The organism is Chryseobacterium elymi (assembly GCF_003385495.1).
In the GTDB taxonomy this organism is placed as follows: Bacteria; Bacteroidota; Bacteroidia; order Flavobacteriales; family Weeksellaceae; genus Chryseobacterium; species Chryseobacterium elymi.
This window is the reverse complement of the sequence record NZ_QNUH01000006.1, coordinates 115,344-230,686: the sequence shown is the minus strand read 5'-3', so window position 1 is coordinate 230,686 and position 115,343 is coordinate 115,344. Positions and strand designations below refer to the sequence as shown.

General features: G+C 37.2%; 109 protein-coding genes and 2 tRNA genes (2 of these 111 cut by a window edge). 64 read left to right on the top strand and 47 right to left on the bottom strand.

The features are described from left to right. The 10 genes from DRF60_RS09290 to DRF60_RS09245 form a co-directional block, all read right to left on the bottom strand. A protein-coding gene (locus tag DRF60_RS09290; protein ID WP_116011818.1) for an MATE family efflux transporter crosses the window boundary here: on the bottom strand, positions 1 to 1,323 show its 5' portion. It extends 39 nt beyond the left edge of the window; only the first 1,323 of its 1,362 coding nucleotides appear in the window; the start codon lies at positions 1,321 to 1,323; the stop codon falls past the left edge of the window. A 103-nt stretch (positions 1,324 to 1,426) separates the two neighbouring features. Continuing rightward, on the bottom strand, positions 1,427 to 2,611 hold the full coding sequence (locus DRF60_RS09285; protein ID WP_116011817.1) for a sigma-54-dependent transcriptional regulator: 1,185 nt from the start codon (positions 2,609 to 2,611) through the stop codon (positions 1,427 to 1,429). 56 nt (positions 2,612 to 2,667) lie between these two features. Continuing rightward, positions 2,668 to 3,327, bottom strand: coding sequence for a YggS family pyridoxal phosphate-dependent enzyme (locus DRF60_RS09280; RefSeq protein ID WP_116011816.1), 660 nt, complete (start codon positions 3,325 to 3,327; stop codon positions 2,668 to 2,670). Between the two features lie 108 nt (positions 3,328 to 3,435). After that, on the bottom strand, positions 3,436 to 4,302 hold the full coding sequence (locus DRF60_RS09275; protein WP_116011815.1) for a polysaccharide deacetylase family protein: 867 nt from the start codon (positions 4,300 to 4,302) through the stop codon (positions 3,436 to 3,438). Between the two features lie 394 nt (positions 4,303 to 4,696). Next, positions 4,697 to 5,425 (bottom strand): DUF72 domain-containing protein, encoded by a 729-nt coding sequence (locus DRF60_RS09270; protein ID WP_116011814.1) that lies wholly within the window; start codon positions 5,423 to 5,425, stop codon positions 4,697 to 4,699. 4 nt (positions 5,426 to 5,429) lie between these two features. Further along, entirely contained in the window at positions 5,430 to 8,288 is a 2,859-nt protein-coding gene (locus DRF60_RS09265; RefSeq protein ID WP_116011813.1) for a heavy metal translocating P-type ATPase, read from the bottom strand. A 199-nt stretch (positions 8,289 to 8,487) separates the two neighbouring features. Continuing rightward, a complete protein-coding gene (locus tag DRF60_RS09260; protein WP_116011812.1) occupies positions 8,488 to 9,048 on the bottom strand; it encodes a helix-turn-helix domain-containing protein in 561 nt (186 codons plus the stop codon). After that, entirely contained in the window at positions 9,045 to 9,437 is a 393-nt protein-coding gene (locus DRF60_RS09255) for an acyl-CoA thioesterase (protein WP_116011811.1), read from the bottom strand. Before DRF60_RS09255 ends, DRF60_RS09260 begins: the two co-directional genes overlap by 4 nt. Before the next feature lie 95 nt (positions 9,438 to 9,532). Beyond that, a complete protein-coding gene (locus tag DRF60_RS09250; protein WP_116011810.1) occupies positions 9,533 to 9,943 on the bottom strand; it encodes a DUF6157 family protein in 411 nt (136 codons plus the stop codon). A 47-nt stretch (positions 9,944 to 9,990) separates the two neighbouring features. Next, positions 9,991 to 10,194 carry a helix-turn-helix domain-containing protein gene (locus DRF60_RS09245; protein WP_116011809.1) on the bottom strand — a complete coding sequence of 68 codons (204 nt, stop codon included), beginning with the start codon at positions 10,192 to 10,194 and terminating at the stop codon, positions 9,991 to 9,993. Positions 10,195 to 10,504: 310 nt separating this feature from the next. Between DRF60_RS09245 and DRF60_RS09240 the strand changes: the two genes are divergently transcribed. Further along, a complete protein-coding gene (locus DRF60_RS09240; RefSeq protein WP_116011808.1) occupies positions 10,505 to 10,873 on the top strand; it encodes an RNA recognition motif domain-containing protein in 369 nt (122 codons plus the stop codon). Positions 10,874 to 11,099: 226 nt separating this feature from the next. On the opposite strand, the gene DRF60_RS09235 is transcribed toward DRF60_RS09240, so the two are convergent. From DRF60_RS09235 to DRF60_RS09225, 3 genes are read right to left on the bottom strand one after another with little or no spacing between them, the layout of a single operon-like run. After that, positions 11,100 to 12,890: a DUF4153 domain-containing protein gene (locus DRF60_RS09235; protein WP_116011807.1), complete on the bottom strand. Its 1,791-nt coding sequence runs from the start codon at positions 12,888 to 12,890 to the stop codon at positions 11,100 to 11,102. Positions 12,891 to 12,899: 9 nt separating this feature from the next. Beyond that, positions 12,900 to 13,385, bottom strand: coding sequence for a BlaI/MecI/CopY family transcriptional regulator (locus DRF60_RS09230; protein ID WP_116011806.1), 486 nt, complete (start codon positions 13,383 to 13,385; stop codon positions 12,900 to 12,902). A gap of 9 nt (positions 13,386 to 13,394) precedes the next feature. Then, positions 13,395 to 13,997, bottom strand: coding sequence for a phosphatase PAP2 family protein (locus DRF60_RS09225; RefSeq protein ID WP_116011805.1), 603 nt, complete (start codon positions 13,995 to 13,997; stop codon positions 13,395 to 13,397). A 124-nt stretch (positions 13,998 to 14,121) separates the two neighbouring features. Here DRF60_RS09225 and pdhA point away from each other — a divergent pair, with 124 nt between their 5' ends. The 10 genes from pdhA (at position 14,122) to DRF60_RS09170 (ending at position 25,293) form a co-directional block, all read left to right on the top strand. After that, entirely contained in the window at positions 14,122 to 15,123 is a 1,002-nt protein-coding gene (gene pdhA / locus DRF60_RS09220; RefSeq protein ID WP_116011804.1) for a pyruvate dehydrogenase (acetyl-transferring) E1 component subunit alpha, read from the top strand. Between the two features lie 87 nt (positions 15,124 to 15,210). Beyond that, a complete protein-coding gene (locus DRF60_RS09215) occupies positions 15,211 to 16,824 on the top strand; it encodes a 2-oxo acid dehydrogenase subunit E2 (RefSeq protein WP_116011803.1) in 1,614 nt (537 codons plus the stop codon). Between the two features lie 138 nt (positions 16,825 to 16,962). Beyond that, positions 16,963 to 17,631, top strand: a complete 669-nt coding sequence (locus DRF60_RS09210) for an ABC transporter ATP-binding protein (RefSeq protein ID WP_116011802.1) — start codon at positions 16,963 to 16,965, stop codon at positions 17,629 to 17,631. 14 nt (positions 17,632 to 17,645) lie between these two features. Continuing rightward, positions 17,646 to 18,224, top strand: coding sequence for a murein L,D-transpeptidase catalytic domain-containing protein (locus DRF60_RS09205; RefSeq protein WP_116011801.1), 579 nt, complete (start codon positions 17,646 to 17,648; stop codon positions 18,222 to 18,224). A gap of 38 nt (positions 18,225 to 18,262) precedes the next feature. Next, a complete protein-coding gene (gene radC, locus DRF60_RS09200; protein WP_116011800.1) occupies positions 18,263 to 18,940 on the top strand; it encodes a RadC family protein in 678 nt (225 codons plus the stop codon). Then, positions 18,937 to 19,848, top strand: coding sequence for a hypothetical protein (locus DRF60_RS09195; protein ID WP_116011799.1), 912 nt, complete (start codon positions 18,937 to 18,939; stop codon positions 19,846 to 19,848). The genes radC and DRF60_RS09195 overlap by 4 nt, the downstream gene beginning before the upstream one ends. Positions 19,849 to 19,939: 91 nt before the next feature. Further along, positions 19,940 to 20,872, top strand: coding sequence for a phytanoyl-CoA dioxygenase family protein (locus tag DRF60_RS09190; protein WP_116011798.1), 933 nt, complete (start codon positions 19,940 to 19,942; stop codon positions 20,870 to 20,872). A gap of 316 nt (positions 20,873 to 21,188) precedes the next feature. Further along, positions 21,189 to 21,701 (top strand): DUF7935 family protein, encoded by a 513-nt coding sequence (locus DRF60_RS09180; protein WP_116011796.1) that lies wholly within the window; start codon positions 21,189 to 21,191, stop codon positions 21,699 to 21,701. Between the two features lie 16 nt (positions 21,702 to 21,717). After that, positions 21,718 to 22,329, top strand: coding sequence for an inorganic pyrophosphatase (locus DRF60_RS09175; RefSeq protein WP_111953138.1), 612 nt, complete (start codon positions 21,718 to 21,720; stop codon positions 22,327 to 22,329). 228 nt (positions 22,330 to 22,557) lie between these two features. Further along, a complete protein-coding gene (locus tag DRF60_RS09170) occupies positions 22,558 to 25,293 on the top strand; it encodes a sodium-translocating pyrophosphatase (protein ID WP_116011795.1) in 2,736 nt (911 codons plus the stop codon). A 163-nt stretch (positions 25,294 to 25,456) separates the two neighbouring features. Here the strand turns inward: DRF60_RS09170 and DRF60_RS09165 are convergent, their stop codons facing one another. Further along, entirely contained in the window at positions 25,457 to 26,596 is a 1,140-nt protein-coding gene (locus DRF60_RS09165) for an aminotransferase class I/II-fold pyridoxal phosphate-dependent enzyme (protein WP_116011794.1), read from the bottom strand. Positions 26,597 to 26,767: 171 nt separating this feature from the next. Between DRF60_RS09165 and DRF60_RS09160 the strand changes: the two genes are divergently transcribed. From DRF60_RS09160 to DRF60_RS21590, 5 genes are all read left to right on the top strand, one after another. Next, positions 26,768 to 27,322: a hypothetical protein gene (locus DRF60_RS09160; RefSeq protein ID WP_116011793.1), complete on the top strand. Its 555-nt coding sequence runs from the start codon at positions 26,768 to 26,770 to the stop codon at positions 27,320 to 27,322. A 179-nt stretch (positions 27,323 to 27,501) separates the two neighbouring features. Next, on the top strand, positions 27,502 to 28,554 hold the full coding sequence (locus DRF60_RS09155) for a M28 family metallopeptidase (protein ID WP_116011792.1): 1,053 nt from the start codon (positions 27,502 to 27,504) through the stop codon (positions 28,552 to 28,554). 255 nt (positions 28,555 to 28,809) lie between these two features. Then, complete coding sequence (locus DRF60_RS09150; protein ID WP_116011791.1) at positions 28,810 to 29,259, top strand: GNAT family N-acetyltransferase; 450 nt, start codon at positions 28,810 to 28,812, stop codon at positions 29,257 to 29,259. Next, complete coding sequence (locus DRF60_RS09145) at positions 29,256 to 29,618, top strand: VOC family protein (protein ID WP_116011790.1); 363 nt, start codon at positions 29,256 to 29,258, stop codon at positions 29,616 to 29,618. Before DRF60_RS09150 ends, DRF60_RS09145 begins: the two co-directional genes overlap by 4 nt. A 15-nt stretch (positions 29,619 to 29,633) precedes the next feature. Beyond that, positions 29,634 to 29,852: a hypothetical protein gene (locus tag DRF60_RS21590; protein WP_238640138.1), complete on the top strand. Its 219-nt coding sequence runs from the start codon at positions 29,634 to 29,636 to the stop codon at positions 29,850 to 29,852. A 164-nt stretch (positions 29,853 to 30,016) separates the two neighbouring features. Here DRF60_RS21590 and DRF60_RS21585 read toward each other — a convergent pair whose 3' ends face one another. Continuing rightward, positions 30,017 to 30,178: a hypothetical protein gene (locus DRF60_RS21585; RefSeq protein ID WP_238640136.1), complete on the bottom strand. Its 162-nt coding sequence runs from the start codon at positions 30,176 to 30,178 to the stop codon at positions 30,017 to 30,019. Between the two features lie 155 nt (positions 30,179 to 30,333). Here DRF60_RS21585 and DRF60_RS09135 point away from each other — a divergent pair, with 155 nt between their 5' ends. Next, a complete protein-coding gene (locus tag DRF60_RS09135; protein ID WP_116011789.1) occupies positions 30,334 to 31,632 on the top strand; it encodes a GEVED domain-containing protein in 1,299 nt (432 codons plus the stop codon). 108 nt (positions 31,633 to 31,740) lie between these two features. Here the strand turns inward: DRF60_RS09135 and DRF60_RS09130 are convergent, their stop codons facing one another. Then, the gene (locus tag DRF60_RS09130; RefSeq protein ID WP_116011788.1) at positions 31,741 to 35,085 is read right to left on the bottom strand and encodes a DEAD/DEAH box helicase; all 3,345 of its coding nucleotides are present in this window, start codon (positions 35,083 to 35,085) and stop codon (positions 31,741 to 31,743) included. 241 nt (positions 35,086 to 35,326) lie between these two features. Between DRF60_RS09130 and DRF60_RS09125 the strand changes: the two genes are divergently transcribed. From DRF60_RS09125 to DRF60_RS09110, 4 genes are all read left to right on the top strand, one after another. Then, on the top strand, positions 35,327 to 36,385 hold the full coding sequence (locus DRF60_RS09125) for a 3-oxoacyl-ACP synthase III family protein (RefSeq protein WP_116011787.1): 1,059 nt from the start codon (positions 35,327 to 35,329) through the stop codon (positions 36,383 to 36,385). A 441-nt stretch (positions 36,386 to 36,826) separates the two neighbouring features. Next, positions 36,827 to 37,624 carry an SDR family oxidoreductase gene (locus DRF60_RS09120; protein WP_116011786.1) on the top strand — a complete coding sequence of 266 codons (798 nt, stop codon included), beginning with the start codon at positions 36,827 to 36,829 and terminating at the stop codon, positions 37,622 to 37,624. A gap of 86 nt (positions 37,625 to 37,710) precedes the next feature. Then, complete coding sequence (locus DRF60_RS09115) at positions 37,711 to 38,625, top strand: helix-turn-helix domain-containing protein (RefSeq protein ID WP_116011785.1); 915 nt, start codon at positions 37,711 to 37,713, stop codon at positions 38,623 to 38,625. Between the two features lie 33 nt (positions 38,626 to 38,658). After that, the gene (locus tag DRF60_RS09110; RefSeq protein ID WP_116011784.1) at positions 38,659 to 39,486 is read left to right on the top strand and encodes a hypothetical protein; all 828 of its coding nucleotides are present in this window, start codon (positions 38,659 to 38,661) and stop codon (positions 39,484 to 39,486) included. Positions 39,487 to 39,617: 131 nt separating this feature from the next. Here the strand turns inward: DRF60_RS09110 and DRF60_RS09105 are convergent. The 3 genes from DRF60_RS09105 to uvrA all read right to left on the bottom strand — a co-directional run bounded on the left by DRF60_RS09105 (position 39,618) and on the right by uvrA (position 43,811). Next, positions 39,618 to 39,689: transfer RNA gene (locus DRF60_RS09105), tRNA-Arg, on the bottom strand. A gap of 388 nt (positions 39,690 to 40,077) precedes the next feature. Beyond that, entirely contained in the window at positions 40,078 to 40,776 is a 699-nt protein-coding gene (locus DRF60_RS09100; RefSeq protein WP_238640134.1) for an alpha/beta fold hydrolase, read from the bottom strand. Between the two features lie 242 nt (positions 40,777 to 41,018). Continuing rightward, positions 41,019 to 43,811 carry an excinuclease ABC subunit UvrA gene (uvrA, locus tag DRF60_RS09095; protein ID WP_116011782.1) on the bottom strand — a complete coding sequence of 931 codons (2,793 nt, stop codon included), beginning with the start codon at positions 43,809 to 43,811 and terminating at the stop codon, positions 41,019 to 41,021. A 642-nt stretch (positions 43,812 to 44,453) separates the two neighbouring features. Between uvrA and DRF60_RS09090 the strand changes: the two genes are divergently transcribed. Together DRF60_RS09090 and DRF60_RS09085 are read left to right on the top strand one after the other, a co-directional pair. Continuing rightward, positions 44,454 to 46,265 (top strand): TonB-dependent receptor plug domain-containing protein, encoded by a 1,812-nt coding sequence (locus DRF60_RS09090; protein WP_116011883.1) that lies wholly within the window; start codon positions 44,454 to 44,456, stop codon positions 46,263 to 46,265. A gap of 72 nt (positions 46,266 to 46,337) precedes the next feature. Beyond that, entirely contained in the window at positions 46,338 to 47,054 is a 717-nt protein-coding gene (locus tag DRF60_RS09085) for a DUF2490 domain-containing protein (RefSeq protein WP_116011781.1), read from the top strand. Here DRF60_RS09085 and DRF60_RS09080 read toward each other — a convergent pair. From DRF60_RS09080 to DRF60_RS09025, 12 genes are all read right to left on the bottom strand, one after another. Further along, on the bottom strand, positions 47,051 to 47,497 hold the full coding sequence (locus tag DRF60_RS09080) for a phosphohydrolase (protein ID WP_116011780.1): 447 nt from the start codon (positions 47,495 to 47,497) through the stop codon (positions 47,051 to 47,053). The genes DRF60_RS09085 and DRF60_RS09080 overlap by 4 nt on opposite strands. A 302-nt stretch (positions 47,498 to 47,799) precedes the next feature. Beyond that, the gene (locus tag DRF60_RS09075) at positions 47,800 to 48,135 is read right to left on the bottom strand and encodes a YegP family protein (RefSeq protein ID WP_116011779.1); all 336 of its coding nucleotides are present in this window, start codon (positions 48,133 to 48,135) and stop codon (positions 47,800 to 47,802) included. Positions 48,136 to 48,153: 18 nt separating this feature from the next. Further along, a complete protein-coding gene (locus DRF60_RS09070; protein WP_123902661.1) occupies positions 48,154 to 48,462 on the bottom strand; it encodes a hypothetical protein in 309 nt (102 codons plus the stop codon). Positions 48,463 to 48,634: 172 nt separating this feature from the next. After that, positions 48,635 to 50,416 carry an acyl-CoA dehydrogenase family protein gene (locus DRF60_RS09065; RefSeq protein WP_116011777.1) on the bottom strand — a complete coding sequence of 594 codons (1,782 nt, stop codon included), beginning with the start codon at positions 50,414 to 50,416 and terminating at the stop codon, positions 48,635 to 48,637. A gap of 52 nt (positions 50,417 to 50,468) precedes the next feature. Beyond that, positions 50,469 to 50,825, bottom strand: coding sequence for a four helix bundle protein (locus tag DRF60_RS09060; protein ID WP_116011776.1), 357 nt, complete (start codon positions 50,823 to 50,825; stop codon positions 50,469 to 50,471). A gap of 36 nt (positions 50,826 to 50,861) precedes the next feature. Next, positions 50,862 to 52,040, bottom strand: a complete 1,179-nt coding sequence (locus DRF60_RS09055) for a thiolase family protein (RefSeq protein ID WP_073331216.1) — start codon at positions 52,038 to 52,040, stop codon at positions 50,862 to 50,864. Between the two features lie 45 nt (positions 52,041 to 52,085). Further along, the gene (locus DRF60_RS09050; protein WP_116011775.1) at positions 52,086 to 52,439 is read right to left on the bottom strand and encodes a four helix bundle protein; all 354 of its coding nucleotides are present in this window, start codon (positions 52,437 to 52,439) and stop codon (positions 52,086 to 52,088) included. Between the two features lie 39 nt (positions 52,440 to 52,478). Further along, positions 52,479 to 54,872 carry a 3-hydroxyacyl-CoA dehydrogenase/enoyl-CoA hydratase family protein gene (locus tag DRF60_RS09045; RefSeq protein ID WP_116011774.1) on the bottom strand — a complete coding sequence of 798 codons (2,394 nt, stop codon included), beginning with the start codon at positions 54,870 to 54,872 and terminating at the stop codon, positions 52,479 to 52,481. A gap of 55 nt (positions 54,873 to 54,927) precedes the next feature. Further along, positions 54,928 to 55,380, bottom strand: a complete 453-nt coding sequence (locus DRF60_RS09040) for a MarR family winged helix-turn-helix transcriptional regulator (protein ID WP_034727924.1) — start codon at positions 55,378 to 55,380, stop codon at positions 54,928 to 54,930. A gap of 165 nt (positions 55,381 to 55,545) precedes the next feature. Beyond that, complete coding sequence (locus DRF60_RS09035) at positions 55,546 to 56,469, bottom strand: ABC transporter ATP-binding protein (protein WP_116011773.1); 924 nt, start codon at positions 56,467 to 56,469, stop codon at positions 55,546 to 55,548. A gap of 187 nt (positions 56,470 to 56,656) precedes the next feature. Further along, on the bottom strand, positions 56,657 to 57,628 hold the full coding sequence (locus DRF60_RS09030) for an iron ABC transporter permease (protein ID WP_116011772.1): 972 nt from the start codon (positions 57,626 to 57,628) through the stop codon (positions 56,657 to 56,659). A 22-nt stretch (positions 57,629 to 57,650) separates the two neighbouring features. Further along, complete coding sequence (locus DRF60_RS09025) at positions 57,651 to 58,211, bottom strand: TlpA family protein disulfide reductase (protein WP_116011771.1); 561 nt, start codon at positions 58,209 to 58,211, stop codon at positions 57,651 to 57,653. 32 nt (positions 58,212 to 58,243) lie between these two features. Between DRF60_RS09025 and DRF60_RS09020 the strand changes: the two genes are divergently transcribed. Together DRF60_RS09020 and DRF60_RS09015 are read left to right on the top strand one after the other, a co-directional pair. After that, positions 58,244 to 59,368 (top strand): ferredoxin--NADP reductase, encoded by a 1,125-nt coding sequence (locus DRF60_RS09020; protein ID WP_116011770.1) that lies wholly within the window; start codon positions 58,244 to 58,246, stop codon positions 59,366 to 59,368. A 23-nt stretch (positions 59,369 to 59,391) separates the two neighbouring features. Beyond that, complete coding sequence (locus DRF60_RS09015; protein WP_238640132.1) at positions 59,392 to 59,982, top strand: SanA/YdcF family protein; 591 nt, start codon at positions 59,392 to 59,394, stop codon at positions 59,980 to 59,982. On the opposite strand, the gene tamL is transcribed toward DRF60_RS09015, so the two are convergent. Next, positions 59,979 to 62,582: a translocation and assembly module lipoprotein TamL gene (gene tamL / locus DRF60_RS09010; protein WP_116011768.1), complete on the bottom strand. Its 2,604-nt coding sequence runs from the start codon at positions 62,580 to 62,582 to the stop codon at positions 59,979 to 59,981. The genes DRF60_RS09015 and tamL overlap by 4 nt on opposite strands. On the opposite strand from tamL, the gene DRF60_RS09005 reads away from it, so the two are divergent. After that, a complete protein-coding gene (locus tag DRF60_RS09005; RefSeq protein WP_116011767.1) occupies positions 62,568 to 63,293 on the top strand; it encodes a TrmH family RNA methyltransferase in 726 nt (241 codons plus the stop codon). The genes tamL and DRF60_RS09005 overlap by 15 nt on opposite strands. Before the next feature lie 80 nt (positions 63,294 to 63,373). Here the strand turns inward: DRF60_RS09005 and DRF60_RS09000 are convergent, their stop codons facing one another. The 5 genes from DRF60_RS09000 to porQ form a co-directional block, all read right to left on the bottom strand. Then, positions 63,374 to 63,871 (bottom strand): phosphoribosyl-ATP pyrophosphatase, encoded by a 498-nt coding sequence (locus tag DRF60_RS09000; RefSeq protein ID WP_116011766.1) that lies wholly within the window; start codon positions 63,869 to 63,871, stop codon positions 63,374 to 63,376. A gap of 3 nt (positions 63,872 to 63,874) precedes the next feature. Next, positions 63,875 to 64,183 carry a phage holin family protein gene (locus DRF60_RS08995; RefSeq protein WP_116011765.1) on the bottom strand — a complete coding sequence of 103 codons (309 nt, stop codon included), beginning with the start codon at positions 64,181 to 64,183 and terminating at the stop codon, positions 63,875 to 63,877. A 79-nt stretch (positions 64,184 to 64,262) separates the two neighbouring features. Then, a complete protein-coding gene (locus tag DRF60_RS08990) occupies positions 64,263 to 64,613 on the bottom strand; it encodes a YtxH domain-containing protein (RefSeq protein ID WP_116011764.1) in 351 nt (116 codons plus the stop codon). 95 nt (positions 64,614 to 64,708) lie between these two features. Continuing rightward, on the bottom strand, positions 64,709 to 65,383 hold the full coding sequence (gene cmk / locus DRF60_RS08985; RefSeq protein ID WP_116011763.1) for a (d)CMP kinase: 675 nt from the start codon (positions 65,381 to 65,383) through the stop codon (positions 64,709 to 64,711). 83 nt (positions 65,384 to 65,466) lie between these two features. Beyond that, on the bottom strand, positions 65,467 to 66,459 hold the full coding sequence (porQ, locus tag DRF60_RS08980; protein WP_116011762.1) for a type IX secretion system protein PorQ: 993 nt from the start codon (positions 66,457 to 66,459) through the stop codon (positions 65,467 to 65,469). Positions 66,460 to 66,625: 166 nt separating this feature from the next. Between porQ and pyrH the strand changes: the two genes are divergently transcribed. Both pyrH and frr read left to right on the top strand, forming a co-directional pair. Further along, positions 66,626 to 67,333, top strand: coding sequence for a UMP kinase (gene pyrH / locus DRF60_RS08975; RefSeq protein WP_116011761.1), 708 nt, complete (start codon positions 66,626 to 66,628; stop codon positions 67,331 to 67,333). A 117-nt stretch (positions 67,334 to 67,450) separates the two neighbouring features. Further along, entirely contained in the window at positions 67,451 to 68,005 is a 555-nt protein-coding gene (frr, locus tag DRF60_RS08970; RefSeq protein ID WP_116011760.1) for a ribosome recycling factor, read from the top strand. Positions 68,006 to 68,053: 48 nt separating this feature from the next. Here the strand turns inward: frr and DRF60_RS08965 are convergent, their stop codons facing one another. The 5 genes from DRF60_RS08965 to DRF60_RS08945 form a co-directional block, all read right to left on the bottom strand. Next, positions 68,054 to 68,695, bottom strand: coding sequence for a hypothetical protein (locus tag DRF60_RS08965; protein WP_116011759.1), 642 nt, complete (start codon positions 68,693 to 68,695; stop codon positions 68,054 to 68,056). A gap of 88 nt (positions 68,696 to 68,783) precedes the next feature. Further along, a complete protein-coding gene (locus DRF60_RS08960; protein ID WP_116011758.1) occupies positions 68,784 to 69,575 on the bottom strand; it encodes a hypothetical protein in 792 nt (263 codons plus the stop codon). 386 nt (positions 69,576 to 69,961) lie between these two features. Continuing rightward, positions 69,962 to 71,416, bottom strand: coding sequence for an LptF/LptG family permease (locus DRF60_RS08955; RefSeq protein ID WP_116011757.1), 1,455 nt, complete (start codon positions 71,414 to 71,416; stop codon positions 69,962 to 69,964). A gap of 109 nt (positions 71,417 to 71,525) precedes the next feature. Continuing rightward, positions 71,526 to 72,173: a LolA family protein gene (locus DRF60_RS08950; RefSeq protein WP_116011882.1), complete on the bottom strand. Its 648-nt coding sequence runs from the start codon at positions 72,171 to 72,173 to the stop codon at positions 71,526 to 71,528. Between the two features lie 64 nt (positions 72,174 to 72,237). Next, positions 72,238 to 74,784 (bottom strand): FtsK/SpoIIIE family DNA translocase, encoded by a 2,547-nt coding sequence (locus DRF60_RS08945; RefSeq protein ID WP_116011756.1) that lies wholly within the window; start codon positions 74,782 to 74,784, stop codon positions 72,238 to 72,240. Positions 74,785 to 75,386: 602 nt separating this feature from the next. On the opposite strand from DRF60_RS08945, the gene ccsB reads away from it, so the two are divergent. The 3 genes from ccsB (at position 75,387) to DRF60_RS08930 (ending at position 80,108) form a co-directional block, all read left to right on the top strand. Then, positions 75,387 to 78,656 carry a c-type cytochrome biogenesis protein CcsB gene (ccsB, locus tag DRF60_RS08940; protein ID WP_116011755.1) on the top strand — a complete coding sequence of 1,090 codons (3,270 nt, stop codon included), beginning with the start codon at positions 75,387 to 75,389 and terminating at the stop codon, positions 78,654 to 78,656. A gap of 226 nt (positions 78,657 to 78,882) precedes the next feature. After that, a complete protein-coding gene (locus tag DRF60_RS08935) occupies positions 78,883 to 79,749 on the top strand; it encodes an SPFH domain-containing protein (protein ID WP_116011754.1) in 867 nt (288 codons plus the stop codon). 149 nt (positions 79,750 to 79,898) lie between these two features. Continuing rightward, on the top strand, positions 79,899 to 80,108 hold the full coding sequence (locus DRF60_RS08930) for an Arc family DNA binding domain-containing protein (protein ID WP_116011753.1): 210 nt from the start codon (positions 79,899 to 79,901) through the stop codon (positions 80,106 to 80,108). 95 nt (positions 80,109 to 80,203) lie between these two features. On the opposite strand, the gene DRF60_RS21365 is transcribed toward DRF60_RS08930, so the two are convergent. After that, positions 80,204 to 80,356, bottom strand: a complete 153-nt coding sequence (locus tag DRF60_RS21365) for a histidine kinase (protein ID WP_040995320.1) — start codon at positions 80,354 to 80,356, stop codon at positions 80,204 to 80,206. A 134-nt stretch (positions 80,357 to 80,490) separates the two neighbouring features. Between DRF60_RS21365 and amaB the strand changes: the two genes are divergently transcribed. From amaB to DRF60_RS08835, 19 genes are all read left to right on the top strand, one after another. Then, complete coding sequence (gene amaB / locus DRF60_RS08925; RefSeq protein ID WP_116011752.1) at positions 80,491 to 82,041, top strand: L-piperidine-6-carboxylate dehydrogenase; 1,551 nt, start codon at positions 80,491 to 80,493, stop codon at positions 82,039 to 82,041. A gap of 100 nt (positions 82,042 to 82,141) precedes the next feature. Further along, positions 82,142 to 83,467, top strand: coding sequence for an L-lysine 6-transaminase (gene lat / locus DRF60_RS08920; RefSeq protein WP_116011751.1), 1,326 nt, complete (start codon positions 82,142 to 82,144; stop codon positions 83,465 to 83,467). Positions 83,468 to 83,529: 62 nt separating this feature from the next. Beyond that, complete coding sequence (locus tag DRF60_RS08915) at positions 83,530 to 83,760, top strand: DUF2007 domain-containing protein (RefSeq protein WP_111953226.1); 231 nt, start codon at positions 83,530 to 83,532, stop codon at positions 83,758 to 83,760. Between the two features lie 289 nt (positions 83,761 to 84,049). Further along, on the top strand, positions 84,050 to 84,562 hold the full coding sequence (locus tag DRF60_RS08910; protein ID WP_116011750.1) for a GNAT family N-acetyltransferase: 513 nt from the start codon (positions 84,050 to 84,052) through the stop codon (positions 84,560 to 84,562). 116 nt (positions 84,563 to 84,678) lie between these two features. Next, the gene (locus DRF60_RS08905; RefSeq protein WP_116011749.1) at positions 84,679 to 85,134 is read left to right on the top strand and encodes a transcriptional regulator; all 456 of its coding nucleotides are present in this window, start codon (positions 84,679 to 84,681) and stop codon (positions 85,132 to 85,134) included. Position 85,135: 1 nt separating this feature from the next. Then, positions 85,136 to 86,320: an efflux RND transporter periplasmic adaptor subunit gene (locus tag DRF60_RS08900; protein WP_116011748.1), complete on the top strand. Its 1,185-nt coding sequence runs from the start codon at positions 85,136 to 85,138 to the stop codon at positions 86,318 to 86,320. Positions 86,321 to 86,322: 2 nt separating this feature from the next. After that, complete coding sequence (locus DRF60_RS08895) at positions 86,323 to 89,469, top strand: efflux RND transporter permease subunit (RefSeq protein WP_116011747.1); 3,147 nt, start codon at positions 86,323 to 86,325, stop codon at positions 89,467 to 89,469. Between the two features lie 90 nt (positions 89,470 to 89,559). Next, positions 89,560 to 90,975 (top strand): efflux transporter outer membrane subunit, encoded by a 1,416-nt coding sequence (locus tag DRF60_RS08890; protein WP_116011746.1) that lies wholly within the window; start codon positions 89,560 to 89,562, stop codon positions 90,973 to 90,975. A 158-nt stretch (positions 90,976 to 91,133) separates the two neighbouring features. Beyond that, entirely contained in the window at positions 91,134 to 91,631 is a 498-nt protein-coding gene (locus DRF60_RS08885; RefSeq protein WP_116011745.1) for a GNAT family N-acetyltransferase, read from the top strand. Continuing rightward, positions 91,628 to 92,107 carry a MarR family winged helix-turn-helix transcriptional regulator gene (locus DRF60_RS08880; protein WP_116011744.1) on the top strand — a complete coding sequence of 160 codons (480 nt, stop codon included), beginning with the start codon at positions 91,628 to 91,630 and terminating at the stop codon, positions 92,105 to 92,107. Before DRF60_RS08885 ends, DRF60_RS08880 begins: the two co-directional genes overlap by 4 nt. 171 nt (positions 92,108 to 92,278) lie before the next feature. Further along, a tRNA-Ala gene (locus DRF60_RS08875) sits at positions 92,279 to 92,352 on the top strand. 584 nt (positions 92,353 to 92,936) lie between these two features. Next, entirely contained in the window at positions 92,937 to 93,662 is a 726-nt protein-coding gene (locus DRF60_RS08870) for a hypothetical protein (protein WP_116011743.1), read from the top strand. Next, positions 93,655 to 94,449 carry a hypothetical protein gene (locus DRF60_RS08865; protein WP_116011742.1) on the top strand — a complete coding sequence of 265 codons (795 nt, stop codon included), beginning with the start codon at positions 93,655 to 93,657 and terminating at the stop codon, positions 94,447 to 94,449. The genes DRF60_RS08870 and DRF60_RS08865 overlap by 8 nt, the downstream gene beginning before the upstream one ends. Before the next feature lie 5 nt (positions 94,450 to 94,454). After that, positions 94,455 to 95,270, top strand: coding sequence for a hypothetical protein (locus tag DRF60_RS08860; protein ID WP_123902659.1), 816 nt, complete (start codon positions 94,455 to 94,457; stop codon positions 95,268 to 95,270). Between the two features lie 441 nt (positions 95,271 to 95,711). Then, positions 95,712 to 96,101: a cupin domain-containing protein gene (locus DRF60_RS08855; protein WP_116011740.1), complete on the top strand. Its 390-nt coding sequence runs from the start codon at positions 95,712 to 95,714 to the stop codon at positions 96,099 to 96,101. 306 nt (positions 96,102 to 96,407) lie between these two features. Continuing rightward, the gene (locus tag DRF60_RS08850) at positions 96,408 to 97,232 is read left to right on the top strand and encodes a helix-turn-helix domain-containing protein (protein ID WP_116011739.1); all 825 of its coding nucleotides are present in this window, start codon (positions 96,408 to 96,410) and stop codon (positions 97,230 to 97,232) included. Positions 97,233 to 97,446: 214 nt separating this feature from the next. After that, a complete protein-coding gene (locus DRF60_RS08845; RefSeq protein WP_116011738.1) occupies positions 97,447 to 98,268 on the top strand; it encodes an alpha/beta fold hydrolase in 822 nt (273 codons plus the stop codon). A gap of 113 nt (positions 98,269 to 98,381) precedes the next feature. Beyond that, complete coding sequence (locus DRF60_RS08840) at positions 98,382 to 99,290, top strand: alpha/beta fold hydrolase (RefSeq protein WP_116011737.1); 909 nt, start codon at positions 98,382 to 98,384, stop codon at positions 99,288 to 99,290. A 58-nt stretch (positions 99,291 to 99,348) separates the two neighbouring features. Further along, complete coding sequence (locus DRF60_RS08835) at positions 99,349 to 99,792, top strand: Rid family detoxifying hydrolase (protein ID WP_116011736.1); 444 nt, start codon at positions 99,349 to 99,351, stop codon at positions 99,790 to 99,792. Positions 99,793 to 100,195: 403 nt separating this feature from the next. Here the strand turns inward: DRF60_RS08835 and DRF60_RS08830 are convergent, their stop codons facing one another. After that, positions 100,196 to 100,951, bottom strand: coding sequence for an SDR family oxidoreductase (locus DRF60_RS08830; RefSeq protein WP_116011735.1), 756 nt, complete (start codon positions 100,949 to 100,951; stop codon positions 100,196 to 100,198). A gap of 690 nt (positions 100,952 to 101,641) precedes the next feature. Beyond that, complete coding sequence (locus DRF60_RS08825; protein ID WP_116011734.1) at positions 101,642 to 102,325, bottom strand: hypothetical protein; 684 nt, start codon at positions 102,323 to 102,325, stop codon at positions 101,642 to 101,644. Between the two features lie 414 nt (positions 102,326 to 102,739). Here DRF60_RS08825 and DRF60_RS08820 point away from each other — a divergent pair, with 414 nt between their 5' ends. Next, the gene (locus DRF60_RS08820; protein WP_116011733.1) at positions 102,740 to 103,108 is read left to right on the top strand and encodes a hypothetical protein; all 369 of its coding nucleotides are present in this window, start codon (positions 102,740 to 102,742) and stop codon (positions 103,106 to 103,108) included. Between the two features lie 16 nt (positions 103,109 to 103,124). Here DRF60_RS08820 and DRF60_RS08815 read toward each other — a convergent pair whose 3' ends face one another. Next, entirely contained in the window at positions 103,125 to 103,793 is a 669-nt protein-coding gene (locus DRF60_RS08815) for a hypothetical protein (protein WP_116011732.1), read from the bottom strand. A gap of 152 nt (positions 103,794 to 103,945) precedes the next feature. Between DRF60_RS08815 and DRF60_RS08810 the strand changes: the two genes are divergently transcribed. The 13 genes from DRF60_RS08810 (at position 103,946) to hisIE (ending at position 114,615) form a co-directional block, all read left to right on the top strand. Beyond that, complete coding sequence (locus tag DRF60_RS08810; RefSeq protein ID WP_116011881.1) at positions 103,946 to 104,518, top strand: C40 family peptidase; 573 nt, start codon at positions 103,946 to 103,948, stop codon at positions 104,516 to 104,518. Positions 104,519 to 104,530: 12 nt separating this feature from the next. Continuing rightward, positions 104,531 to 104,818 (top strand): LytR/AlgR family response regulator transcription factor, encoded by a 288-nt coding sequence (locus tag DRF60_RS08805; protein WP_238640130.1) that lies wholly within the window; start codon positions 104,531 to 104,533, stop codon positions 104,816 to 104,818. Positions 104,819 to 104,962: 144 nt separating this feature from the next. Then, positions 104,963 to 105,292, top strand: coding sequence for a DUF2255 family protein (locus tag DRF60_RS08800; RefSeq protein ID WP_116011731.1), 330 nt, complete (start codon positions 104,963 to 104,965; stop codon positions 105,290 to 105,292). Between the two features lie 138 nt (positions 105,293 to 105,430). Then, positions 105,431 to 106,243 (top strand): 2,3,4,5-tetrahydropyridine-2,6-dicarboxylate N-succinyltransferase, encoded by an 813-nt coding sequence (locus DRF60_RS08795; RefSeq protein ID WP_116011730.1) that lies wholly within the window; start codon positions 105,431 to 105,433, stop codon positions 106,241 to 106,243. A 124-nt stretch (positions 106,244 to 106,367) separates the two neighbouring features. Further along, positions 106,368 to 107,465 (top strand): glycosyltransferase family 4 protein, encoded by a 1,098-nt coding sequence (locus DRF60_RS08790; protein WP_116011729.1) that lies wholly within the window; start codon positions 106,368 to 106,370, stop codon positions 107,463 to 107,465. Between the two features lie 252 nt (positions 107,466 to 107,717). Beyond that, a complete protein-coding gene (gene hisG / locus DRF60_RS08785) occupies positions 107,718 to 108,575 on the top strand; it encodes an ATP phosphoribosyltransferase (RefSeq protein ID WP_116011728.1) in 858 nt (285 codons plus the stop codon). A 2-nt stretch (positions 108,576 to 108,577) separates the two neighbouring features. Next, the gene (gene hisD / locus DRF60_RS08780) at positions 108,578 to 109,852 is read left to right on the top strand and encodes a histidinol dehydrogenase (RefSeq protein WP_116011727.1); all 1,275 of its coding nucleotides are present in this window, start codon (positions 108,578 to 108,580) and stop codon (positions 109,850 to 109,852) included. Positions 109,853 to 109,856: 4 nt separating this feature from the next. Then, positions 109,857 to 110,888, top strand: coding sequence for a histidinol-phosphate transaminase (gene hisC / locus DRF60_RS08775; protein WP_116011726.1), 1,032 nt, complete (start codon positions 109,857 to 109,859; stop codon positions 110,886 to 110,888). After that, on the top strand, positions 110,885 to 111,979 hold the full coding sequence (gene hisB, locus DRF60_RS08770; protein ID WP_116011725.1) for a bifunctional histidinol-phosphatase/imidazoleglycerol-phosphate dehydratase HisB: 1,095 nt from the start codon (positions 110,885 to 110,887) through the stop codon (positions 111,977 to 111,979). The genes hisC and hisB overlap by 4 nt, the downstream gene beginning before the upstream one ends. A 2-nt stretch (positions 111,980 to 111,981) precedes the next feature. Then, the gene (gene hisH / locus DRF60_RS08765) at positions 111,982 to 112,560 is read left to right on the top strand and encodes an imidazole glycerol phosphate synthase subunit HisH (protein ID WP_185144582.1); all 579 of its coding nucleotides are present in this window, start codon (positions 111,982 to 111,984) and stop codon (positions 112,558 to 112,560) included. Between the two features lie 3 nt (positions 112,561 to 112,563). Beyond that, a complete protein-coding gene (gene hisA, locus DRF60_RS08760) occupies positions 112,564 to 113,286 on the top strand; it encodes a 1-(5-phosphoribosyl)-5-[(5-phosphoribosylamino)methylideneamino]imidazole-4-carboxamide isomerase (protein WP_116011880.1) in 723 nt (240 codons plus the stop codon). Then, positions 113,279 to 114,031, top strand: a complete 753-nt coding sequence (gene hisF, locus DRF60_RS08755; RefSeq protein WP_116011723.1) for an imidazole glycerol phosphate synthase subunit HisF — start codon at positions 113,279 to 113,281, stop codon at positions 114,029 to 114,031. The genes hisA and hisF overlap by 8 nt, the downstream gene beginning before the upstream one ends. After that, positions 114,028 to 114,615: a bifunctional phosphoribosyl-AMP cyclohydrolase/phosphoribosyl-ATP diphosphatase HisIE gene (gene hisIE, locus DRF60_RS08750; protein ID WP_116011722.1), complete on the top strand. Its 588-nt coding sequence runs from the start codon at positions 114,028 to 114,030 to the stop codon at positions 114,613 to 114,615. The genes hisF and hisIE overlap by 4 nt, the downstream gene beginning before the upstream one ends. A gap of 318 nt (positions 114,616 to 114,933) precedes the next feature. Here the strand turns inward: hisIE and DRF60_RS08745 are convergent, their stop codons facing one another. Continuing rightward, on the bottom strand, positions 114,934 to 115,343 hold the 3' portion of the coding sequence (locus tag DRF60_RS08745) for a M28 family peptidase (protein WP_116011721.1). It continues 778 nt past the right edge of the window; 410 of the gene's 1,188 nt are visible here — the last part of the coding sequence; its start codon lies off the right edge, out of view; it ends in the stop codon at positions 114,934 to 114,936.

Genomic DNA, 115,343 nt, shown 5'->3' with positions numbered 1-115,343 from the left:
AAATCGCTTCACGAGGAAAACAGCTGAAACGGTAAGTCCCAATCCCAGAGCGATCCACATTCCGAAAGCACCCATTTTTAAGGTGACACATAAGAAGTACCCTAAAGGAATGGTAATCACCCAATAAGCGATAAAAGTATAGATAGATGGGATCTTTACATCCTGAAGTCCTCTGAGCATTCCTAAAGCAGTTACCTGGATTCCGTCCGAAAGCTGGAATAAAGCAGCAATGATCATTAATTTCGAGGCAAGGGTTATCACTTCAATTTCCTCTTTTTTAGTAAAGAAAGTAGGTAATATATTCCTTCCCAGAATAAAGACCAGCCCACAGATACACATGAAAATAAAGGCTATTTTAAGATTGTTGATCCCTACTTTTCTTAGTTCAACAAAGCTCTGCTCACCAAGCTTTCTTCCGATCATGACCGTTGAAGCTACACTGAATCCTACACACAGGTTGAAGGTAAATGAAGCCATACTTAAAGCAATTTGGTGAGAGGCAATATCGTGAGCTGAAATAAGCCCGCAGATAAATGCTGCACCTGCGAAGGCTGTCACTTCAAAGAACATCTGTAAAGCGGTAGGCAGACCCAGTTTCACCATCCTGTCAAACATACTTTTGGAAAAAACCTGGATTTTTAAAGAGAAATCTTTAATATATCTTCTTGTTTTTTTCTCTTTAACCAATACAAAATAAAGAAATACCACCATGAATATTCTGGAGATCAGTGTTGCTAAAGCTGATCCTTTTACCCCCATTTCAGGAAAGATCCAGAGCCCTTTAATGAAAACATAGTTCAGGACAATATTAATAACGTTAGCAATGATCGTTGCTTTTGTAACACCGATGGTATAAGAAAGACCTTCAGAAACTTCACGAAGTGTCTGAAAAGCCATGAACGGAATCATGCTGATGGCCATAATACCCAGAAAATCTACTGTATTCGGAATGATCTTCTCCGGCTGCCCGGAATGATAGAGTAGTGGCATTCCTAAAAGCAAAACTGCCATTAAAATAATCCCCACAGACATATTGATTACAAATCCGTGGCTGAAAACAGAATTAATAGTTCCGTGGTCCTGCTTAGAGTGTGCCTCAGAAACCAAAGGTGGTATGGCAAATGAAAATCCCAATGCCAGTACGAACACCGAAAAAAATACGGCATTTCCCAATGAAACGGAAGCCAGTGCATCAGCACCTAAAAGTTTCCCGACAATGATATTGTCGAACAGATTCACCGAGACCTGCCCAACCTGCGTAAGCATGACAGGAAGAGCCAGGGTAAGGCATTCTTTCGTATAGTTTTTATTTAAAAAGTTCATAGTATTTTATGATTCATATAGTTTAATTATTTAAAAGTAGGGCAAAAAAAATTTGCAGTAAGGCTACTGCAAATTGTTATCATATATTTAATGCTCAATTAAATTATTTCCTTACAAAACTTGCAACATCCTCCTCAGAAACAGTGTTTCCGCCAAGAATAATTAATCTTTCCACAACATTTCTCAGTTCTCTGATATTTCCTGTCCATGAAAGCACTTTAAGCGCTTCAATCGCCTTATCATCAAACTTTTTCACGGCAGTACCATGCTCATCGGCAATTAATCCGGAAAAATGATCTACCAATAGTTTGATATCCTCTTTTCTGTCATCCAACGGTGGAACATAAATTTCAATTACAGAAAGCCTGTGGTAAAGGTCTTCTCTGAATTTTCCTTCCTCAATTTCCTTCTGCATGTTCTTATTCGTTGCTGCAATTACCCTTACATCAACTTTTATTTCCTTATCGCTTCCCACAGGAGAAACTTTACTTTCCTGCAATGCTCTCAGAACCTTAGCCTGAGCAATAAGGCTCATATCACCAATCTCATCCAGGAAGATGGTACCGCCGGTTGCCTGCTCGAATTTTCCCTGCTTGTCTTTAATAGCACCGGTAAAAGAACCTTTTACATGTCCGAAAAGCTCAGATTCAATAAGCTCAGAAGGAATAGCGGCACAGTTTACTTCGATCATCGGACCTCTTGCACGCTCACTTTGATTGTGGATAGCATGTGCTACGAGTTCTTTTCCTGCACCGTTTGGCCCTGTAATCAAAACCCGGGCATCAGAAGCAGCTACCTTTTCGATCATATCCTGAATCTTTTTCAAAGCAGGAGAATCACCGATCATCTGGTATTTTTTGTTAACCTTTTTCTTTAAGGTCTTATTTTCAGTTTGAAGATTTTTATTTTCCTTTTTCAGACTTTCTTTGGCTAAAGCATTTTTTACACTTGTGATCAGCCTGTTGATGTCGATCGGTTTGGAAATAAAGTCATATGCACCCTCCTTCAGACAGGAAACAGCAGAATCAATATCCGCGTGGCCAGAGATCATGATAAATGTGCTTTCAGGCTTTAGGATTATACTTTGCTTTAAAAGTTCTGTTCCTGAAAGTTTAGGCATCTTGATATCAGAGATCACCAATGCGAAATCTTCTTTTTCTATCTGTTTGTAGCCTTCAAGGCCATCTTCAGCGATAACAAATTCGTAATCGGTAAGTTCATCAGAAAGAATACTGTGTAATACTCCCGAGATTGCTTTTTCGTCTTCTACAATAAGGATTTTTTGCATAGTTGCAAATTTAGATTTTTTGATTCAATTATTAGCAAAAACTATACCTAAATATACTATTTTGAGTAATCTCTTCTGCCGAAAATAGCCGATCCAACCCTTACGGAATTGGCACCACATTCAATGGCAGCCGGGAAATCGTCACTCATTCCCATAGATAAAGTTTCGAGGGTTTTTAATTGATTTAATTCATCAAAAAGCCTTTTTAAAATTAAAAATTCTCTTTTCACCTGTTCTTTATCATCTGTAAATGTGGCCATTCCCATCAGTCCGGTTATTTCAACGTTGGGGAATTTTCCGTCAATATACTGTTGGAATAATGTTTTTGCTTCAGCAATCTCAAGTCCGAATTTAGTTTCCTCTGCTGCAATTTTCACCTGAAGCAGTACTTTAATGGTTCTGTTGTTTTTTCCGGCTTCCTTACTGATCTCTATAAGAAGCTTTTCAGAATCCACACTTTGGATGGTATCGATAAAAGGAGCAATATATTTTACTTTATTGGTCTGCAGATGCCCAATCAGGTGCCATTGGATATCTTTTGGAAGGAGAGGGTATTTCTCCATAAGTTCCTGAACCTTGTTTTCACCAAAGACTTTCTGTCCGAGATCATAGACCTCCTGAACAGTTTCAGCAGGATGTGTTTTGGAAACAGCAACCAGCTGAACTTCCGCAGGAAGCTGATTTTTTATTGCGTTATAATTTTCTTTAATATCCATGAATGCAAATTTCTGAATTTTAAAAGCAAAAAACTAATGAATCTATAAAATAGTTGGTTTTAGCTGCAAGTCGAATTGTTACATTGTTAGAATGATACATTGGTTACATTAATTAAGAATATCATTAATTTTCGGATACTGAGAAATCTTTCTGAAGACAAATTTATTGCTTTTCTGAAGTTTTTCTATAAACATATCCAGCTCATTAATGGAATCGGCATCTCTGAGGTATTGGTCATGTGTAAGAAAAACCAGGTGTCTTGATGTTTTTTCCAGGTCATTAAGAAAGATGCTGTCCACTTTTTTTATCATAGCTTCATGACTTCCTTTTAGGGTCATCTTTTGGGAAGGTCTCCATTCAAGATCCCAGCCGATCACTTTATAGCCTGCTTTTCTAAGGCCGTTTGCAGCTTCGGTGGAGCTTTTAATATCAGTAACGTTAATATTGTTAAGCCTCCAGATATTTCTTCCCGGAGTTCTGGCTATTTTATCGTAAAGTTTAAGACTGTCTTTTGCTATATCAAAATCGTGGACTACAGCTGCAGGGTTCTTATAAAAGTCTGTATATTTATTATGAGCATGATTAAAGCTATGATTGGCTAGTTCGATTAATGGATTACTCTTTAAAAGCTCCATATCATCCTTTTGCCTTTTGCTGCCATAGGCATGTTTTCCAACCAGGAAAGCAGTTGCACATACATTTCTTTTATTTAATATTTTAAGAAGGTTTTCCGTTCCCTGATTGGGACCGTCATCAAAAGTAAGGTAAATGATTCTTTTATCAGATTCTACGCTCTCATCATCTGTTTTGGGGACCGTTCTTACGGTGGGATGTTCCAGTGAGACTGTTTTTTCAAACTCTTTCACATCAGTTTTGCTGTTACAGCCGTTGAATATAATTGAAGCTGCACTCACCAATGCAGTCATTCCCAGAAAAGCCACGTTTTTTGACTTTTCCCCAAAAATTTTTTTCATAAAGATAATGGAAATTTAAATCGTTAAATTTTGTTAAAAATACTGTGTAAATGTTAACAAATTATATGCCAGTTTTTGCTAAAACAATGCTTTTTAATTTTATTTTAAGGACTTTATTTTAAGCAGTATTCTGTTAAATGAAAAATTTTATTGATTCTATTTTATTATCCTTTGAATTTAACATTTATAATTGTAAAAACAATAGTCTTTTTCTGCTTTTAAAGTGTTTTTCCTTAGTTTGAGAATTATTTTAATTGGGTCAATTAAAAGGCCTGAATTTGTTTTTTAAAGGTAAAAGAGCAAAGACATAAACTTATAAGAATATTATACTTTATTTAACAGGTACAGGCGAAGCTTATTTTATGAAAGATCACAACAAGATTTTTGAAAGTTTTTACTTTAAAATTTTCTTTAAATAGAGCGCATTTTTAATCGCAGCAGTACCCCATGTGTTATTGAAAAACACAAATACTTTTTTTTCTGAATGACTGATTTTTTCAGCCAGCTCACCAAGGAAATCCAAGCTGTACTCCGATTTGTAGAGGACCGGTTTTCCGTGAAGCCTGTAATACAGGACTTCAGGATAATTGTCAATAATTTCTTCCGGAAGATCGCCCGGAAAGCTGACGCCGGAAAAAACAATATTATTTTCTTTTAAAACACTGAAAATTTCATCAGTCCACCAGGAATTGTGACGGAATTCTATAACATTTAAGTAATTAAAATCAAGACTGGTCAGGATCAGAGCGATGTTTTCCTTTGATTTTTTAAAAGAAGGCGGAAACTGATACAGAAATCCGGAAAGCTTTTCTTTTAAATGAGTCTGGATATGGGTACAGAATTCTGAAATATCTTCTTTAGAATCTTTCAACCGCTTTTCATGGGAAATGGCTCTAGGAATTTTGATGAAGAACTTAAACTCTTCAGGAGTTTCATCGTGCCATTTTAAAAGGGTTTTCGCGGTTGGTTTTCTGTAAAAAGTAGAATTGATCTCCACTGTATTGAAACCCTGGGAATATAAGGTAAGAAAGTCTTTACTTTGAGCGTTCTCAGGGTATAGCGACCCTTTCCAGTCGTTATTATAAAATCCCGAACATCCAATGTAAAGACTTCCTTTTTTCATGACTTTATTTTATATCTGCATCCAGATCTACAGAGTTCAGCCGTAATGAGTTCAGAATAACAGAGAGTGAACTGACGCTCATGGCGGCGGCTGCAATCATAGGGGACAGCAGTATTCCAAAGAAAGGATACAATAATCCTGCCGCTACCGGAATTCCCAGTACATTATAGATGAATGCAAAAAACAGATTTTCTTTAATATTCCTAAGAAGCTTTTCACTTAGCAGTTTGGCTTTTGCTACGCCTAAAATATCACCTTTCAATAGGGTGATCTCTGCACTTTCCATAGCAACATCGGTCCCTGTTCCCATGGCAATCCCTACATCAGACTGTGCCAGAGCAGGGGAGTCATTGATGCCGTCTCCGGTCATGGCTACGATCTTTCCTTGTTGCTGAAGTTTTTTCACCTCATTCAGCTTGTCTTCCGGAAGACAGCCTGCTTTATAATGTTTGATTCCTAACTCGTCAGCAACCGCCTTAGCCGTATGTTCATTATCTCCGGTCATCATGATCACGTCAATTCCTTCATTCATCAGACGCTGAACCGCTTTTTTGGAAGTTTCTTTAATTTTATCGGTAAAGCTGATGAAGCCTAATACCGTTTTTTCCTGAGCAATATAAGAGATGGTGTGTGCCTTTGACTGCACTTCTACAGCTTTTTGCTTTAATTCCTGAGGGATAGAGAGGCTGCCGGAGGTCAGAAGGCTTTCATTCCCTAAATAAACTGTTTTTCCATTGATATTCCCTTGAACTCCTTTTCCTGAAATATTTTCAAAATGCTCTACTTTTTCAGCCGTTAAATTTTCTTCTTTTGCTCTTTTGATCACGGCATTGGATAAGGGATGTTCTGAGTTTTGGTTTAGAGAAAAAGCAAGTTTCAGGATCTCATTTTTATTTCCGTTTCCTGTAGTTTCAATATGTTCTACAGATGGCTTTCCTTCTGTTAGAGTTCCTGTTTTGTCTGTGATCAGAACATTGACCTTATGCATCTGTTCCAGTGCCTCTGCATTTTTAATCAGAATGCCACTTTTAGCTCCTTTCCCGATTCCAACCATTAAGGACATTGGAGTAGCCAGTCCAAGGGCACATGGACATGCTACAATTAGGACTGCAACCGCATTCACAAAAGCAAATAAGCTTCTTTTCCCTTCCGGTCCGAAAAACTGCCATAAAACAAAAGTAAGAACAGCAATCAGAATCACAACAGGAACAAAGACTTTGGAAACTTTATCGGTCAGTTTTTGTATCGGGGCCCTGCTACGGCTGGCTTCATTTACCATTTTAATGATCTGGGAAAGAAGGGTTTCATCACCTACTTTTTCGGCTTTCATAATGAATACTTTGTTTCCGTTGATCGTTCCTGAAGAAACTTTATCATCGATATTTTTCTCTACAGGTACAGGTTCTCCGGTAATCATACTTTCATCGACCAAAGAGCTTCCTTCTGTGATTTTACCGTCAACAGGGATTTTTTCACCCGGTTTTACCTTCAGTAAATCTCCGATTTTTACATGGGAAAGCAATACTCTTTTTTCTTCTCCGTTGATGATGAGATTGGCTTCATCGGGAGAAAGATTCATCAGTTCCTTGATGGCATTTCCTGTTTTTTTATGAGCAGCGGCTTCCATCAGCTGTCCTAAAATCACCAACGTTAGGATGACACAGACCGCCTCGAAATACAGTGGAATTTCATGATTATGACCTCTGATTTCATGAGGAATGATATCAGGGAAGAACAATGCAGCAATGCTAAAAATAAAAGCTGCTGCAACCCCTAAAGCAATCAGGCTGAACATATTTAAATTCCACGTTTTAAACGAAACCCAGCCTCTTTTCAGCAGGAACCATCCTGAATAAAACATCACAGGAAGCGTCAAGGCAAGTTCTATAAATCCCTGTACTGTATGGGAAAAAGGAAAATTGATGAACATTCCACCCATGGAAAGAATAAAAACCGGAATAGTGAAGGCAAGAGAAATTATGAATTTCCTTTTCAGGATATTGTAGGTTTCATCCTCTTCATCTTCTCCGCTGTCTGGCATTCTTACCAGATCCATTCCGCATATCGGGCAGTCTCCAGGTTCATCACGAATGATCTCCGGATGCATGGGACAGGTGTATTTTGCAGTTTTCTTTTCCGGATATTTTACCAAATCCATTCCGCAGACAGGGCAACCTACGTTAGAATCATAAGTTTTATCACCTTCACAATACATCGGACAGTAATACTTTCCGGCCATATCATCTGTCACTTTGGGAGCTTCATGATGATGGCTGTGATCGTGATGGTGGGAATGAACATGCTGATGTCCTTGTGAGGTTGCATTTTTCGCAAGATCTTCTGTGATTTCTTCCAGATGCATATGGCAAACCGGGCAGTCGCCTTTTTCGTCATATACTTTATCCCCTTCACAGAACATTGGGCAATAGTATTTTCCCATGCTGTCTTTAAAATTGGCTGGTAGATTTGAAGAAGAGTAAGTGGGTTTATGATTTGGATCTTTAGCATGTTTTTCCTCGATGGGAACCAGATACATATTACAAACCGGGCATCTTTCACCTTGCTTAAAATACACTTTGTCACCCTCGCATTCCATTGGGCAATAATACACTGAAGACAGAGAAACCTTGTCCTGAGCTTTCACAAATGTAGTTTCGGGTTTCTTAGGGTCTTCCAGTCTGTATTTATCTCCTAAAGCATTATTTAAAACCGATAGTTCAATTTCCTTATCAGAAGTTATGGTAGCCGTATTATTCTCCAGATTTACATCGGCGGTAACTCCCTCAACAGCGTTGAGCTTTTCAGAAATTTTTTTCTGACAGCCGGAGCACGTCATTCCGAGTATATTATATTGTCTGTTCATGATCCTTGAATTTATATTACAAATTTCCAAAATGAATGGGTAAGGCTGTTATAAATTTAAGGATAATAGTTATAGAATTTTGCCTGCGGTGTGGATGGGCGAATCGGAGGGTTTGAGTGTCTTAGAGTGGGGGAGCTTAATACCGTAATTATTGAGTATTTTAAAGCACCTTTACTCTAGAACTCTCTCTCACTCAAACTCAGAAACTGTCCAGAGTCTTCCTTTGATGATCCTTCAGCTTCTTAAATTCTGTAGGAGTAAAGCCTGTGGTATTCCTGAATTGAGAGGAAAGATGCTGAACACTTTTATAGCCAAGTTTTCCGGCGATTTCCGTGAGGGTAAATTCATTATAAAGAAGCAGTTCTTTTACTTTTTCAATTTTATGAAGGATAAAGAACTGTTCAAGGGTAATGTTTTCGTTCTGCGAAAAGGTTTTAGAAAGTGAGCTGTAATCTTTGGGGATTTTTGAGCTTAAAAACTCAGAAAGAAGAAAATTCTCATCAATATCCAGCTCACTGATCTTGATGATAATGATATTTTTGATTTTATCAACAAGCTGTTGTACAGAATCCTTGATTCTTTCAAAACCTGTATCCAGCAGGCTTTTTTCTATCACCAGCATTTTCTCGGCTGGAATATCAATTGCAGTATCAACTTCTCCCAACATCACAGAGCTTACTGATATATCAGCGTCGCAGAATATTTTTTCTACTGCAGCAATACAGCGGTTGCAGACCATGTTTTTAATGAAAATTTTCATGGCTTGCTCAGTCTGTCTTTTACGAACTCGATCTGTGTTTTTCCGTGCGGAGCCGGATTTCCTTCACTGTCCAGGTTGACCATTACGATTTTTTCTACAGTAATAATGGTCTGGTGGGTCATTTTGTTTCTTACATCACATTTTAAGGTGACGGATGAAGATCCGAAGTGTGTAGCTTCAATCCCAATTTCTATAATATCTCCCTGTTTTGCAGAGCTCACAAAATTAATTTCCGAAATAAATTTTGTAACCACTTTTGTATTTTCCAGCTGAATAATTGCGTAAAGCGCTGCTTCTTCATCTATCCACTGTAAAAGTCTTCCTCCGAAAAGAGAATGATTGGGATTCAGATCTTCCGGCTTTACCCATTTTCTGGTATGATAGTTCATGTTTTGATTATTTGTTCCACAAATTTAGTATTAAAAACTGGTTTTATCAAAGAAACAGTATTTACTGATCTGAAGTAAATAATTCATTTTCTCAATCATATTTTCTTGGAACGCATTGCTTTTACTTTTTCTACGGCAGGATCATTTAAAAATTTTTGATATTCATTGCTCTCAACAGGAAATAGGGCTACTTTTCCTTCTTCATTATGATGACTTCCAAATCCATAACGTTTGGACAGCGGAGAACACCGTAGGCAGGGTTGTCCTTTGGAGAAAAACTGCATCCTTGCCTGCTCTTTTTCGCTTTCCGGAATGTTATTTTTCAGCGCATAACATTCAAATATGATATCATCAGAAGTATAGCGGTAAGGATTTTTTATGATTTGCTCATACTGAAGCTCTGCCAATGTCTTTATTTTCTTTTCAGGCGGTGTTTCAGCCTGGGAAACAGGGCAATCATCTGCAACTTCAATAAAGGTGTTGATATAATTGGTGGTGTGTTTCATAGAAATAGATTTAATATTAATATAGTAATACTTGTGATTTAAACAGCTTACTCTTTAAATTCTAAAATATCACCGGGCTGACAGTCCAGAGCTTTACATATGGCATCAAGCGTACTGAAGCGAATTGCTTTTGCCTTTCCGGTTTTTAGGTTGGAGAGATTGGATAAGGTGAGATTTATTTTTTCTGAAAGCTCGTTCAGTGACATTTTTCTCTTAGCCATCATCACATCAAGGTTTATTATAATAGGCATAGGGCTGAATTTATCTTTAAAAAGGTTGTATTTTCCACTTTTATGGAATCGTTTTTTATTATGTTAACTAACTTTAACTTTTTCAAATTTCAATAAAATTTTAGTAAAAAACAATACATATTTGTTTTTATTCGATAAAAAATAGCTTTGAATTCTTCAAAATGTGATGGATACTTTAAAAAAAACTTTGATTTAAAATTTTTAATTGTATCTTGCATACGTTTATATTTGGAATCAATATTTGTTCATTAATTTATGTTGTTTTTCTTTTATATACCAAATTTTTATTAATTTTTAATTTTTATTTAAAATGAACATTTTTGTTTCAAACATCAATTACGCAACTAAAGAATATGAGTTGCATGATCTATTCGCAGAATTTGGTGATGTATCATCAGCTAAAATCGTTACAGACAGAGAAACTGGCCGTTCAAGAGGTTTCGGTTTTGTAGAAATGGGTGATGAAGAAGGAAAGCAAGCTATCGAAGCTCTTAATCAGAAAGAATTTAACGGAAAAGAATTAAACGTATCTGAAGCTAAGCCAAGAGAGGAAAAGCCAAGAAGAAGCTTTGACAACAACAGAGGCGGAGGTTACGGAGGTAACAACCGTGGAAATGGTGGCGGTGGCTACGGCGGTGGTAACAACCGTGGTGGTAACGGCGGCGGAAATCGTTGGTAAAAAATATAAGGCGGCTTTTTAGCCGCTTTTTTTATGCATTATTATCCCTTCCTGATTGTAATTGGCCTTTGCTAATTCATTCCAGGAAGGGATAATTATTTTATCTGTTTTCTTCTTGTCTTATTTTCGGGAGATTTATTATTTCTGCAAAATATCTATTATTGAATGGTATTTAGCAGAAAGGATACTAAATAAACAAAGCGACAATTAAGCCGCTTTATGAGCTCTATTTTTCTTTGATCAGCAATGCTGCATTATTATAGAATATAGTCTTTTGTGTACTGTAAGGAGAGCTGTCTCTTGAAATACTTGGAAAAACTATTTTGATATGGTATTTTCCCAAATCGCTTTCCATAGAGATTTCTTTCACTTTTACGGTTCCCGAATGGCTGGCATTGTTTCCGAATAGCTTATCTATTGCCGGACTGAAATCTACCGTCTCTTCTGAATTAAGAATTACCTTTACTGTTTTTGTATTATTAACTCCGGTTTGGCTGTCTATCACGAATGTGTCTCCATTAATATCTTTCGATTCCTGATTATAGCTATTAAAATTGATTAAATACTGATAACCTTGAATGTTAGTCACTTTTGATTCCGAGTCCAAGACAAGTCTTTCATATTCTGCCCCATCCGAAGTCTTATTGATATGGGTAAAAGCATTTCTAAGGGTGCTGCTGATCAGCGAAGAATGCATGTTCTCAAAATCCCCGGCTAAAAGATCGTGTGTTTTTCCGGCAGTCAGATTCAGTAAAAAATCTTTTTGTTTTCTTTCTGCCAGAAATTCAAATTTATTAGCAATTTCATCAACCAGGGTATCAGATATTTTCTTTTGAAAATCTATTTTGTTGTTGACCAGAAGTTTGTTTTTATCCAGAAGGGTTATTAATTGATTTTTCTGGCTTCTTTTGGCTACACTGAATGCATTTAAATAAGGAAAGACCAATGAGAAAGCGCCAAACATAAATAGGCTGATCGGAATGAACTTTATGCTGGCTTTTTTATTCAAAACAAAATAAGAAACGACACTCAGCAACCATAGCGCCAGAAGCAAGACGAAGTATCTGGGTTCTGTGTAACCGTATTCCAGAATCCTTGTAAATATGGCCGTGAATAATAAAACAAGTAAAGGAATTATAGTGTAATAAAACAGTTTTGAAAATACTTTGACCCAGGATTTTGCCTTTTCTTCTTTAAGCGGATATACAAGCAGTAAAGCAAGGATACCGATAATACTATAAGCCAGGACCAAATAAGAAACCCATCCTCGCGGAAGTTCCCAGTTGATAACTATTTTGAATGAATAAACATACAGGATGACCAGATAAATGAAAAGCAGCGGAATCAAGACAAACTGTGTGAAAAACTTTAAGATTACCGGGTACGTACTGTCTTTTTCAAGATAGCTTAGCCCGGTTTCATTGAAAAGGAGAAAGATAAAACTGCTCCCGAAAATGGCCAGAACATAGAATGTATCGGCATATAAGTTATCACTGAAATTAAAATCAAATAATTTGTCAACTGCAAGGATAGCCAGTTCCACGCCCCCTGTAAGTACTCCTGTAAAAACGGCTGTCAGGAAAATATTAACGAAAAGATTTTTATTGTACTGCCAGAAATTAAGCTCTTTATTCTTTTCCAGAAAAGCAGCAAAGGAAACCAATAAGTGAGAAAGCAGAAGGGTAATAGCTGTGATAAAGCCATGAACTTCGGTGAAATCCCTCTTTTTTGTAGGCAGAATGAAAAAAAAACCGATAAGGAAAGCTGTTCCCAATATTTCAAGTAAGAGCCTTTTCCCGATCCGTTGGGAAAGGATTTTTAAAGCAAACATGAGAGAAATACCGAGACAGCAGCAAATAGTAAATTTTGAAAGGATGAAGAAAGATTCGCGATCATATTTACTGTCCAACATACGGATAGCTCCCACAGAAGAGAGGAGGCCCATTAATAAAACCATTGGATAGCGCGATAAAACATCCTGTGCTTTTCCTGTTATTTCCCGGATTTTCGTTTCCATATTTTGTGTTTAGTCTTTTTTCTTTTTTTTCTTCTTGTCTTTATCCTTATCTTTTACTTTACTCTTTTTAATTTTCTTAGGATTTAAAATCTCTTCGGCATACTCAAATTTCGGTTCTTCAAATTTGGCAGGAATAATTTCAATTTTAAGATCAAAATAATTTTTCAGATCATCCTGCGATATTAATTTTTCATTGAACAAAAACTCCAGCATCTCCTTTCCGGAATCATTGAAAAAATTATGAGCAAGCTCTTTAAGAAGGAATTTACGATATTCTTCCATAGGAACAACTACAGTATATTTAAAGATTCTTCCTTCTTTTTGAGTCGTGATATAACCTTTTTCCACCAGTATTTTCAGGTAGGTAGAAACGGTATTCTGGTGCGGCTTCGGTTCAGGATGCTGCTCCATAATGTCTTTAAGATAAAAAGATTCAAGCTTCCAAAACAGCTTCATAAAATTCTCCTCAGCACCGGTAAGATGATTTATTTTCATAGAATGTTCTTAATGTTGAAATTGTATATTGCAATAAAGATAAATAAAAGATACCACAAATGCTATTCCGGCACCCATAAATACTTCTTTTACCGTATGTCTTTTTAAAATAATTCTCGTAATTCCCACTAAAACAGCAATTCCCAGCCATACCAGTCCGGCTTGCCAATCCAATGTGAAAAATAATGCAGCAACAAATACATTAAAAGCTGTGTGCATCGAGCTTTTAATAAAGAAGTTACTGATCTGCATAGTGAAAACAAGGATCAGGACAAACAGCATGACGAGATCAATATACCCGTTTCTTACATAATTGAAAATAAGATAAATGACCACGCAGGCCGCAATAAAAATATAGAGTGTTTTCCTTTGAATACGGTTCGAAACGTCCATATTCGTATATCTTCCGGTTTTTACATTCCAAACCAGCCAGATCACAACCGGTGCAATAATCATTAATAATATAGGAACAAAATAAAGAAGAGAATCTTCGAGTGAATATTCCTTTATACTCATATAAACGAAAAAAATAAATAAAGAAATTAGCGGATTGAAAAAATCTGAGATGATTTTTGACATTTTATGTACTGGTGAAGGCTGTTTTTCTTCCATGTTCAAGTTTAAAAATCAAATATAACACTATAAGCAAAAAAACAATTAGTATGTATACGATAAAAACAAAGTTTTTTTTATAATTTTGCTCAAATATTCATCATAAAAAAGCAAGAGCTAGCACATGAAAGAATTTTCTAAAGAGGTATACCTGAAGTGGTATGAAGATATGACTATGTGGAGAAGGTTTGAAGACAAATGCCGTTCTCTTTATCTAAAACAAAAGATCAGAGGTTTTTTACATTTGTATAACGGTCAGGAGGCTATTCCTGCCGGCTTCACGCATGCAATGGACTTAACGAAGGACAGTATGATTACTGCTTACAGATGCCACATCCATCCAATGGCGATGGGAGTAGATCCGAAGAGAATTATGGCTGAACTTTGTGGTAAAGCTACCGGAACGTCCGGAGGTATGGGTGGTTCTATGCACATTTTCAGTAAAGAGCACCGTTTTTATGGCGGACACGGTATTGTGGGCGGACAGATTCCTTTGGGAGCCGGAATTGCTTTTGCAGATAAATATTTTGACAGAAAAGCTGTAAACATCTGCTTCTTCGGAGACGGTGCTGCAAGACAGGGATCGCTTCATGAAACATTCAATATGGCGATGAACTGGAAGCTTCCTGTAGTATTTGTAGTGGAAAATAACCAGTACGCAATGGGAACTTCTGTAAAAAGAACAGCCAACCACGAAGATATCTATAAATTAGGTTTAGGATATGAAATGCCTTGCCTTGCCGTAGATGCAATGGATCCTGAGAAAGTGGCTGAAGCAGCTTACGAAGCCATTGAAAGAGCAAGAAGAGGAGATGGGCCTACTTTCATTGAAGCCAGAACTTACCGTTACAGAGGACACTCAATGTCTGATGCCGAGCCTTACAGAAGCAAAGAAGAAGTAGCGATTCACAAAAATGATGACCCTATGGAATTGGTTAAACACAGAATTTTGGAAAATGGTTGGGCTACTGAAGCAGAATTAGAAACCATCGATAATAAATCCAGAGATTTTGTAGAAGAATGTATCGAATTCATGGAAAATTCTCCATATCCGGATCCGGATAAGGTCTATGAATATGTTTATGCTCAGGAAGACTATCCATTCTTAGATAAATTAGAAAACTAAAATAATTTGCTGATCCAATGATAGATGATGTGAAAAATCACTGTTTCTATTATTAATCATCATATTAAAAAAATAATACAATAAATTATGGCAGAAGTAATTACGATGCCCCGCCTTTCGGATACTATGACGGAAGGTAAAGTGGCGAAATGGCATAAAAAAGTAGGAGATAAAGTAAAAGAAGGAGATATTTTAGCCGAAATTGAAACAGATAAAGCTGTTCAGGATTTCGAATCTGAAATAGAAGGAACTCTTTTATATATTGGTGTAGAGGAAGGCGCTGCTGCTGCTGTAGATTCTGTTTTAGCGATTATTGGGAATGAAGGTGAGGATATTTCAGGATTGGCTGGCGGAGCTGCTGCTCCCGCTACAGGTGGTTCTGAAGAGAAGAAGACTGAAGAAGAATCAAAAACAGAAAATAACGGTACCAGCATTGAGCAGACTACTGCAGAAGTTCCTGCCGGTGTGGAAATTATTACGATGCCAAGACTTTCCGATACTATGACGGAAGGTAAAGTGGCGAAATGGCATAAAAATGTTGGTGATACAGTAAAAGAAGGAGATCTTCTTGCTGAGATCGAAACAGATAAAGCTGTTCAGGATTTTGAATCTGAATTCAACGGGGTATTATTGAAGCAGGGCGTAGAAGAAGGCGGTGCTGCTCCGGTAGATTCAGTATTGGCGATCATCGGGCCGGAAGGAACGGATGTTTCTTCTGTAGGTGCTCCAAAAGCAGCTGCCCAGTCCTCCGAAAAACCTGCTGAACAGAAAACTGAAGCAAAGACAGAAGAAAAAGCAGCTCCGGCAGCAAGTTCATCATCATCAGACAGGGTAGCAATTTCCCCTTTGGCTAAGAAAATGGCTCAGGAGAAAGGTGTTGACATCAACAGTGTTAACGGTTCAGGAGAAAACGGAAGAATTGTTAAAAAAGACATTGAAAACTATCAGCCTTCCCAGACTCAGGCTCAACCGGCGGCTTCTGCTCCTGCAGCGGCTCAGGTTGCATTGAGCTTCGTTCAGGGTGAAGATACGGAGACTCCAAACTCTCAGGTAAGAAATATTATTGCAAAACGTCTTGCTGAAAGTAAATTCTCTGCCCCTCATTATTATCTGATGGTGGAGATCAATATGGATAAAGCCATTGAGGCCAGAAAAGAAATCAATTCTTTACCGGATACTAAAATCTCTTTCAACGATATGATCATTAAGGCAACTGCTGTAGCTCTTATAAAGCACCCTCAGGTGAACTCAAGCTGGGCAGGAGATAAGGTGATCCACAGAGGAAATATCAATGTGGGGGTAGCAGTGGCTATTCCTGACGGATTAGTGGTTCCTGTACTTAAAAATACAGATCAGATGAACTACACTCAGATCTCTGCAGCAGTAAAAGACATGGCTTCAAGAGCTAAAAGCAAAGGCCTTAAAGCTAATGAAATGGAAGGTTCTACATTCTCCATCTCCAACCTGGGTATGTTCGGAATCGAGACCTTTACAAGTATCATTAACCAGCCGAATTCTGCCATCCTTTCAGTAGGAGCGATCATCGAAAAACCGATCGTAAAAGACGGTCAGATCGTGGTAGGAAATATTATGAAGCTTTCATTAGCATGTGACCACAGAGTGGTAGACGGTGCTACAGGAGCCCAGTTCCTACAGACTTTAAAAACATATCTGGAAAGTCCTTTAACCCTGTTACTGTAACAGTTCAGATTGTACATATTAAAACCTCTCGCTTTGAGAGGTTTTTTTGTTTTAATTAATTAAAATATCTGTACTATACATTCTATAAAAATTTTAATTAATTATATTTTTGTTTAGAGAAATCACTATTTTTGAATCATGATTAAAGCAAGTAATATCCATAAATTTTATGGAAATTTAGAAGTACTGAAAGGAGTTGATATTCACATTAAAACAGGTGAAGTGGTTTCTATTGTAGGCGAATCCGGAGCAGGAAAGTCTACGTTGCTTCAGATCTTGGGAACGCTGGATCATCCCAGCAATTCCAATAAATACAATACTGAAATCAGCATTGCAGGTGAGTCTTTCATTAATATGAATGATAAGCAGCTTTCCAAATTCAGAAACCAGAATATCGGTTTTGTCTTTCAGTTTCATCAGCTTCTTCCAGAATTTACTGCTTTAGAAAATGTTCTGCTTCCGACAAAAATTGGCGGAGCCAATGAAAAAGAGGCTTTAGAAAAAGCATATGCTTTATTTGAAGACCTTAAAATAGAACAGAGACTGCATCATAAGCCCAACCAATTATCCGGTGGAGAGGCACAAAGGGTAGCTGTGGCAAGAGCCCTGATCAATTCTCCCAAGATTATTTTTGCGGATGAACCTACAGGAAACCTGGATTCAAAAAATGCAGATGATCTTCACAGGTTATTTTTTGATCTTAGGGATAAATACAATCAGACTTTTGTTATCGTAACCCACAACCCAAACCTTGCCGAAATCACAGACCGAAAGCTAGTCATGAAAGATGGAATGATCATCGAGTAAAAACTTTTACCTTAATGAAAAAATTTATATTCCTGTTCCTTTTTATGATTTCCTGCTCCAAAGCTGAGTCTCAGGAAAACAATACTTCCGGCGTTCTCCCGGAAGCAAAGGTTTTGGATATTAAGAGTTTTATAAAAGGAAAAAGCTACAATCAGGATATTGCAGTTTTTATTAATTTTAAGGTTCATTCCGGGAAGTACCGTTACTTTGTTTATGACCTGAAAAACGATAAAATATTGCAGAAAGCAATTGTTTCACATGGCTCAGGTTCGGTTATTAAGAATTCAGATATTTTGAAATTCAGCAATACAGAAGGATCCTACCAATCTTCACTGGGGAAGTATGAAATCCTGAACAGCTATAGCGGGAAATTTGGAAAAGCTTACAGGCTAAATGGTCTGGATACTGATAACAGCAATGCGATGCAAAGGGCAATAGTACTGCATTCTTTTGGATGCATTCCGGATCAGGAATCCTCTGCTCCCGCCTGTTTGAGCTTAGGATGCCCCATGCTCTCTGCCAGTGCATTTACACAGACCGCAAAATATCTTGACCAGTCAAAAAATCCGGTAATTATGTATGCATTTTATTAAATTCAAAATTCCCTTATTTATAACTTTATAACACACAAATGACCATAAAATTCCTTGCCGAAGACGACAGGCCCAGAGAAAAATTTTTGCTGAAAGGAAAAAGTTCGCTTTCCGATTCTGAACTTCTGGCGATCATTATGGGAAGCGGAAGTAAGGACGAGAGTGCATTGGAGTTAGCAAGAAAAATTCTCTCGTCAGTAAACAACAGCTGGCATCAGTTGAGCCTTCTTTCCAATAAAGAGCTCATGAAATTCAAAGGAATCGGAGAAGTAAAAGCCGTTTCTATCATAGCCGCATTGGAAATAGGAAAAAGAAGAGCTGTCCAGGAAATACCTGAGAAAGCCGTGATTTCAAATAGTGATGATGCATATTTTATTCTTAAAAACCAGTTGTCAGATTTAAGGACTGAAGAATTCTGGGCTATCTTCCTGAACCAGAGTAATAAGGTAATTCACATCTCACAGCTGACACAAGGCGGTATAAGTCAGTCAATCGTAGATGTGAGGATTTTGTTTAAAACAGCCCTGGATCATTTTTCAACAGGTATTATTATTGCACACAACCATCCTTCGGGGAGCCTGAAACCCAGTAAAGAGGATATCAGCATTACCCAAAAAATATATGAGGCAGGGAAAACATTAAGCATACAGCTTTTAGACCATATCATTGTTACGCAGGATGGCTACCTTAGTTTCTCAGATGAAGGATTATTATGATTAGAAGACTGAAATATAACGAGATTGATTTTAAAAAATATGAAGGCTGTCTGGAAAAGTCAGAACAGAGGAAGTATTCAGCATCAAAAAGTTTTTTAGATGTAACAACAGGCAAGCAATGGGATGTTTTGGTGTATAATGATTATGAGGCTGTAATGCCTGTTCCTTTTATCCTCAAAAAAGGCATTAAAATTGTGCATAATCCTTTGATATGCCAGCAACTTGGAGTCTTTTCAGATAAAGATGATAAGAAAATCAATGAAAAATTCCTGTATTTTCTCCGGAAGAGCTACCTGGTAAGGGCTTATCATTTTAATGAAACCAACAGCTTTGATTCAAAATTAAAGACAAAAAAGAACTTTCTTTTATACCCTGATGATTATACTAGAGTATTTGCTAAATATTCACCCAAAAGAAAAAGGAAACTGAGACTGGATGATGAAGTGGCCGGAAATTCTGAACTTAAGGAAATACATTACAAAGAAGCAGAGATTTTTATAAAAAATAATGTGATAGGGCTGGATAAAGAAGATGATACAGATACTTTACTGAAAACGCTTAAGGCATTTCATTCATCCCAACATTTAAAATTTCTGGCTTTTTACTATCATCATGAGATCACTAACATGATAGCCATTTATTCAGATTACGATACCATTGCTCTTTTAGGTACCTTTAATGATAAAAAATATATCAAAATGGCCGGGGCATCTACGCTTATTGATCACGTAATTAAAGAAAATATAGAAAATTCTATTTTTGATTTTGAAGGGGGGAATCTTCCGAGCATTGAAGAGTTTTTCAGAGGTTTCAGACCAGAATTAAAACACTATGCAGTCATAGAGAATTCAAAAAAAACATTGATCAAGGATTTTGCCCGATTTCTAATGAGAGGGCAATTTTCTTAACATGAATATCATACCCATTATGTTATTTAGAATGGTTTTAATTAAATATTATTCCGTACCTTTATAAAGTATTTATCCTAATAATCCAATCATGCTAAAGCAGATCCGTTATTATAAACTGCCCTATATTATTTATAATTTTTTTAATAAGAAGAAATTAAAGCATAATATCCCGTTGTATAAAAAATATGGTCTCAAAAAAAACTATTTTTCCAGCATTTCCAGTGCTGATTTTGCGCATCTTCCGGCTTCAGAAAGAAGGATAGATCAGGATAAGCTTGTTGACACTGCGTTTTTCAAAGAGCTCAATGCTGAGAATAAGGAAAGTGCCCTTCAGTATGATGAAAACGGATATATGGTTGTAAAAAATTTCATTACTGCAGATGATGCCGATAAAATCAATAGTGAAATTGAGAAACTGATGGAAAACGGCACCCTGAAATTTATTTACGGTGGAAAGCTAATGTTTGCCATCCATCATTCCGAGATCATTAAAAATATTGGAAGCAATAAGAATCTTCTGGATTTCCTGTCTGTCCTTTTAGATGGTAAGGCCAAGCTTTTTCAGAGCATCAACTTTATTAGTGGCAGCCAGCAGAAAACACATTCAGACAGTATTCATATGACGACTTATCCTCTAGGCGGACTTCTCGGGGTATGGATCGCATTGGAAGATGTTGATGAAACAAATGGTGCATTGCACTATATTCCCAAAAGTCATAAACTTCCTTATTTTCTTAATTCTGATTATGAGAATGAAGGTAATACATTTAAAATAGGTAAAAAAAGCTACCGGGCTTATGAAGAGTTTTTGGAATCCAAAGTCAAAGAATTAGGCCTGGAAAAGGAAATATTTAAAGCAAAAAAGGGGGATATGTTAATATGGCATGCCAATATCCTCCATGGTGGAGAGCCACATAAAGACAAAAACAAAACCAGGAAAAGCCTTGTATATCACTTTTTTGATGAAAACAGTGTATGCTATCATGAAGTAACGCAAAGACCTGCACTGTTTGAACTGTAATTTACAGGAAAGAACTTCTAAGAAAACAATAATGCTGGACTTTAACCGACCATATTCCCATTGCTTGTATTGTTTATCGTTGTTATTCAGGCCAATAATTTTCTTTTTAACACTAAAAAAACTGGGTTCATTGCTTATTTTTTTGGAGCTGTTTTTCTAATATACCTGGTTTTTCCGAGCCTGGCCAAACAGAATGATGATAGGTTTTTATCTGTTCATTATTCTATCTCTCATCTATATTCAGAATTCTAAGAGTGATATATTTAAAAACTCTTTAGAAGCCGGAAAATAATTAGTAATTTTGCGGTCTAAAATTATGGCTAGTTTTTCAGGATATTTACCATATGCTTTTGCATTGATTATCGCAATTCCTTTTTTGGTTTTGCTGAGACAATTTGTACACTCATACATTACACTTAAAAATCAGGAGATCAGGCTTCTTTCCGTGAAATCAAACGCTGAAAATAAGGCACATTCCTATGAAAGGATGACCCTCTTTTTGGAAAGAATAAAACCATCAAATATCGTCCAAAAATTTGATAAGGGTTTGGCAGTACATGAGTTTATTTTCCTTACTGAAAAGACTATCAATGAAGAGTTTGAGTACAATTCTTCACAACAGCTGTATATTACGAAAAGCTCATGGAAGAATATCGTGGATTCCAAAAATGCTTTGATCGATTTACTTCATAAAACGTATAATGGACTGAATGGAAATGCAGATCTTGAAGAGTTCAAAACCATTTTTATCATGAACTATATGGAAGGGGATGACTATATTGCTGTTACCATAGAAGACCTTAGAAGAGAAATTTTAATTATAACTTAAAAATAACAGATAAATAATGATTCCAAATTTTAAAGCACATCCATGGCATGGGGTTTCTGCAGGAGAAGATGCGCCAAATGTTGTAAACGTATTCGTGGAAATCGTTCCTTCAGATACTATTAAATATGAAGTAGATAAAGAAACAGGATTTTTAAAGGTAGACAGACCTCAGAAATTTTCTAATATTATTCCCGCTTTATACGGATTTGTTCCAAGAACATACTGCCATAATGAAGTAATGAAGCTGGCTGTAGAAGCTGGCGCTGATGATGTGACAGAAGGTGATCATGATCCGCTTGATATCTGTGTATTAAGCTCTCACAACATCCATTCAGGAGGACTATTAATGGAAGCTATTCCAATTGGTGGATTCAAAATGATCGATGGAGGGGAAGCAGATGATAAAATTGTTGCTGTAATGATAGGTGACCATGCTTTTGGACATTTCAGAGATATTTCTGAACTTCCGGAAGCAGAAGTGAAAAGATTGATGCACTATTTCTTAACCTATAAGAACTTACCGGATGAGCCTGCAAAATGTAGAATTCATGAGGTATATGGAGCTGAACACGCTAAAAAAGTGATCAAAGCTTCTCAAAAAGACTATGCAGAAAAATTCGGGGGCTAAGAAACAGCGTTCCAAAAACATAAATAAAGGCAGGTGAATTTTCATCTGCCTTTTTATTTGTAATAAGTATTTTTTATTAAGTAAATTAATACTTGATACATATTATACCTGGTAATGTTGTTTAAATTTATGAAAAAATATATTATTGGGCAAGGCTTAATAAAACAATGGATTTTTTATTATATTTATAAAACTAATTACTATTTATTAATATTAAAATAATAAACTATGGATTTGTTCTATTTAATTCCGGTTTTCGGCGTTGTCGCCTTATTGTATACTTTCCTGCAGAGTAACTGGGTAAGTAAGCAGAATGCCGGGAATGAAAAAATGAAAATAATCAGCGGACATATCGCTGACGGTGCAATGGCTTTTCTAAAGGCCGAGTACAAGATTTTAACCTATTTTGTAGTTGTAGTGGCAATATTACTCGCTGTAATGGGATCAAGTAATTCCAATTCCCACTGGAGCATTGGAGTTGCTTTTGCCGTAGGAGCCATATTTTCCGCATTGGCAGGATTTATCGGAATGAAGATCGCAACAAAAGCCAATGTAAGAACAGCAGAAGCAGCAAGAACTTCACTTTCCAAAGCCCTGAAAGTTTCCTTTACAGGAGGTTCTGTTATGGGGATGGGAGTGGCCGGACTGGCAGTTCTGGGCTTAGGTGCTCTTTTTCTGATCATTAAACAGATTTTCGCTCCTGATGCAGCAGTAGATTCCCATGAAATGGAAAGAACAATTGAGATTCTTACAGGATTTTCTCTGGGTGCAGAGTCTATTGCTCTTTTTGCAAGAGTGGGTGGTGGTATTTATACTAAAGCTGCAGACGTTGGGGCCGACCTTGTAGGAAAAGTGGAAGCTGGAATTCCTGAAGATGATCCCAGAAATCCTGCTACTATTGCCGATAACGTAGGTGACAATGTAGGAGATGTGGCAGGGATGGGAGCCGACCTTTTCGGATCTTATGTAGCAACGGTACTGGCAACAATGGTTTTAGGTAGAGAAACAATGTCTGATGATGCTTTCGGAGGATTTGCACCTATTCTTCTTCCCATGCTGATTGCCGGGACAGGGATCATTTTCTCTATGATAGGGACTTTGTTTGTAAGAATCAATGATAATGAAGGTTCATCCACTTCCAGCGTTCAGAATGCCCTGAATCTGGGAAACTGGGGAAGTATCGTAATTACGGCGATCTCTTCTTATTTTCTGGTAACTTACCTTCTTCCTGAAAAAATGATGCTCAGAGAGCATGAGTTTACTAAAATGGGCGTTTTCGGAGCTATAATGGTAGGACTTGTCGTAGGAACTTTGATGAGTATCATCACAGAATATTACACGGCGATGGGTAAAAGACCAGTTTCCAGTATTGTAAGACAGTCTTCTACAGGTCATGCAACGAACATTATCGGAGGTTTGGCAGTAGGAATGGAATCTACATTACTTCCGATCCTTGTATTGGCAGGAGGAATTTACGGTTCTTATTTATGTGCAGGACTTTACGGAGTGGCGATTGCAGCAGCCGGAATGATGGCCACTACTGCCATGCAGCTTGCCATTGATGCTTTTGGACCGATTGCTGACAATGCCGGAGGAATTGCTGAAATGAGCGAGCTTCCAAAAGAAGTCCGTGAAAGAACAGACATCCTGGATGCTGTAGGAAATACCACAGCAGCTACAGGAAAAGGATTTGCTATTGCTTCCGCTGCATTAACGGCGCTGGCTTTATTTGCAGCCTTCGTAGGAATTGCCGGAATCGATGGAATTGATATCTACAGGGCAGATGTTCTGGCAGGGCTATTTGTAGGAGGAATGATACCATTTATATTCTCTTCACTTGCCATTACTGCAGTAGGACAAGCCGCGATGGCGATGGTAGAAGAAGTAAGAAGACAGTTTCGTGAAATTCCGGGGATTCTGGAAGGAAAGGCACAGCCCGAATATGAAAAATGTGTGGCCATATCAACAGATGCATCCATCAGAAAAATGATGCTTCCGGGAGCTATTGCCATTATTTCACCTTTGCTGATAGGCTTTATTTTCGGACCTGAAGTTTTAGGAGGATTCTTAGCCGGAGCTACCGTATGTGGCGTTCTGATGGGGATGTTCCAGAATAATGCCGGTGGCGCCTGGGATAATGCTAAAAAATCATTTGAAAAAGGTGTTGATATCAACGGTGAGACCTATTATAAAGGTTCTGAACCTCATAAAGCTTCCGTAACGGGAGATACTGTAGGAGATCCTTTTAAAGATACTTCAGGACCATCAATGAATATTCTGATCAAGCTGATGTCCATTGTTTCATTAGTGATTGCACCGACATTGGCAGTACTGCATAAAGACAAAATTGAAGCCAACAGAAAAGCAAAACTGGAGAGCCTGACAAGAGCTTATAATGCAACTTCAGCTACAGCACATACAGGTCTTCAAACCGCTCTCTCTTCTCCAAAAGAAATTAAAGGACATCTTAATGAAAGTGGAGATTTTGTTTATGAGACAGGAAATATTCAGGAAATAAAGTTGAAAGGCGGAAAAACAATCACTTTAGGAGAAGGAAGCAGACTGTTCCAGCTGTACAATTCAGTACATCAAAAAGATCAGACTGTCATAGATCCTAATAACTGGTATACTCTGGAAAACCTGTATTTCGAAACCGGATCCAGTGATCTGAAAGCCGGCTCAGATGTTCAGCTTAACAACCTCGCCGAAATCTTAAATGCCTATCCTGATGTAAAAATCAAATTAGGAGGCTATACAGACAATACCGGCAATGAAGAAAGCAACCAGAAATTATCTAATCTGAGAGCTCAGACGGCAAAACTGAAGCTTTTGGAGCTGGGAATTTCATCAGACAGGGTAGAAGCAGAAGGCTACGGCTCTCAGCATCCTGTTTGTGAAGCGAATGATACAGATGAATGTAAAGCAAAAAACCGAAGAATTGATGTAAGAGTTCTCGCTTTTTAAATCAAATAATTAAATATATAAAGCACCGTTTTTAAGCGGTGCTTTTTTATTGATGAAAGAGTTTCAAGTTAAATAATTTGTGCCAATCTGTGAAATTTGTGTGGGTACAAAAAATATTGAAAATTTTATCTTACCGCAGGTTTTAATTTGATTGATGCTTATATTATAGATTCTTTTGCAGATGTTCCAAAGCCTGAATGATCAATTCATCTTTTTTAGCAAAACTGAACCGTACATAATCGGAGTTTTGTTGCGAATTATAAAATGCTGAAAGTGGAAGGCATGCTGTTCCTTTCTCTATTGTTAACCATTTTGAGAATTCTACATCAGTCATTGTTTTAGAAACGTTCCTGAAATTAACGATCTGAAAGACGCTTCCTTCAGCCTTTTTGGTAGCTTCCAAAGGCGTAAATGCAATCATTTTATTAAATATATCCCTTTTTCGCTGCATCACTTTCTTATTTTCGCAGGGATCGAATACTTCCAGATATTTGGCAAGAGCATACTGAGCCGGTGCATTCGCGCTATAGGAAATATATTGCTGATGACATCTGAATTTTGAGGTAAGGTATTCTGAAGCAAGTAAATAGCTGACTTTCCAACCGGAAGTATGAAACATTTTTCCAAAAGAAAAAATGCAGAAAGTCCTTTTTCTCAGTTCAGGATGAAGAAAAGAACTATAATGTTCGATTCCGTCATAGCAATAGGTATCATAAATTTCTTCCGAGACAATATAAATTTCCTGATGCTTTATCAGTTCATAAAGCTGGTTCCAGTCATTTTGCTTCCAGATTGTTCCCGTAGGATTTTGTGGTGAATTGACAATAATGGCTTTTGTCTTTTCGGAAATGCATTTTTGAAATTTTTCCCAGTTTATAGTAAAATCATTGTCAAGATCATAATAAACCGGAACACCATTATTTAAAACTACCGAAGGCCCGTAGGTATAATAGGAAGGTTGGATGATAATTACTTCATCTCCCTGATTTAAAACAGATTTAAGGGCCGTATGTAAAGCAAAAGTTGCACAAGGGACAACCGTTACCTCATTTTCTTTAAGTTTGATACTGTTTTTACGTGCCGTGTTATAAGTAATGATATTGTTAATGAGCAGAGGATTTCCTGCAAGTGGTTCATACTGATGTTTATTGCAATCTACAGCTTCCTTTAAAAATGACTTTAAGCGTTCATCAATATCAAAATCAGGAAGCCCTAAAGACAAGTCAAAACTATTATGCTTTCTGGCGAGTTCAGACATTTCCGTGAAAAAGGAATAGTGTGTAAATCCATAAATTTTTTCCATCTATGTTGCATTTATATCAAATATAAGAAAAATAGGAATCCATTAAATTATGACCTGAAAATATATTGTTTTATTTATTTGATATGTTTTGTTTTAATGCATTTTGTCCCACAAGTAATGAAATTTTTTATATTTACAAATGATTAAAAAATCATACAAACATTAACACAAATGAAAAAAAACTTTCTTTTATTATTATTTGGTTTTTGTGCTTTGGTAAGTGCACAAACTTCCCCTCCAATTATTAAAAATCCATTAACCACCAGCAGTGGCTTGAAAATAAACTCAAGAAGAGGAACACTTATTGAAAAACGGATTTATGATTTGGCTAAATTCAGAAATTTAAATGTTCAGAAAATAGTAACCAGGGATATGTCTGATAATTCTACAGAAAGTGTTCTTGGAATGACCTACGAGTATGAAACTTTTGATACGGCTTCAAAAAAAACCTTAACCATAGAAAAAGCGGAACTTTCCAGGCTAATCCAGTCTCTTCAAATTTTGAAAGAGCAGGAAAATAAAGGAAAACCGGATCAGGAGACAAAATATAAGTTTATGACCATGAGTAATATTGAATTTGGAGGAATTTACAGCAAAGAGCAAAAAAGTTGGATCAACTACATAAGAATGCCTTCTTCTCCCTACAATCAGAGTTTAAATGAGTTTAGCAAAGATGAACTTAAAGAACTTATAGAGATTTTGGAAAATGCAGAACAAAATCTCTAAAAAAAATAATATCAGAACAAATTAATTTAATTAAAGACCATATTTTATAATCCTGCTGTAAACCGGTCAGGATTTTTTATTGGTATGCAGTATTTTGATGAATTGGCAATGGCAGTGACCATTATAGTGCAGCATTCGGATTCAATAAATTTTGTTATTTTTAAGCAAATTATTATCATATGGAAAAAATACTTATCCCGATGTTGAGCCTGGCTATTGTGGTCAGCTGCGGAACAGCGAAATATTCTGAAGGAGCTTCAGCTCAATCCACTCATTCCACGTCTGTAGAAAAAGGTGATAAATCCTTTTTTGCTGCATATAAGACCATTAAGGCCGATGAATTAAAGAAAAACTTATATGTAATTGCTTCCGATGAAATGGGAGGAAGAGATACCGGAAGTCCGGGGCAGAAAAAAGCGGGTGAGTATATGATCAATTATTATAAGAGCTTAGGAATTAATCCTCCAAAAGCGTTAGGGTCCTATTATCAGAAGGTTCCTGCCGAGTTTATGAAAAAAAGAGGCGGGGGAAATCTTCCGGACTCTGAAAATATTCTTGCTTTCATTGAAGGAAGTGAGAAACCTGAAGAAATTATAGTGATTTCCGCGCATTACGACCATGTTGGGACTAAAAACGGAGTTGTTTATAACGGAGCCGATGATGATGGAAGCGGAACTGTAGCCGTTATGCAGATTGCGAAAGCTTTTCAGGAAGCTAAGAAGGCTGGGAATGGACCAAAAAGATCAATTCTGTTCCTGCATGTAACAGGAGAAGAGCATGGCCTGTTTGGCTCTGAATACTATACCAGCAATCCCGTATTTCCGCTTGCCAATACTGTAGTTGATCTTAATATTGATATGATCGGGCGTGATGATGCAGCTAACAGAGGAAAACAGTATGTATATGTGATTGGTTCTGAAATGCTGAGTTCTCAGCTTAAGGCCATCAATGAAGCGGCCAATAAAAAGACAAATAATTTAGAATTAAATTATAAATATGATGATCCGGCAGACCCAGAACAGCTGTACTATCGCTCAGACCATTATAATTTTGCTAAAAACAATGTTCCTGTAGCCTTTTTCTTCGACGGTATTCATGAGGATTATCACAAACCAACCGATGATCCCGAGAAAATCGATTATCCGTTGCTGGAAAAAAGAACCCAGCTGGTTTTTGCCACTGCATGGGAAATTGCCAACAGAGCGGAAAGAATTGTAGTAGATAAAAAGTAACTTATTAATTGGTTCAACGCACAGGTATCAGGGAAATTGCTTTAAATAATAAGTGCTAAAGTAAATTAATACAATTGTTTTATGAAATTTACGAAGGTGTTTAGTATGTTATTTCCGATAAAATCATTACATCCTTTAAACATCACGGAAATAAAATGATGCCTTTGCGTTGACCAATCTTATTGAATTTGTATTCAATAGGAACGGGATTTAGTTAGCCCGCTTTATTAAAAAAAATACCATAAAAACAATCAAATGAAAACAGCAATTCGTGAAGCCATACCGGAAGATATTCCACAGATCCAGATCGTCCGAAACTCTGTAAATGAAAATACGCTTTCTGATCCCTCGTTGGTAACTGATGCAGACTGTGAAGAATTTCTGTTTCAAAGAGGAAAAGGCTGGGTTGGTGAGATAGAATCCCGGATTGTAGGTTTTTCTATCGTAGATCTGAAAGAAAATAACATCTGGGCACTTTTTATGCATCCTGATTTTGAAAATTTCGGAATAGGAAAGAAGCTTCATGATATTATGCTTGACTGGTATTTTAAACAAACCCAAGAAGATGTATGGCTGGGAACTGCACCGGGAACAAGGGCTGAAACATTCTACAGAAAATCCGGATGGCAGGAAACGGGTACACATGGTAAAGATGAGATCAAATTTGAAATGACTTATACTAACTGGAAAAACAGAAAGCAATGATGCAGCATGTAAAATCTATCAGGCCGTTTATTGGGGCTGAAAATTTTGGAATAAGCAGAAGTTTCTACAAAGACCTGGGGTTTGAAGAAGTGATCTTAGAACCTAAATTATCCTTGTTTAAAAGGCAGAAAACCGGATTCTATCTTCAGGATTACTATGCTAAAGATTGGATAGACAATACTATGGTCTTTATGGAGGTAGAAAATACAGATGATTTCTGGAAGGAACTTCAGACTTTGAATCTTACCGGAAAATATGAAAGAGTAAAACTTACACCTGTAAGAACAATGGACTGGGGAAAAGAATGCTTTGTACATGATCCGTCCGGGATTTTGTGGCATTTCGGTGAATTTTTTTAATAGAAAGAGGAAAATATGATTTATGCTTTTGATACTTATTATTATCAGGACCACGCAAATACCGTATGTATCGCTTTTGAAGACTGGACCTCAGAAAATGAGTCTGATATTTATACTGAAAAAACAGAAGTCTCTTCCGGATATGAAAGTGGTGCTTTCTACAAGAGGGAACTGCCCTGCATTTTAAGCTTATTAAAGAGAATTGAGTTAAAAGAAGGAGACATTATATTATAGTAGATGGTTATGTTACCCTTGATAATGATGGTAAAATAGGTCTTGGAGGATATCTCTATGATGCTTTAGATAGAAAATATGCAATCATTGGAATTGCAAAGAATGATTTTGCTTCACCTGATTCCCAGAGACGAAGTGTTTTAAGAGGTGAAAGCAGAACTCCATTATTTCTTACTGCTCAGGGAGCAGATGTAGATGAAATACTGCCTAAAGTAGAGCAGATGCATGGAGCTTACCGGATACCGGCATTGTTGAAAAAGCTGGATCAGCTTTCCAGAGCTTAAAGTTTTGCTCACAATATCTGTAAAATTTACAGATATTTCCATGTGATCAATTATCTATATTGCTAATTTTCAGTATTTTGGGTTGCTTATCATCCTGATTTCTAAATTATTCTGCAAAAGGTGACAAATGTCATTTGTTTGTTATTTTTATTAATTCTAAATAAATATAAATTTGTCTCAACAAAATAAAAGAATAAATGAAGAAATTATCTACTCTTTCTGCCGTAGTATTCTATATGACGATGAATGCACAGTACTGTACTCCGGCATTTCAATATGGAGCAGACAGCAACATGATCACCTATGTTAGTTTTGAGAATATCAACAATGCATCCACTTCACAATCAGGGAATGCGCAGGTTTATGAGGATTTTACTTCAATGTCTGCTGATCTTCAGGCCGGAAACAGCTACCAGATCTCTGTAAAAGGCCCTTCCGGTACTTTTCCGAGCGATGTCATGGTATTTGTTGATTTCAACGGGAACGGTAATTTTGACGATGCAGGAGAAATTTTTTATATCGGCAGGCTGGCAGCAGCTAATCCTTTTAATGCTTTTACAGTAAACGGGACTATTACAGTTCCTTTGAATGCCGTGTCCGGTGCTACAAGGCTGAGAGTGCTGAAAAATACAAATACAGCTGCCTATTCAGACCCGAATGCAGCCAATTCCATCAGTACAGCATGTGATACCGGCTTACGGGCAGGACAAGCCGAGGATTATACCGTTAATATTACAGGAAACAATGCGGTTTTCCCATCACCATACTGTGGAGCTGAAAATGTCACGAGCCTAACTGTCAGCGAAATTACAAAGGTAGAATTTACAGGAATTTCCAACGAAAGTCATATAGATGGGGCTTCAGACGCAGTTGAGAACTTTACAGCTACGGTTTTCAGCGTGAACAGAGGCAATTCATATCCGATCACAGTAACAGGGGGAACACAGGGACAGATAACCGTCTCAGTTTACGCCTACATCGATCTTAATCAGAATAATGTTTTTGATCCGAATGAAGTATTTAATTTAGGCTATCTGGATAATTCTGATCCTATTCCCGGCAAACAGTCGGGGGTAACATCCGGAACCATAGCAATTCCTGCGGATGCAATGCTGGGAGAGACTCGCTTTAGAATTGTGAAAGCTTACGAATCCAGTTCATGGATGGGAACCTTGGAAAATCTGCCATGTCCAGCAGGATGGTTTATTGGCCAGGTTGAAGATTATACTTTAAATGTGCTGGCATCAAACCTGGCTACATCGGAGGTAACAAAGAAATCCTCTGCAAAAATATACCCGAATCCTACATCAGGTTCCGTAACGGTACAAACAGAAAAAGGACTTGAAAAATATGAAGTTTACAGCGTATCTGGACAGAAACTTTTGGAAGGAACATCCGGAGTTGTTAATATGAATGGCTTTACTCCTGGAACTTATCTGATCAGGATCTACACTAAAGATAAGAAAAGCATTACCGAAAAGATCATCAAAAAATAAACACTTATCTAATCATATCCATATCAATTTTTGTTTTTTTACCGGCAGATTCTATCTGTCGGTTTTCTTTTTAGTCAGGTATAACTGAATATTGTGTTGAAAAAGGTTTTACAATGATTTTGATTCCAGTATTTCTAATAAATCATGCTTTGACAGCTTCTGAATACTGGTTCCGTCAGTCTGAAGCAGATTTTGGGCCAGCTCATTTTTCTTTTTCTGAAGACTTAAAATTTTCTCTTCCACAGTATTTGAACAGATCAGCCGGACTGCAATAACATTCTTAGTCTGACCAATTCTATAACTACGGTCGATCGCCTGGTTTTCCGCTGCAGGATTCCACCACGGATCTACCAGATAAATATAATCTGCCTGCGTAAGATTAAGTCCCACACCGCCCGCTTTTAAACTGATCAGGAATACCCGGATCTCTTCATTCTCCTGGAAATTATTAACGGTCTTGCCTCTGTTTTTGGTTTGTCCCGTAAGATATTCAAAAGGAGTCTTTTTACGTTCAAGTTCAGCTTTAAGTAAATCCAGCATCTCTACAAATTGTGAAAATACCAGGATTTTATGATCTCTAGACTTACTTTGGATCTGTTCCATCAGTATTTCTATTTTCACGGCATGATCACCGGAATATCCCTCTTTTAATAGTACAGGAGAATTACAGATCTGTCGGAGCCTGGTAAGCCCTGTCAGAACATGCATGCTGTTTTTATTCAGATCATCATCGTCATTGGCGGCAATAAATTCACGGAGTTCTTTTTCATAAGCATCATAAATTTTACGCTGCTCAATATCCATTTCACAGTAGATCACCATTTCCGTCTTTTCAGGAAGCTCTTTGGCAACCTGTTTTTTTGTCCTGCGGAGAATAAAAGGTTTTATTTTCTGCTGAAGTTCCTGAGCACGCTTACCATATTCAAATTTATCAATGGGAACGGCATAAATGTCTTTAAAATACTGTTTGCTTCCCAAAAGTCCCGGACATGCAAAGGAAAGCTGACTGTAAAGATCGAAAGTGTTGTTTTCAATAGGAGTTCCTGTAAGAACAAACCTGTTTCTTGAATTCAGCAGGCGGGCCGCTTTGTATCTTTCTGAATTAGGATTTTTAATTGTCTGTGATTCATCAAGGAAAACACAGTTAAAACGGAAGTCTTTCAGAAAACGGATATCTGAAAGCAACATCCCGTAGCTCGTAAGTATAACCTCATATCCAGAAAAATGTTCCGTAGTTTTCAGTCTTTCAGCTCCATAATGAGGCATTACCTTTATTGAAGGAGCAAATTTGTTAATCTCTTCCTGCCAGTTGAAGAGCAGGGAAGTAGGAACAACCACAAGATGAGTAACTTGGCCTCGCTTTTCCCGTTGAGAAAGAATAAATGCGATCACCTGAAGCGTTTTTCCAAGTCCCATATCATCAGCCAGACATCCGCCGAAATTAAAGCTGTCCAAAAAGCTCAGCCAGTTCAGTCCGTCATGCTGATAATCTCTCAAAACAGCGTTTAACCCTGAAGGAATATCAATTTGGGGAATACTTTTAACGGATGAGAACTGAAGTGAATAAGAAGAAAGCTCTTCCTGTACCTCATTGCTTACAATATCTTTTTCAAATAAAGAAGACACTTCCGTAAAATTGATCTTTGGAATTTTAAGATCTTCAGCATCAATTTCCCCGATCCGGAAAAATTCATTCATTCTGCTGATCCATTCTTCCGGGAGAACTCCAAGCGTGCCGTCGTCCAGCTGTACAAATTTACTTCTGTTGCGGATAGCACGGTGAAGCTGTTTCAGCGCGGCATCCTTCTGTCCGAAACTTACCTTCAATTTAGCATTAAACCAGTCCAGTCCGCTGGTAATCTGAATATTGACCTTTGCCTTGTATGAATTGAGTTTAGTATTTTTAAGCTCATTGAATCCAAGAATGACCGCCCCTTCACGTCTCCATATTTCAAAAGCATCAAGAAACCAGTCCCGATCCAGGAACTTATCTTTATGCAGATAAAAATAATCATAGCCGTCCATCTGTGCTTCGAAGTCGGGGTGCTGCTTCATAATGAGAGAAGTAAAACGGGTCTCTTCCGCATCACTTCTGTCAATTTTAAACACATTTCCATTCTGATCATTTCCAAAAAGCTGTTTTCTGGAATAAACGGCAACTTCTGCCTGTCCATACTTCATGACCGGAGTTAAGGCGACATAATTTCCCTGCTGGCGAAGATAAATAATCCGTTCATTCCGATGGTTTTCTTCCTCAAGCTGTACTGGTGTTGCAGGCTGTATGTAGCTGTAATTGATATGAATACGTTCTTCCAGGGAAGAAAGAATATTCTTCATGAATGCTTCATATTTTGAGGAATGAACCAGCAGGATCTCATTATTGGTTTTAAAAAACTTAATTATCCTCAACATATCAGGATCATCTACAAAACTGAAAGTATTCCGGCTGTAGACAAAATATTCATTCCTGATTGTTATGTTTTTAAAAGGAATAGAAATATCATTGAATTCCAGCTCACCTGTTACCTCATAAAAAGGTTCTTTTTTGAATACATTAAGCCGTATTTCAGCCTGTAGAACTTCAAGATGTATAGGAACGAGAGATTTTGATGAAACGGTCTCGGACAGCTCACGGTCATGATAATAAGTTTCCAGCCCAAGCGGATTCTGTACGATCAGTTTTAGAGCTTCCAGCTCTGCAGTATTGTAATCTTCATTGTAATTGTTCTGGAATGCTGAAACTGCAGTATAGAATTTAATATGCTGTGGTTCTTCAGCTTTCCAGATAAGCTGCATGGAATCAACAGGATGGACAGGATTTTTAAGTTTCCCTGTCTGTGTAGTTTCAGTTTCCATGAGTGAAAAATTCAGGTGGCTGTAATAACGGTGCCTTCCGATAACCAGTATTTTTCTTTTTCCATTATCCTGTAGTGCTAGTTCATCGATCATTGAAGAACGTTGGGGAAGAAGCTGCTGTTTAAAAATATCCTCATCTATAGATAACATTTCCCTGATCTTAGGCTGTACTTCGATTCTGTCATTAACGTATCCAAGTTCAAAATAGATATCAAGATCAGATTCATTTTCTAAGCCGTAACTTTTAGCTTTAGCAATAAACAGTTTCTTACGAAGGAATGGATCAAAAAAAGTCCTGAATTTTTTCTCTTCTAAAATACAGTGGATGATTTCTGCCTGATGCACACAAAGCTTGTCTTTAGGACTCTGGCAGGTACATAGGCTTACTATGGAGCTGCCTATCTGGCTGACGGAAACTTCCGGGAAATCTTTTAACGGGGATCTTTTGGTAAAAACTCCTGTATTGTTTTCGATAGCAGTAGGATAAATATCATGAAAATCTCTGATCTCCAGGAATGCGCTGCCCGAAGTATGTTTCAGGAGATCATAAACGGAAAGTATACTGATGCTTGTATTTTCAAGAATATAGGCTGCCATAAGCACGCGAATTTACAAAAAATGAGAACAACAATATAAAGTATTGAGGATGAAGTAAAAAACTAATGATAGACAGCAATCCGAAGGATGCTGACGTTTTATTTTTATGCTCTGAATACCAATATAAATATTCAATTCTATTTTATCATACGATTAATAGATATTTTATCGTTAATATTGTATAATATTTGAATTCATGAAAAAACCAAAATGAATTTAAGAAGATTATAATTTTTTTTTAATGACAAGCAAGATTATAGGGGTCGGCAATTATATTCCGCCGGAAACAATTACAAATTTATTTTTTGACAAGCATCATTTTATTAATAAAAACGGGGAGTCATTAAAGGAAGCGAATGATATTATTGCCAGAAAGCTCAAGGAAATTACCGGCATAGAAGAAAGAAGATACGCATCTGAGGATCAGGTGACTTCAGATCTGGGGCTGATTGCAGCACAGAGAGCAATAGAAAATTCAAAAATAGATCCGGAGACCCTGGATTACATCATATTTGCCCATAATTTTGGTGATGTCCGCTTTGGCACCGTTCAGTCGGATAGTGTGCCAAGTCTGGCTTCAAGAGTAAAGCATCTTCTGAAAATCAAAAATAATTTCTGCGTAGCCTATGATGTTCTGTTCGGATGTCCGGGCTGGATAGAAGGAGTGATACAGGCTAATGCCTTCATCAGATCAGGAATTGCAAAACGCTGCCTGGTTATTGGTGCAGAAACACTTTCCAGAGTTGTTGATATTCACGACAGAGACAGCATGATCTATGCGGACGGTGCAGGAGCAGTTGTCATGGAAATTAGTGAGGATGATAAGGGTATACAGTCCCATTTATCGGCTTCTTATACCCTGAACGAAAAAGACTACCTTTTCTTTGGTAAATCCTACAATAACGAAAGCTGCCCTGATACGAAATATATCAAAATGGAAGGCAGGAAAATCTATGAGTTTGCTCTGGTAAATGTAGCGGATGCTATGAAGAAGTGTTTGGATGCAAGCGGATATTCTATAGATCAGCTAGACAAAATTATCATCCATCAGGCTAATGAGAAAATGGATGAGGCTATTGTAAAACGTTTTTATCAGCTTTATGATCTGCCAATGCCTGAGAATATCATGCCTATGGTGATCGATAAATTAGGGAACAGCAGTGTGGCTACCATTCCAACGTTGCTTACGATGATCCTGAACGGAGAACTTCCTTCCCATGAAATAAAAGAAGGACATGTGGTTCTATTTGCCTCTGTAGGAGCAGGGATGAATATCAATTCATTTGTCTATAAATTTTAAGATAATCTAAAGAGAAGTCACAGCTTATACTGTATTTCCCTTTTTAATAAACAAGTCCCGGATTTTAAAATCCGGGACTTTCTATTTATTTGAGATAATTCCTTCAAAAAACTATTTAACCTGAGTTCGGGATAAGACATTTCTGTTTTTAATAAGGTAAGGAGGCCTGAAGTTGGAAGAGGGAAGTTATTAAGGTCGTGAAAATAACGATACCTCGGTTTTTATCAATTTTTTTAAGACTAGTTAATTCAATTTTAAGAAACTATCAGCCCAATAGTAACTTCCGGCCTCTCACTTCCAACTTCCAGCACATTAATCTTAATTTTCTTATCCCGAATTCAGGTTATTTAAATCCATTTTGGATACACGTTAGTCCAATTTGGCAACTCCAGCCTTTATTCGAATACTGATCTTTGTCCTGTTAATTTAATACAGAACAAAATGAAAACAATTTTTATAACAGGCGCTTCAACAGGATTAGGAAAAGCGGCTGCCCAATTATTCCAAAGCAGAGGCTGGAACGTTATTGCAACCATGAGAAATCCTGAAGCAGCTCCTGAGCTTGCCGCTTTAGACAATGTTACCCTGCTTCCTTTGGATGTTACCAATCTGGAACAGATAAAATCAACCGTTAATAAGACTCTTAAGCTGGGTAATGTGGATGTAGTCTTCAATAATGCAGGATATGGGCTTATTGGTCCTTTGGAAGCCTTAAAAGATGAACAGATCTTAAAACAGCTGGATACTAATCTTCTCGGTGTGATCCGTGTAACACAGGCTTTTATTCCCTATTTCAGAGAAAAAAAGAGCGGTATGTTTATTTCCACCACTTCAATCGGAGGACTGATTGCATTTCCTTTAGGCTCAACTTATCATGCTACAAAATGGGCTCTGGAAGGGTGGAGTGAGAGTTTAGCTTACGAATTAAACAAATTCGGGATCGATATCAAAACCGTATCTCCCGGAGGCATTAAAACGGATTTTGTAAGCCGTTCATTAGATTCTGCAACAAGTCCGGCTTATGAGGAAATTACCAATTCTCTTTTTTCCAGTATGGAGGGAATGATGGAAGCGGCTTCTACACCGGAACAAATTGCAGAAGTAGTATATGAAGCAGCTACAGACGGGAAGAAACAGTTAAGATATGTGGCAGGAGAAGATGCCAAAGCATTATATGCGCAGCGTCTTGAGCTGGGAGATGAAGCCTTCAGAGAGCAGTTCGGGAAACAGTTTATCTAAGATAATTTTAAAATATTCAGACAGCATAAATAGCTATTATTTGTGCTGTCTTGTCTTTTAAGCTAAATATTTAATACATTTATATCATGGAAAAGAAAGATAATGCACCTATGAAAATTTCGTCCATATCGGAGCTTCACAACCTGCTGAAACTTCCCAAACCGCTACATCCGTTAGTAAGCCTGGTAGATAACACAAAAATGATTGTGAATAAGGAATTCCTGAACAGAAGCTTTCATCTGAACTTTTATAAAATCTCCTATAAATTTTCTGAACATGGAAAAATCGGATACGGACAAGGCTATTACGATTTCAATGAAGGAGGGATGATGTTTACAGCACCGGGACAGATTCTTTCTACCGATACAGATGCTGAATACTGTGGATATACGCTGCTGATACATCCGGACTTTATACGGACCTATCCGCTGGCAAAGAACATCAAAAATTTCGGTTTCTTTTCCTATGATACCAATGAGGCATTACATCTTTCTGATCAGGAAAAAACAACCATAACCGGATTACTGGATAGTATCAGGAATGAGCTGAATACAGCTATTGATGAAATCAGCCAGGATGTTATTGTTTCCTATATTGAGGTTCTGCTGAATTACAGCAACCGTTTTTATAAAAGACAGTTTATCACAAGAAAAGCAGTCAACAGTGATCTTCTATCTAAAATGGAGCTCATTTTGGACAATTATTTTAACAGGCAGGAAACATTAACCAAAGGACTTCCCACCGTAGAATTCCTGGCCTCAGAGATGAACCTTTCACCCCATTACCTGAGTGATATGCTCCGGAATCTTACGGGACAAAATGCCCAACAGCATATTCATGAAAAACTGATCGAAAAGGCTAAGGAATATCTTACCGCAACGAGCTTTTCGGTGTCGGAAGTAGCGTATGCTCTAGGATTTGAACATCCGCAGTCATTTAATAAGCTGTTTAAAAAGAAAACAGAAAAAACTCCTTTAAGCTATAGACAATCGTTTAATTGAGATATAGCTACTTAACCATTAAGCAAATTAAAAATGAATTTTGAACCGGAAGTAAACAGTTATGAAGATATCTGTAAAATCCTGAACATAGATCCTGAAATAGAACCAGATGTATATGCCTATGATGAAGAAGATCAGAAGGCTGCTGCTTCTCTTTTCAGATTGTGGAACGTAAATAAAGCTGCATGGAATGGCGAAATGATTGATTTCAATAACGATGATCAGGAGAAATATGAGACTTTGTATGATCTAAGTGATGAAATTGATCTGCATTCGGGATTAATGTACTTTACTTACCGTCCTGTCGGCAGCAGAAGCCATGCCGGTGCCCGTCTCCTTTGGCCTGGCATTACCATAGCAAAGCACATCATTAAGGTGATGCAGCAGGATTTTGTGAATGTGATGAAAATACCTGAAAAAATAATAAAAACGGATAATGGATCATTAAAACTGAGTACAATGAATTTCAAATCAGAAATAAACAGCTACGGGGATATCTGTAAAATTCTTAATATAGATCCTGATCTGAAACCAGATGTATCTACTTATGCTGAAGAGGATAGAGAGGCTGCCATCTCCATGTTCAGATTATGGAAAGCAAATAAAGCGGTATGGAATGGTGAAGTAATTGACTTTAATAACTGTGACAGGAACGAATATCAACAAAAATATGAAGTGATGTGTAATCTTAGTGATGAAGCTGGAGGAGGGTCAGGTTTCACGTATTCCAGTTGCAGCAGTGCCGGAGATTACTCGGCTGTTGGTGCCCGTCTCCTGTGGCCCAACACTACTGTTGCAAAACACATGACTAAGGTGATGCGGGAGGATTTTATAAATGTGATGAAAATACCTACAAAATAATAAAGTTGGGAGAACTGCCATTTGCTCAGCTTTAAGCGTCTCATATTATTTATGATAAGGATTATCCTGCTCTCAGTATTCGAAATTATTCAAATACTAATCAGCACATAATGTTGTTTAAATTACACTTGTAGCCTCACCAGGAATCGAACCTGGATCTAAAGTTTAGGAAACTTCTATTCTATCCGTTGAACTATGAGGCCATGGAAAAATAAAAATACTAATTAATTTAAATAAATAAAAATTTTCCAATAATTACGGCTTGTTTTCCAATGATTTTATTTAGAAATCATTTTATGAAAGTAAATGGATGGGTGCAAAAAAGAATCCGCTCTTTAGGAGCGGATCCAGTAGATAAATACATCTCATTTTTTTAATTAGACAACAATAAAAAAGCACAGCCGACAATGCTGTGCTTAAATTTTTATTTCAAATTTAATTGCAATTTCAAAGCTGAAAAAAGCAAAAAATGATTTCATTTCAGTTGTATTACATAGTAAATGTAGCACTATTTTTAATACGAAACATGAATTTAATGTTAAAATTCACAACTTATCCACAATTAATTGTGGGTAAGTTTGTAACTAACTGCTATTCAATGTATTTTAGAATTATATTTCCAAGATAGTTTTTTTCCTTATCACTACCTTTATTATCCATATGCCCGTGATTGATATCGGTAGGCTGTACTGTAATTTTGTATTTTTCCTGTTCTTCAGGTGAAGGAAGAACGCCTTTATCAGCGGGATAGTCATTAGAGCGCAGAGTATATATTTTAGGGTGAGAAGTTCTTGGAAGGTACATCCTACGGTTATCCATAGTAATAATCTTATAGACAAGATCAGGATGTTTGCTGGCAAATAAAGCAGTCATATCCCCGCCGTTGGAATGCCCGATCAGCGTCAGATGTTTATAGTCAAGGTCTGGTCGAATTTTTTTAAGCTCGTTCAAAACAAATAAAATATTTTCAGAACCCCGTTCCCAGAAAGGCATTCTTACTGCCTGAAGATTTCCTTCTACAGGAAGCAGTTCATCAGTTGGAAGCTCATGCTGAATGCTAACTGTAAAATATCCTTTCGAAGCCAGTTTTTCCGTTAAATAAGAATAAACAAAATAATCATGACCTTTATTGGCTCCATACCCATGACTAAAGATAATGATCTGTTGTGAGGGGATTTTTTTATCTGTTTTCGGGCTGTATACTGCAACAGGAATCTTTCGGTTCCGGCTATTATCAAATAAGGTCAATGTATCCAGTTTTGTTCCATAGGTCACATTAGAGTTAATCATCTTTTTAGATGTGCAACTATACAATGAGAGAATAAGAATAGGAGCGGATAAAATTTTATAGTTCATACTGTTCGTTCATATTTTAAAGAAAGTTGTTTTTCGAAGATAAAAATTATGTTTGAATAACGTCTGATTAAAATTTATAGAAACTTATACTAAGTAAAGCTATTCTGTAAGTGAATGATTAAGAAAATTTACATGACTAAAAAAAAATAGAGAGCCGTCTGGCTCTCTACTGGTATTTAGTTTTCAAGTTTTTCCTTGATGTATTTCGCAGTATGCGATTTTTTATCTTTTGCAAGGTCTTCAGGAGTACCTGCAAAAACAACTTCGCCGCCATATTTTCCAGCCTCAGGACCTATATCTATAATATAATCCGCAGATTTGATAATATCCGGCTGATGTTCAATAACAATCACAGAATGACCAAGATCAATCAGTGCCTGCAGGGATTTCAGTAACTTCTGAATATCATGGAAATGAAGTCCTGTAGAAGGTTCATCAAAAATAAACAGGGTTTTATCTGTCGTGACTCCTTTCACAAGGAATGAAGCCAGTTTTACACGCTGTGCTTCGCCACCGGAAAGGGTAGAAGAGCTCTGGCCCAGCTGCAGATAGCCTAAACCAACCTCCTGGAGTGGCCTCAGTTTTGTAACGATCTTTTCTTCGTTATTATCTTTAAAGAATTCTAAAGCTTCATCCACGGTCATATGAAGAATATCGGAAATGCTTTTCTCATCGAATTTCACTTCCAGGATTTCGTTTTTAAAACGCGTTCCTTTACACACTTCACATTCAAGCTCAATGTCTGCCATGAACTGCATGGAAACATTGATCACACCTTCACCTTTACATTCATCACATCTTCCGCCGTCTACGTTGAAAGAGAAATGCTTAGGCTTATAACCCATCATTTTAGAAACTTTCTGTTTGGCAAAAAGATCCCTGATGTCATCATACGCTTTCAAATAAGTAACAGGATTGGACCGGGAAGATTTTCCAATCGGATTCTGGTCGATCAGTTCAATATTTTTAATCAGTTTCTTTGGGAATTCTACAGAATCATAATCTCCTTTTTTGCCACCCATTCCAAGCTGGATCTGGATATCATTGGTTAAAATTTCCTTCATCAGTGTAGATTTTCCACTTCCGGAAACTCCAGAGATCACTGTAAGGCTTTCCAGAGGAACATCTACGTCTATATTTTTGAGGTTATTTTGTCTTGCACCTTTGATATGAATCCATTCCTTGGCTTTTCTGCGTTTTTTAGGAACTTCAATTTCCATTCTTCCGGTTAAATATTTTGAAGTAAGTGTATCTGCATTTTTAAGATCGTTATAATCTCCGGCAAATACCAGTTCACCACCTAAATAACCTGCTTCCGGACCAATATCTATAATATAGTCAGCAGCTTTCATAACGTCCTCATCATGTTCAACGACAATCACGGTATTTCCCAGATCACGAAGGTTTTTTAAAACTCCGATCAGGTTTTCGGTATCTCTTGAGTGAAGACCGATAGAAGGCTCATCCAGGATATAGATAGATCCTACAAGAGAACTTCCTAAACTTGTTGCAAGGTTAATCCTCTGACTTTCACCACCTGAAAGGGTATTGGAAGTTCTGTTTAACGTTAAATAACCTAAACCAACTTTTAATAAAAATTCGATACGGGTTTTGATTTCGTACAGTAACCTTTTGGCCACATCCTGATCGTGCTCAGAAAGTTTCAGTCCTTCTATTAATGGATATAATTCATCCAACGGAAGCTCAATCATAGACTGGATATTGTGTCCGTCTACCTTTACCCAGCTCGTTTCTTCCCGTAATCTCAGACCTTCGCAGGTAGGACAGAGTGTTTTTCCTCTGTATCGGGAAAGCATAACGCGATACTGGATCTTGTACAGATTTTCTTCAAGCATTGTGAAGAAATTATTAATAGAAGGAAAGCTGCTTTTTCCGTCTCCTTTCCACAGGAAATTTTTCTGTTCTTTGGTCAGTTGATGATACGGTTTGTGGATAGGGAAATCTCCAGCCTTTTTAATGAATGCTTTTTTCCACTCACTCATGCTTTCACCTCTCCAGGCAACCACTGCATCCTCATAAACGGATAGTGTTTTATTGGGAATGACCAGATCTTCATCTATTCCGATCACTTTTCCGTAACCTTCACATGCCGGACACGCTCCATAAGGATTGTTGAAACTGAAAAAATGAACATTCGGTTCAAGGAACTCCATTCCATCCAGCTCAAATTTATTGGAAAATTCTTTTACCGTTCCGGTATCCGGGTTTTTCAGTGAACAATAGCCATGACCTTCATAAAATGCCATTTGGATAGAATCTGCCAGTCTTTGAAGGAAACTTTCGTCGTCTTCATAAGAAAAACGGTCGATTACAAGATTAATGATCATTCCCTTTTCAGGAATAAAGCCAAAGCTTTCCAGATCTTCAATACCGGCTACATTACCATTGATCTCAAGTCTTGTGAAACCTGCTAGCTTTAAAACGTTCAGTGCTTCCTTAAAATTATCTGCGTCATATTCCAAGGGAGCTGTCAGTAAAAACGAAGTGTCTTTTTTTGAAGCCTTGATAAAATCGATCACATCAGAAACGGAATCCTTTTTCACTTCTTCACCTGAAACAGGAGAAAAAGTTTTCCCGATTCTTGCAAAAAGAAGCTTCATATAATCATAGATTTCCGTAGAAGTTCCCACCGTAGAACGGGGATTGGAAGAAATTACTTTCTGCTGAATGGCAATGGAAGGAGCAAGCCCTTTAATATCATCCACTTTTGGTTTTTCCAGTTTACCCAAAAACTGACGTGCATAAGAACTCAAACTCTCTACATATCTTCTCTGTCCTTCTGCATAAATAGTATCGAATGCCAGGGAAGATTTTCCGCTTCCGGAAACCCCCGTGATCACGATCAGTTTATTTTTAGGGATCAGAACGTCTATGTGTTTCAGATTGTTAAGATGGGCATTCTTAACGAAAATCTGTTTTTTTATATCTATTTCTACTGTTTTAGTCATGTTTTATTTATTCATAAAAATATATACTGACTGAGAATCATCCGTGGCCAGTGTGACTGTTTTCTTGCCGTAAATTCTGCTGTCTGATAAACCTTTTTGTATCCGTCCAAGATAAGCATTGGTTAAAAGTGCCTGTAAAGTATGGAAAGATGATTATTTCATCGCAAAATTAAGACCCACAAAATTACGAAATTTTAGTGAAAATAAGATGTTTAAATATTTACTGACAGATAATTATATTCAATAATAAAGAAGTCAATAAAAGTAAAATATTTCTATTTGTAGCCGAAAAAAAATTGTTAGGTAAGCCATTAAATGCCATAAGATTATATTAATAATCTCATCATTATTAAATTGAAAAATAATTTATGATTTTTATTATGTTTTTGAATTTTACTCTTGTTTTGTATTTTAAAATTATTTAAAATTGTATTCATAAATATGTAATATAGAAATGAGAAAGTTATTCAGAGATCTTGTTACACATTTAATGAGAAAAAGATAAAGTTATTCCCTCAAAAGATGCAGTATATCCGTACTGCATCTTTTTTTATGATAACTATCATTTGTCTTTCTTCGGGAACTCCCTTACTTTTGGGCCCATTATTAAAGAAACTGACTCAAAAACAAAACGGGACTATTATGATCAAGAAGATTGGAAGTATATTTTTATTAGGTTCAATGCTCTGTGCTCATGCACAGGAGAAGACTACGGATATTGAAAACATTGAATTTCAAGGGAAATTTATTTCTACACCTTATAAAAATGCCAATCAGAATATTACAGTTATTACCAAGGAAGATATTGCCAATTCTCCTGCGAAAAGTATTGACGAGGTTCTTCAGCAGATTCCGGGGATGGACATCAGAAGAAGAGGAGCTAATGGCGTACAGAGTGACATAGGTTTCAGGGGAAGTTCCTTTGAGCAGGTATTGCTGCTGCTTAATGGCATCAGAATGAATGATTCCCAGACAGGACACAATTCTATGAATATACCGGTAGATATGGATGATGTGGAAAGAATTGAGATCATCAAAGGTCCGGCTGCCAGAAGATTCGGGCAGAATGCTTATGCCGGTGTCATTAATATTATTACCAAAACAACTCCCGGAAAACGGGTGAAAATAAGTGCTGAAGGCGGAGATTACGAAACTTACGGTTTCGGATTCAATGCGCAGTTGGGAAATGAAAAATTCTCTAACTCGCTTCAGGCCAATTCCGCCTCATCACAGGGCTATATGTACAATACAGATTACGAGATCCGAAATATTTTCTACCAAAGTAAGTTCAATATTAAAAATGGAGATCTTAAGCTGCAGGCCGGCTTTTCTGAAAAGAAATTTGGAGCTAACGGTTTTTATGCCTCTAAAAGTGCTACTGAACAATACGAGGAAACGCAGGCTTCCATTGTAAGTTTAGCGCACCAGCAAAAGTTTGATAATTTGAAGCTAAGTTCGAATGTATATTGGAGAAGAGGGCAGGACATGTATCTGTATGACAGGAATAAGCCGGATGGTTACAGAAACATGCATATCGGGAACAATGCAGGTGGTGAAGTGAATTCAAGCTACCAGTGGGGACTGGGGACTACAGGGGTAGGTGTTGAGCTTAGAAAGGAATTTCTGGCCAGTAATAATTTAGGAGAAAGAAACCGCTTTGTTTCACAGGTTTTCTTTGAGCATCATTTTTCATTGTTGAATAAAAAGCTGAACATCAGTCCGGGGATTTCCTGGGCCAATTATTCCAAGGAAGGAAATTTTTTCTACCCAGGTCTGGATGTTGGATATAATTTCAATCAGAATAATAAGATTTACGGAAATATTGCTAGAGTTCACAGAGTTCCGACATTTACAGATCTTTATTATGTAAGCAAAACGGAGCAGGGAAATCCTGATCTTCTTCCTGAAAATGCAGTTTCATCTGAAATTGGTTACCAATACCAGAACAGCAAAATTTTGGCAAAAGTGAGCGGATTTATGAGAAATTCTGAAAACTCCATCGACTGGACAAAGAAAGAGCTTAATGCGCCGATCTGGTATGCCCAGAATGTAGGAAAAATTGACACGAAAGGAGTTGAAGCAGAATTGAGCCACAGGGCTTTTGACTGGCTGAAATACACGGTAGGATATACTTATCTTGACAGTAAAATAAGTGAATCCAATGAGTTTGTTTCAAGATATATTCTCGATAATTTAAAACATCAGGTTGTTGCAAAGCTTGACACCAGGTTTTTAAAATATTTCACAAATGAGCTGGTTTACAGGTATAATGAAAGACTGAATCTGGGAAGTTATAACCTTCTTGATGAAAAGCTAAGCTTTACGAAAAAAGATTTTTCTGTATATGTACTGATCAATAATTTGATGGATACAAAATATACGGAAGCTTTTGGAGTAGAAATGCCTCAGAGATGGTTCCATTTAGGCTTCTCCTATATGATCAATATTAAATAAATGTTAATTTTAAATGAATGAAAGTTAATATTAACAAATTGTTAAATAATATATTTTTGCAAAAATTTTTTCATGAAACTTTTGTTAAGTCTGAGTTTACTTTTGAGTATGACCTTTTTCAAAGCACAGGAACACATTTCCAGCTTCAATGCAGTAACTCTGACCTACAAGTTTCATCCTAAATTTTTCCTTTATGCGGAAGGCCAGCTCAGAGGAAATGAAGACTATACCTACCCGGATTATTACGAGATCAAAGGGGGAGTGGGTTACAATCTGACCAAAAATCACAAACCTTTCATTGGTCTTGGAAGATATGTGAACTATAAAGAACACAGCCTGAGCAGAGAGGAATTCAGAGTATGGCTACAGGACGTGATCGATGTCAAAAAAGGCATCGTTAAGTTTGAAAACCGCTTCCGTGCAGAGAAAAGCTGGTTCTATGAGCCTAAAATAGATAAAAGTTCCCAAAGAATGCGTTACAGATACCGTCTGAATATAAGCGTTCCCCTGAATGCAAAGACTGTTAAAAAAGGAACTGTTTTCGCAAATGCTTATGACGAAATCTTCCTGGTAAGTCCAATAAAGCCTACTTTCGCAAGAAACAGGGTATATGGTGGTTTCGGCTATCAGATTGATGACTATTTCGGGATTCTGACAGGTTATCTGTGGCAGCGTGAATTTGAAGCAAAAGGCAATAAAAACCTTCACTTTATTTATCTGGCTTTAAACATTAATATCGACGGTACGGGCCATCCTACGAAAACATATGATTTCCCCGGAGCAGACTAATATTTCTCTATCAGATAGCGGTACGCCTTCAGATATTTGTTGAACCTTTTGATATCTTTAGGGCTGAGTTCTCTGTTTACTCGTCTGAGATCCATATTATCACGGAGATCATTAAGCTTCACAGCGACAGCCAGAGAAGATCTTTCTGTTCTTTTAACGAATTCATCGTAATCCTCTTCGGGATCAAATTTGGTAAGGCAGCTGATGGCAAAAATAATGTATTCGGGAAAGCCTTCAGTTCTTAAATAATCAAGGCTGAACTCTTCCGGATGATCCTCCACTACGTCGTGCAGTACACCGACGATCTTTTCGTCCATTGTTTTACCGTATTCCATTACACGCATTACATGAGCAATATAGGGAGCGTGGTATTTGTCGGTTTGACCTTTATGTGCTTTATCAGCTATTTTTATGGCTCTGTTGAGCATTTCTTCTTTTGTCATTTCAAATAGAAAATAGAATACAAAAATAAAAAATGCCTTAAAAAATAAGACATTTTTATTGAGAATATTTTAAGGAATATCAAATAAGCTGATTTAGGGATAAAAAGTTAAGAAAAAGGCTAGAAGCTGGAAGTTACTATTGGTAGGTATTAACAATTTCTTTTAAATTTATTGAAGTAGTTTTTATAAAGATTACTAAAAACACCCTGTATTTTTATCTTTGGACTTCAATAACCTCCCTCTTCCAGCTTCTGACTTCCTTACATCATGATAAAACTGAAATGCCTTATCCCGGGCTCAGTTTAAATAACGGTTTCGTCCTCTACTGAAGCACCTGGTGCGTTGGTTTTTACAGATTCTATACCGTTTTCCATTCCGTTTTCAGATTCATACATCTGGCTGGTTCCTATGATCTGTCCGTTCCCGGCTTTTAAATTGAAATAACAGCGGTCATCTTTAGCTGTATTTCTTTCAAATTTGGAGTCATCCTGGGAATTGGTGCGTACAGATTCTATTCCGTTTTCACACGAGGATTTTGAGCTATATCCCTGACTGGTTAAGATTACCTGTCCGTTTCCTGCTTTCAGATTGAATTTGAAGTCACTGTCTGTCCTTTTCGAGATAATAAATTTTCCCATAGTAATAATTTGTTTTGGTTATTTATTAGGCTGAGCCTTTTTTGTGTCTGTGATTTTTTCAGGAATGTCAGGATTCAGTATCCTGTATTTTGAATAATCCTTTTTAGGTTCCTTCAAAGCCATGTATGCCGCTGTATCTTTTGGCATTACAGTAAGCATTTTATATTGTTCCTTCCGGTCTGTGCCTGTTTTTTCCTGAATTTCTTTAGGATCATTAAGCTTGTTAATCCTGGTGGTATCTGCTTTTGGCAGGATCAGCTTTCTTTCTTTTTTCTGGGCAGTTAGTGTAATAGAAATTAGAAGGAGGGGAAATAATAAAATTTTCATGTTTTTTAATTTAAAATAAAAATATAAAAAATATTGGAATTTTAAACTCATAAGAGCCATAGATTTTACACATCGGTTTGCAATCCTGCCTGTTATGCCTTAATATATAAGCTAAAAGAAAAGCGCCTCAAAAAAATGAGACGCTTTGAAATCAAATTATATGTTATAAAGACTAATAAGCTCCTTTACCGATATAGTGTGCAGCAACTTTTTCAGTTAAAGCCACTACATTCGGGTGGTTGGTGTATTTCGTGAACCTTCTTAATCCTGAAAGCATCATTCTCTGCTCGTCACCTTCCGCGAAAGAAATAATTCCTTCTTTAGCCGCTGCGATAATTTTTTCAACAGCTTTATAAAGGTTAAGCTGTGCCATCGCTGCTTCTACAGAATCAGGCGAGAAATGTTTTTCAGCTCTTAAGATTGCAGATTCCGCCATATAGATCTGGTTAAGGATTTCAGAAGCATTCAGTAATAAGTGCTGCTGTTTTTCAATATCCATCATATATTTCTGAAGAGCAGCTCCGGAAACCATAAGGAATACTTTCTTAAGGTTAGCAATAATCGCTTTTTCTTCAGCCATAAATGCTGAGTAATCTGGAACATCAAATGAAGGAATTCCCATTAATTCTTTGCTTATTGCCATGGCAGGAGAAAGCAGATCCAATTCTCCTTTCATTGCTTTTTTAATCAACATTCCAACCGCTAGAAGACGGTTAATTTCGTTGGTTCCTTCATAAATTCTTGCAATTCTTGAATCTCTCCAGGCCGCTTCCATAGGCATATCTTCAGAGAATCCCATTCCTCCGTACACCTGAATTCCTTCATCGGCAGTATGCTGTGTTAAATCTGAAACGAAAACTTTCAAAATAGAAGCTTCTACTGCAAATTCCTCAACTCCTTTTAATTCAGCCTGCTGATGGTTCATTCCACCGGCAACCAATTCATTGATTTTATCTTCAACATCTTTTGCAGCTCTGTAAGAACCAGCTTCAGCAACGAAAATTCCGGTTGCCATTTCTGCCAGTTTCTTTCTGATCGCTCCAAAAGTGGAGATAGAAACGCCAAACTGCTTTCTTTCATTAGAATACTGAAGAGAGTGGTTTAAGATTCTTCTCTGTCCGTCAAGGTTAGCAGCTGCCAGTTTAATTCTTCCTACATTCAAAGCATTCAGAGCGATTTTGAAACCATTGTTTCTTTCGCCTAAAAGATTTTCAACAGGAACCTTCATATCATTAAAGAAAACCTGTCTTGTAGAAGACGAACGGATTCCCAGTTTATGTTCTTCCTCACCGAAAGTAAGCCCTTCTGTTCCTTCTTTTTCTACGATGAAACCGGTGATGTTTTTATCATCATCAATTTTAGCAAAGACAATGAAAATTTCTGCAAAACCTGCATTGGAAATCCACATTTTTTGTCCGTTGATGATATAATGTTTTCCGTCTTCGGAAAGTTTTGCTCTTGTTTTTCCGGAGTTGGCATCAGAACCTGCATCCGGCTCAGTCAAGCAATATGCTCCGAATTTTGTACCTGTAGCTAAATCTGGAAGGTACTTTTTCTTTTGCTCTTCCGTACCGTACAATAGGATAGGAAGGGTTCCGATTCCTGTATGAGCCCCATACGCTGTAGCCAAAGAACCGTTTGCTCCTGAACAGTAGTCACAAGCTAACATGGTATTCACGAAGCCCATTCCAAGGCCGCCGTATTCTTCAGGAACAGCAACTCCCAAAAGACCCATCTCACCCAACTGCCGCATTTTTTCTTCAGTTAATGCGTAATCTTTTTTCTCAAATCTTTCTTTTTGAGGTATTACTTCTCTGTCGATAAATTCTTTTGCAGAATCACGAAGCATTTTTTGCTCTTCACTCAGTTCTTCAAGAGTGAAAATATCATGTGCAGGAATTTCCTTGATGAGGAATTCTCCTCCCTTCAGTGTTTTATTAAGTGTATTACTCATTATTTTATGATTTTGAATTTTAGATTTTAAATTTTAAATTATTGATTCTCTGTTATAAATTTTCGGATGAAGTTTTAATGATTTTAGTCAAAATATTAATAATACTTTCAATTTCTTTCAAATAAGAGTCTATTTCAATTTGAACTAAATTTGAAGATTGATAAAGTCTTAGCCAATACTTTGTCTCCCTAGCTTCTTTATTGGCTATAGAAAGTTTTGAGATAAAATCTTTTTTAGATTGTGCAGCAATTGCTTCTTCGACATTTGCGCCAATTGAAGTTCCACAGCGAAGAATTTGTTTAGATAAAATGAATTCATTCTGAGATTTACATTGAGTATAAAATCTAATTATTCTTAAAGCAAAGTCAAAAGTTTTTATCTGAATCAAATTGTCTTCTTTGACACTCATTTCATCTAAAATTTATAATTTAAAATCTATAATTTATTAAAGAAGTTCGAAAATACTCGCTGCTCCCTGTCCTGTACCCACGCACATAGAAACCATTCCGTACTTGTTGCCGCGTCTTCTCATTTCGTCAAGAAGCTGAACGGTCAATTTTGTTCCGGTACATCCAAGCGGGTGACCAAGAGCGATAGCCCCTCCGTTGACATTCAGGATATCAGGATTTAGGCCTAATTCCTTTTTGATCGCTACAGACTGTGATGCAAAGGCTTCGTTCAATTCAATTAATTCAATATCTTTTAATTCAAGGCCAGCCTGTTTTAGAGCTTTTGGAATAGCATAAATAGGACCCATTCCCATAATTCTCGGTTCAAGACCTGCTGCAGCATAAGCTACTAATCTTGCTTCAGGCTCAAGACCTAGTTCTTTTACCATTTCTTCGCTCATTACCATTACAAAAGCGGCTCCGTCGCTCATCTGAGATGAATTTCCGGCTGTTACGCTTCCCCCATTCGCGAATACTGGTCTCAATTTAGCCAAACCTTCCAAAGAAGTATCTTTTCTCGGACCTTCATCTACAGAAAAATCAAACTTTTTAGTCTGCATTTTCTGGTTTTCATCCAGGAAATTATATTCTACAGGAATGGAAACGATCTGGCTGGCAAATTTTCCTTCTGCATTAGCTTTCAAAGCTTTCATGTGGGATTCAAAAGCGAACTGATCCTGTTCTTCTCTTGTAATATTATATTGCTTAGCCACTTCTTCCGCGGTGTAACCCATTCCCCAGTAATAATCAGGATTTGTTTTTGCGATATCCGTTTCCGGAACCGGTTTGTAACCACCCATCGGGATGTAAGACATAGATTCTGTACCTCCTGCGATGATACAATCGGCCATTCCTGCCTGGATTTTTGCTGAAGCAATAGCAATCGCTTCACTTCCTGATGCACAATATCTGTTTACGGTAACTCCGGGAACTTTATCGGTATTCAATCCCATTAAAGAAATTAAACGGGCAACGTTTAAGCCTTGTTCGGCTTCCGGCATTGCGTTTCCTACGATAAGGTCGTCGATTCTGTTTTTGTCTAATTGTGGAAGTTCAGCCATTAATTTTTCAATAACTGTTGCTGCCATCACGTCGGGACGAGTAAAGCGAAGAGAGCCTTTAGGCGCTTTTCCTACCGCTGTTCTGAACCCTTTTACTATATATGCTTGTTTCATTTTATGTAAAATGTATTATGTACAATGTAAAATGTACAGTGTACGTTATTTAGAATAACTTTGTTTTAATCTAATTATCATATTTTGAATATGTCTGATATCGGTTATTAGTAGTTCAAAATCGCTTTTGTTGATGAAATCTAAATCATTAGCAATTATAATTTGAGTTTCAAATTCAAAGGAAGAACCCAATGCAATGTTTAAAAATTGACAAAACTGCGGATTGGTATCTCGTCCGGCACCTTCAGCAATATTAGAGGGGATTGAATATAGACTTCTTCTTGATTGTGATGTCAATCCAAATAATTCATCCTTAGGAAAATTTTTAGAAATAATGTAATATTGTTTACATAACAAAATTGACTTTTTCCAAACTTCCAGTTCTCTAAAATTGTGCATGTCAATACTTTTTACATTTTACAACCGACATTGTACAAATTAATTCCTCAACGGTTTTCCGTTCTGCAACATATACTGAATCCTCTCCAATGTTTTTCTCTCCCCACAAAGCTGAAGGAATGTTTCTCTTTCAAGATTCAATAAGTATTGTTCGGTAACTACGGTTGGTTCGGAAAGATTTCCTCCTACCATTACGTTGGCTAATTTGTCGGCAATTTTCTTATCGTGCTCAGAGATGAACTTTCCGGTAAGCATCTGGTCTGTTCCTACGTAGAACATTCCTAAGGCATCTTTTCCTAAAACTTTTACTTTTTGTTCGATAGGTTGTGTATAACCTTGCTCTGCCAAAAGTTTTGCTACTTTTTTAGCTTCTGCAATCTGTCTGTTTTTGCTAACAGAAACGATGTCTTTTCCTTTCTCAAGAATTCCCATATCGTAGGCTTCATAAGCGGAAGTCGCTACTTTACCCATGGCGATATTCATAAATGCTTCACGAAGTCTGTTATTTTTAACGTCATCGCTGTGAAATTCTCTGGAAGTTCTCAAAGTAAGTTCTTTAGTACCACCACCGCCAGGAATTACCCCAACTCCGGTTTCTACCAATCCGATGTAAGTTTCTGCTGCTGCAACCACTCTGTCTGCGTGCATAGTCATTTCGCAACCACCACCAAGCGTCATTCCGTGAGGAGCAACTACTACAGGAATAGAGGAGTAACGTACTCTCATCATGGATTTCTGGAAATAAGCAATAGCCATATTCAGATCATCCCAATCCTGTTCGATAGCCATCATCAGAATCATGGCAAGGTTGGCTCCTACCGAGAAATTGGTTCCCTGGTTTCCAACAACCAATCCGTCATATTCTTTTTCTGCTAAATCAATAGCTCTGTTTAGTCCGTCAAGAACTTCGCCTCCGAGAGAGTTCATTTTTGAGCGGATCTCAAAGTTGATGATACCGTCACCAAGATATTCGATCGCTGCCCCTGAATTGCTCCAAAGTGTTTTGTTCTTTCTGATATTATCTAGGATAATAAATGCATCTTGCCCAGGGATTTTGTTGTATTCACCTGAATTCTTATCAACAAAAATACTTTGACCTTCATCATTTATTTTATAGAAAGCCTCTACATTTTTAACCCAGTCTGAAACTTCATAGCCAGCATCTTTTGCCAGTTCGATACCTTTTTGAACGCCTACGGCATCCCAGATTTCAAAGGGACCGTTTTCCCATCCGAAACCGGCTCGCATCGCATCGTCTATTTTGTAAACTTCATCTGAGATTTCAGGAACTTTATGAGAAACGTAAGCAAACAGAGCTCCTAAAGATTTTCTGTATAATTCTCCTGCTTTATCTTTTCCACCAATTAAAATTTTGAATCTGTCAATTGGTTTGTCAATATTTTTAGTTAATTCTAATGTCGGGAAAGAAGATTTTCCCTGAAGTTCATATTCTAATGTATCAAGGTTCAATCCGTGAATTTCAGATTTTCCTTCTGCATTTTTCACTTTTTTGTAGAAACCTTGCTCTGTTTTAGAACCCAGCCATTTATTATCCATCATTTTTTGGATATAGTCAGGAAGAGCAAAAACATCATTGAAATTATTGGCTTCAGCACCGCTTTGACGAACGCCGTTGGCAACCATCACCAAAGTATCCAAACCTACAACATCAGCTGTTCTGAAAGTTGCCGATTTTGGACGCCCGATAACAGGACCTGTTAATTTATCAACTTCAGAAACAGTCAGTCCTAATTTCTGTACGTTGTGAAGAAGATCCATCATGGAGAAAACTCCGATTCTGTTGGCGATAAATGCTGGAGTATCTTTGGCTAAAACGGTAGTCTTTCCTAAGAATTTAGCTCCAAAATCCATATAAAAATCAACTACTTCAGGAAGGGTATCCGGGGTAGGAATAATCTCTAAAAGAGGAAGGTATCTTACCGGGTTGAAAAAGTGTGTTCCCGCAAAATATTTTTTGAAATCATCGCTTCTTCCTTCAATGAGAAAATGAATAGGAATACCTGATGTATTAGAAGAAATTAATGTTCCCGGTTTTCTGAACTGTTCAATTTTTTCGTAAACAGATTTCTTAATGTCAAGTTTTTCAACGACTACTTCAATAATCCAGTCTGTATTTTTGATGTTCTTAAGATCATCATCAAAGTTTCCTACTTTTATTCTATCTGCAAATTTTGGAGAATAGAGAAGGGCAGGACTCGCTTTTTTCAGTTTTTCAAAGTTTTCAGAAGCAATTCTGTTTCTTACCACTTTGTCATCTTTGGTCAAACCTTTTTTCTGTTCAGCTTCCGTCAGTTCAAAAGGAACGATATCCAAAAGAGACACTTCCACACCAATGTTGGCGAAATGTGCTGCAATACCGCTTCCCATAATTCCTGAACCAAGAACCGTTACATGTTTGATTCTTCTTTTCATATGTAAATTTTTATTATTTGCTAAAATCATAAGTCACCATAAGGCTTCTTATAACTTATTTTCTGTTATTTAATAATTCGTTTGCAATTTTCATGATCTCGGACATCACTTCTTTGAAGGTTTCAATTTTTTCAGGAGCAATTTTCTCCATCACTTTTTTATTAAAATTGACGACCACTTCTTTGGACATATTCCTTGAATTCAGCCCCTTATCTGTAAGTTTGATGATCACTTCCCTTTTATCGGCAGTGGTTTTTTCCTTATAGATGTATCCGTTGTCTTCCAGAAGCTTAATGATTCTGGTCAAAGAGGTGGGTTCAATGGCCATTTTAGGGCCCAGGTTGGTACTTCGGGTGCCCTCTTTGGGATCAATTTTAAGAAGGGTGAGGGCCTGTACAGCCGTAGAATCATGCTCTTGAGCAAGTTCTGTGTACATTTTTGAAACAGCCAGCCAGGTCTGCTTCAAAACTAAATCTACGTTTTCTATTTTTTCTTTATTATTATCCATCATTTATCCACTAATGGTGTTACCCAAATTTAGTAAATATTATGCATGCATAGTATTTATTAACGTTAAATTTTGTTAATATGCTGATAATAAACGGATTAAATTGTATGATTAGCATAATACTATGCATGCATAGTATATGAAATACATAACGGAAATGCAGTATTAATGAATGTTTTTAATGAAATTAACTATTTCTTCGAAAGATTCGTATTGTTGATTGGAATTGCCGATGAGAATTTCCCAAAAACCGTTCTTATAGTCAAAATGCAGAGCAGAAAGGTCTTTTTCGAAATTTTTCTGCAGTAAAGAATAAAGCATTTCTTTATGAACTTGCGGAGCATTAATAGAAGGCGGAACAAAATTCTCATTCACCTGGAATAATGAAACATTGGTCAATTCATCATGCTGAAGCAATACATCTTCTACAAGGCCGGAGAAAAGCTGATTATCCTTTACATACCAGATTTTGTCAGCAAACTCTTTGGCCAGTCTCCAGTCGTGGGAAGAGAATAATATGATTTTATCTTGCTCCTTAGCAAGTTTGCGAAGTGTTTTTAAGATGATAAGCTTATTTTTTTCATCCAGATGGGTTGTCGGTTCATCAAGAATAATAACCGGAGAATTCTGAGCGATAGCCCGTCCGATAAACGCTTTCTGCAAATTCCCGTCCGAGAGGTTTTTAAGAAGAGTATGTCTGTACTGGGCAAGATCCAGTTCATCTATGATATGGGAAATCTCCTCTCTGTCCTCTTTTTTAAGCTCGAAATAAAAAGGATAGTAGATGTATTTCCCTAATGAAATAAGGTCTTCAACAGTATAATGCTGCGGGACATTTGATTTTGAGAAAACAACAGCGATATTTTCTGCAGTTTCCTTAACAGAGAGATTTTTTATATTTTTTTGATTAATTAAAATTTCTCCGTTTAAAAGGGAAGTATGATGTAGAATAGATTTGATAAGCGTAGTTTTTCCAACACCGTTATTGCCAATCAGAAGGCAAACGTCGCCTAGTTTCAGATCTGCATGGACATTTGAAATTAAAGTTTTATCGTGGCCTATATTAGCTTGTTTGATTTGTAGGAACATTGGATATTGATTAATTGCCCAGATGCATTGTTTACAAAAATACTATTTTAAATCTGCTTCATCTGCTTGATCTGCGAGCGTATAATTTTTTCCTCTCGCAGATCAAGCAGATCTTAATTATTGCCTATACTTTATTTGGATAAGTAGTGTATTTTAAATTCACAATTTACCATTGACTTATTGACGTTTAAATTTTATTCTGTTTCAAAAGCATCAACAAAATCACCGGTATTCCAAATACAGAGCTTATTACATTCATGGGAATTTGAGTTTTTTCTGCTGTGATGGAGAACATCAGCATCATCAGCATTCCGAGAAACATATTCAGTATCCACTGCTGCCATAATCTGGATGGATTATAAATCAGCCTGCAAAAATGCGGAACAATAATGCCAATAAACAAGATAGGTCCCAGAAATGCAGTTATAGAAGCTGAAAGCAGGGAAGAGGCTGCAATGATCAGTATCTTCAGCTGATTGAGGTTGACACCCAGACTCTGTGCGTAAGAAGTTCCCAATGAATTTCCTATCAATGGCTTTATGGTTTTAAAACAGAAAAACATGCCTATGAAAACCAGGATAGACAATACGTAGATCTGATTTCTGGTCACCATGTTGTTTGCACCAAAAGACCATAAAATATAATTTTTCAGACTCTGGTTTTCTGCATAGAATTGTAATAATGAAACTACAGCGCCTGCAAATGCTGAAACAAGGAATCCAAAAATAATAAGATAAGATTTATCCTGAAATTTATTTGACATGGAAAGGAGTACCAGCATCAGGACAAGGCTTCCTGCAATGGCCGAAAGACTGAGAAAACTGTTCTGCAGAAACTCGGGAATTAAAAGATCGTGAGAGAAGAAAATATAAAATGCGACGGATAAACTGGCTACAGACGTAATTCCTAAAATATCCGGGCCAGCCAAAGGGTTTTGAAAATATTCCTGCATCAGAAAACCGGATGTCGGAATTGAAATTCCCGCCAGAAGCATAACCAATACACGGTTGATACGGATTTCGGCAATTTGACTTTGGGCAGAATCATGAAAGAAATCCTGAAGATCTAAATTTAAAAATCCTGTGTTCAGGTTGATCACTGCGGTAAGAATAATAGCCGCCGCCAGCAGTAAGCACAGGATCTTGAATTTTTTCGACATGATCAGAAAGAATCTGGATGTTTTATTTTAAAAGAGCATCAACCTTAGAATTTAATACTTCTTCGGTCATCATTCCTAGATATTCGTCAATTTTATCTCCTTTTCTTAAATAGGTAAAAGGAATTGAACCGCCGTCCCACTGTTGGAAATTATTAGTGAAAAAATTCGCGTCCAGCTTCTGGCCATCCAAAAGAATGATATTTGCTGCAAGGTTATTTTCCTGTGCAAATTTTTTCACAGAAGTATTCCATTCAGATTTATCATCAAGATTAATAAAAGTAAACTTTACCGGCTTATTTTTTAATTCCTCCATTTTGTTCTTAAAATGAGGAATTTCCCTCATACACGGTCCGCACCATGTTGCAAAAAAATTGGTAACATATAAAGTGTCATTCTTCTGAGCTAAATATTTCCCAAGATTCTCAGGAGAAAGTTCTTTGGATGTATAAGCCGTTGTTTCGGAAGCCGCATTTTCCAAAACGGAAACTGAGTCTGTTAAAGCGGTGTCCCCGGTTTTCTGACCTTCTTTTTTGCAGCTGTAAAGAGCCGTGAGAATAAGCATGGATAAAATTATCTTCTTCATAAATTATTTTTTGACTATTTTTGAATTGAAGTATGGAACAACAAATCTATAAAGGGAAACTGATACAGTTTCATCCGTTAAAAGTAACGAAAAAGGAACAACTGACCAAAAATACTTTTTCTCTGGAATTCGAAATTCCCGGGAATTTGAAGGAGAATTTCAAGTTTGAAGCTGGACAATTTGTAAGCATAAAATTTATCGCTCACGGTGAAGAAGTCATTAACGATTATTCAATGACCTCTGCTCCGTATGAAAAGAAAATCTGTCTTGGGATAAAAGTTAATTCTCCCAGTGGAGCCACTTCGGAGCTGTTTAGGAACTATAATGTTGGAGATGAGCTGATGGTAGGGGAACCTTCCGGTAGGTTTACCCTGGTTTCCAAGCCAAGCGAATTCCGGACAATTGTTGCTTTTGCAGCCGGAATAGGAATTACTCCGGTCCTGAGTCATTTTAAGAATATTCTTCATACGGAACCACGCACCAGACTTTTTTTATTCTTTGGAAACAAAAGCTCGGAAGAAGTTATTTATAGAGAACAATTGGATAATCTTGCCAGAATGCACGGTGAAAGACTTCAGATTTTTTACTTTTTTTCAAAAGAACAAACGGCAGACCAGTTTTTCTACGGAAGGCTGGATGAAAGGAAGCTGAATTTAATCATCAACCAAATTCTCCATCTGGATGATACTGACGAAGAATCTACGATTTGGGATGCGGTAGATGAAGTATTGATTTGTGGAAAAGGAGAAATGATTAAATCACTGGCGAATGCTTGCTATCACCACGGAATTCCAAAAAAGAACATCCATTTTGAACTTTTTGAAGAATACAATGATGACATTTATCCTGTTGAAAAAGAATTTCCGCTGATTGAAAATGTGGAAGTCAAATTTAAAATGCTTGGAAAAGACTACGAAACCCATCTTCCTGATAACAGAGAGAAGATTCTTCAACAGCTTCTGATCCAGAATTTCCCGGTTCCATATTCATGCAAATCCGGAATATGCGGAAGCTGCGAATGTTATCTTGAAGAGGGAGAAGTGGAGCTGCTTGAAAATGAATATCTGACAGAAAAAGAAGAGGCACAGGGTAAAATACTGGCATGCATGTCAATTGTAAAAAGTAAGAAAATAAAGCTTAACTTTGACCTTAGTTGAGAGTTATCAGGAACATATTTAACTTGGGGTTTGTATCAGCAGAAATAGGAGTTCTGCTGATATGTCTTTGTAATGCATGGGTTTTCGGGCTTACCAATGGACGTACCTATACCAAGATTTCTAAAATTCCGCCGCGGGAAATTGCTCTGGTGCTGGGAACTTCTCCAAAGATGAGATCCGGACAGTCCAACCCTTATTTTACGAAAAGAATGGATGCCGCAGCACTTCTTTATCATCATGGTAAGATCAAAAAGATCATTGTAAGCGGAGAAAAAAGCAGAGGATATAACGAGCCTGCTGCCATGAAAAATTACCTGGTCAATCAGGAAGGGGTTCCGGGCGATATTATCATAGAAGATCCTAAAGGATTTAACACCTATAAAAGTATTCTGCGCTGTAAAGATGTTTACAAAAAGAAAGATGTGATTATTGTATCACAAGGATTCCATAATCTTCGCGCCTTGTTTTTTGCAAGGAACAACGCGATGAATGCCCTAGGTTTTGACGCACAGGATGTCAGCAAACCGGAAAGCTACTACAGGAACCAGGTCCGGGAAATACTTGCCAGAGTGATTGCTGTAGTCTATTTCATATTGGGGATTTCTCCGGATTAGAAAGGATATCCAAATGCGATATTCAATGTTGGTTTGAAAGGCTGGAAATTCTTGAACCTCCATCGGTCCCCATCAGGTTTATTCGGATCATAAATTTTATAGGCAAGGTCAAGCCTGAAAGTAATGTAAGCTACATTTACCCTTAAACCGAATCCGCTGCCAATTCCCATTTGTCCTAAGAATTTATTGAATTTGAATTCATCACCGTAGCCATCATTATAGTTTTTAAGACTCCATGTATTCCCGATATCGGTAAATAAAGCCCCCTCATACATTTCATTGAAAGGAATTCTATATTCAATGTTGGTGGTAAGCTTTACGTTGTCCGTCATATACGTACGGACTCTTTCATCCACCTGAGAGTCTGCAGGACCTAATCCTCCGAATGCAACCCATGCTCTGATATCATTAGATCCACCGTTGAAATAAGACTTGATTACAGGCATATTTGTAGAGTTTCCAAAAGGAATACCCACCCCGATGAACTGGCGCAAAACCAGGGTCTGATTACCGTTGAATTTAAAATATTTTCTGGTATCAATATCAAATTTCACGAATTGCGCGTAAGGAATCCCGAAAATGGTTCTTTGTGGGCTTGTTACGACGCCTCCGCCATCTCTTTTTTGATTGAATATGCTTAAAATATTACCCGCAAGCTCTACTTTCCCGTTAAAATAGAAAGCGTTCGGATAATCTTTTTTACCGATCTCACTATAAACAAAATTATAGATCATGGAAGAAATAAGGATATCCTGAGTCTGCCTGTCTTTATTGACCAGTGATCCCGCAAATGCTAAAATAAGATCCTGACCTTTCTTATCCAGTGTCTGAATGTAAGCTGTATCTTGCAAAATCATCTCGGAGACATCATCAATACTGAGCTGCCCTGAGTTAAACTGCTGTTCAAGCCCTGGTGGTTTATAAGCAAAGTAACCGGTAAATACATCTCTTCTTATAAGCTCGTCATTGGCAAAATAATCATAATAGGCATCTTTGTTTTTAGTAAGACTGACCTGTGTGTTGAAAAGAGTAAGCCTGTGCGAAACCTGATCATTAACATTGGCCTGATAGTTCAATCCGGTATTAAAGTTAACTCTTCCCAATCCTATGTTATTCTGTACTGATGCTCCCAGAAGAATGGAAGATGTGGGTGTATATCTTTTCGGAAGAAGTTTATAATAATCAAACGGCAGAAGAAGTCTCGGGAAATTAAGAGAGGCTTGTGCTGAAATTTCGTAAGCAAGATCTCTCTTATCAATATTTTTTGTACTTCTTATCGAGCCGAATGTTCCTGAAATACTTGTAGAAAGGTTTTCTGCCCCACGGAACAGGTTCCTAGTGGTAAGGTCCACAGAAGGGGATATCCCAAGGTTCAGGAGTTGTGAATAATTGATATCCGTTCCCAGTTTAAGCTCATATTTCGGAAGCGGTTTCAATACATAAAGAACATCAACGATACTATCATTAGGTGAAATACCGCCTCCTCTTCTTAAAGAATCTCTTGCTTTCAGAATGCTGAAGTTATTCATCGCGATGAAATTTCTCTTCGTAAGATCCAGGCTTTTCTGGTCATACACCTTCTTACTATCAACAATCACAGCTCTCCATAAAGAAGATGTTTTGTAGCTCTCATCCATTTTATGGAACCTTATTCTCCTTAAACTGTCCTTAACCGTGTTTTTAGGAAAATCGCCTGCTTCGTTAACGATAGCCACATCAATATTCCCTATCGTAGCCACTTTATAAGGATGATCAGCAGAATCTCTATGGATTTCCAAGGTAAGAGGAACCTGTTTTTTGCTTTTCAGGGAATCCGCTATAAAATAGATCTCCTCGTTGGAGCTGTTAAATCGGTAATATCCGTTTTCCCGCATCAGATCAGTAATTCTTGTCACTTCTTTTTCAAGAACGGTTTGGTCAAGTCTCTGTCCGGATCTTATCAGGCTCTTGTCGAGTTTCTGCCAGTAGAGACCTTTTACATATGGATCTGTAATATTGTAATAATAATCTTTAATATAAGTGGGGTCATTATGCTTAATGAAATAATTGACTGCTGCCTTCTTGGACGCAGAATCCATAGAATGCTTAAAATTGACATCAGCATCCCAGAATCCTCTGTACACAAGTCTTTTTTCAATAGATTCAGCACTTTTTTCACTTCTAGACTGATCAAGGATTACAGGCGGAGTTCCCCAGCTATGAAGCAAACGGTCTAAAAACAATGTTTTTCCTACATTACTTTTCATATCATATTTAATGAAAAGTGAATCTCTCAGTTTCTGATTTCTCATTTCACTGGGATAAGTCATGTATTCGTTGAGTAAAGTATCGTATTTAGGATTGGCCATATTATAGAATCCTAAACCCAGCGGCATAAAAAGGAGCTGCTTTTTATTAGGCTTCTGTTGAACATAATCTTTCAGTTCATCATCGAAAGATTCTTTCTTATCTTCAAACTTAAAGTTGTTCTTAGTCAGCAGATATTCGCCTTCCGGAACTTTTTTGGTCGTACTGCATGCATAAAGGAGTCCAACAAATGTTGCAAATGAGATAATTTTATAATATTTTTGAGGAGAATTCTTATAATGCTTACAGCTCATACAATAAAAATTTTACAGTCTTTAGATAAAAAGAAGTTCAGACAAAAATACAATTTGTTTTTGGTTGAAGGTAATAAAATCATTTGTGAACTTTCTGAATCTAATTTTAAAGTTAAAGAAATATTTTCTACCGATCCGCAAAAATTGGACCGGACAGATGTACCCGTTATCCAGATCACTGAAAATGAGCTGAAAAAAATAAGTTTCCTTAAAACGCCTAAAGATTCTGTAGCAGTTTGTTATCTGCCCGAAGAAGAAAAAATGGAGGACAAGGATGTCCAGTTGGTTCTGGACGGTATTCAGGATCCTGGTAATCTCGGAACCATTATCCGTCTGGCAGACTGGTTCGGGATAGAACAAATTATCTGCAGCGAAGATACCGTAGATGTCTACAATCCGAAAGTGATTCAGGCCACCATGGGCTCTTTCACCCGGGTAAATGTTATTTATATGAATCTTGCTGATTATCTTTCGAAAACGGGGAACATCAATATCGGTACGGATATGGAAGGTGAAAATATCTATACTTTTGAAAAACCCGAAAAGCTCAACCTTATTCTCGGCAATGAAGGAAACGGAATGAGACCGGACACGGAGAGGTTCCTTCAGAAGTGCATCACTATTCCAAGGTTTGGTAAATCCCAGTCTACGGAAAGCTTAAACGTTTCTATGGCAGCGGGAATTATTCTGGGGCAGCTATTTAGTAAGTAAGCGTTAGATATCAGATTTCAGACTTGTAATATTGTGTACCAATCATATATCTGACATCTGATATCTAGCATCTGAATGTCTTAGATCAATTGTTCTAAGCTGGAAACACTTTTATTTTTTTGGTATACCTCTATCTTCTTTCTGACATATTTCAGGGCAATAGGAGCAAGGTAGATCATGGCAGCACCCAGAAGTTTTTTCTTCCAGTTGGGGCTTTTCATATTCTTTTTGGCGTAATTGCCCACCAAAGCAGTAATTCCCAGTTTTATCAAACTGTCTGTCACATTACCGCCTAATGCAGTACTTGCAATTCCCACAGCAGTTTGTTTATTGATGAACATGTCTTTTACTTCGGAAGTCAGATGCCTGGCAATGACATCTTTTCGGAGAACTACTTTTTCATCACCGTCATCATCTACTTTTTCCTGGAGATACTGATCTGTAAGGCCATTGGTGAATGCGCTCAGGCTTTCTTTTGTGTTTTTAAAGGTAAGAAGGTTTTCCAGATCATTGATCTCGCTTTTAAGCAGCTTTTTCTTTCTTCTTAGTTCTTCGATGCTTTCGTAATTTCTGCCCATAGCTTAATGATTTAAAAATTTAATAACCTGATCTGCTACTATATTGACAATCTTATTTTTAAAAGCAATGATAAATGCCATTACCACAACATAAAATCCAGCAACGATCAGGAAACCGTAAGAGGTGTTATCCAGCGCCTTGCCGATAAGAAATGCCACTCCAAAATTAAAAAGGATAATAAAAAACGTAAAAGCAACCAGCAGCACTACAAAGTAGGTAATAAGCCCTGCAGAAAGAGAAGATTTTTCAGTAGCTTCAATTTTCAGAAGATCTATTCTCTTTGATGCATATTCTTTAATAGTTTCTATCATTGTTTTTTTTTAAAGTTACAAAAAAAGGAACTTTCGTGCAAAAAGTTCCTTCCTATAATTTACTCAAAAAATAAACTATTTATTTTTTAAGATCATTCAGTTCCGCTTCTACATCCTTTACTACGTCTGCAGTTTTGGAAACAATCTGATCTTTATATTTATCATATCCGTCTTTTACCGTATGGGCTACACTGCTGGCAGTTTCTTTGAAAGTAGAAGAGATATTGCTGTACTGATCTTTTACTTTTTCAGAAACCTCGCCGTATTTGTTTTTAGCCTGGTCTTTTAGGTCACCTGCTTTATCTTTGATTTTTTTTCTTGTTTCTTTACCTTCTTCAGGCGCATAAAGCATTCCTAAGATTACACCTGCTGCAGCACCTGCAAGAAGTCCTGCCAATATACCTGCTGTATTTTTTCCGTTTTTAGACATTTTAAGCTTTTTTAATAGTTAATAAATATTAGTTTTTACTGTATTAAAATCTACAATTTGTATACCAAAGGAGGTATTGTGCCTATTAAAAATTGTTAAATCTTTTTAATGTGAGATAGAATCAGATCTATGGTTTCATCTTTTGTAAGCGTTGTATTGTCGATAACGATGGCATCTTCAGCCTGCCTTAACGGGGCTATTTCCCTTTCACTGTCAATCTTATCGCGATCTGTAAGGTTTTGCTTTACCTGTTCTCTGTCTGTCTGGATTCCCATGCCTGCCAGTTCAAAATATCTTCTGTTGGTCCTTTCGTCAATACTGGCAGTAAGAAAGAATTTATAGTCCGCATTTGGCAGAACTACTGTCCCTATGTCACGTCCGTCCATAATAATGCCTCCTTTTTCTGCCAGCGAACGCTGGGATTGAAGAAGAAAATCTCTTACTTCTTTTTGTTTTGCGACAATACTTACATTATCTGAAACTTCTGTGGTGCGGATCTGTTTTGAAATATCAATATGATTGAGGTAAAGAACCAGTTCGTTGTCACTGTTTCTAAATTCAAGCTCAATCTGATCTAAGGAAGAGAATAGTTCCTGAAGATCGATAAAGCCATCATCATTCATGCAGTTTTGTATGGCAAACCATGTAACTCCCCTGTAAAGTGCACCGGTATCCAGGTGTATAAGGCCCAGTTTATCGGCAATCACTTTGGAGATTGAACTTTTTCCGGTAGACGAGTACCCATCGATAGCTATTACAGGTTTTTTCATACCGCAAATTTCAAGAATTTTTTTAAAAAATCAAGGTTGTACAGAAGAAAATCTATATTGTTATGTAAATTTTCGTTTTGGAATTACTCTCCTGCGTGGCTGCTAAGGTCCATAGAGATTCCTATCTGGTTGACGTTGGATGAGTTGTGATAACGGATATGGGCATAGTCTATACGAAATCTTCGTAATTTAATTCCAAATCCGCCTGAAAGTCCCGAAAAATTTCTCTGATCTGCCACGGCAAGTTCGTTTCCTCTTTTCGCATTATACCCAAGCCTGATATTGAAACTTTTTTCAGGAAAAAGTTCTGCTCCTATAGAAAAGTGGTCTGCCAGCTTTCTTCCGAAGCCTACTTCCTGACCGTTCACATTATATTCCGAAGAAATATCAAACTGTTGAAGATCGTGGGCCGTAATGGTAACGGCAAGTGGAATAGCCTTAAGAATTCTGGTATATCCGAGATCTACCCTGAACGGAAGGTCTTCCCTGGTTCCGTTGAATGATTTCAGCTGAAAGCCAAAATTCCTCATGACAAGGGAAAGAACTTCTTTGTTCTTTTTATTATGGTAGGTAACTCCTGCAGTTCCGGAGATGGCAGAAGAAGTATAGTTGTCAATTTTTGAAGTAATGAAATTGATGCCACCACCAATAGTCCAGTCTTCTTCGAACTGATAAGCATAGCCTGCACCTATTGCTACATCTGAAGCTTTGAATTCGCCGTTTTGTTCGCCGCTTTCATCGGTTCTGGGAATGCTTCCGTAGGTCATGTATCTGGCATTGATAGTTGCCATATGTCCATTATCAAAGTCTCTGGCATAGGCAACAGTTCCATATTTGGAGTCAGCCAAGTAAGCTGCGGCATTCACTGAAAGCTGTTTGTCTGAATCTTTATTTAAGAGGGCCGGGTTTGCAATAGCAAAGGAAACATCATGATCTCTGATGGAAATTGCATCGCCACCTAAGGCAGCCTGTCTGGCAGATACAGGGATGTTTAAGAAAGGATAAACATTTGTTCCTGTTTGTGCATAAGAAACAATTCCTGATAGAAATAATGAAAAAATGACAATTTTCTTCAATTCAATTTATAATTAATGCAAAAATAATCCTTTTTCGTACTTATCAAAATATTTCTGACATTATTTCTGCGTAAATATTTTTCTTTATTCAATATTTTTAATGATTATATTTGCAAAATTAAATTTCGGAGAAAATTACTCCGGTAAAGCTTATTAAAAATTAAAGATGAAATATAAAAGAATCCTTCTTAAACTGAGTGGTGAGGCCTTAATGGGGAACAGACAATATGGTATAGACAATGAAAGACTGCAGGAATATGCAGAAGAGATTAAGAAAGTAGTGAAAAAAGGCTGCGAAGTTGCGATCGTTATTGGAGGAGGAAACATTTTCCGTGGAGTAGCAGGTGCTGCAAAAGGAATGGATAGGGTGCAGGGAGATTATATGGGAATGCTGGCAACTGTGATCAACGGAATGGCTCTTCAGGGAGCGTTGGAAGATGCAGGAATTAAAACGAGACTTCAGTCTGCGATTGAAATGGATAAAGTAGCTGAGCCTTTCATCAAAAGAAGAGCAGTAAGACACCTTGAAAAGGGTAGAGTAGTAATTTTCGGGGCTGGAACAGGAAACCCTTATTTTACAACAGATACAGCAGCGACTTTAAGAGCTATCGAGATCGGTGCAGATGTAATTTTAAAAGGAACCAGAGTAGACGGAATCTATGATATGGACCCTGAAAAGAATGCAGATGCTGTAAAATATAATTCACTTTCATTCGACGAGGTGTATGCTAAAAATCTCAAAGTAATGGATATGACAGCCTTCACTTTAAGCCACGAGAATAAATTACCGATTATCGTATTTGATATGAATAAGGATGGGAATTTAGAGAAAATTGTGGATGGAGAGAATGTAGGAACTTTAGTAGATTTGTAGGTGATGGATTAAGTAATTGAAAAATTTAATAATTTGAATTTTATTCATTACTGATCATTTATTACTTATCAATCATCATTTATAAAAATGTGTAATTTATCAAATTTTAACTATATAATGGAAGAATTAGATCTTATATTAGAATCTGTAAAGCACGACATGGACGCTGCTGTAAAGCACTTGGATCATGCATTTCAAAGAATTAGAGCAGGACGTGCTTCTACGGCAATGGTTCAGGATGTAATGGTGGAATACTATGGAGCTCCAACTCCTCTGAACCAGGTTGCGAATGTTTCTGTACCGGACGCAATGACTATTTCTATTCAGCCTTGGGACAGAACTGCTATCGGTGCTATTGAGAAAGCAATCATCAATTCGAACTTAGGTTTTGCACCTTCTAATAACGGAGAAAATATCATTCTTAACGTTCCGCCTTTAACAGAGGAGAGAAGAAGAGAACTTGCAAAGCAGGCTAAAGTAGAAGCTGAAAGTACCAAAGTAACAGTAAGAAATGCGAGACAGGACGGGTTGAAAGAACTTAAAAAGTTAGAAGGTATTTCTGAAGATGTTGTAAAGGGTGTGGAGGACGAGATCCAGGCTTTTACTGACAAATATGTAAAACTTTGTGACGAGCATCTTAAGACGAAAGAAGCTGAAATTATGAAAGTATAATTTTAGATTTAAAAATAAAAAAGAGGTTTCATATGAAGCCTCTTTTGTTTACAGACATTTTATTTCTCCTTTCTGATTTTTATGTTTCAACAGGGACTGATAGGTTTTTAAAAGTTCACCTGGACTGCACTGAATTTCTTTTCCGGAGATTTGATCCGAAATATTCTTTTCTTTGCTATCCGATCTTATGCTGTATTTCTTTTCAAGACATTTCAGAGGTTTATTATTCTGAAGATAGATGCGCGTTTCTGTAATGTCATCTTTAGTGATTGGCTTTTCCGGCGTTCCGCCATCAAAACTCCACACGGTTTCTTTTTTAAATATGAAGAAGGGTTCTCCGTTTTTAATGAAATATTTTTCAGATGCTGAAAAATGACTGTGTTCAGTATAAAAATGTTCTATTATTTTAACTTCATCCTTATCCGAAAAGAAAGTAGCTTCTCCTGAGGGTTCTTCGTTACAGTTATATGTAAAACCATTGGATCTCAATTTTTTTGCCTCCAGGTGTGTCTGAAGAATACCATATTCCTTTTTTATTTCGGCTATAGAGTCAGCTGTATGTTTCTGGGGTGGATTCTTTTTTAGAATCATGCTGTTAGTGGAAACAGATGTCGTATGAGTTGCCTTATTTTTGTCTTTTTTACACGAAAAAGCAAGCAACAGTATAGCTGCGATGAGCATTGTTCTCATATGATAGCTATTTGGAGGTTTATAAAATTACAAAAATTCTACAGCAACAAAAAAGAGACTTTCAATGGAAAGTCTCTGTACTTAGTTTTTATTTACAGTTTTCGTTGTAATCCGTGATAACTTCTTCCACAATTTGCGGGACATTGGACATCACATCGTCAATCTGGCTTTTGATCAGTTTTCCTAACCCTGATCGTTTCTTTTCATCATTTTTAAGCGAGGCATAAGAGCCGCTTGTTAACTTGCCTTTTGCATAGCTGCAGTCTGCAATGATCATTTTGGCTTTGGCTAGAGTCAGTTCCTCAATCTTACCTCCTTTTTTAGAATAAATGTAAGAAGGGGAATTTCTCATTCTTTCTGTTTCCTTTTCTGCTACTGCGATCTGGCCGCCGGCGGAGAATGTGGTAGGGTAGCCGTATAATTTATAGACTTTGATCTTACCGTCTTTTACCACTTCTGCAAACTGATTACTTTTTGTAAGGTTATTGAATGCTTTGATATTCCCACTTAAACCTCCGGTAGCTGTATTAAAGCCTTCTTTGGTATTGGTATACTTGATCATTTCAAAATGTCTTTCATCATTGTTCTCATCAAAGGCAACATATTCTTTAATGTCGTCCGGATCGAGGGTCTTGAACTTTTGTTTCTTCTTGGACTTATCGATATCCGACACTGCCACGAATTTTACTTTTTTCTGATTGCTCCACGGGTTCATAGCATCTCCGTTCAGTCTTACAATTCCTTCAATTTTCTTTCCACCCTTATCGATAATATAACCGTATTTTTCATCGGTTCTCAATTCATAATCTGTGTGGTCTTCCTGTGCATAGGTATTGAATGATATCAATGTAAACAGGCTAAATAGTAATGTTTTTTTCATATTATTGTTTTTAACAAACTTTTGTAAATATAGCTTTTATAACTTATAACAAAAAGAAATAAATAACCTGAATACGGGATAAGGATTAAATTAAACGCAAGGGTAAACAAAAGCTTTAAAAAGCATTCATTTAATTTTTTAAGATAGACAAAGCCGTTTCACTTAAGCAATACAGGGAAAATGTATTGGTCTTACTTTGCTGAATGAAATGCCCTTGTTTTTCTTATTAACATGTCAAAAGATCTGCTTTGTTTGCCTTTGCGATAAAAATACAATTTCAGGTGTTTTCCTATCCCGAACTCAGGTTAAATACTACAGCTTCCAATAAAAAGCCCCGGAAATACCGGGACTAAATATCTTTAATTTTTAAATCGTTTAATAGAGAATTACTGATATCTCTGATGTTCTTTGTTTTTTGAGAATCTCTTTGTGATTGGTTTGAAGACTGCTTTATATTTTTCAGCATCAAATAATTGTGAATCGGTAAGCGCTTTATAGGTCATCCATACTCCGAATGGCAGAAGGATAAGGTTAGGAAGCCATGCTGCCAGATAGGGATTCATTCCGCCTCCCCATGCAATGTTTTCAATACCAAGATTCATTACATAAAAAACGATGAAAATAACGATTGCGATGATTACCGGAAGTCCCATTCCTCCTTTTCTGATAATGGATCCTAAACTGGCTCCAATCAGGAAAAAGATAATACACGTTACGGAATAAGAAATAATTCTCTGCTGGTAAATAACAACCTTGCTGAAGTATTTTACGTTTGAGCTGAATTCACTCTTTTTCCCCATGGATGTAGATTTCAGATTATCCAGCCTGTTATAGGCATTAGAGATGATCTCCAGTTTTTTCTGTTCCTTTACGGTATCCAGCTTGATCTGTTGTTTTGCAACTGCTTTGGATTTCGTTATATCCATATAACTGATCACGGAATTGGTCTGGCTCAAAACATCAGCACCGATATTTGAAAAAAATGTGGCATTCTCTTTCTTATTTTTAGCAACCGTTCCATTAAGCTGACCATACGTCTGAAAACGGTAATCGTCCGTAATCTGCTCCTTTTCAATGGCCTTGTTAATGATCTCGCTGATGTCAAAGTGTGAAACTAAAGTGTCAAATTTGATGGACTGATCGGGTTGTTTCAGTCTTACATTCTCACCTTTTCCTGCAAAATTGTCTTCAAGTATATAACCATTATAAAGCTCCAGCTTCAGATAGTTTTTATTAGCTGCAGGCACAAATTTTCCTTTTTCTGCCACAATAGACTGCTGATTTTCATAAGTGCCGGCTTTTCTATGTATAAAAACGCCTTCAATGCTTTCACCATTTTCACCATTGATTTTATCAAACTTTACCATATACCCAGGAATCTGATCGATGAACTGTCCGGGCGTAAAATTAAGCGCCGGTTTGGTTTGTGCAATATTGAAAAGCATGTTTTTTGCCTTTTTCTGAAAATCAGGAATAATGTTGTTGGAGAAAAAGAAAAGCATGACCGCTAGTATGATTGATATTCCCATCAGGGGTGCCATTACTCTTGTAAGGGAAATTCCTGCGGCCTTCATTGCTGCGAGTTCATACCGCTCTCCAAACTCACCGAAGGACATGATGCTCGCCAAAAGGATCGTAAGCGGCAGTACCATACTGATAACGCTCACTCCAAGGTAAAAAAGAAGTTTAAGGATCTGCCAGTAGCTTAATCCTTTTCCCATGAACTGCCCCAGCTGAACCCAGATAATGTTTACAATAAAGATGAAAAACAAAACGCTGAATATAAAGAAAAACGGTCCAAAGAAGGTTTTTATGATATATCGGTCTAGTATTTTTAACATGCGCCAAAATTAATCAAAAAGCCACAAAGTTTTACTTGTGGCTCTTATATTTTTATTACTTTTTATTTAACAGGTGAAGAAGTAAATGACTCTTTTCCCTTTTTCTCCTTTAAAGCTCTGTGATGATGTAGTTTTTAAACTTATTCTTATCAAAAACAAACATATTAGCATCCAGGGTCTGATTTTCCTTGTATTCCTTGATGGCAATTACAGCTACATCTTTATTATTTCCGTGCTGCTCCAGTTTCACCATCTGCTTTTTCGCAGAATCTACAAAAAGATAGACGTGTTGAATTCCGTTGGATTTTACAGGAGTTAATTGAATGAAATCTGCATTCACTCCGTTTACATTCTTTTTCCCGTTATAAGTTACATTATAATCATTTCTGTAGGTTGAAAGATAATTGATAGGGGAGAACATGCTGCTGCTTCCGTTAGGTTTTGCAATGGTTACCTCCATGTCATCTGCATTGATATTGTAGATTTTGCTTCCGTCGAAGATCTGTTCAGTATCCATGATCTTCAGCTTGTATTTATCTCCTGCAGAATAGTAAATTCCCGGTTCTGTTTTCGTCACCTGTCCATTCACACCAGTTCCGAAAGAAAACTTGAAGTAAGAATTCTTTTTAGATTTGTAGTTGGCTGTGATATCGTCAAGAATTTTTTTAGCTTTTGCATCAATTTTTTGTGCATGGGCAAATCCTACAGCACCTATTACAAAACTTCCGACTATAACTTTTGAAATAATATTTTTCATTTTCTTATTTAATAACTTTAAACATTCTAATGCTTCAAGGTTTAATTTATAAAGCATTTTTCCTTTAACTACGCAAATCTTCCAAAAACTGTTCCAAAGAATGTAGATCACTGATAATCACCTCTCTTGCTTTTGCGCCATTAAATCCTCCCACGATACCAGAGGCTTCAAGCTGGTCCATAATTCGGCCTGCTCTGTTGTAGCCCAGTTTCAGCTGTCTCTGTAGCATAGAAGTAGATCCCTGCTGTGTAGAAACAATAATTCTTGCAGCTTCTTCAAACAAGGCATCCTTTTCATTCGGATCAAAAGCACCTACTGTACTGGTAGAATCTTCAGACACAAATTCAGGAAGCAGGAATGCGGATGAATAACCTTTCTGCTCGCCGATATATTCTGCCAATCTTTCCACTTCAGGTGTATCTACGAATGCACACTGAAGTCTTAAGATCTCATTTCCGTTGAAATAAAGCATATCACCTTTACCGATCAACTGGTCTGCACCCGGGGAATCCAGAATAGTCCTTGAATCCACACTGGAAATTACTCTGAAGGCAGCCCTTGCCGGGAAGTTAGCCTTGATCATACCCGTAATTACATTGACAGAAGGTCTCTGCGTAGCAACAATCAGGTGAATTCCTACGGCTCTTGCAAGCTGCGCGAGTCTGGCGATCGGAAGCTCAACTTCTTTACCTGCGGTCATGATAAGGTCGGCAAATTCGTCTACAACCAATACAATATAAGGGAGAAAACGGTGTCCGTTTTCAGGATTTAATTTTCTTTCCGTAAACTTTTTGTTGTATTCCTTTAAGTTTTTACAGAATGCATTTTTAAGAAGGTCATATCTTGTATCCATTTCTATGCAAAGTGAATTCAGGGTATTAATCACCTTATTAGTGTCTGTGATAATCGCTTCATCAGCATCAGGAAGTTTAGCCAGATAATGTCTTTCAATTTTTGAGTATAATGAAAGTTCCACCTTTTTAGGATCTACCATAACGAATTTGAGTTCGCTTGGATGTTTTTTATAGAGGAGAGAAGTAAGAATGGCATTAATTCCTACAGACTTACCCTGACCTGTAGCACCTGCCATCAGTAAGTGAGGCATTTTTGAAAGATCGGCCATGAATACCTCATTAGAAATAGTTTTTCCGAAAACTACAGGGAGATCCATGTCCGTATTCTGGAATTTGTGAGAAGCAATAACAGAACGCATGGAAACCATCGTAGGATTTTTCCTCGGCACTTCAATTCCTATCGTTCCTTTTCCAGGCATTGGGGCAATGATTCTGATTCCTAAGGCAGAAAGGTTCAGGGCAATATCATCCTGAAGTTTTTTAATAGCTGACACTCTGATTCCGGCTTCCGGAACAATTTCATATAAAGTAACCGTTGGTCCTATCGTTGCCTTGATCTCGGAGATGCCGACATTGAAGTTCTTTAAAAGGCCTACAATTTTATTTTTATTTTCTTCTAATTCCTCCTGGTTAATTGAGATTTCTTCGCTTCCGTAATCTTTCAGCAATTCCACTGTAGGCATTTGGAAACCCGCCAGATCAAGTTTATGATCATACAGTCCGTGTTTTTCTACAAGTTCCTGTGATTTTCTGTCCGAATCATCCAGTACATCTACTACCGGAGCGATCTCTACATTAAATTTAATGTTATCCTGCGCTGGGGTAGAAACTGGTGGAACCGGACTAATAGCCGGACTTACCGGTGTTACATCAAAAGCCTGTTCCGGAGTTGAAGTAGGAACATAAGGTTTTGCATTCAGATTTAAGCTGACAGGCTTTTTTTCCTCTTCGAAAGAAGTTTGATTAGGCGTTACTATAGTTTCCGGGTCTGTTAGGGGTTGAACTTCCGGAAATCCTTTAGGAACGTTTATCGGTTCCTGCTCTTTAGTTTTTGCTTTATTTGAAACGTCTGTAACGGTAACATTCTGGCCGGCTTCTGCAGCTTCCTCTTCAAGTTCGGTATCTGCCTCAAAGTTTTCCTCGGAACTTGGCATCATGGATTTAACTTTGCCGATTGTACTGTCATTGATCTTGTCCAGCTTAGCTTTAATAGAGCTCGGACGAAGATTGAATTCCAAAATGAAATATAAAAGAATGCTTGAAACAAGTACCACCCAAAGTCCTACAGGGCCAATGATAGCATTCAGATAATCCATGATCTGGTATCCGTAAACACCTCCCAAAACACCTTGTCCTTTAGTCACTGCTCCCATAAAAATAGGAAGCCAGCAGATGAAAAACAAAGAATGTCCGATGGTTTTCCAAGGTTTGAAGGTTCTTTTTTTAAGAATCAAGGTTCCCACAACCAAAAATAGAAAGGCAATGATGAACGATGCGATCCCGATGCTTTCGAATATAAAAATATTTCCCAGCCAATCGCCCACCTTCCCAAAAATATTTGAAGATTTTATAGTTTTGTCGGTCATAGTTCCTGCCTGGCTCTGATCTGCTTTCCAGTTCATCAAATAAGAGACGAACGAAAATGCCAGAACGACAGAGAAAAGTATAAAGGTAAGCCCGAAAAATATGCGCGGCTTAGATAATATTCTGCCTTTATCAGGCGATTCGGTCTGTTTTGTCTGTGTCTTTTTATCCATAATATCAATGTGGCAAATTTAATGTTTTTTCAACATTAATAGAATCTTTTTTTCTTCAAAAAGATAGCGTAATTTAGGGTTATTTTTTAAAATTATACAGCGTTTTTAAGACATTTTTTTTCACTGAAATATACTTACACTAGGTGCTTTTGACCTAGCTCAAATATCAGCAGCTATTGCTCCACTAATTTTGTTCCATAAAGTTTAAAAACGTAAAAAAAATGAAAAATCTTATCAAAAATGTTCTGATATTTTATGTGACCTTGGTTTTGTTAACAATATTACATTAAAATATTTTCTAAATAGTGCTGAGAATTACAGTAAAGGTGGTTTCTTATTTAAAATGTTAAGGTTCTTGAGAATAATGATTACTCTTCACTAACTTTATATTTTATTGTTGAGATAGAATATCTCAATCATTGGGATAGGTAAATTATATCCGGAATTTTATGATCTTAAAAATTGAATTTTCCGTAATGAATTTTGCATTATTAAGAATGGTTCAAAATAACTGAAATAGGCCTTTAAATGACAAAAAACAGCTTTTTTTAGCTTCTTTGTTGTTTATCATCCTTATTTTTGCATGTCAAGTAAAATAAATCATGAAGAAGCTCCAAGATATTCTTATCTCAACCAGAACAATGGCTGTGCTGTTACTGGTGTATGCATTTGCAATGGCGTATGCAACGTTCTTAGAAAACGACTACGGAACTCCTACAGCTAAAGCGTTAATTTATGAAGCAAAATGGTTTGAACTAATCATGTTTCTGCTCATTCTCAACTTCATAGGGAATATCGCACGGTATCGTCTTTGGAAAAGAGAAAAATGGCCCGTTCTGGTATTTCACCTTTCTTTCATTCTTATTTTTATAGGAGGTGCTATTACAAGATATATCAGTTTTGAAGGGACCATGCACATCAGAGAAGGTGAAACTTCCAATGAGATTGTGACGGATAAGAATTTCTTTAAGATCCAGATCGAGGAGAAAGGAGATGTTCTTAACTATCAGGATGTTCCTTACCTGATGTCACCTTTACATAAAGACTTTAAGGCAACTTATGATTTCCACGGAAAGGAAGTGAAAGTGTTCACCAAAGATTATATCCAGAGAAAGAAGGACAGTTTAATTGCTGAACCCAACGGAGCAGAATATCTTCACCTGGTGTCTACCGGAACTACCGGAAGGCAGAATATTTACATCAAACCGGGAGAGACAAAATCCATCAACGGAACTTTGGTAACGTTCAACAGAGCGATTGAAGGTGCCGTAGAATTTAAAAAAGAAGATGGAAAACTATTCATTAAAACTCCTGTTGATGCTGCCTTTATGACTATGGCAACGCAGGCTACGGGAAGTACAAAGAAAGATGAATTCCAGCCTTTGGTACTGAGAAGTTTATATACCATCAACGAATTGAAACTGGTTGTTCCGGAAGGTCTTAAAAAAGGAAGACTCATGGCTTTCGAGGGTGATAAAAAGAAAGATGCCATGGTACCCGACGTAATGAGAATAGAACTCCAGGGGCCAAAAACAAAACAAATGGTAGATCTTTCTGTAGAAAAAGGAAACCCGAATGCATACAAGCAGGTAACAATGGACGGCCTGAATATTATGGTAGGTTTCGGACCTAAAATATATAATACGCCTTTTGCATTGAAACTGGATGATTTTGTGATGGAAACCTATCCGGGAAGTAGCTCTCCGAGTGCTTATGAAAGTCACGTAAAAATTATTGACGAAGGAAAAGAAACTCCATATAAAATTTACATGAACCACGTTCTTAATCATAAAGGTTATCGCTTCTTCCAGTCAAGCTTTGATCCGGACAGAATGGGAACCGTACTTTCTGTAAATCACGATTTCTGGGGAACGATTATCTCCTACATCGGGTATGGATTTCTGTTCTTAGGAATGTTTGTGATCTTCTTCTGGAAGGGAACTCACTTCTGGAAACTAAATAAAATGCTGACCGATGTTAACAAAAAGAAGACAGCAGCAGTCCTTTTAGTGTTATTAAGTTTAGGCTTAAGCGCACAGAAAATTGAAACACATGGGACCACTGACGGAAGCAGGGAACATGTACATGTAGAAGGTGACGGACATACTCACGCGCAGGCTCCGTCTGTCCAACCTCTTGATGGTGCCGCTCCAAAACAGAACTCTCTGGCAACACCAATGAACAAAATGAGATCTATCTCTCCGGATGAAATCATTGCACGAAACAGAATCAATAAAGAACATGCTGATAAATTCGGATACCTTCTGGTGCAGAATTTCGATGGAAGAATTGTTCCTATCAATACAGCAGCATTAGATATTTTAAGAAAATTATATAAGAAAGACGAATTCAAAGGAACAGACGGAAAATTTCTGACAGCAAATCAATGGTTCCTTTCCATCAACACGGATACTCCAAGCTGGACTATGGTTCCTATGATCAAAGTGGGAACGAAGGGAGGTGACGAATTAAAAAATAAAACAAAAGCTGATGATGAAGGGTACACTTCGCTGATGAATCTTTTCCCGGCAGATGCCAACGGTAATCTTACCTATATTCTGGAAAGTGATTATAACACGGCATTCCGTAAAAAACCTTCTGAGCAGACCAATTATGACAAAGAAGTAATTTCTGTAAACGAAAGAGTGCAGATTTTCAACGAGTTTTTCAGTGGTCAGTTTATGAGAATCGTTCCTGTAAAGAATGATGCCAACCACACATGGCATTCTTGGCTGGATCAGAAATTCGAGCCGGATATGGAATCGCAGCAGGTAATGGGGCCTTATTTTGCAGAAGCTCTTACCGCTCAGAAAACAGGAAACTGGAGCAAGGCAGATGCTGAACTGGCAAAACTTTCAGAATATCAGCAGAAATGGGGTAAAGCAGTTGTTCCTGCAAAATCTAAAGTGGATCTTGAGGTTTTCATGAACAAAGTGAATATTAACTTTAAATTATTGATCTTCTACACTCTGATCGGGGGGCTGATTCTAATCTTAGGATTTGTAGAATTATTCAAATCTAATAAGGTTTTAAATAAAGTAATCAAGGTAATCATTGCTATAGGCTTGGTTGGGTATTTATGTCACTTCTTAGGTCTTGTAGCGAGATGGTATATTTCAGGACACGCACCTTGGAGTAACGGATATGAAGCGATTATCTTTATCTCTTGGGTAGGTATTACGGCAGGACTTCTCCTGTACAGAAATGCTAATGCTCTGATCCCTGCTGCAGGATTCATGGTGGCGGTTATTATGATGGGATTTGCGCACGGAGGTTCAGCGCTTGATCCGCAGATTACGCCGCTTGTTCCGGTACTGAAATCTTACTGGCTGATTGTTCACGTAGCAATCATTACATCAAGTTATGGATTTTTTGCCCTTTCAATGATTATTGCTGTGATCTGTCTGGTATTCTTTATTATTGCCAACAAGGACACTCACAAGCTTCACCATGACACGACATTAAAGGAATTAACTATCGTTTCTGAAATGTCACTGACGATCGGTCTTTTTGCCTTAACTGTAGGAAACTTCTTAGGAGGTATCTGGGCCAACGAATCATGGGGGAGATATTGGAGCTGGGATCCGAAAGAAACATGGGCTTTCATCTCTATTATGGTATATGCATTCGTATTGCACATGAGATTGGTTCCGGGATTAAGAAGCAGATGGGCATTCCACGTAGCTACTATGTTTGCATTCTGTTCTATGGTAATGACATACTTCGGGGTGAATTATTACCTGAGTGGACTTCACTCCTACGCAGCTGGAGATCCGGTTCCGGTTCCGGCCTGGGTATACATCGGATTAGGAACAATGCTTCTTTTATCAGCTGTTTCTTACTTCAAATTTAAAGTATTAATGAAGAAATAAAACGTTTACAATATAACAACTGAAATCCTGGAATTTATTTTCCGGGATTTTTTGTGTGTTGCAGAATGCGGGATAAGGGTTTTCACTTTTGATATTATTGAGGTTATAACCCGTACCTGCAACTCAAAACTCGTATCCGAAAAAAATTCATCATTCATCACTTAAAATTCAAAACTTATCCATATCTTTATGATATCAAAATAGTATCAAATTAAAAATTACAATCATGGAAAAAGTATTAAAGCCCATGTCGGGCTATCTGGCATTAGTATTCTGTCTGGTTTTATTTGCCGGAGCGGTTTATTTTTTTATTTCCGGAGTTGAGCAAAGTATTACATACGTGATCATTGCGATGCTGTGCTTCCTGCTGTTCTGCTTCTTTCTAAAGGGGCTGATGATTATTCAGCCGAATCATTCAAGGGTGCTTAATTTCTTTGGAAAATACGTGGGAACGGTAAAGGACAATGGCTTATTTTTTATTAATCCTTTGTATTCTTCACAGAAAATGTCATTACGTTCAGAAAACCTTCAGGGACAGACTCTGAAAGTAAATGATAAAATGGGTAACCCCATTGAAATTGCTGTTGTGATGGTTTGGAAAGTAGGAGATACTTATAAAGCGGCTTTTGATGTGGAGCGTTATTCGGACTTTGTAAGAATGCAGAGCGAAGCTGCAGTGCGTCATTTGGCGATGAGTTTTCCTTATGATAATTTAGAAGACGATCATGCACCAATTACTTTAAGAGAAGGAGGAGATAAGATCAATTCTATTTTGGAGCAGGAACTTACTGACCGTCTTTCAAAAGCAGGTATTGTGATTCAGGAAGCCAGGATTTCACACCTTGCTTATGCTTCAGAAATAGCTGGAGCTATGCTTCAGAGACAGCAGGCTACAGCTATCGTAGCCGCAAGAACCAAGATCGTGGAAGGCGCTGTTGGAATGGTAGACTTGGCTCTGAAAAAGCTTTCAGAGGAGAATATCGTAGAGCTTGACGATGAAAGAAAAGCGGCTATGGTCAGCAATTTGATGGTGGTGCTTTGTGGTGAAAAAGCAGCCCAACCAATTTTAAATGCAGGAACTCTTTATAATTAAATGGAGAGAAAAAGTGAAGAATGAATACTTAGATTTCATAATAAACTTAGCTGGGCAATCATCTTGCGAAAGGATATAAAGTTTATTTAAACGAAATCTTTGCATCTTTTGCATATTAAAAAGTATTATTAAACAGGCAAAGAGAAAAAATGAAATCGGAAAAAACTTCAAAATCCTCTGAAACTAAAGGCAAAAAATCATTCGTCATAAGAATCGATGAAGCTACCTATAAGCTGGTGGAGAAGTGGGCGAATGATGAATTCAGGAGTGTAAACGGGCAGATCGAGTATCTGCTGCATCAAAGTCTGGTCAGCTCAGGAAGGAAAAAGAAAGATGAAGAAGAGGATAAAGATGAATAGATGAGAGTGAAGATTGGTTTTAATAAACTAATAGCAGTATAATAACAATTCAGTAACCTTATTAAAAAGCAAAGCAGAGAAATTTTCTCTGCTTTTTATTTTATACAACTTTGAAGCGTATCTGCCCCGAAGTAGAATATAACGAGCCAAATCAGGCCTTTGATCGTGAAAAATGCAAATCCAGCCCAGCCTACACGCTTGAACCACTTCTTGAACTTCGAATTGTTATTTTCCTGTGAATTTTCCATGTCTGAATGTCAAATATTACATCACAAAGATAAGCATGTTTATAATTAGTCCAAATAAAAAGCATGTTAAAAATTAAAATTTTGAGGTTCGCATAATATTTCTATCTTTAGAGGAAACGAAAAGTAAACATTTTATGTCTAAAAAAGTAAAGGATTTCGGAATCGAAAAAACACTCAAAAACCTTGGTATTAAAGAAGAAAATAAGGGGACTTCAGTGGGCGGAAAATATTTTGCTTCGGGGAAAACGATAGAAAGTTTTTCTCCTGTAGATGGCAAACTAATCGCTAAAATTAAGACTTCCGGAGAAAGTGATTATGACAAAGTAATTGAGACGGCTCAGAAGGCGTTTCAGGAATTTAGATCCATCCCTGCTCCTAAAAGAGGGGAGATCGTTAGACAGTTAGGTCAGAAATTAAGAACATATAAAGATGACCTTGGAAAACTTGTATCTTATGAAATGGGTAAATCTCTTCAGGAAGGTCTTGGGGAAGTTCAGGAAATGATTGACATCTGTGATTTTGCAGTAGGGGTATCCAGACAGCTTCACGGCTATACCATGCATTCAGAAAGACCAGGTCACAGAATGTATGAGCAATACCATCCGCTTGGCGTTGTGGGAATCATCACTGCTTTTAATTTCCCGGTTGCAGTTTGGGCTTGGAACACAGCTTTAGCCTGGATCTGCGGAAACGTTACCATCTGGAAGCCCTCTGAAAAAACACCATTGTGTGCTATCGCCTGTCAGAACATTATGTCTGAAGTATTAAAGGAGAATAATCTTGCCGAAGGTATTTCAAGTGTACTGGTTGCTGATCATGAGATCGGGCAGAAGCTGGTTGATGATAAAAGGGTTTCCCTGGTTTCCTTCACAGGTTCTACAAGAGTGGGGAGAATGGTTTCTTCAAAAGTGGCAGAAAGATTCGGAAAATCTATTCTTGAATTAGGCGGAAACAATGCGATCATTATCTCTAAAGATGCAGATATAGACATGTCTATTATAGGAGCTGTTTTCGGAGCTGTGGGTACGGCTGGACAGAGATGTACGTCTACAAGAAGACTGATCATTCATGAAAGCGTTTACAACGAAGTAAAAACAAGACTGGCAAAAGCATACGGACAGTTGAAAATAGGAAATCCACTGGATGAAAATAATCATGTAGGACCGCTTATCGATGTAGATGCAGTGAATCAGTATGAAGAGGCTATCAAGAAATGTAAGAAAGAAGGTGGAAAATTTGTAGTTGAAGGAGGCGTTTTAAGCGGAAAAGAATACGAATCGGGATGTTATGTGAAGCCATGCATTGCAGAAGTGAAAAATTCTTACGAGATTGTTCAGCACGAAACTTTCGCGCCGATTCTGTATCTGATCAAATATAAAACATTGGAGGAAGCAATTGCTATCCAGAACGATGTTCCTCAGGGATTATCATCTGCTATCATGACACAGAATCTGAGAGAAGCAGAGTTATTCCTTTCTCATGCAGGTTCAGACTGTGGCATTGCCAACGTAAACATCGGAACTTCAGGTGCTGAAATTGGGGGTGCTTTTGGTGGTGAAAAAGAAACAGGAGGCGGAAGAGAATCCGGTTCAGACGTTTGGAAATACTATATGAGAAGACAAACCAATACTATAAATTATACAGCACAACTTCCTTTAGCACAAGGGATTAAATTTGATTTATAAAAATTAGGTTTAAGTTAATTCAACAAAAACTAAAAATTAATAACCTGAATGTTTAAGCCTTTTAATCATTCAATTATTAAATCACACAACTATTTTAATTATGGAACAAACAATCGATATAAAAGTTAATAAAGTAAAAGAAACCGTAGGAAAACATGTTTTGGCAGATGGTTTTGATTTTGTGATGGATATTGAAAAATCCCACGGATCATGGCTGTATGACAAGCTTACAAACAGAGAGTATCTGGATATGTTCTCTATGTTTGCATCAGCTTCAATAGGCTACAACCATCCTTATCTGGTAGAAAGATCAGAGTGGCTGGGAAAAATGGCTGTCAACAAACCCACTTTGGCAGACGTATATTCAGAGGAGTATGCACACTTTCTGGAAGTTTTTGAAAGAGTAGTGATTCCTGAGGAATTGCAGTATGCTTTCTTTATTGAAGGGGGAACTTTAGGAGTGGAAAATGCAATGAAAGCATGCTTCGACTGGAAAACCCGTAAGAATTTTGAAAAAGGACTTCAGACGGAAGCAGGGATATGTATCCATTTCAGACAGGCATTCCATGGAAGAAGCGGCTATACTTTAAGCTTAACTAATACTTCAGATCCTAGAAAATATCAATATTTCCCAATGTTTGAATGGCCAAGAATCTTAAATCCAAAGTTATCTTTCCCTATCACAGAAGAAAATTTAGAAGAAACCATCAAGAATGAAAGGCTGGCCCTTCTTCAGATCGAAGAAGCAATTCTTATGAATCCGGATAAAGTGGCGTGTATCATCATTGAGCCTATCCAGGCCGAAGGTGGGGACAATCACTTCAGAGATGAGTTTTTAATGGGACTGAGAAAGCTTTGTGATCAGAACGAAATATTACTGATCTTTGATGAAGTTCAGACAGGTATTGCCATCACAGGAAAAATGTGGGCATTCCAGCATTTTACTGCAAAACCGGATATTATTTCTTTCGGGAAAAAAGCTCAGGTTTGTGGTGTTTTGGCTAATAAAGAAAAATTTGATGAGATCCCAAATAATGTTTTCAGAGAAAGTTCAAGAATCAATTCTACGTTTGGAGGAAACTTTATCGACATGCTTCGTTTCCAGTTGGTAATGGAAGTTATCGAAAAAGAAAACCTGGTTGAAAATGCAAGAGTGGTGGGAGATTATCTGTTGGAAAAATTAAAAGAGCTGGCTCAGAAATATCCGGATAAAATTTCAAATGCAAGAGGAAGAGGCCTGATGTGTGCCATTGATCTACCTTCCGCAGAACAACGTAACCGTTTGATGAATGAGCTTTTCAAGGATGGGTTGATTATTCTTCAGTGCGGGGATCATTCGCTTCGTTTCAGACCACATCTAAATGTTACTCAGGAAGAAATTCAAATAGCTCTTGATAAAATAGAAAACAATATTAATAAAATTTAAATTCAAAGATTTGTAATTTTAAAAAATACATCGTATATTTAGATACTCAAACGATATAGAATATGGAAAGAAGTACGAGAGTATCGGTTTTTGAAAGTGACAAGCCTTCAGAAATCCAGTTAATAAAGTCTAAATTGGATGATGCACAAATTACAAACAGCGTCGAGAACAATTACCTTACTTTTACAACAACGCCTACGGCAACGTCATTAAAAATTATGGTAAAGCTGGAAGATGAGAAGAATGCATTTGAAGTTATAGACGCTTATCTTCAACAAAGTGAAAATCAATAAAACAATTTCATAATTTTAAATTTTACTACTTCGAACCGAAAATTAATTTTAATTAGTTTTCGGTTTTTTGATTCAAATAACATAATTATTTAAAAATTTAAGCATTTAAAATTTAAAGATGGAGAAATTTAGAATAGTGAATAGTGATCCCATTGACTGGATTATTCAATAGAGTCGGGCTTTATTAAAGTTAAAAAAGTCACCATTGGCTTTAGCTAAACTTAAATCTAAATATCCGAATCTTTAAATTTTAAATACTTAAATCATTCAATTCAATAAACAACTAACAATGAATTCAGAGGCCAAACTAAGAAAAGCAGAAATTGAAGACAGGGATGTAATTTGGGGAATTATCCAGCAATCCATTGAAAGAAGAAAGCATGACGGGAGCAACCAATGGCAGAACGGGTATCCCAATCTGGGAACCGTAGAAAGTGACATTGAAAAAGGCTTTGGTTACGTCTTTATCGTTGATGGTGAGATTGCCGTATATGCAGCGTTGATTTTAAATGATGAGCCGGCTTACAGTACTATTGAAGGAGCCTGGCTGAGTGACGGAGAATTTGTTGTTGTACATAGAGTGGCAGTCGATGAAAAATTTGCTGGCCAGGGTATGGTAAAAAAATTATTTGACCATATTGAAGATTTTACAAGATACCAGAAAATTCAAAGTATAAAAGTAGATACAAATTATGATAATATGGCCATGCTAAAAATCCTTGAAAGTAAGGGTTATTCCTATTGTGGTGAAGTACTTCTGGCCGATGGCATGAGAAAAGCCTATGAGAAGATTATAATTTAAGCTAAAAGTTAAATCCTGTTTCATTGAATTTTTAAAAGAATCTCTATTTATAAACTCTATCATGTTTGTTCGTTTAGTTCTGAACTAATTTCTACTTTTGTCAAAATTTTTATATTATGCACCAAAGTATAGAAATTGATGAAAAAATTTTTCAAGATGCTGTAAAATTTTACGGCACTGTTTTCAACCTACCGCCTTTAGCTTCAAAGATTTATGCTTACCTGCTTTTCGATTATGAGAAAGTGGGAATTACCTTTGACGAATTTGTGGAAGTACTTTCCGCGAGTAAAAGCTCCGTTTCTACCAGTATTTCATTACTGCTGAATGCGCAGCTGATTATTGATCACAACAAAATGGACGAGCGAAAACGTTATTTTTTCATCAATGATGAGTATAAAAAAATCAGATTTGAAAAAATTGTTCAAAAAATGGAGGACGAACTTAAACTATTGGATGACTTAAACAACTTTAAAAAAAATCATGATAATGAATACAACGAACGGATAGAAGCGTACAAAGCTCTCTTAAATAAGAACATAGAAAATATTCAGGAATCTCTTAATAAACTTTAAAATGAATAATAAGCTAGTTATACTTTCTATTGCAGCGTTTTCACTGACTGCTTGCAAAAAAGAAGCTCCAAAACAGGACGGACCAAAACCGTATCCTGTAGTTTCTGTGGAGTCTAAAAATATAGTGGGCTATCAGACCTTTCCGGCTACGATACAAGGAAGGGTAAATAATGATGTCCGCGCAAAAATTCAGGGATATATTACTCAGGTGCTGGTAGACGAAGGACAGTATGTCACAAAAGGACAGCCGCTGTTCCGTCTTGAAACCAATATCCTGACCGAAAATGCCGCAGCTTCCAAAGCCGGTATCGGTGCCGCAGAATCTACAATTGCCGCAGCACAGGCCTCTGTAAATGCAGCACAGGTAGAAGTCAATAAGCTGAAACCTCTTGTTGAGAAAAATATCATCAGTAGTGTACAGCTGCAGACAGCTCAGGCTAACCTGGCTCAGGCTCAGGCCCAGCTACAACAGGCGAATGCTGCAAAAAGACAGGCAGTTGCCAATTATAAGGGTGTAGAAGCCAATATCGAGTATTCTATCATCCGTGCTCCTATCTCCGGAGTAATCGGAAGACTTCCATTGAAAGTGGGAAGTTTGGTAGGACCTACTGATCAGGCAGCATTGACGACAATCTCCGATACTTCCGGGATTTTTGCCTATTTCTCAATGAATGAAAAAGAATATTTTGATTTCCTTGAAAAATCTCCGGGTGCATCCATGCCTGAAAAGATTAAAAACCTTCCGATGGTAGAACTGCAGCTGGCAAACGGAAGCCTTTATCCCGAAAAAGGAAGGATTGAAGCAATTACCGGACAGATTGACCCTACAACCGGGACAATCCAGTTCAGAGTAGCCTTCACGAATGCCCAAAAACTATTAAGCAATGGTAACAGCGGAACCATTAGATTTCCACAGCATTATGATAATGTATTGGTGGTGCCGGAAAGTGCAACTTACGAGCAGCAGGGTATTGTTTATGTTTACAAGGTAGACAAGGACACCGCTAAAAATGTTGTAGTAAATATCATAGACAGAATAGATAATCTGGCTCTTATAAAATCTGGTGTGAACAAAGGAGAAGTCATTGTTGCAGCAGGTATTGGAGGATTAAAACCGGGGACAGCCATTAAGAAAAAACCTGTCAAAATGGATAGCCTTGTTCAATCAATAAAACCGAAATTCTAAAAATGATTAAAAATTTTATTAACAGACCGGTTTTATCCACCGTTATATCAATTATTATTGTTATACTCGGTGTTTTAGGACTTATCTCGCTGCCGGTTACCCAGTACCCGGATATTGCGCCTCCTACAGTAAGTGTCTCTACGAACTATACAGGAGCCAATGCGGAAACTGTGATGAAAAGTGTTGTAGTACCTCTGGAAGAACAGATCAACGGAGTAGAAGGGATGGATTATATTACTTCCAGTGCCGGAAATGATGGTTCTGCACAGATTCAGGTTTTCTTTAAGCAGGGAATAGATCCGGATATTGCGGCCGTAAACGTACAGAACCGTGTGGCAAGAGCTACACCTCTTTTACCTTCCGAGGTAACACGTTCTGGGGTGGTAACGCAGAAACAGCAGACCAGTGCCCTGATGTACATGTCTTTCTATTCCGAAAACAAGGATCTGGATGATGTGTACCTTCAAAATTTCCTTAATATCAATATTATACCGAACCTTAAAAGGATCAATGGTGTAGGGGATGCCAACGTTTTCGGCGGTAAAAACTACTCCATGAGAATCTGGCTGGACCCTGCAAAAATGGCAGCCTACAGCATCACACCTACAGATGTTACCAATGCCATCAACGAACAGAGTAGAGAAGCAGCGGCAGGTTCTATAGGACAGAACAGTGGAAGCTCTTTTGAATATATCATCAAGTATGTTGGTAAATTCAATGATAAGGAGCAGTATGATAATATCATTATTAAATCTCTTGGAAACGGCCAGAGCCTAATGTTGAAAGATGTGGCTAAAGTAGAGCTTGCCGGCCAGTCTTATTCCGGTGTCGGAGAAAATGGGAACAACCCTTCCATCAGTATGGGAATTTTCCAGACCCCGGGATCCAATGCCCAGGAGATCATTAAAAATATTAAAGAATATCTGAAATCGGCCGAAGGTACATTTCCGGAAGGAGTTAAGTATACCTTTAACTTTGATACAAATGAATTCCTTGAAGCCTCTATTGAAAAAGTAGTACATACCCTGATCGAAGCTTTCATTCTTGTATTTATCGTTGTTTATATTTTCCTTCAGGATTTCAGATCTACCCTGATCCCTGCTATTGCAGTTCCGGTATCTATTGTGGGAGCGTTCTTCTTCCTGAATTTATTTGGATATTCACTAAACCTGTTAACCTTATTCGCATTGGTACTGGCTATTGGTATTGTGGTGGATGATGCGATTGTCGTCGTCGAGGCCGTCCATGCGAAAATGGAACATGGTATTGCGGATGCCAAGAAAGCAACCGTAGAAGCAATGGATGAAATCACAGGAGCTATTATTTCTATTACTTTGGTAATGGCAGCGGTATTTATTCCGGTAACTTTTATTACAGGTCCTACAGGAGTTTTCTATCAGCAGTTTGGGATTACTCTTATTATAGCGATCATTATTTCTGCGATCAACGCTTTGACACTGAGCCCGGTTTTATGTTCATTATTTTTAAAGCCTCACTCAGAACATCATAAAGAATATAGCAACCTCAATTTCCTTCAGAAATTCTTCTATAAATTTAATATTGCTTTCAAAACAGCCACTGAGCGTTATGGAAGAGGATTTGTATTCCTGTTGAGACATAAATGGGTAACTCTGATTATTTTCGCTGTTACCGGGGGAATTTTATTCTGGGCAAGCAGCACCATGAAAAAAGGCTTTGTACCTACAGAAGACAGGGGAATTATCTTTACAGACGTTCAGCTTCCTCCGGGAGCCTCTATGGAAAGAACATACAATGCTCTGAAGACACTTCAGGCCAATGCGATGAAAGTTCCGGGAGTACAGAATGTGACGATTTCCACCGGTAGAGGATTTCTGTCCGGAAACGGAAGTAATAACGGCCTTGCTTTCGTTAAGCTGAAACCGTTTGAAGAAAGGAAAAAAGACGGACAGACGTCAGAAGATATCACCAAAAAATTATTCGGAATTGTAGGCTCTGTTCCTGATGCCAAAGTCGTATTCTTTCAGCCGCCAAGTGTACCAGGATTTGGTAGCAGCGCTGGTTTTGAAATGGTACTGCTTGATAAATCCGGTGGAGACTATGCTGATCTGGATAATAAAACAAATGAATTCATTGGAAAGCTGATGGAAAGACCAGAAATTGAATTTGCCCAGACCTCATTCAATACAAAATATCCTCAGTACCAGATGGAGATCAATGTTCCTCTGACCAAACAGCTGGGAGTTTCCGTAAGTGATATTCTGGCTACCATGCAGGGATATATCGGAGGTATTTATACTGCCGACTTTACAAAGTATGGAAAGCAGTTCAGAGTTATGGTTCAGGCGCTTCCTGAAAACAGAAAAAATATTGAAAACCTGAACGAGCTCTATGTAAAAACTGGGTCAGGAGTAATGTCTCCTATTTCACAGTTCGTCACTCTGAAGAAAGCATACGGACCTCAGTCTGTAAGCCGTTACAACCTGTTTACTTCTGTGAAGGTTACAGGAGGAAATTCTGCAGGGTACAGTTCTGGAGATGCAATTACTGCCATACAGCAGGTAGCAGGTGAAACATTAAACCAAAATTATGCAGTTGAGTTTACCGGATTAACCAGAGAAGAATTAAATTCAGGATCTCAGACCCTTCTGATTTTCGGGTTAAGCTTAGTCTTTGTTTACTTTATTCTTTCTGCTCAGTATGAAAGTTATATTCTTCCGCTAATCGTTGTAATTTCTCTTCCTCTTGGGGTAATGGGAGCTTATTTCGGGCAGAAGATTATGGGCTTGGAAAACAACATTTACTTCCAGATTGCTCTGATCATGCTCGTGGGATTATTAGCGAAAAACGCAATTCTTATCGTTGAATTTGCGGTCCAGAGAAGACATCATGGTGAAACTATTGTCATGTCTGCGATCAATGCGGCTAAAGCCAGGGTGAGACCAATTTTGATGACCTCATTTGCTTTTATTTTCGGTTTATTGCCATTGGTTTTAGCGAGTGGAATTGGTGCAGTAGGTAACAGATCTATTGCAACGGGTGCCGCAATTGGATTATTAATAGGTACAATTTTAGGGCTATTTGTAATCCCTGTTTTGTATGTGATTTTCCAAACTTTACAAGAAAAAGTGAAACCGCTTAAAAAAGAAGAGATCAATTTAGCAGAATAAAATTAATTAGAGAAGTCAGAGGTTAGATAGTAGAAATTAGTTCCAATATCTAGCTTCTAACCTCTAATATCTAACTTCTAATTTCAAATAATGAAGAGTTTATTAAATATCATAAAAGGAATAACTTTTTCAGCTGTCATACTGGGTGCCATTACATCGTGCATGGTCAGAAAAGAGTATGAGAGACCGAAAAATGTTGTCGATGAAAAGCTTTTCCGTACAGATATGCTGCCTTCAGACAGTGCCAGCATTGGAGCTGTTTCATGGAAAGAAATTTTTACGGATCCTGTATTGCAGGGACATATTTCCAAAGCTTTAGAAAACAATTTAGATATCAGGATCGCCCTGCAAAGTATCGGTTCCGCAGAAGCGTACCTGAAACAGAGCAAAGCGGCCTACCAGCCGACTCTTTCCGTAGGTCCAAACTATACATTCCAGACGCAGTCTATCAATACCCAGTTTGGGCAGATCATTGGGGAAAGACGTTACGTCAACCAATTCGACATTACGGCAAGTATAGGATGGGAGGCAGATCTTTGGGGAAAATTAAAAGCTCAGGAAAAAGCACAGCTTGCTACTTATTTGGGAACTGTTGCCGCCCACAAAGCGGTTAAAAGTGATCTTGTAGCTTCTATAGCTTCTGCTTATTATCAGCTTTTAACGTTTGATGCTCAAAAAAGGATCATCAATGAAACGATTGCAGTAAGAGAAAAGAATTTAGAAACAACCAAGGCATTAAAAATTTCAGGAAATGTTACAGAAGTGGCTGTACAGCAGAGCGAGGCTCTTGTTTTTAATGCAAAATCTTTATTGATTGATATTGAGACCCAGACTCAGCTGCTTGAAAACACTATGAGCCTTCTGATGGGAGAGCCTTCTCATTCTATTGCAAGATCTACCCTGGAAACACAGAAGCTTCCAATTGATCTTAAATTAGGGTATCCGGCACAGTTATTAGCTAACCGTCCGGACGTTATGAGAGCGGAATATAATCTTATGAATGCCTTCGAACTGACCAATTCTGCAAAAGCTCAGTTTTATCCTACTTTGAAGCTTACAGGAAGCGGAGGGCTTCAGTCGGTAGACCTTGATCATTTATTCAGTGTAAATTCATTGTTTGCTAACGTAGTAGCCGGTCTTGCACAGCCGATTTTAAATAAAAGACAGATCCAGACGAACTATGATGTTAGTCTTGCCAACCGTGAAACGGCTTACCTGAATTTCAGAAAGACGGTTCTTACAGCCGGAAAAGAGGTTTCAGATGCAATCAGGGTATTTTCTGTTCAGGATTCCTTTATTGAGTTAAAACAAAAGGAGCTGGATGCCTATAAAAAATCCGTAGAATATTCTCAGGAACTTGTAAATTATGGAATGGCAAATTATCTTGAGGTACTGAATGCCAGTGTCAATTCTTTGAATGCGGAATTGAATATTTCCAATGCGGAATATAATAAAATGAAAGCTGCTGTAGAGCTGTACCAGGCCCTTGGTGGTGGCTGGAAATAATGATTTCATTTTGATCAATAATATAAACGTACATCTACTGGTGTACGTTTTTTATTGAAAACTGGTTGAAGTATAAAGTTAAAAATAATATAAAATAATAATTTCATTTGTATATACGTAGTAAACTACGTAGTTTTGTTATATAAAATAAAAGCCATATGAAAATACATATCCAGCAGCTAGATAATAGCTATTCTGACCAGCTTATTGACCTGATCCTTACTATCCAGCAGAAAGAATTTAATGTACCTATTACGATAGAAGATCAGCCCGATCTTAAAAAGATTGAGAACTTCTATATGGAATCCGGTGGCAGCTTTTGGGGAGCTTTTATAGAAGGAGAACTGGTAGGCTCCATAGCATTGGTTAAGTTTGATGAAAGGGAAGGAGCGGTAAGAAAGATGTTTGTGAAAAAAGAATTCAGAGGAAAAGAACTGAATATTGCACAGGAACTTCTGGAAGTTTTGATTTCTTTCTGTCGCGAGAATGGAATAGAAACGATATATTTAGGGACAGTTTCAATACTGAAAGCGGCAATCCGGTTTTATGAAAGAAATCATTTTTTACAGGTTAAAAAGGAAGATTTACCGGCCCGCTTTCCATTGATGAGTGCTGATAATGTTTTTTATTATTTAAATGTAAATCAGACTGTATGAATATAATAGATGAATCAGGCATACTGGCCATATCAACGAGGTTGCAGCGTCTCAGTGAGCAGCTCAGAAAAGATGGTGCTATGATCTATAAATCTTTCGGCATTGATTTTGAGCCTAAATGGTTTCCTGTCATTTTTACATTGCACCACAAAACAATGCTGAGCGTGGTAGAAATTGCAAACGAAATAGGGTACACACATCCTTCAACCATAAGTTTGCTAAAAGAGCTGGAAAAACAGAAGCTTATTCAATCCAAAAAAGATAAGCAGGATGAGCGCAGAAGACTGATCATACTGTCCCCAAAAGGTCTTGAGCTCATTGAAAAAATGAAACCGGTTTGGGAATTGGTCTCAAAAGTACTGGGAGAAATTGCAGATAATGAGAATCATCTTTTGGCAGCTATTAATGAAGCGGAGGAAAAAATTGCAATGCAGTCTTTTTACCAGCGTGCTATGCAGATGAAGAAGGAAGGCTGAATCATTTGAATATCAGCAATTTGTTAAATATCATATTCATTTTTTGTGACTGAATCGCTTCATATATTGATGGGCAGGGAGAAAATTTAGTACGAATTCTGATAAAAAAGGAGAAAAAATATTTGGATATGTAGTTTAAATACTTACTTTTGTACCGCTTTAAAAAAGTAAGGGGAATTAGCTCATCTGGCTAGAGCGTTAGACTGGCAGTCTAAAGGTGACGGGTTCGATCCCCGTATTCTCCACAAAGCGAATAATATCTTATTAAGAACGCTTAAAAAGCTTTTAAATCCTGGAATTCTTCGGAATTCCAGGATTTTCATTTTATATGAAATCATTCATTCCTAAAAAAGTCTAAAATTTTCCGTCAATTTTAGGGGGCTGCCAATAGCTGTGAAAAATACTGCAATTAAATTAATGCTATACGGGTATGTCAGTATAGTATTTAAGCCTAAAAACTTGATCTGAGAGGAATTTAATTCGATATTAATGTAATATTAATCGGATTATGATTAAAAAACCTTAACAAACTATTTCTAAATTCAGGAAGAAAATAAAAAAATGCTGATTTTCAGTTAATTACATATAATAAGTACCTTGTTGGTACCTTTGTTTTTTGCGTAAATTGGAATATTTTTAGTGATTTGTAGAAGAAACACATCAGCAAACCCTTACTATAATACTAATTGAGATGAAAGAAAAAAGAATATGGTAATGCCCTCTTGTGCCAATTTATTTTCCCGGAATTCACAAGCGAAACATCAATACAATAACTAGCCGGATTTATCCTGCCACTGGTTAAGGTAATACAATTCTAGAAACAGATACAATGAAAAAAAATGCTATTATTTTTGTGGCCATACTGGCCTCTACCTTCTCATTTGCCCAAGTTGGTATAAAAACTCAGACTCCAGCGGCAAGCCTTCATATAGAACCGACGAGTATTTCATCTCCTACCGGAATGGATGGAATTTTAATTCCCAGGGTGAAATTATTTCCCATTGCCCAGGCAAAAGGCCATACAGTTTTTTTATTTCAGCACGCCACGCTTCCCGATGGTTTTTATTATTGGGATGGTACAGACTGGGTTTCTTTTCTTAGTAATTTTAATCGTCTCTATGATGATGCCATTTATGTGATAACGGGAAGCGGATATTCTGCATCTGGAAATACAGAAAACAATGTACAATTCAGTACATTAAAGGCTTATGACACTACCGGCTTTTCTGTTTCAGGTAATCAGATTACTGTAGGGAAGAGCGGAACCTATCTGGTCAGCTTTAATTCAGCATTAAAAAAAGCAGTAAGTACTGCCAACGAAAACAGGGCAATCTATACTTACAGAATCAAAAAGAACGGAACAACAGTTCTGACAACTTCTAATTCATTAACTAATGAAGGAACAACAGCAACGAGTGTTGCCCTTAGCGGAATTTTAGAATTGGCTCAGAATGATGTGATAAGAGTGACCATACAAAAGACTACGGAAACAGGAAGCACTGTTTATACCGGGTATGGCACCAATTGTATAACCATGACTTACCTGAATGACTAAATTAATGCTTAATACTATGAAAAAGATAACTATATTTTTTTTAATCCTATCCTTAGAAAGTTTATATGCTCAAAAAGGGGTAGGTATAAATACAAGTGCTCCACAGTCTTTGTTGGATATTCGTGCAAAAAATACTGATACTCCGGAAAATTCCGCAGGTATATTATTTCCTGTCGTCAGCCGTTTTTCAGTTGCTGATCCAGTACAGAATCAGAATGCGATGTTGGTGTTTTTAGATAATATCGGGACCGGTACAGCTGGTTTTGAGGGCTATTATTTTTGGGATGATAACAAAAAATTATGGCAGTATATCTTCCAGACCAAGATTTTAGGCAAGAATCTCTTTAAAACAATTGCTTCGGGAAGTGGCTTTCCGGTAATTGCTAGTGGAGATGCGAATATCAATATCTGGTTTAAAGCCCCATTCACAACATTGGAAGCACCGGATGCAAATTATACATTACAAAACGGAGATATTATTGTTGGAAAAACAGGAAGGTATTCATTATTCTTCACTGGCGGAGTATATAAAAATGCTGGCGATCTTGGTGCAACAACAACAGAAGTGGGTGTTTTTATAAATAATGGGGCTACTCCTGTACTTATAGCAAAATCACCTTTACCATCAGCCGATAATGCTAAAAGAAGTACGAACCATACTATTTCTGATATAATCACATTGACGAAAGGACAGAGAATCTCTGTACAAACAAGAAGAACCAATTCCTGTAATACTGCAGTTGGTCCGGAGTCAGTTTATAGCCTAACCTTATCTTATTTAGATTAATGATTATGAAAAATATAATTTCAACTTTACTTATAGCGGGTAATTTCTTTTGTTTTGGTTTTCTGAGCTCTCAGGTAGGGGTTAATACCAATACACCCAAAACCACATTGGAAATCAGGACAGCTGATAAAGATAATCCTTTAAGCAATGAGGGAGTGATTATTCCCAGAGTAACCTCGCTGAATGTAACCAATGCCAAAGAGCACGGGTTACTGGTTTTTCTTGATTTTGAAGATCCTCTTACGGAGACTATTGAAAGGGGATTTTACTGGTGGAACAATACAAGTAATATGTGGATTCCATTTTTCTCTATGAATAAGATGACACAGGATAAAACCATTACTTATATAAGTTGTAAGAATGCATTTGATGAAGGGGCACTTACTTCTGTATCAACTAATTTAAGAACCCTTGGTTTTGACAGTAATACCCTTATCGCCAATGATACAGGCAACTTTGAGGTCAATGCCTCAGGAGAACTGGTTGTAAAAAAAGCTGGAACCTATCACGTACAAGCTGTGATCTCACTTCATAGCGTGAATAATGGTGTGAATGCTGCCAGAGATGCCTATGAAGGGATGGTTTTAGTAAATGGTGCAGAACCTGTTCCTAATCTCCGGACTGCGTACGGGTTTCCCAGCGGATCAACAGTTTTTGACAGCAATACAGCTATATCTGGATTCGTAACTTTAAATGTAAATGACAGGATCCGATTCTCGATCAACAGGTATTACAGAGATTCCAGCTTTACAGATCCCGCTACAATTACCCCTAATGGTACCCTTTCTAACCTTACTTTACGGTACATGGGAAGTTTTTAAGATGGAGCCGGAATGGGAAGAGCTGGTTTGAAAAACCGGATGGTATTGCTTTTATTAATGATACTATCAGAACATAATGATTACAGAATTGTTTTACAGGGAAATCCCTATTTCTTACAATAAATGAGTGGACTTGATTTTCTTCTTACTGAACTCAGTTTTGCAAGTCCATTAAAAGCTTCTAAATGCGTTTCGGTTGAGCAGTCTTTTTAGTTCTCAGAAGATAAATCTGCCGAATAGTAACTTTGTAATTCCTTACAGTTTTAGAAATATTTTTTTATCTCCGGATTTTCCGGAGATTTTTTTTAGTATAAAATAAAGAACAAAAATTAACAGAGGAAAAAAGTGCAATTCAAAACGAAAGCCATCCATTGTTTAGCGTGAAGAATTAAGACAACTTTGTACTATCAAAAAATAACAACAACTCAATATTTAAAGAACATGAGAAATTTAATTTTAACCATCGGATTATTCACAACATTAATGTCCGGAACCGCTTATGCACAACAATCTGGAGTGACACGCACAGATCTTCAAAGACATACTATTGAAGCTGCAGGCTATGAAACTATTCAGGCGCGTATAGATCTGGAACCGGGCACATCTGTCGGTATGCATTCCCATCCCGGAGAAGAAGTTATTTATGTGCTTGAAGGTATATTTGAATACCAGTTGGAAGGTGAGGATCCTGTAATTCTCAAAGCTGGTGAAGTACTTTTTGTTCCTGCCGGAAAGAACCATTCCGCAAAGAATATTGGTGCGGTGAAAGCCTCGGAACTCGCCACATACATTGTCAGAAAAGATAAGCCCCTGCTCTTATTCAAAAAATAACCGGTTTAATCAAAAACCTACTGGGATATTGAGGTTAAAGCTGAACTTTAATTTCATTTGAAAGCTCGTATTTGATATAAAAAAGGATATTAATGAATGGCGTGATAAACTGTGTCAATGGGTAATTCTTAACTTATAGGGTAAGGATTACCCATTTGTATTATGCAAATTGGTAAACAGTCAATTTTAGAGATTAAAAACCGACCAAAACAGGGAAAAATAAGTAGCATTGCTGACTTATAATTTATTAATTTTACAAACAGATGTTTACACAAAGAAATTAACAACAATCTTTCAAATCCTACAATGATAAAGGAATTTTCATACAAAAAATTTGGTAATCTGGAATTCAGCAAAACCTCAATTCAAAACGATTCTCTTACAACAATAAATGAACATATCAAAGTTCTGTTTATTCCCCAAAATGCTATTATTCAGGTGGATTTTCAGGAAATAGAAATGAAAACCGACACCTTGTTGTTCATTAATCCTCACGTCATTTTAAAGCCCTGTGAAACCGTCGGAGGTCAGCTAATGCATTTTAACAGAGACTTTTATTGTGTGGAAATTCACGATCAGGAAGTAGCGTGCGATGGTATATTGTACAATAATGTATTTGAAATCCCTTTTATAAATTTAAACGAAGAACAGTCCGTTGAGATTCAAAAGATCATCAGTGATATCCAGTCTGAACTGAAGGATGAAGATTCCGGTACAGAAGAGATGTTAAGGACGCTATTAAAATTAATTATTCTGAAATCTACCCGAATCTGGAAACAGCAGCATCAATTATCCGACAAGGAGCAGCAGGCTGATGTTCAGTTTTTAAGAAAGTTTAGCAAATTGGTCGAACAACATTATAAAACGCTTCATACCGTTGCGGATTATGCAGATTTGCTGTGCGTTACCCCGAAAAATTTGAGTAAAAAAATAGGATTAGTGAGCAAGGACACTCCCAATGAAATTATAAAAAACCGCATTATTCTTGAAAGTAAAAGGCTTTTGGCACATACAACAATGAACGTGAAAGAAATTGCCTATAGTCTGAATTATGAAGACGATGCTTACTTTGTCCGCTTTTTCACAAAACATGTAGGGATATCACCAACCAGCTTCAGAAAACAGTTTTAAAGACCATCTTTTATATAAAAACCCAAAAGCACGATCTGTCAGATTGTGCTTTTTTTATGTACCCTAAATCCCTGAAGAGAGTTTTGAATTTTCACAAAACCCGATTAGGTGAAAAAGTGCAATTCAAAGCGAAAATCATCCATTGATGAGCCTTTAAGATTACCCCAACTTTGCAGTAACAAAAACAAAGTAATAACAATTAAATAGTAAAGACATGAACAAGTTTACAGTAAAAGACGGAACAGAAATTTATTTCAAAGACCTGGGTGAAGGACAGCCGATATTCTTTCATCACGGATGGCCATTATCATCTGATGACTGGGATGCACAAATGATGTTTTTCCTTGGAAAAGGCTTTCGGGTGATTTCTCATGACAGAAGAGGGCATGGAAGATCTACCCAAACATATAAGGGTAACGATATGGATACTTATGCTGCAGATGTAGCAGAATTGGTTGATTTCCTGGATCTGAAGGATGCTATCCATGTAGGACATTCAACCGGTGGAGGCGAAGCCATAAGATATGCTGCACAATATGGTAAGAATCGGGTTGCTAAAGTTGTTTTAATAAGCGCTGTAACACCTTATATGATAGCCGATACAAACAATCCTGACGGAGTTCCACTTGCTGTCTTTGACGATATCCGACATAACACCCTGCATAACAGACAGCAGTTCTATCAGGATCTTACGATACCGTTTTATGGCTACAACAGGAAAGATGCTACTATAAAGAAAGGAATACAGGATAACTGGTGGCGACAAGGAATGATGGGAGGTATAAAAGCTCAATATGATTGTATTAAGGTTTTTTCTGAGACGGATTTTACGGAAGACCTGAAAAGTGTAGAAATACCTGTTCTGCTTCTTCATGGGGATGATGATCAAATTGTTCCTTATGCGACAACAGCAGTAAAGGCCACAGAAATTCTGAAAAACAGTAAACTGATTATTTATCCGGGTTTCTCACACGGTATGCCAACAATTAATGCTGATGTAATTAATGAAGATATCTTATCATTTATAAAAGGATAAAATTTAACTGGAAAAAAATGCAATTCAAAGCGAAAACTGTCCATTGATGCGCCTTTAAAATTACCCCAATTTTGTACTATCAAAAAATAACAACAACTCAATATTTAAAGATCATGAAAAATTTAATTCTATCAATCGTATTATTTACAACACTAATTTCCAGCCATGTATTTTCACAAACTAAAAGAACGCCCGGATCCTTTGGAAGGGAAGAATATATTGAAGTAGAAAAGAATGTGCGGCTTCATGTAACCGACCTTGGTGAGGGTGAGCCTATTGTTTTAATTCACGGATGGCCATTGAGCGATGCCATGTATGAATATCAATATGCCGATTTTATTCAAAAGGGCTACCGGGTGATCGGGATTACGTTAAGAGGATTCGGATTATCCGATAAACCTGGAGGAAAGTATAACTATGATGTTTTTGCAGATGATATCAAAGTTGTTTTAGACAAATTGGAAATTAAGAATGCAACCATAGGCGGATTTTCCATGGGAGGGGCAACAGTCATTCATTATGTAGCCAAATATAATGCGGCCCATGTTTCCAAAATGGCATTGTTTGGAGCAGCAGCACCTATCTGGACAAAACGTGCGGACTTTAATTATGGTTTATGGACCAAAGAGGACGTCAACGGACTGATTAATCTTAACAATACAAACCGTCCAGAGCTATTCGCTACATTCGGTAAAATCTTTCCTGCAAATGATACCAGTGTATCTCAAGGACATGGTGCATGGTTAGGAAATATTCAGGCTCAGGCATCACCTTACGCAATGGCAGAAGGACTAAAAACTTTAAGAGACAGTGACTTGCGTAATGACTTGAAGAAAATAACAATTCCAACACTGATCTTACACGGTAAGTTAGATAAAATCTGTTCCTACGACCTTGCTGAACAAATGAAAGATTTACTTAAAAATGCCACTTTGGTGCCTTTCGAAAAAAGCGGTCATGCACTTTTCATCGAGGAACTGGAAAAATTTAATACCGAATTATTCAACTTTATCAAAAAGTAATTGAGAAGAGGTTAGTTTGCAAAAGCTAACTTCTTTTTTATCCATAAAATCAAGTAACATGAGCAAATTTATATTTTTCCTGTTTTCGCTGACATTGGTGTCATGTAGTATAAAAAAAGGAATTGGAACAGTAAAACATACTGATTTATCAAAACCAATAGGCCCTTATAGCCATTCAGCCAGTTATGAGAATCTGATATTTGTTTCAGGTCAAATCGGCTTAGATCAAAAAACAAACAGTTTAAAACCGGGAATTGATGAACAGACAGTTCAGATTTTTGAAAACTTAAAGATTATCCTTGAGGACAATCATTCCGATTTTGAACATATCACAAAAACAACCATTTTTATTACCGATATGAACCATTTTGAAATAGTCAATAAAATATATAGCCAATATTTTCATAATCGTTTCCCCGCAAGAAGCACTATTGAAGTAGCATCTTTACCTCGAAGCGCAAGTATAGAAATTGAATGTATAGCTGTTAGGAAAAGACGCTAATTATAAAACGAGACAGTCTTGGTTTTTCAAACTTCAAGATATGAGTTATGAGGGATATATGTACTGTGGGTTTTCAAAGACACAGAAATATTTTTTAATCATGGGAGATCAAGGAATAAACATTTATAAAAAGAATCTTTAAAATGAAGTTTATATTATTTTAGAGCGAAATAATAGAATATAAACGAAGTTTCTGGTTACGTGTAGACCTATTATCAGAAATTATGAACTCTCCGTATGCGTATGTTTGGAACGATCCTGTTAACTTTGCAGATACTTTCTCTGAGTTGAGGATATATAATTTGACATATTACCTAGTCTAAAATTGCTAAAAAAAATAATGGATAACCGGACTTAGTAATCCAAATTATCCATTATCTGAGCCATAAAATTCTAATCCGGTTTATCTTGTTGTATAACCGCCATTTGCAAAAATAGTCTGTCCGGTAATCCACCAGCCGTCAGTCACTAAAAATTCTACCAGCGGAGCGATGTCATTAATATTTGTCAAGCCACCTAATGCTGATGCTGATTTGTGATAAGCTACCGCATCTTCACTTTCCTGTCCATAGAAGAAAGGCGTATCCATTGGGCCTGGAGCAACAGCTGTTACAGAAATTCCTCTGGCTCCGAATTCCTTAGAAGCTGCTCTTGTAAAATGCTCTACCGGGGCCTTGGCACCTGCATAAGTAGAATATAAGCCTGTGTAAGCAGCCAGCAATGAAGTTACAATAGTACAGATCTTACCGTTATCATTCAGTTTTTTACCGGCTTCCTGTAAAAAGAAATAAGCTGATTTAGAGTTGATTCCGAACATTCTATCATATTCTTCTTCAGTAGTTTCTGTAAACGGTTTTTTCAATACCATACCCACTGTGTTGATGGCAACATCAATACCTCCAAATTTAGCAATAGCTTCATCAAAGAATTGTGTAACGTTTTCCACTTTGGTGAGGTCACCCTGAAATAGAAATGCTTCCGCACCTAAAGCCTGAACATCAGATAAAGTTTTTTCACTTTCTGCTCTAGAGCTTTCACTGTTGTAATGTATGGCAAGTTTTGCTCCTTTAGCAGCAAAATCTCTGCTTAATAATCCTCCCAGGTTTTTACCTCCTCCGGCAATTAATACAACTTTTCCCTGTAAATCATTTTTTGACATAATATTGTTTTTTTAATTTTTATACTATACAAATATGGCCATTTAGTTATGTCTAAACATGGTGAACTTTTCAGAAGTTGTTAGAAATTCCGAATTTATTTGATTCTGCATGAAGTTAAATTCTGTGATCATTGAGAATCTGATTCAACTGAAACGTACACCCCAGTGGCTAAAAAATTATAGTTTACATTTTTTAATATTGATGCGAATTGCTTTAATAATGTTTAAAGATACAGTCGGGCAGATTGTTTTCTGGTTCCATGTTTTGCTATATTAAGTTAAAATTGTTACGGGATCTGTTTTACCGGTGGTCTTAGGAGACATGCCATTTCCCGGAATGACTCACGAAAGTAGACGGTTAGATTGGGAAAATACACCACACCGAAAGCAGTCAAATATTATCCTGATAGAAATCGCAACTGGATAAAAAGTCCTATCTCAAAGTAAAATTCAACAGGATTTTATTGCTTTTAGAAACGAAAATTACTCCGGAATTATTTACGGAAAGATATCAGGAGATATGCCATAGTATTAATAATTTTGTTGACAGACAGATCGATTTTAAACATTAGTGATCGCCTTTATATGATTATCTATAAATCTTGATTAAAAACTAAAATTATTGCATTCTCTCAAAAAAAAATAGCCACATTGATTAATGGGCTATTTTTATTTTTATGAAAATTTTGTTTAGTTACTTCTTGAGCGTGATATAGATAAAAGATAGACCAGATGGGCAAACATGCTTCTTTTCACAGACTCTACCTTGATATCACCTGTTGTCTGATTGATTGTGGTTACAAGATCTGCATTGCATTGTCCGGAAAAAGATCCGCTTCCCAAATAGTTGGCCGCATTGGCAACAGGGTAGGAAATTCTGGGATAGTCAGGAGCAACCTGTTCAGCAGCTGTTATTCCGCCTACATAACCTTTGTTATCAATAAAGCGGGCATCCCAGGTTCCTACAAACTGCCCGTTAACCGTGTTAATGGTTTGTCCTACTACAATTTGAGTATCTACAGCCCTAGTAAAGCCTGCGCATGAGCTATAATGATTTACACTAACCGTGCAGGAAGAAGCATTATCAGTAGGTTGGAAACATTTTCCTTCATAAACGGTCAGCCTTTGTTCAGAAGGAGACATAGAAGTGTTTAATAGTGCTTTCGGAGAGAAAATCTCTTCAGGTGAAACTAATATTAAAACTCCCTGTGGATCTGCTGCAACTATTTTTCTTTCTGCATTGGCCAATCCTCTGACCCTAGCCAGTCCGTTGACATCCAGAGTGTGGGAAGGAGATTCTGTATTAATCCCAACTTGGGATTTTAAATTGCAGGATAAAACGACGGCAGCAAAAAGTATTATTCCTTTTTTCATCTTATTTATTTGAATTTTAATGGTTATTATATTTTTCACTAAAGTAAGAAATATTTATAATTTTGAAAACAAATTTGTATTAATTATTTTTTATAGGAAAAAAATAATTAAAATTTGAATAATGTAATAAATAGTTATATACTTACCGTCGAACCAATGAAAGGGTGCGCCTATTTCTAGCGTTTTACTGTGTAATTGCTCGTTTCCATTTAGTAAATAATTGTATTTTAGCCGAAATGTGCAACTTATTCATAAAAATATAAACAGCTGATTAAAATTCAGATAATCTGAATGAAAAAAATTAGTAGATTTGCACGGAACAGACCTAAACACTGATTCAGTTTTCTATTGCTAAAATAGAAGATGAATAAATTAACAATAAAAATTTGATTAGCTTATAAACTATTAGAAACTATGAAGAAACTTTTTTTACTTCTTTTAACAGCTTTTTTATTTATCGGATGCAGTTCTGATGATGATACTATTTATGATTATATAGGAACATGGTCGGGAAAATATACCGGAAGCGATGACGGGACCTGGAATCTTGTAGTTGCCAGTGACGGAAAAGTAACCGGAACAATGCATTCTACAGTCAATGACGAAAATTATAACATTTCCGGAAATTTAACTGATACGGGAGATCTTACTGCTGTAATCGGGCTTCCTTCCGATGGAGAATTCAAAGGAACCCTTTCAAGAGAAAAAAATGGAAACGGAAACTGGTCAAACGCTGTTCCTACACCGGCTAGATCCGGAACCTGGACAGGAAACAAACAATAAACAGAAAGCCTGCGGATCAAACTGCAGGCTTTTTTATTTCAATAAATCCCATATGGGTAATTTCTTTTTCCTTTCTAAGCGCTAAAAAACAAATCAGGGGCCAGGTATCCTGGAAATGTTTTTTAAAACGGATTTCTTTTTCCTGCTTTATCAGAAGCTTTTCTTCAAAATATTCAGCAGAGTATATTTCCAGATCAGGACATATAGAGACAATTCCTATTTCATCTGTTGACAGTTGATTGGCTATATTCAGAATCATTCCTTCCTTTCCTTCAAAAGCAAAATTTTCATTACTGAAATTTTCTTTATTCCCAAATTTAAATTCCTTGAGAAGTGTCATTCCTCTTTCAGTAAGAAGTCCTTTGTGTACCGTTCTTTTTCCCTTTTCTGAAACCGTATCCAAATCTTTGATCTCGGTCATCAGCTTTGCAAATCTTTGGTAGAGCAAAGGTTCATTACACTCTTTTATATAGCTTTCAATACAGTTTCGTATCGTTTTACCAGCTTTCGAACAGTGCCCGAATTCAGAACTGTTCTGCCTTACTTTTTCATAAGAAGGACTTTTTTTGAAAGCCGTTTTATTAAATCCACTTTTCTTCCGTACCACATTTTTTCCGTTCAGACTGTAAAAAACCAGATCGCCTAAGCCGCCTTTAATCTTTATCAAACTTTCGTACGTTGCCATATCACAAAATTGATTCAAATATACTAATAAATATATGTAATCATAATTTTAACATATGTTTATTATATAGTTGTAGTATAGTTATATCATAATTAATATATAAAATGTATATTTGCTGTATAATTAGTTACTTTATTTAAAATCAGATGACTATGATACCGGGATTATTTGAAAAAAACTTAAGAATAAAGCAGCTTTCCGTTCTTATGATTGCTTCTGCTATTGCGGTTTCCTGTGGATCATCAAAGAATGTGTCCTTTAGAAAAAATGCAGGGAATAAAACTATTACAAAAGCTGAAAATCTAAGAAAATTAGATTCTAAATTTGATGGTAATATTTCCCGATCCATCAGTGATATCCTAAAGGACGCCGAAAAATATCTCGGAACTCCTTATAGATTCGGAGGAAATACACCTTCAGGTTTTGACTGTTCCGGATTTACCGTAAAAGTTTTTGAAGAAAATGATTTCTCACTCCCACGAAGATCATCAGACCAGGCCAGTGCCGGTAAAAAGATAGACATCAAAGAAGTAAAGCCGGGAGATCTCCTCTTCTTTGCAACAGCCGGAGGAAGCAGAGTTTCCCATGTAGGTATTGTTCATGACATTGGGGCAGACGGAGAAGTGAAATTCATCCATGCGTCCACTTCAAAAGGAGTGATTATCTCTTCATTGAACGAAAAATACTGGAATAAGGCCTATCTCCACGCTCAGAGAGTATTATAATAAGGCTAGCTTATGGAAAACCGGACCTTTGCGTTTATTAAAACAGATAAAAAACTGGTAAAGCTTTTCTTCAAAGACATTACCATTATAAAAGGTCTGGGGAATTATGTGGAGATCAATACCGTATTCAACAAAAAATACATCTATTACAAAGCCCTTAAAGATCTTATAGAAAGCCTTCCCGATGAATTTATGAGAGTTCACAATTCATATATCGTCAACTTAACGAATATTGACTATTTTGAGGATAACCGGCTTGTTTGTCAGGACCAGAAAATTGCCGTGGCAAAAAAGCTATAAAGATTGTCTTGTTACAACATTAAATAAAATGATGCTCTGAAAACTCACATCAGGAAAGTACTGATCCAAATAATATTTCCGTCATACTGCATAATAAATTGGTTAAACTGTTTTATTCATTTTAGATTCGTGGAAAAATCAACAATGAACAAAGACAAAGCTCTACATTACGTCAACCATCACAACCTTATCTGGATGGTTACCATTAACGACAGAATTTTTGTCAGATCATGGGGACTTGCAGAGAAAAGCTGGTACAATACCTTTTTACAAGATCCAAAAGGTCAAATTAGATGTGGAGAAGAAGTATTCCATATAAAAGCACGTATTCCGGATGATCTCATAGATCTTACCTCAGATATTAATACCGCTTATTTAACAAAATATAATACAGGTTCAAACCTTAAATATTCAAAAGGAATTATTCAGCAAAAACATGTTGAAAAGACCATGGAATTCATAATCTGTGAATAAAGTATTATAAGAAACACTAAATTATGACAACTTATGGCCTTTGACTGAACTTGTATACTAAAGCAATCTTTTGTACTTTTGACCTTCAGAACTGTGGAAATCTGCAGGGATAATTTATATTAAAATCAAACAAGAAACATGTCGTTACAACAAACTATTGAAAACATTTGGGATAATAGAGATTTATTACAGAACGAAGACAGCCAGAAGGCAATAAGAGAGGTTGTTTCCTTATTGGATTCAGGAGAGCTTCGTGTGGCTGAGCCTACGGAAAACGGATGGCAGGTGAATGAATGGGTAAAGAAAGCCGTAGTAATGTATTTCCCGATTCAGAAGATGGAAACTATTGAAGTAGGTCCGTTTGAATTTCATGACAAAATTCCTTTGAAGAGAAATTATGCTGAAAAAGGAGTAAGAGTTGTACCGCATGCGATTGCAAGAGAAGGATCTTTCGTTGCTTCAGGAGTGATTTTGATGCCGTCTTACGTAAATATCGGGGCTTATGTAGATTCAGGAACTATGGTTGATACCTGGGCAACAGTAGGAAGCTGTGCACAGATCGGTAAAAATGTTCACCTGAGTGGTGGAGTTGGTATCGGTGGTGTATTGGAGCCTTTACAGGCAGCTCCTGTTATCATTGAAGATGATTGCTTCATCGGTTCAAGATGTATTGTTGTAGAAGGTGTTCACGTAGAAAAAGAAGCTGTATTGGGAGCTAATGTTGTGCTGACTGCTTCTACAAAAATTATTGATGTTACAGGTGACCAGCCTGTTGAGATCAAAGGAAGAGTTCCTGCCCGTTCAGTGGTAATCCCGGGAAGCTACACAAAACAGTATCCTGCAGGAGAATATCAGGTTCCATGTGCATTGATTATCGGCCAGAGAAAAGAATCTACAGATAAAAAAACATCTCTTAATGATGCTTTAAGAGAGAATAATGTAGCTGTATAAGCTGTGTTTTCTCTAAATTTTAAAGTTTCATTTTAAAATTTATATAATAAACCCTGAATAGTCATTTAGGGTTTATTTTATTTATACCTTTAAACAGTTAAAAAAGCTTATTAAAAACTTTGATATGAAAATTGCCTTCGATGCAAAACGTTTTTTTCACAATACGTCCGGATTGGGCAATTATTCAAGAGACCTTGTCAGGATTCTTTCTCAATACTATCCTGAAAACGAATATCTGCTGCTGAACAAAAACAGTTCAGAGAGAGGTAAAGAAATCCTGGAAAAACCGAATGTCCGGTTTGTATCTACCTCAAAAGGAAATCTTTCCCGCCAGTTTAAAATGGGGAAAGATGCCCAAAAAGAAGGAGCAGATATATTTCATGGTCTTTCCGGTGAGCTTCCGTTGAAATGGGGAAAAGAACCTATCAAAAAAATAGTTACGATCCATGATCTGATCTTTATGAGATATCCGCAGTATTATTCCTTTTTTGATCGAAAAATACACTTGTGGAAATTTAAAAAAGCAGCTTTTTCAGCAGATAAGATCATTGCTATTTCAGAACAGACCAAAAGAGACATTGTCACCTATTTGAAAGTCCCAGAAAGCAAAATTGAAGTTATTTATCAGGGATGCCACAAAGCTTTTAAAGAACAGCAGTCCAATGAATTTATACAGGAGGTAAAAGACAAATTCAATCTTCCGGAACGATATATTTTAAATGTTGGAACCATCGAAGACCGCAAAAACCTGCTCAACATCGTTAAAGGAATCAGCGGAACAGATATTCCGTTAGTTGTTGTTGGAAGAAAGACTAACTACTACAAAAAAGTAGAAGCTTTTATCAGGAAGAACAAAATGGAAAAACAGGTAATTTTTCTGGAAGGGGTTTCCATGGATGAACTGGCTGTAATCTACAAACTGGCAGACATTTTTGTGTATCCAAGCTTTTTCGAAGGCTTTGGAATTCCCGTAATAGAAGCACTTTTTTCAAAGACAGTGACAATTACAAGCAATGCCAGCTGTCTTCCGGAAGCAGGAGGAAAAGACTCTGTTTATATCGATCCGTCCAATTATCTCGATATCGGTGCCAAAATAAAATTTCTCTGGGAAAATGAATCCGAAAGAAAGCGCCGTGCAGAAAAGAGTTTCGAATTTGTTCAGAAATTTAATGACGAACCTATCGCAAAGCAATTGATGGGTCTCTACAAAAAAAATCTGTAAAAAAACTTTGCAGTTTAAAAATAAATCCTACATTTGTACCACAATTCAAAACAATGAAACCGAATTTTTTAACACTTCATCATTACTATCATCATCTCTGCTAAGACGGAATTGATTGATAGAAACATGTGTTAAAATCAAAAAATAATTAAAACCGTCTGAGTAAACAGGCGGTTTTTTTGTTTCCCGGATTCTTCCGGAAGTATTCACAGATCAGTTTTTGTTTACTCAGATTTATCTTAAAATAATACAATGAGTAAATTAAAAATTGCGATTCAGAAAAGCGGCAGACTTTACGAGGATTCTCTACAGCTCCTCAAAGACTGTGGTATTTTTGTCAACAACGGGAAAGACCAGCTAAAAGTTTCCGTAGACAACTTTCCGATGGAGATTATGTATCTCAGAAATTCAGACATCCCACAGTACCTTGAAGATGGAGTGGTAGATATTGCCATTGTCGGTGAAAATCTCCTGGCCGAAAAACAGAAAAACATCCAGATTGTTCAGAAGCTTGGATTCTCAAAATGCCGTGTTTCTTTAGCCGTTCCCAAAGAAGTGGAAACCGATGATATTTCCTATTTCCAGGGAAGAAAAATTGCCACTTCATATCCCAATACCCTTAAAAACTTCCTTGAGAAAGGAGGAATAACTTCCGACATTCATATTATCTCCGGTTCAGTGGAAATAGCCCCCAATATTGGATTGGCAGACGGAATCTGTGATATTGTGAGCTCCGGAAGCACCTTATTTAAAAACGGATTAAGGGAAACCGTCACAATTCTGAAATCAGAAGCCGTTTTAGCAAAGACCTCTTGGCTCGATACCCAAAAAGAAGCCATTCTGGATAAATTCCTGTTCAGAATTAAATCCGTTTTAAAAGCAAAAAAATCCAAATATATTCTCATGAATGTTCCTGATGATAAGATCAGCGATATTGCTTCAGTTCTTCCCGTTCTGAAAAGCCCTACCGTTATTCCTTTGGCAGAAAAAGGATGGAGCAGCATTCATTCCGTGATTGATGAAGAAAGATTTTGGGACGTGATTGATGAACTGAAAGAAAACGGAGCTCAGGATATACTCATTATTCCAATTGATAAAATGGTTATTTAATTATGAAAATATACAGATATCCAGAAAAAAAAACATGGCCGGATCTGGTACAACGACCTGTTTTCGAACGAGAAGAAATATCGGGACTCATTACGGAAATATTTGAAGCCGTTGGAAAAGGCGGAGACCAGGCACTTATTGAGTTCAACAAGAAATTTGATAAAGCTGTAACTCAACAGATCACAGTTTCAGAAACCGAATTGGCCAATGCAGAAAATGAAATTTCTGAAGACTTAAAGAAGGCTATTCAGCAGGCAAAAGAAAATATTTCAAAATTCCATGCTTCCCAAATTGTAGAAACACAAAAAATAGAAACCATAAAAGGAGTAACCTGTTGGAGAGAAAACCGTGCAATTGAAAAAGTAGGTATCTATATTCCGGGAGGCACAGCACCTTTATTTTCAACAGTCCTCATGCTTGCAGTACCTGCAAATCTGGCAGGATGCAGGGAGATCATTCTCTGTACACCACCGGATAGCAGCGGAAATATTAACCCGGCTATTCTGTTTACAGCAAAGCTTTGCGGGATTACAAAAATCTTTAAAACCGGAGGAGCACAGGCTGTAGCAGCCATGGCTCTGGGAACAGAAAGTATCCCGAAAGTGTATAAAATTTTTGGACCGGGAAACCAATATGTCGTTGCTGCAAAAGAATATGCACAGCGTTATGGTGTGGCGATTGATATGCCTGCAGGTCCAAGCGAAGTCCTTGTCATTGCAGACAGCAAGGCCGTTCCCGAATTCTGTGCAGCAGATCTTTTGTCACAGGCAGAACACGGAAGCGACAGCCAGGTGGTTTTTATGACTACAGATTTTAAAATTTTCACTGAAACCATTGAAGCCGTTGAAAAGCAGATCAAAAAGCTTCCAAGAAATGAAATGGCCGGCCAGGCGTTGGATCACAGTCTTTTTATTCTGGTCAATTCTATTGATGAAGCCTTGAAATTCAGTAATCTATACGCTCCGGAACACCTTATCCTTGCATTGGAAGATTTTGATGAATATGTGCCTATGATTGAAAATGCAGGATCCGTTTTCCTGGGGAATTATTCCTGTGAGAGTGCCGGGGATTATGCCAGCGGAACCAATCATACCTTGCCAACCAATGCTTATGCAAAGAACTACAGTGGTGTATCTCTCGACAGCTTTGTCAAAAAAATCACCTTCCAGCATTTGTCTAAAGAAGGATTAAAGAAAATAGGAAAAACAATTGAAATAATGGCAGAAGCCGAAGGCCTTATTGCCCACAAAAATGCAGTATCTATAAGATTAAAATAATATAATGAAAGAATTCAACCTCAACACTTTAGTAAGAAAAAATATACTAAATATACAGCCTTACATCAGTTTCAGGGATCACAATGAGTTTAAAGCTCCGGTAATGCTGGATGCGAATGAATGTCCATTTGGGGAATTCAACAGATACCCCGATTCTTCACAGAAAAAACTTAAGAAAAAAATAGCAGAAATTAAGGGCATTTCTCCTTCGGAAATAGCATTAGGAAACGGAAGTGACGAACTGATCGACCTGATCATTAAAATCTTCTGCGAACCTAAAAAAGATGCTATTCTGATGATGAATCCTTCATTTGCAATGTATGCATTCTACGCTGCCGTGAACGAAAATGAAGTTTTAAAGCTTGATCTGGATGAAAATTTTGAAATCCTAAAAGATGATTTTCTAAAAATTACTCAGGAACAGGATATTAAAGTTTTCTTCCTGTGCTCACCAAACAACCCCACAGGAAACAGTGTACAGGATATTGAGTTTTTTATTCAGAATTTTGACGGCATTATTGTCATTGATGAAGCTTACATCGAATTTTCAGGAAATAAATCAGGAATTGAGTTGCTTGCCCAATATCCTAATGTAATTGTCCTTCAGACCTTTTCTAAAGCTTGGGGAACGGCCGGGGCAAGGGTAGGTGTGGCTTATGCTTCCGAAGGGATCATTCGTTTTATCAATACGGTGAAAGCTCCTTATAACGTAAATTCTCTAAGTCAGGAGCTTATTTTAAATCTATTGGATAATAAAGAAAAGCTTAAGGAAAATGTTGATAATATACTCAGGGAAAGAACCTGGCTGGAAGAGCAGTTTAAAACCATTGAATGTATAGAAAACGTATTCCCAACTGACGCCAATTTTTTCCTGATTAAAATGAAAAATGCTGAAGAAGTCTACAACAGAATGCTTAAAGAAGAAATTCTGACCAGTAAAAGAACACCCGCAATCCCGGACTGTATCAGAATCAATGTGGGAAGCCGTGAAGAAAACAAAAAATTAATCAATGTTTTAAAAGCAATTGCATCATGAAAAAAGTACTCTTTATAGACCGTGACGGAACACTTATTATAGAACCGCCCGAAGACTTTCAGGTAGATTCACTGGAAAAGCTTGAGTTTTTTCCCGGAGTTTTTCAGAACCTTTCCAAAATTGCCAGAGAAATGGACTATGAATTGGTAATAGTCACCAACCAGGATGGTCTGGGGACTGAAAGTTTCCCCTATGAAGATTTTATAAAGCCTCAGGAGAAAATGTTGAAAGCCTTTGAAAAGGAAGGAATTATTTTCAGCGATATTCTGATCGACAAAAGTTTTGAGCACGAAAACCTTCCTACGAGAAAACCTGGCATTGGAATGCTTTCAAAATACATTTACGGAAGTTATGATCTTGAAAATTCTTACGTTATCGGAGATAGAATGACAGATATTCAACTGGCTCAAAATTTGGGAACTAAAGCTATTTTCATTAATGAAAGCTTTAATGAAAAAGCGGCACTTACTACAACAGACTGGTCCGAGATTTACCGCTTTTTAAAGCAGGAATCGAGGACGGCTAAAGTCTACAGAAAGACCAATGAAACTGAAATTGATATTGAAATAGATCTCAACGGGAAAGGAAATGCAGAAATTTCAACGGGACTTCATTTTTTTGATCATATGCTGGACCAAATCGCCAGACACGGAAATTTAGATCTTAAAATTAAAGTTAAAGGAGATCTTAATGTGGATGAGCATCACACCATTGAAGATACAGGGATTGCTTTAGGAGAAGCTTTTGTAAAAGCACTGGGTAATAAAAAAGGGATTGAAAGATACGGGTTTCTGCTTCCAATGGATGACTGTCTGGCCCAGGCTGCTATTGATTTCGGAGGCAGGCCGTGGATCGTTTGGGACGTTGATTTCAAGAGAGAAAAAATAGGGGATGTTCCTACAGAAATGTTCTTTCACTTTTTCAAATCATTTACAGATTCTTCAAAATCCAATCTGAACATCAAAGCAGAAGGTGATAATGAACACCACAAAATAGAAGCTGTTTTCAAAGCATTTGCAAAGGCTGTTAAAATGGCAGTGAACCAGTCGGACAGCAGTTTTAATTTACCATCAACCAAAGGAAGCTTATAATTATGATTGTACTAATAAAATATAACGGGGGAAATGTAAGCTCGGTCCAGAATGCTTTGGCCAGGCTCGGTATTGGTTCCATCATTACAGATGATCCTGAACTCATCTTAAAAGCGGATAAAGTTATTTTTCCGGGTGTTGGGGAAGCTTCTTCAACAATGAAAGTCCTTAAAGAAAAAGGTGTTGATACACTTATTCCAAGTTTGAAACAGCCTGTTTTGGGAATCTGCCTGGGAATGCAGCTGATGTGTGGTGATAATGAAGAAGGTAACACAAAAGGAATGGGAATTTTCGACGTTGACGTTAAACAGTTTCCGCCCGAAAATCTGGTTCCCCACATGGGCTGGAATACTATTTCCGGGCTGGAATCTCCGCTTTTTTCAGGAATTGAGGAAAATAGTGATGTATATTTTGTTCACAGCTATTATTGTGGGCAATCAGCGTCTACCGCTGCGGTATGTGATTATATATTGCCATTCAGTGCTTCCCTGCAGAAAGACAACTTTTTTGCGGTACAGTTTCACCCGGAAAAATCGGGACTGACGGGCAGCAGGATATTAAAGAACTTTATAAAATTGTAAATGATGAAAATTATTCCAGCCATTGATATCATCGACGGAAAATGTGTCCGCCTATCAAAAGGAGATTATTCTACCAAAAAAATATACAGTGAAGATCCCGTAGAGACTGCCAAAGAATTCGAAAGCTTTGGAATTCAGTTTCTCCACCTTGTAGACCTTGACGGTGCTAAATCTAAGCATATCGTGAACCAGAAAGTCCTGGAAAACATAGCCAGGGAAACCTCTCTCCATATTGATTTTGGAGGTGGATTAAAATCCGGGAATGACATAGAAACTGCTTTCAGTTCAGGAGCAAAACAGATCACTCTCGGAAGTATTGCGGTACAGGATCCGGAATTCTGTTTTGAAATGATTCAAAAATATGGCAATGACAAGATCATTTTAGGGGCTGACTGTGAGAACAGGAAGATCAAAACATCCGGATGGATGGAAGAAAGTTCTTTAGATATCATAAGCTTTCTCCTTAAGTATCAGGATAAAGGAATCACTCAAACCATATGCACCGATATTTCAAAGGATGGAATGCTGGAAGGGCCATCCACAAATCTGTATCAAGAAATACTGGATAAAACTTCAGTAAGACTTACCGCCAGCGGTGGGATTTCCTGTATGGAAGACGTGTACAGCATGATGGAAATCGGATGTTCGGGAACTATTATTGGAAAGGCTATTTATGAGGGAAAAATAAGTTTACCACAACTGCAAAAATTTATTGAAAATGCTTAAAAAAAGAATCATTCCCTGTCTGGATATCAAGGATGGAACTACGGTAAAAGGAATTAATTTTGAAGGACTCCGAAACGCTGGAGATCCGGTAGAACTTGCCGTTAAATACGAAATGGAAGGTGCTGACGAACTGATTTTTCTGGATATTACAGCAACACTGGAAGACAGAAAGACATTTGCAGATCTGGTAAAGAAAATAGCCCGGGAATTGAGTATTCCGTTTACAGTAGGTGGCGGAATTTCTTCCGTGGAAGATGTCAGAAAACTTCTGGAAGCTGGAGCAGATAAGATAAGCATCAATTCTTCTGCCGTTAAAAACCCGCAGCTGATCTATGAGCTTGCCAAAGAATTCGGAAGCCAATGCGTGGTTGTAGCTGTTGATACACGGTTTACAGACGGATCAGATCTTGTCTATGTCAGAGGTGGAAAACAGGCTACCAGCTTAAATACTGTAAACTGGGCAAAGGATGCAGCTTCTTTGGGAGCCGGAGAAATCTTGTTGACCTCGATGGATGGTGACGGAACAAAAAACGGATTTGATATCCGCATCACCAAGCTGGTTTCAGAGGCTGTATCTATTCCTGTGATTGCTTCAGGAGGAGCTGGAAGCGCAGATGACTTCATTAAAGTATTTCATGAGACAAAAGCTACAGGAGCATTGGCAGCCAGTATTTTCCATTTCAATGAAGTGCCCATTCAGGAATTAAAACAATACTTAAAAAATCAAAAAATACCCGTACGATGAAAATAGATTTTGATAAAAATAACGGACTTGTCCCGGTCATTATCCAGGATAGCAGAACACAGCAGGTACTCATGTTGGGTTACATGAATGAGGAAGCTTTTAAAAAGACAGAAAAGGAAGGTATTGTCACCTTTTTCAGCCGTTCCAAGAACAGGCTTTGGACAAAAGGAGAGGAATCAGGCAATTTTCTGACCGTACAGAATATAAGCATAGACTGCGATCAGGATACGGTTTTAATACAGGCTACACCTAAAAATACAGTCTGCCATACCAGAAGCTTCAGCTGCTTCGGTGAAAAAGAAAGCAAAGGCTTTTTATATGAATTAGAAGCAAAGATTGCTGAAAGAATTGATGATAAAACAGAAGGTTCTTATACGTATGCTCTTTATCAGAGAGGCATTAATAAAATGGCTCAGAAAGTAGGAGAGGAAGCCGTAGAACTGGTTATTGAAGCTAAAGACAACAATGATGATCTTTTTAAGAATGAAGCCGCAGATTTGCTTTACCATTTCCTGATCCTGCTTAAGGCAAAAGGATTTGAGATGGAAGATATTGAGACAATTCTTCTAAGCAGGGATAAATAGACAGGGAAAGTATACACTGTGGGAAGAATAAAACGAAGGCTTAGTCGAATCGACCAGAAATCGATTCCGCCTTTGCAACCCTTAAGAATATATGCGTTCGGTTTAAGAAATATTGATCGTATCTGTCTCCATATCCATGTCAAGGTTTTAAACCTTGACATGGGTACTTCGATATTAATTTAGGAATAGTTTATTAGAAAAGGAAATTAAAAAACTGACCTATAGTTTTGATTTTAAACTCAATAACTCAATGAAATTAGATTAAATTAAAAAGCAGGAAAGATTTTTCCTGCTCACATCTCATGTTTAAATTTCAAATTATCTTTCAATCAGAATTTTTCGTACAGCGGTCTGTCCATCAGCTTTAATAATCCCAATATAGGCTCCTGCAGCCAGTCCTGAAACATTGATTGTCTTTTCGTTAGCCGTTTTAAGGAGTGATTTTCCTGACAGGTCTGTAATTTCGAAACTGAAATCTTTTCCGCTGGTATCGGGAAGTTCAATATGAATGATATCTTTAGAAGGATTGGGATAAATGGATACAGCTTCAAGAGAATGATTTGAAGGGGTTTCCTTTGCTCCCAGTACGACGGAGCTTACAGAAGTGGCAACGGCAAAATGCTGCAGGGCTCCCACTGTTGCTTTTCCTATTTTGTAAATATAAACAGGGTCTGTGTTTGCAAAAGTATCACTGGAAGTATGCGGATAACTACTTCTTATCCTTTCAA

Coding starts and splice junctions, on each gene's coding strand:
- DRF60_RS09080 (WP_116011780.1), bottom strand. CDS start 47,497: ATGACAAAAGAAGAAATGCTCAACAGAGCCATAAAAATAGCTGATAAA.
- DRF60_RS09040 (WP_034727924.1), bottom strand. CDS start 55,380: ATGGATAATAATAAAGAAAAAATAGAAAACGTAGATTTAGTTTTGAAG.
- DRF60_RS09230 (WP_116011806.1), bottom strand. CDS start 13,385: ATGAAAATAAATCATCTTACCGGTGCTGAGGAGAATTTTATGAAGCTG.
- DRF60_RS08890 (WP_116011746.1), top strand. CDS start 89,560: ATGAAGAGTTTATTAAATATCATAAAAGGAATAACTTTTTCAGCTGTC.
- DRF60_RS08850 (WP_116011739.1), top strand. CDS start 96,408: ATGATAAAGGAATTTTCATACAAAAAATTTGGTAATCTGGAATTCAGC.
- DRF60_RS09240 (WP_116011808.1), top strand. CDS start 10,505: ATGAACATTTTTGTTTCAAACATCAATTACGCAACTAAAGAATATGAG.
- DRF60_RS09215 (WP_116011803.1), top strand. CDS start 15,211: ATGGCAGAAGTAATTACGATGCCCCGCCTTTCGGATACTATGACGGAA.
- DRF60_RS09065 (WP_116011777.1), bottom strand. CDS start 50,416: ATGAGTAATACACTTAATAAAACACTGAAGGGAGGAGAATTCCTCATC.
- cmk (WP_116011763.1), bottom strand. CDS start 65,383: ATGAAAAAACCTGTAATAGCTATCGATGGGTACTCGTCTACCGGAAAA.
- DRF60_RS09175 (WP_111953138.1), top strand. CDS start 21,718: ATGATTCCAAATTTTAAAGCACATCCATGGCATGGGGTTTCTGCAGGA.
- DRF60_RS21585 (WP_238640136.1), bottom strand. CDS start 30,178: ATGGAAATATCTGTAAATTTTACAGATATTGTGAGCAAAACTTTAAGC.
- DRF60_RS09190 (WP_116011798.1), top strand. CDS start 19,940: ATGCTAAAGCAGATCCGTTATTATAAACTGCCCTATATTATTTATAAT.
- uvrA (WP_116011782.1), bottom strand. CDS start 43,811: ATGACTAAAACAGTAGAAATAGATATAAAAAAACAGATTTTCGTTAAG.
- DRF60_RS08885 (WP_116011745.1), top strand. CDS start 91,134: ATGAAAATACATATCCAGCAGCTAGATAATAGCTATTCTGACCAGCTT.
- DRF60_RS08955 (WP_116011757.1), bottom strand. CDS start 71,416: ATGTTAAAAATACTAGACCGATATATCATAAAAACCTTCTTTGGACCG.
- DRF60_RS09100 (WP_238640134.1), bottom strand. CDS start 40,776: ATGATTAACTCTAATGTGACCTATGGAACAAAACTGGATACATTGACC.
- DRF60_RS08845 (WP_116011738.1), top strand. CDS start 97,447: ATGAACAAGTTTACAGTAAAAGACGGAACAGAAATTTATTTCAAAGAC.
- DRF60_RS08870 (WP_116011743.1), top strand. CDS start 92,937: ATGAAAAAAAATGCTATTATTTTTGTGGCCATACTGGCCTCTACCTTC.
- DRF60_RS09115 (WP_116011785.1), top strand. CDS start 37,711: ATGGAAAAGAAAGATAATGCACCTATGAAAATTTCGTCCATATCGGAG.
- pyrH (WP_116011761.1), top strand. CDS start 66,626: ATGAAATATAAAAGAATCCTTCTTAAACTGAGTGGTGAGGCCTTAATG.
- DRF60_RS09195 (WP_116011799.1), top strand. CDS start 18,937: ATGATTAGAAGACTGAAATATAACGAGATTGATTTTAAAAAATATGAA.
- pdhA (WP_116011804.1), top strand. CDS start 14,122: ATGAAAGAATTTTCTAAAGAGGTATACCTGAAGTGGTATGAAGATATG.
- DRF60_RS08790 (WP_116011729.1), top strand. CDS start 106,368: ATGAAAATTGCCTTCGATGCAAAACGTTTTTTTCACAATACGTCCGGA.
- DRF60_RS08990 (WP_116011764.1), bottom strand. CDS start 64,613: ATGTCTAAAAACGGAAAAAATACAGCAGGTATATTGGCAGGACTTCTT.
- DRF60_RS09070 (WP_123902661.1), bottom strand. CDS start 48,462: ATGAAAATTTTATTATTTCCCCTCCTTCTAATTTCTATTACACTAACT.
- DRF60_RS08950 (WP_116011882.1), bottom strand. CDS start 72,173: ATGAAAAATATTATTTCAAAAGTTATAGTCGGAAGTTTTGTAATAGGT.
- DRF60_RS09090 (WP_116011883.1), top strand. CDS start 44,454: ATGATCAAGAAGATTGGAAGTATATTTTTATTAGGTTCAATGCTCTGT.
- DRF60_RS09205 (WP_116011801.1), top strand. CDS start 17,646: ATGAAAAAATTTATATTCCTGTTCCTTTTTATGATTTCCTGCTCCAAA.
- DRF60_RS09165 (WP_116011794.1), bottom strand. CDS start 26,596: ATGGAAAAAATTTATGGATTTACACACTATTCCTTTTTCACGGAAATG.
- DRF60_RS09265 (WP_116011813.1), bottom strand. CDS start 8,288: ATGAACAGACAATATAATATACTCGGAATGACGTGCTCCGGCTGTCAG.
- radC (WP_116011800.1), top strand. CDS start 18,263: ATGACCATAAAATTCCTTGCCGAAGACGACAGGCCCAGAGAAAAATTT.
- DRF60_RS08800 (WP_116011731.1), top strand. CDS start 104,963: ATGAACAAAGACAAAGCTCTACATTACGTCAACCATCACAACCTTATC.
- DRF60_RS08795 (WP_116011730.1), top strand. CDS start 105,431: ATGTCGTTACAACAAACTATTGAAAACATTTGGGATAATAGAGATTTA.
- DRF60_RS08835 (WP_116011736.1), top strand. CDS start 99,349: ATGAGCAAATTTATATTTTTCCTGTTTTCGCTGACATTGGTGTCATGT.
- DRF60_RS08815 (WP_116011732.1), bottom strand. CDS start 103,793: ATGGCAACGTACGAAAGTTTGATAAAGATTAAAGGCGGCTTAGGCGAT.
- hisC (WP_116011726.1), top strand. CDS start 109,857: ATGAAAGAATTCAACCTCAACACTTTAGTAAGAAAAAATATACTAAAT.
- DRF60_RS09130 (WP_116011788.1), bottom strand. CDS start 35,085: ATGGCAGCCTATATTCTTGAAAATACAAGCATCAGTATACTTTCCGTT.
- DRF60_RS09280 (WP_116011816.1), bottom strand. CDS start 3,327: ATGGATATTAAAGAAAATTATAACGCAATAAAAAATCAGCTTCCTGCG.
- DRF60_RS09060 (WP_116011776.1), bottom strand. CDS start 50,825: ATGAGTGTCAAAGAAGACAATTTGATTCAGATAAAAACTTTTGACTTT.
- DRF60_RS09000 (WP_116011766.1), bottom strand. CDS start 63,871: ATGGGCAGAAATTACGAAAGCATCGAAGAACTAAGAAGAAAGAAAAAG.
- DRF60_RS09170 (WP_116011795.1), top strand. CDS start 22,558: ATGGATTTGTTCTATTTAATTCCGGTTTTCGGCGTTGTCGCCTTATTG.
- DRF60_RS08900 (WP_116011748.1), top strand. CDS start 85,136: ATGAATAATAAGCTAGTTATACTTTCTATTGCAGCGTTTTCACTGACT.
- DRF60_RS08935 (WP_116011754.1), top strand. CDS start 78,883: ATGGAAAAAGTATTAAAGCCCATGTCGGGCTATCTGGCATTAGTATTC.
- DRF60_RS08810 (WP_116011881.1), top strand. CDS start 103,946: ATGATACCGGGATTATTTGAAAAAAACTTAAGAATAAAGCAGCTTTCC.
- DRF60_RS08860 (WP_123902659.1), top strand. CDS start 94,455: ATGAAAAATATAATTTCAACTTTACTTATAGCGGGTAATTTCTTTTGT.
- DRF60_RS09020 (WP_116011770.1), top strand. CDS start 58,244: ATGGAACAACAAATCTATAAAGGGAAACTGATACAGTTTCATCCGTTA.
- DRF60_RS08965 (WP_116011759.1), bottom strand. CDS start 68,695: ATGAGAACAATGCTCATCGCAGCTATACTGTTGCTTGCTTTTTCGTGT.
- hisG (WP_116011728.1), top strand. CDS start 107,718: ATGAGTAAATTAAAAATTGCGATTCAGAAAAGCGGCAGACTTTACGAG.
- DRF60_RS21590 (WP_238640138.1), top strand. CDS start 29,634: ATGATTTATGCTTTTGATACTTATTATTATCAGGACCACGCAAATACC.
- hisH (WP_185144582.1), top strand. CDS start 111,982: ATGATTGTACTAATAAAATATAACGGGGGAAATGTAAGCTCGGTCCAG.
- DRF60_RS08855 (WP_116011740.1), top strand. CDS start 95,712: ATGAGAAATTTAATTTTAACCATCGGATTATTCACAACATTAATGTCC.
- DRF60_RS08820 (WP_116011733.1), top strand. CDS start 102,740: ATGAAGAAACTTTTTTTACTTCTTTTAACAGCTTTTTTATTTATCGGA.
- DRF60_RS09035 (WP_116011773.1), bottom strand. CDS start 56,469: ATGTTCCTACAAATCAAACAAGCTAATATAGGCCACGATAAAACTTTA.
- DRF60_RS09120 (WP_116011786.1), top strand. CDS start 36,827: ATGAAAACAATTTTTATAACAGGCGCTTCAACAGGATTAGGAAAAGCG.
- tamL (WP_116011768.1), bottom strand. CDS start 62,582: ATGAGCTGTAAGCATTATAAGAATTCTCCTCAAAAATATTATAAAATT.
- DRF60_RS09135 (WP_116011789.1), top strand. CDS start 30,334: ATGAAGAAATTATCTACTCTTTCTGCCGTAGTATTCTATATGACGATG.
- DRF60_RS09285 (WP_116011817.1), bottom strand. CDS start 2,611: ATGCAAAAAATCCTTATTGTAGAAGACGAAAAAGCAATCTCGGGAGTA.
- DRF60_RS08945 (WP_116011756.1), bottom strand. CDS start 74,784: ATGGATAAAAAGACACAGACAAAACAGACCGAATCGCCTGATAAAGGC.
- DRF60_RS09150 (WP_116011791.1), top strand. CDS start 28,810: ATGAAAACAGCAATTCGTGAAGCCATACCGGAAGATATTCCACAGATC.
- DRF60_RS09245 (WP_116011809.1), bottom strand. CDS start 10,194: ATGCCTATTATAATAAACCTTGATGTGATGATGGCTAAGAGAAAAATG.
- frr (WP_116011760.1), top strand. CDS start 67,451: ATGGAAGAATTAGATCTTATATTAGAATCTGTAAAGCACGACATGGAC.
- DRF60_RS08960 (WP_116011758.1), bottom strand. CDS start 69,575: ATGAAAAAAACATTACTATTTAGCCTGTTTACATTGATATCATTCAAT.
- DRF60_RS08910 (WP_116011750.1), top strand. CDS start 84,050: ATGAATTCAGAGGCCAAACTAAGAAAAGCAGAAATTGAAGACAGGGAT.
- DRF60_RS08895 (WP_116011747.1), top strand. CDS start 86,323: ATGATTAAAAATTTTATTAACAGACCGGTTTTATCCACCGTTATATCA.
- DRF60_RS09050 (WP_116011775.1), bottom strand. CDS start 52,439: ATGCACAATTTTAGAGAACTGGAAGTTTGGAAAAAGTCAATTTTGTTA.
- DRF60_RS09250 (WP_116011810.1), bottom strand. CDS start 9,943: ATGAAACACACCACCAATTATATCAACACCTTTATTGAAGTTGCAGAT.
- DRF60_RS09235 (WP_116011807.1), bottom strand. CDS start 12,890: ATGGAAACGAAAATCCGGGAAATAACAGGAAAAGCACAGGATGTTTTA.
- DRF60_RS08880 (WP_116011744.1), top strand. CDS start 91,628: ATGAATATAATAGATGAATCAGGCATACTGGCCATATCAACGAGGTTG.
- DRF60_RS09180 (WP_116011796.1), top strand. CDS start 21,189: ATGGCTAGTTTTTCAGGATATTTACCATATGCTTTTGCATTGATTATC.
- DRF60_RS09025 (WP_116011771.1), bottom strand. CDS start 58,211: ATGAAGAAGATAATTTTATCCATGCTTATTCTCACGGCTCTTTACAGC.
- hisIE (WP_116011722.1), top strand. CDS start 114,028: ATGAAAATAGATTTTGATAAAAATAACGGACTTGTCCCGGTCATTATC.
- DRF60_RS09055 (WP_073331216.1), bottom strand. CDS start 52,040: ATGAAACAAGCATATATAGTAAAAGGGTTCAGAACAGCGGTAGGAAAA.
- DRF60_RS09125 (WP_116011787.1), top strand. CDS start 35,327: ATGACAAGCAAGATTATAGGGGTCGGCAATTATATTCCGCCGGAAACA.
- DRF60_RS09155 (WP_116011792.1), top strand. CDS start 27,502: ATGGAAAAAATACTTATCCCGATGTTGAGCCTGGCTATTGTGGTCAGC.
- DRF60_RS09210 (WP_116011802.1), top strand. CDS start 16,963: ATGATTAAAGCAAGTAATATCCATAAATTTTATGGAAATTTAGAAGTA.
- DRF60_RS09275 (WP_116011815.1), bottom strand. CDS start 4,302: ATGAAAAAAATTTTTGGGGAAAAGTCAAAAAACGTGGCTTTTCTGGGA.
- hisD (WP_116011727.1), top strand. CDS start 108,578: ATGAAAATATACAGATATCCAGAAAAAAAAACATGGCCGGATCTGGTA.
- DRF60_RS09030 (WP_116011772.1), bottom strand. CDS start 57,628: ATGTCGAAAAAATTCAAGATCCTGTGCTTACTGCTGGCGGCGGCTATT.
- DRF60_RS08905 (WP_116011749.1), top strand. CDS start 84,679: ATGCACCAAAGTATAGAAATTGATGAAAAAATTTTTCAAGATGCTGTA.
- DRF60_RS08840 (WP_116011737.1), top strand. CDS start 98,382: ATGAAAAATTTAATTCTATCAATCGTATTATTTACAACACTAATTTCC.
- hisA (WP_116011880.1), top strand. CDS start 112,564: ATGAAAATTATTCCAGCCATTGATATCATCGACGGAAAATGTGTCCGC.
- DRF60_RS08995 (WP_116011765.1), bottom strand. CDS start 64,183: ATGATAGAAACTATTAAAGAATATGCATCAAAGAGAATAGATCTTCTG.
- amaB (WP_116011752.1), top strand. CDS start 80,491: ATGTCTAAAAAAGTAAAGGATTTCGGAATCGAAAAAACACTCAAAAAC.
- DRF60_RS08825 (WP_116011734.1), bottom strand. CDS start 102,325: ATGAAAAAAGGAATAATACTTTTTGCTGCCGTCGTTTTATCCTGCAAT.
- DRF60_RS08930 (WP_116011753.1), top strand. CDS start 79,899: ATGAAATCGGAAAAAACTTCAAAATCCTCTGAAACTAAAGGCAAAAAA.
- hisF (WP_116011723.1), top strand. CDS start 113,279: ATGCTTAAAAAAAGAATCATTCCCTGTCTGGATATCAAGGATGGAACT.
- DRF60_RS21365 (WP_040995320.1), bottom strand. CDS start 80,356: ATGGAAAATTCACAGGAAAATAACAATTCGAAGTTCAAGAAGTGGTTC.
- DRF60_RS09255 (WP_116011811.1), bottom strand. CDS start 9,437: ATGAACTATCATACCAGAAAATGGGTAAAGCCGGAAGATCTGAATCCC.
- DRF60_RS09005 (WP_116011767.1), top strand. CDS start 62,568: ATGCTTACAGCTCATACAATAAAAATTTTACAGTCTTTAGATAAAAAG.
- lat (WP_116011751.1), top strand. CDS start 82,142: ATGGAACAAACAATCGATATAAAAGTTAATAAAGTAAAAGAAACCGTA.
- DRF60_RS09225 (WP_116011805.1), bottom strand. CDS start 13,997: ATGGAAGAAAAACAGCCTTCACCAGTACATAAAATGTCAAAAATCATC.
- DRF60_RS09085 (WP_116011781.1), top strand. CDS start 46,338: ATGAAACTTTTGTTAAGTCTGAGTTTACTTTTGAGTATGACCTTTTTC.
- ccsB (WP_116011755.1), top strand. CDS start 75,387: ATGAAGAAGCTCCAAGATATTCTTATCTCAACCAGAACAATGGCTGTG.
- DRF60_RS09270 (WP_116011814.1), bottom strand. CDS start 5,425: ATGAAAAAAGGAAGTCTTTACATTGGATGTTCGGGATTTTATAATAAC.
- DRF60_RS09145 (WP_116011790.1), top strand. CDS start 29,256: ATGATGCAGCATGTAAAATCTATCAGGCCGTTTATTGGGGCTGAAAAT.
- DRF60_RS09160 (WP_116011793.1), top strand. CDS start 26,768: ATGAAAAAAAACTTTCTTTTATTATTATTTGGTTTTTGTGCTTTGGTA.
- DRF60_RS08915 (WP_111953226.1), top strand. CDS start 83,530: ATGGAAAGAAGTACGAGAGTATCGGTTTTTGAAAGTGACAAGCCTTCA.
- DRF60_RS09110 (WP_116011784.1), top strand. CDS start 38,659: ATGAATTTTGAACCGGAAGTAAACAGTTATGAAGATATCTGTAAAATC.
- DRF60_RS08865 (WP_116011742.1), top strand. CDS start 93,655: ATGACTAAATTAATGCTTAATACTATGAAAAAGATAACTATATTTTTT.
- hisB (WP_116011725.1), top strand. CDS start 110,885: ATGAAAAAAGTACTCTTTATAGACCGTGACGGAACACTTATTATAGAA.
- DRF60_RS09045 (WP_116011774.1), bottom strand. CDS start 54,872: ATGAAAAGAAGAATCAAACATGTAACGGTTCTTGGTTCAGGAATTATG.
- DRF60_RS09075 (WP_116011779.1), bottom strand. CDS start 48,135: ATGGGAAAATTTATTATCTCGAAAAGGACAGACAGTGACTTCAAATTC.
- DRF60_RS09260 (WP_116011812.1), bottom strand. CDS start 9,048: ATGAAAATTTTCATTAAAAACATGGTCTGCAACCGCTGTATTGCTGCA.
- DRF60_RS08805 (WP_238640130.1), top strand. CDS start 104,531: ATGGAAAACCGGACCTTTGCGTTTATTAAAACAGATAAAAAACTGGTA.
- DRF60_RS08830 (WP_116011735.1), bottom strand. CDS start 100,951: ATGTCAAAAAATGATTTACAGGGAAAAGTTGTATTAATTGCCGGAGGA.